At 55.2% G+C, this 115343-nt stretch carries 97 protein-coding genes, 1 tRNA gene and 1 pseudogene (1 of these 99 running past the window's edge); 43 read left to right on the top strand and 56 right to left on the bottom strand.

The annotated features are described in order from the left end of the window. The 4 genes in view from ABLU80_RS25055 to ABLU80_RS25040 are tightly spaced (at most 58 nt apart) and all read left to right on the top strand, a layout consistent with a single transcriptional unit that may run on beyond the window. A protein-coding gene (locus tag ABLU80_RS25055; RefSeq protein ID WP_348850580.1) for a DEAD/DEAH box helicase family protein crosses the window boundary here: on the top strand, positions 1 to 78 show its end. The gene continues 3171 nt to the left of window position 1, outside the view; 78 of the gene's 3249 nt are visible here — the last part of the coding sequence; the start codon falls outside the window, past its left edge; its stop codon occupies positions 76 to 78. Between the two features lie 28 nt (positions 79 to 106). Continuing rightward, on the top strand, positions 107 to 2089 hold the full coding sequence (locus ABLU80_RS25050) for an AAA family ATPase (protein WP_348850579.1): 1983 nt from the start codon (positions 107 to 109) through the stop codon (positions 2087 to 2089). Next, positions 2086 to 3408 carry an McrC family protein gene (locus ABLU80_RS25045; protein WP_348850578.1) on the top strand — a complete coding sequence of 441 codons (1323 nt, stop codon included), beginning with the start codon at positions 2086 to 2088 and terminating at the stop codon, positions 3406 to 3408. Before ABLU80_RS25050 ends, ABLU80_RS25045 begins: the two co-directional genes overlap by 4 nt. A 58-nt stretch (positions 3409 to 3466) precedes the next feature. Continuing rightward, positions 3467 to 3772 carry a hypothetical protein gene (locus tag ABLU80_RS25040; protein ID WP_032713591.1) on the top strand — a complete coding sequence of 102 codons (306 nt, stop codon included), beginning with the start codon at positions 3467 to 3469 and terminating at the stop codon, positions 3770 to 3772. 432 nt (positions 3773 to 4204) lie between these two features. On the opposite strand, the gene ABLU80_RS25035 is transcribed toward ABLU80_RS25040, so the two are convergent. Genes ABLU80_RS25035 through ABLU80_RS25020 form a run of 4 tightly spaced genes read right to left on the bottom strand, consistent with a single transcriptional unit; the run spans position 4205 to position 12077 of the window. Next, the gene (locus tag ABLU80_RS25035) at positions 4205 to 5248 is read right to left on the bottom strand and encodes a Wadjet anti-phage system protein JetD domain-containing protein (protein ID WP_348850577.1); all 1044 of its coding nucleotides are present in this window, start codon (positions 5246 to 5248) and stop codon (positions 4205 to 4207) included. A 24-nt stretch (positions 5249 to 5272) separates the two neighbouring features. Continuing rightward, positions 5273 to 9709, bottom strand: a complete 4437-nt coding sequence (locus tag ABLU80_RS25030; RefSeq protein ID WP_348850576.1) for a hypothetical protein — start codon at positions 9707 to 9709, stop codon at positions 5273 to 5275. Positions 9710 to 9711: 2 nt separating this feature from the next. After that, entirely contained in the window at positions 9712 to 10608 is an 897-nt protein-coding gene (locus ABLU80_RS25025; RefSeq protein ID WP_015704231.1) for a hypothetical protein, read from the bottom strand. 2 nt (positions 10609 to 10610) lie between these two features. Further along, entirely contained in the window at positions 10611 to 12077 is a 1467-nt protein-coding gene (locus tag ABLU80_RS25020; protein WP_032713589.1) for a hypothetical protein, read from the bottom strand. Positions 12078 to 12252: 175 nt separating this feature from the next. Between ABLU80_RS25020 and ABLU80_RS25015 the strand changes: the two genes are divergently transcribed. Then, positions 12253 to 13146: a WYL domain-containing protein gene (locus ABLU80_RS25015; protein WP_015704229.1), complete on the top strand. Its 894-nt coding sequence runs from the start codon at positions 12253 to 12255 to the stop codon at positions 13144 to 13146. Between the two features lie 213 nt (positions 13147 to 13359). Here the strand turns inward: ABLU80_RS25015 and ABLU80_RS25010 are convergent, their stop codons facing one another. The 8 genes and pseudogenes from ABLU80_RS25010 to ABLU80_RS24975 form a co-directional block, all read right to left on the bottom strand. Next, positions 13360 to 13626: a hypothetical protein gene (locus ABLU80_RS25010; RefSeq protein ID WP_223848491.1), complete on the bottom strand. Its 267-nt coding sequence runs from the start codon at positions 13624 to 13626 to the stop codon at positions 13360 to 13362. A gap of 11 nt (positions 13627 to 13637) precedes the next feature. Further along, entirely contained in the window at positions 13638 to 14525 is an 888-nt protein-coding gene (locus tag ABLU80_RS25005) for an integrase arm-type DNA-binding domain-containing protein (protein ID WP_020079757.1), read from the bottom strand. 768 nt (positions 14526 to 15293) lie between these two features. Beyond that, positions 15294 to 17627 carry a primase-helicase zinc-binding domain-containing protein gene (locus ABLU80_RS25000; RefSeq protein ID WP_348850575.1) on the bottom strand — a complete coding sequence of 778 codons (2334 nt, stop codon included), beginning with the start codon at positions 17625 to 17627 and terminating at the stop codon, positions 15294 to 15296. A 13-nt stretch (positions 17628 to 17640) separates the two neighbouring features. Beyond that, positions 17641 to 17961: a DUF5375 domain-containing protein gene (locus ABLU80_RS24995; RefSeq protein WP_004098169.1), complete on the bottom strand. Its 321-nt coding sequence runs from the start codon at positions 17959 to 17961 to the stop codon at positions 17641 to 17643. Then, on the bottom strand, positions 17958 to 18185 hold the full coding sequence (locus ABLU80_RS24990) for a hypothetical protein (protein WP_348850574.1): 228 nt from the start codon (positions 18183 to 18185) through the stop codon (positions 17958 to 17960). Before ABLU80_RS24990 ends, ABLU80_RS24995 begins: the two co-directional genes overlap by 4 nt. Beyond that, positions 18182 to 18376 (bottom strand): host cell division inhibitor Icd-like protein, encoded by a 195-nt coding sequence (locus tag ABLU80_RS24985; protein ID WP_032433479.1) that lies wholly within the window; start codon positions 18374 to 18376, stop codon positions 18182 to 18184. Before ABLU80_RS24985 ends, ABLU80_RS24990 begins: the two co-directional genes overlap by 4 nt. A 24-nt stretch (positions 18377 to 18400) precedes the next feature. Then, positions 18401 to 18613, bottom strand: a pseudogene (locus ABLU80_RS24980) (ash family protein); the annotation flags it as partial. A 116-nt stretch (positions 18614 to 18729) separates the two neighbouring features. Further along, entirely contained in the window at positions 18730 to 18996 is a 267-nt protein-coding gene (locus ABLU80_RS24975) for an AlpA family transcriptional regulator (protein ID WP_032413985.1), read from the bottom strand. A 548-nt stretch (positions 18997 to 19544) separates the two neighbouring features. Here ABLU80_RS24975 and ABLU80_RS24970 point away from each other — a divergent pair. The 4 genes from ABLU80_RS24970 to ABLU80_RS24955 all read left to right on the top strand — a co-directional run bounded on the left by ABLU80_RS24970 (position 19545) and on the right by ABLU80_RS24955 (position 24301). Then, positions 19545 to 20282 carry a glycoprotein 3 gene (locus ABLU80_RS24970; RefSeq protein ID WP_348850573.1) on the top strand — a complete coding sequence of 246 codons (738 nt, stop codon included), beginning with the start codon at positions 19545 to 19547 and terminating at the stop codon, positions 20280 to 20282. Next, positions 20279 to 20539 carry an ogr/Delta-like zinc finger family protein gene (locus ABLU80_RS24965; RefSeq protein ID WP_163366387.1) on the top strand — a complete coding sequence of 87 codons (261 nt, stop codon included), beginning with the start codon at positions 20279 to 20281 and terminating at the stop codon, positions 20537 to 20539. Before ABLU80_RS24970 ends, ABLU80_RS24965 begins: the two co-directional genes overlap by 4 nt. After that, positions 20539 to 21102: a phage polarity suppression protein gene (locus ABLU80_RS24960; protein ID WP_348850572.1), complete on the top strand. Its 564-nt coding sequence runs from the start codon at positions 20539 to 20541 to the stop codon at positions 21100 to 21102. The genes ABLU80_RS24965 and ABLU80_RS24960 overlap by 1 nt, the downstream gene beginning before the upstream one ends. Before the next feature lie 646 nt (positions 21103 to 21748). Further along, positions 21749 to 24301 carry an ATP-binding protein gene (locus ABLU80_RS24955; protein ID WP_348850571.1) on the top strand — a complete coding sequence of 851 codons (2553 nt, stop codon included), beginning with the start codon at positions 21749 to 21751 and terminating at the stop codon, positions 24299 to 24301. Positions 24302 to 24349: 48 nt separating this feature from the next. On the opposite strand, the gene ABLU80_RS24950 is transcribed toward ABLU80_RS24955, so the two are convergent. Then, complete coding sequence (locus ABLU80_RS24950) at positions 24350 to 25606, bottom strand: integrase arm-type DNA-binding domain-containing protein (RefSeq protein WP_348850570.1); 1257 nt, start codon at positions 25604 to 25606, stop codon at positions 24350 to 24352. 163 nt (positions 25607 to 25769) lie between these two features. After that, positions 25770 to 25854, bottom strand: a tRNA-Leu gene (locus tag ABLU80_RS24945). Between the two features lie 563 nt (positions 25855 to 26417). Between ABLU80_RS24945 and ABLU80_RS24940 the strand changes: the two genes are divergently transcribed. The 8 genes from ABLU80_RS24940 (at position 26418) to ABLU80_RS24905 (ending at position 34764) form a co-directional block, all read left to right on the top strand. Further along, entirely contained in the window at positions 26418 to 27056 is a 639-nt protein-coding gene (locus tag ABLU80_RS24940) for a carbonic anhydrase (protein ID WP_049035206.1), read from the top strand. Continuing rightward, positions 27053 to 28522 carry a SulP family inorganic anion transporter gene (locus tag ABLU80_RS24935; RefSeq protein ID WP_049035204.1) on the top strand — a complete coding sequence of 490 codons (1470 nt, stop codon included), beginning with the start codon at positions 27053 to 27055 and terminating at the stop codon, positions 28520 to 28522. The genes ABLU80_RS24940 and ABLU80_RS24935 overlap by 4 nt, the downstream gene beginning before the upstream one ends. 113 nt (positions 28523 to 28635) lie before the next feature. After that, the gene (locus tag ABLU80_RS24930) at positions 28636 to 29655 is read left to right on the top strand and encodes an NAD(P)-dependent alcohol dehydrogenase (RefSeq protein ID WP_032709732.1); all 1020 of its coding nucleotides are present in this window, start codon (positions 28636 to 28638) and stop codon (positions 29653 to 29655) included. Positions 29656 to 29797: 142 nt separating this feature from the next. Beyond that, entirely contained in the window at positions 29798 to 30670 is an 873-nt protein-coding gene (locus ABLU80_RS24925; protein WP_015368525.1) for a sugar ABC transporter permease, read from the top strand. Beyond that, positions 30660 to 31547 (top strand): carbohydrate ABC transporter permease, encoded by an 888-nt coding sequence (locus tag ABLU80_RS24920; RefSeq protein ID WP_046654732.1) that lies wholly within the window; start codon positions 30660 to 30662, stop codon positions 31545 to 31547. The genes ABLU80_RS24925 and ABLU80_RS24920 overlap by 11 nt, the downstream gene beginning before the upstream one ends. Positions 31548 to 31557: 10 nt before the next feature. After that, on the top strand, positions 31558 to 32382 hold the full coding sequence (locus ABLU80_RS24915; RefSeq protein WP_047080056.1) for a phosphodiesterase: 825 nt from the start codon (positions 31558 to 31560) through the stop codon (positions 32380 to 32382). A 5-nt stretch (positions 32383 to 32387) separates the two neighbouring features. After that, positions 32388 to 33461, top strand: coding sequence for an ABC transporter ATP-binding protein (locus tag ABLU80_RS24910; protein ID WP_047080055.1), 1074 nt, complete (start codon positions 32388 to 32390; stop codon positions 33459 to 33461). Continuing rightward, complete coding sequence (locus ABLU80_RS24905; RefSeq protein ID WP_047080054.1) at positions 33454 to 34764, top strand: ABC transporter substrate-binding protein; 1311 nt, start codon at positions 33454 to 33456, stop codon at positions 34762 to 34764. The genes ABLU80_RS24910 and ABLU80_RS24905 overlap by 8 nt, the downstream gene beginning before the upstream one ends. A 101-nt stretch (positions 34765 to 34865) precedes the next feature. On the opposite strand, the gene ABLU80_RS24900 is transcribed toward ABLU80_RS24905, so the two are convergent. From ABLU80_RS24900 to iolD, 5 genes are all read right to left on the bottom strand, one after another. Continuing rightward, positions 34866 to 36362 carry a sugar porter family MFS transporter gene (locus ABLU80_RS24900; protein ID WP_047080053.1) on the bottom strand — a complete coding sequence of 499 codons (1497 nt, stop codon included), beginning with the start codon at positions 36360 to 36362 and terminating at the stop codon, positions 34866 to 34868. Positions 36363 to 36515: 153 nt separating this feature from the next. Continuing rightward, positions 36516 to 37415, bottom strand: a complete 900-nt coding sequence (gene iolE, locus ABLU80_RS24895) for a myo-inosose-2 dehydratase (protein ID WP_032713575.1) — start codon at positions 37413 to 37415, stop codon at positions 36516 to 36518. 23 nt (positions 37416 to 37438) lie between these two features. Then, the gene (locus ABLU80_RS24890; protein ID WP_015368532.1) at positions 37439 to 38323 is read right to left on the bottom strand and encodes a sugar phosphate isomerase/epimerase; all 885 of its coding nucleotides are present in this window, start codon (positions 38321 to 38323) and stop codon (positions 37439 to 37441) included. Positions 38324 to 38364: 41 nt separating this feature from the next. Next, positions 38365 to 39378, bottom strand: a complete 1014-nt coding sequence (locus ABLU80_RS24885; protein WP_015704222.1) for a Gfo/Idh/MocA family oxidoreductase — start codon at positions 39376 to 39378, stop codon at positions 38365 to 38367. 47 nt (positions 39379 to 39425) lie between these two features. Then, positions 39426 to 41366, bottom strand: coding sequence for a 3D-(3,5/4)-trihydroxycyclohexane-1,2-dione acylhydrolase (decyclizing) (gene iolD, locus ABLU80_RS24880; protein WP_047080050.1), 1941 nt, complete (start codon positions 41364 to 41366; stop codon positions 39426 to 39428). Positions 41367 to 41893: 527 nt separating this feature from the next. On the opposite strand from iolD, the gene iolC reads away from it, so the two are divergent. Both iolC and ABLU80_RS24870 read left to right on the top strand, forming a co-directional pair. Beyond that, positions 41894 to 43807 carry a 5-dehydro-2-deoxygluconokinase gene (gene iolC / locus ABLU80_RS24875; protein ID WP_058655178.1) on the top strand — a complete coding sequence of 638 codons (1914 nt, stop codon included), beginning with the start codon at positions 41894 to 41896 and terminating at the stop codon, positions 43805 to 43807. 148 nt (positions 43808 to 43955) lie between these two features. Then, positions 43956 to 44810: a MurR/RpiR family transcriptional regulator gene (locus ABLU80_RS24870; RefSeq protein WP_015368536.1), complete on the top strand. Its 855-nt coding sequence runs from the start codon at positions 43956 to 43958 to the stop codon at positions 44808 to 44810. Positions 44811 to 44894: 84 nt separating this feature from the next. On the opposite strand, the gene iolB is transcribed toward ABLU80_RS24870, so the two are convergent. Next, complete coding sequence (gene iolB, locus ABLU80_RS24865; protein ID WP_032713569.1) at positions 44895 to 45695, bottom strand: 5-deoxy-glucuronate isomerase; 801 nt, start codon at positions 45693 to 45695, stop codon at positions 44895 to 44897. Positions 45696 to 45713: 18 nt separating this feature from the next. Continuing rightward, on the bottom strand, positions 45714 to 47219 hold the full coding sequence (locus ABLU80_RS24860; RefSeq protein WP_032713568.1) for a CoA-acylating methylmalonate-semialdehyde dehydrogenase: 1506 nt from the start codon (positions 47217 to 47219) through the stop codon (positions 45714 to 45716). Positions 47220 to 47574: 355 nt separating this feature from the next. Between ABLU80_RS24860 and ABLU80_RS24855 the strand changes: the two genes are divergently transcribed. Further along, a complete protein-coding gene (locus ABLU80_RS24855; RefSeq protein WP_032713566.1) occupies positions 47575 to 48396 on the top strand; it encodes a TIM barrel protein in 822 nt (273 codons plus the stop codon). An 87-nt stretch (positions 48397 to 48483) separates the two neighbouring features. Beyond that, the gene (locus ABLU80_RS24850) at positions 48484 to 49986 is read left to right on the top strand and encodes a helicase HerA-like C-terminal domain-containing protein (RefSeq protein ID WP_015368541.1); all 1503 of its coding nucleotides are present in this window, start codon (positions 48484 to 48486) and stop codon (positions 49984 to 49986) included. Between the two features lie 94 nt (positions 49987 to 50080). Here ABLU80_RS24850 and ABLU80_RS24845 read toward each other — a convergent pair whose 3' ends face one another. Genes ABLU80_RS24845 through lptF form a run of 3 tightly spaced genes read right to left on the bottom strand, consistent with a single transcriptional unit; the run spans position 50081 to position 52796 of the window. Next, on the bottom strand, positions 50081 to 50560 hold the full coding sequence (locus tag ABLU80_RS24845; RefSeq protein ID WP_045360294.1) for a hypothetical protein: 480 nt from the start codon (positions 50558 to 50560) through the stop codon (positions 50081 to 50083). A 56-nt stretch (positions 50561 to 50616) separates the two neighbouring features. Further along, positions 50617 to 51699: an LPS export ABC transporter permease LptG gene (gene lptG / locus ABLU80_RS24840; protein ID WP_015368543.1), complete on the bottom strand. Its 1083-nt coding sequence runs from the start codon at positions 51697 to 51699 to the stop codon at positions 50617 to 50619. Beyond that, positions 51699 to 52796, bottom strand: coding sequence for an LPS export ABC transporter permease LptF (lptF, locus tag ABLU80_RS24835; protein ID WP_020079782.1), 1098 nt, complete (start codon positions 52794 to 52796; stop codon positions 51699 to 51701). Before lptF ends, lptG begins: the two co-directional genes overlap by 1 nt. A gap of 390 nt (positions 52797 to 53186) precedes the next feature. On the opposite strand from lptF, the gene pepA reads away from it, so the two are divergent. The 3 genes from pepA to ABLU80_RS24820 all read left to right on the top strand — a co-directional run bounded on the left by pepA (position 53187) and on the right by ABLU80_RS24820 (position 58118). Beyond that, entirely contained in the window at positions 53187 to 54698 is a 1512-nt protein-coding gene (pepA, locus tag ABLU80_RS24830) for a leucyl aminopeptidase (protein ID WP_008807121.1), read from the top strand. Positions 54699 to 54819: 121 nt separating this feature from the next. Continuing rightward, positions 54820 to 55263, top strand: a complete 444-nt coding sequence (gene holC, locus ABLU80_RS24825) for a DNA polymerase III subunit chi (RefSeq protein WP_015368546.1) — start codon at positions 54820 to 54822, stop codon at positions 55261 to 55263. Next, on the top strand, positions 55263 to 58118 hold the full coding sequence (locus ABLU80_RS24820) for a valine--tRNA ligase (protein ID WP_015368547.1): 2856 nt from the start codon (positions 55263 to 55265) through the stop codon (positions 58116 to 58118). Before holC ends, ABLU80_RS24820 begins: the two co-directional genes overlap by 1 nt. A 56-nt stretch (positions 58119 to 58174) precedes the next feature. Here ABLU80_RS24820 and ABLU80_RS24815 read toward each other — a convergent pair whose 3' ends face one another. Beyond that, complete coding sequence (locus ABLU80_RS24815; protein ID WP_047080046.1) at positions 58175 to 59362, bottom strand: DUF898 family protein; 1188 nt, start codon at positions 59360 to 59362, stop codon at positions 58175 to 58177. 185 nt (positions 59363 to 59547) lie between these two features. Here ABLU80_RS24815 and ABLU80_RS24810 point away from each other — a divergent pair, with 185 nt between their 5' ends. After that, a complete protein-coding gene (locus tag ABLU80_RS24810) occupies positions 59548 to 60051 on the top strand; it encodes a GNAT family N-acetyltransferase (protein WP_032713562.1) in 504 nt (167 codons plus the stop codon). A 199-nt stretch (positions 60052 to 60250) separates the two neighbouring features. Here the strand turns inward: ABLU80_RS24810 and miaE are convergent, their stop codons facing one another. Continuing rightward, positions 60251 to 61015 carry a tRNA isopentenyl-2-thiomethyl-A-37 hydroxylase MiaE gene (gene miaE / locus ABLU80_RS24805; RefSeq protein ID WP_032713561.1) on the bottom strand — a complete coding sequence of 255 codons (765 nt, stop codon included), beginning with the start codon at positions 61013 to 61015 and terminating at the stop codon, positions 60251 to 60253. 71 nt (positions 61016 to 61086) lie between these two features. After that, positions 61087 to 61512, bottom strand: coding sequence for a ribonuclease E inhibitor RraB (rraB, locus tag ABLU80_RS24800; RefSeq protein ID WP_015368550.1), 426 nt, complete (start codon positions 61510 to 61512; stop codon positions 61087 to 61089). 163 nt (positions 61513 to 61675) lie between these two features. Between rraB and argF the strand changes: the two genes are divergently transcribed. After that, positions 61676 to 62680: an ornithine carbamoyltransferase gene (gene argF, locus ABLU80_RS24795; RefSeq protein ID WP_015368551.1), complete on the top strand. Its 1005-nt coding sequence runs from the start codon at positions 61676 to 61678 to the stop codon at positions 62678 to 62680. A gap of 56 nt (positions 62681 to 62736) precedes the next feature. Here the strand turns inward: argF and ABLU80_RS24790 are convergent, their stop codons facing one another. After that, on the bottom strand, positions 62737 to 63189 hold the full coding sequence (locus ABLU80_RS24790) for a YhcH/YjgK/YiaL family protein (protein ID WP_348850569.1): 453 nt from the start codon (positions 63187 to 63189) through the stop codon (positions 62737 to 62739). Positions 63190 to 63380: 191 nt separating this feature from the next. Between ABLU80_RS24790 and ABLU80_RS24785 the strand changes: the two genes are divergently transcribed. The 4 genes from ABLU80_RS24785 to ridA all read left to right on the top strand — a co-directional run bounded on the left by ABLU80_RS24785 (position 63381) and on the right by ridA (position 65394). Then, the gene (locus ABLU80_RS24785; protein ID WP_020079785.1) at positions 63381 to 63488 is read left to right on the top strand and encodes a pyrBI operon leader peptide; all 108 of its coding nucleotides are present in this window, start codon (positions 63381 to 63383) and stop codon (positions 63486 to 63488) included. 35 nt (positions 63489 to 63523) lie between these two features. Further along, complete coding sequence (gene pyrB / locus ABLU80_RS24780) at positions 63524 to 64459, top strand: aspartate carbamoyltransferase (RefSeq protein ID WP_015368554.1); 936 nt, start codon at positions 63524 to 63526, stop codon at positions 64457 to 64459. Between the two features lie 13 nt (positions 64460 to 64472). Beyond that, positions 64473 to 64934, top strand: coding sequence for an aspartate carbamoyltransferase regulatory subunit (pyrI, locus tag ABLU80_RS24775; RefSeq protein ID WP_015368555.1), 462 nt, complete (start codon positions 64473 to 64475; stop codon positions 64932 to 64934). A gap of 73 nt (positions 64935 to 65007) precedes the next feature. Beyond that, entirely contained in the window at positions 65008 to 65394 is a 387-nt protein-coding gene (gene ridA, locus ABLU80_RS24770; RefSeq protein WP_348850568.1) for a 2-iminobutanoate/2-iminopropanoate deaminase, read from the top strand. 57 nt (positions 65395 to 65451) lie between these two features. Here the strand turns inward: ridA and ABLU80_RS24765 are convergent, their stop codons facing one another. After that, complete coding sequence (locus tag ABLU80_RS24765) at positions 65452 to 67845, bottom strand: family 20 glycosylhydrolase (protein WP_348850567.1); 2394 nt, start codon at positions 67843 to 67845, stop codon at positions 65452 to 65454. 158 nt (positions 67846 to 68003) lie between these two features. Beyond that, complete coding sequence (mgtA, locus tag ABLU80_RS24760; protein ID WP_348850566.1) at positions 68004 to 70712, bottom strand: magnesium-translocating P-type ATPase; 2709 nt, start codon at positions 70710 to 70712, stop codon at positions 68004 to 68006. A 381-nt stretch (positions 70713 to 71093) separates the two neighbouring features. On the opposite strand from mgtA, the gene treR reads away from it, so the two are divergent. From treR to treC, 3 genes are all read left to right on the top strand, one after another. Then, positions 71094 to 72041: a trehalose operon repressor TreR gene (treR, locus tag ABLU80_RS24755; protein WP_015368559.1), complete on the top strand. Its 948-nt coding sequence runs from the start codon at positions 71094 to 71096 to the stop codon at positions 72039 to 72041. Positions 72042 to 72171: 130 nt separating this feature from the next. Next, positions 72172 to 73590, top strand: a complete 1419-nt coding sequence (gene treB / locus ABLU80_RS24750; RefSeq protein ID WP_230250470.1) for a PTS trehalose transporter subunit IIBC — start codon at positions 72172 to 72174, stop codon at positions 73588 to 73590. A gap of 51 nt (positions 73591 to 73641) precedes the next feature. After that, complete coding sequence (treC, locus tag ABLU80_RS24745; protein ID WP_348850565.1) at positions 73642 to 75297, top strand: alpha,alpha-phosphotrehalase; 1656 nt, start codon at positions 73642 to 73644, stop codon at positions 75295 to 75297. 56 nt (positions 75298 to 75353) lie between these two features. Here treC and celB read toward each other — a convergent pair whose 3' ends face one another. The 3 genes from celB to ABLU80_RS24730 form a co-directional block, all read right to left on the bottom strand. Continuing rightward, positions 75354 to 76706 (bottom strand): PTS cellobiose transporter subunit IIC, encoded by a 1353-nt coding sequence (gene celB / locus ABLU80_RS24740; RefSeq protein WP_230250472.1) that lies wholly within the window; start codon positions 76704 to 76706, stop codon positions 75354 to 75356. A gap of 26 nt (positions 76707 to 76732) precedes the next feature. Then, positions 76733 to 78040 carry a 6-phospho-beta-glucosidase gene (locus ABLU80_RS24735; RefSeq protein ID WP_059444019.1) on the bottom strand — a complete coding sequence of 436 codons (1308 nt, stop codon included), beginning with the start codon at positions 78038 to 78040 and terminating at the stop codon, positions 76733 to 76735. 89 nt (positions 78041 to 78129) lie between these two features. Beyond that, positions 78130 to 78438, bottom strand: coding sequence for a PTS sugar transporter subunit IIB (locus ABLU80_RS24730; protein ID WP_020079792.1), 309 nt, complete (start codon positions 78436 to 78438; stop codon positions 78130 to 78132). 261 nt (positions 78439 to 78699) lie between these two features. Here ABLU80_RS24730 and ABLU80_RS24725 point away from each other — a divergent pair, with 261 nt between their 5' ends. The 3 genes from ABLU80_RS24725 (at position 78700) to nrdG (ending at position 82711) form a co-directional block, all read left to right on the top strand. Further along, positions 78700 to 79443, top strand: a complete 744-nt coding sequence (locus ABLU80_RS24725) for a MurR/RpiR family transcriptional regulator (protein WP_348850564.1) — start codon at positions 78700 to 78702, stop codon at positions 79441 to 79443. A gap of 357 nt (positions 79444 to 79800) precedes the next feature. Further along, a complete protein-coding gene (gene nrdD / locus ABLU80_RS24720) occupies positions 79801 to 81939 on the top strand; it encodes an anaerobic ribonucleoside-triphosphate reductase (protein WP_015368566.1) in 2139 nt (712 codons plus the stop codon). Positions 81940 to 82246: 307 nt separating this feature from the next. Beyond that, positions 82247 to 82711, top strand: coding sequence for an anaerobic ribonucleoside-triphosphate reductase-activating protein (nrdG, locus tag ABLU80_RS24715; protein ID WP_032715486.1), 465 nt, complete (start codon positions 82247 to 82249; stop codon positions 82709 to 82711). A 17-nt stretch (positions 82712 to 82728) separates the two neighbouring features. Here nrdG and ABLU80_RS24710 read toward each other — a convergent pair whose 3' ends face one another. From ABLU80_RS24710 to pmbA, 12 genes are all read right to left on the bottom strand, one after another. Next, a complete protein-coding gene (locus tag ABLU80_RS24710; RefSeq protein ID WP_260842096.1) occupies positions 82729 to 84639 on the bottom strand; it encodes a BglG family transcription antiterminator in 1911 nt (636 codons plus the stop codon). Positions 84640 to 84661: 22 nt separating this feature from the next. Further along, positions 84662 to 85813 (bottom strand): lactonase family protein, encoded by a 1152-nt coding sequence (locus ABLU80_RS24705; RefSeq protein WP_015368569.1) that lies wholly within the window; start codon positions 85811 to 85813, stop codon positions 84662 to 84664. A gap of 66 nt (positions 85814 to 85879) precedes the next feature. Further along, positions 85880 to 86620, bottom strand: coding sequence for a KDGP aldolase family protein (locus ABLU80_RS24700; RefSeq protein WP_020079796.1), 741 nt, complete (start codon positions 86618 to 86620; stop codon positions 85880 to 85882). Beyond that, complete coding sequence (locus tag ABLU80_RS24695) at positions 86617 to 87735, bottom strand: DgaE family pyridoxal phosphate-dependent ammonia lyase (protein WP_015368571.1); 1119 nt, start codon at positions 87733 to 87735, stop codon at positions 86617 to 86619. Before ABLU80_RS24695 ends, ABLU80_RS24700 begins: the two co-directional genes overlap by 4 nt. Continuing rightward, positions 87719 to 88852: an amidohydrolase/deacetylase family metallohydrolase gene (locus tag ABLU80_RS24690; RefSeq protein ID WP_213796461.1), complete on the bottom strand. Its 1134-nt coding sequence runs from the start codon at positions 88850 to 88852 to the stop codon at positions 87719 to 87721. Before ABLU80_RS24690 ends, ABLU80_RS24695 begins: the two co-directional genes overlap by 17 nt. Before the next feature lie 112 nt (positions 88853 to 88964). Next, a complete protein-coding gene (locus tag ABLU80_RS24685; protein WP_015368573.1) occupies positions 88965 to 89609 on the bottom strand; it encodes a DUF4310 family protein in 645 nt (214 codons plus the stop codon). Between the two features lie 13 nt (positions 89610 to 89622). Further along, positions 89623 to 90399, bottom strand: coding sequence for a DUF4311 domain-containing protein (locus ABLU80_RS24680; protein ID WP_015368574.1), 777 nt, complete (start codon positions 90397 to 90399; stop codon positions 89623 to 89625). 21 nt (positions 90400 to 90420) lie between these two features. Beyond that, a complete protein-coding gene (locus ABLU80_RS24675) occupies positions 90421 to 90720 on the bottom strand; it encodes a DUF4312 family protein (RefSeq protein ID WP_015368575.1) in 300 nt (99 codons plus the stop codon). 2 nt (positions 90721 to 90722) lie between these two features. Next, on the bottom strand, positions 90723 to 91085 hold the full coding sequence (locus ABLU80_RS24670; RefSeq protein ID WP_015368576.1) for an SFCGS family glycine-rich protein: 363 nt from the start codon (positions 91083 to 91085) through the stop codon (positions 90723 to 90725). Between the two features lie 10 nt (positions 91086 to 91095). Next, on the bottom strand, positions 91096 to 91434 hold the full coding sequence (locus ABLU80_RS24665; RefSeq protein WP_015368577.1) for a PRD domain-containing protein: 339 nt from the start codon (positions 91432 to 91434) through the stop codon (positions 91096 to 91098). 289 nt (positions 91435 to 91723) lie between these two features. After that, the gene (gene cybC, locus ABLU80_RS24660) at positions 91724 to 92110 is read right to left on the bottom strand and encodes a cytochrome b562 (RefSeq protein ID WP_015368578.1); all 387 of its coding nucleotides are present in this window, start codon (positions 92108 to 92110) and stop codon (positions 91724 to 91726) included. A gap of 64 nt (positions 92111 to 92174) precedes the next feature. Further along, positions 92175 to 93527, bottom strand: coding sequence for a metalloprotease PmbA (gene pmbA / locus ABLU80_RS24655; RefSeq protein ID WP_020079799.1), 1353 nt, complete (start codon positions 93525 to 93527; stop codon positions 92175 to 92177). Positions 93528 to 93621: 94 nt separating this feature from the next. Here pmbA and yjgA point away from each other — a divergent pair, with 94 nt between their 5' ends. Next, on the top strand, positions 93622 to 94173 hold the full coding sequence (gene yjgA / locus ABLU80_RS24650; protein WP_015368580.1) for a ribosome biogenesis factor YjgA: 552 nt from the start codon (positions 93622 to 93624) through the stop codon (positions 94171 to 94173). 54 nt (positions 94174 to 94227) lie between these two features. Here yjgA and ABLU80_RS24645 read toward each other — a convergent pair whose 3' ends face one another. Continuing rightward, positions 94228 to 94749: a GNAT family N-acetyltransferase gene (locus tag ABLU80_RS24645; protein ID WP_285198000.1), complete on the bottom strand. Its 522-nt coding sequence runs from the start codon at positions 94747 to 94749 to the stop codon at positions 94228 to 94230. Between the two features lie 68 nt (positions 94750 to 94817). After that, positions 94818 to 96191: a UDP-N-acetylmuramate:L-alanyl-gamma-D-glutamyl-meso-diaminopimelate ligase gene (gene mpl, locus ABLU80_RS24640; protein WP_171825417.1), complete on the bottom strand. Its 1374-nt coding sequence runs from the start codon at positions 96189 to 96191 to the stop codon at positions 94818 to 94820. Between the two features lie 174 nt (positions 96192 to 96365). Here mpl and fbp point away from each other — a divergent pair, with 174 nt between their 5' ends. Next, positions 96366 to 97364, top strand: a complete 999-nt coding sequence (gene fbp, locus ABLU80_RS24635; protein ID WP_015368583.1) for a class 1 fructose-bisphosphatase — start codon at positions 96366 to 96368, stop codon at positions 97362 to 97364. Positions 97365 to 97406: 42 nt separating this feature from the next. On the opposite strand, the gene yjfF is transcribed toward fbp, so the two are convergent. The 4 genes from yjfF to ytfQ form a co-directional block, all read right to left on the bottom strand. Further along, a complete protein-coding gene (gene yjfF, locus ABLU80_RS24630; RefSeq protein ID WP_015368584.1) occupies positions 97407 to 98405 on the bottom strand; it encodes a galactofuranose ABC transporter, permease protein YjfF in 999 nt (332 codons plus the stop codon). Next, entirely contained in the window at positions 98392 to 99417 is a 1026-nt protein-coding gene (ytfT, locus tag ABLU80_RS24625) for a galactofuranose ABC transporter, ATP-binding protein YtfT (protein ID WP_348850563.1), read from the bottom strand. Before ytfT ends, yjfF begins: the two co-directional genes overlap by 14 nt. Positions 99418 to 99427: 10 nt before the next feature. Then, positions 99428 to 100930 (bottom strand): galactofuranose ABC transporter, ATP-binding protein YtfR, encoded by a 1503-nt coding sequence (ytfR, locus tag ABLU80_RS24620; RefSeq protein ID WP_348850562.1) that lies wholly within the window; start codon positions 100928 to 100930, stop codon positions 99428 to 99430. A gap of 103 nt (positions 100931 to 101033) precedes the next feature. Continuing rightward, positions 101034 to 101990 (bottom strand): galactofuranose ABC transporter, galactofuranose-binding protein YtfQ, encoded by a 957-nt coding sequence (ytfQ, locus tag ABLU80_RS24615; RefSeq protein ID WP_348850561.1) that lies wholly within the window; start codon positions 101988 to 101990, stop codon positions 101034 to 101036. A gap of 404 nt (positions 101991 to 102394) precedes the next feature. On the opposite strand from ytfQ, the gene ppa reads away from it, so the two are divergent. Then, a complete protein-coding gene (gene ppa / locus ABLU80_RS24610) occupies positions 102395 to 102925 on the top strand; it encodes an inorganic diphosphatase (protein ID WP_015368588.1) in 531 nt (176 codons plus the stop codon). A 115-nt stretch (positions 102926 to 103040) separates the two neighbouring features. Here ppa and ABLU80_RS24605 read toward each other — a convergent pair whose 3' ends face one another. From ABLU80_RS24605 to tamA, 3 genes are read right to left on the bottom strand one after another with little or no spacing between them, the layout of a single operon-like run. Then, entirely contained in the window at positions 103041 to 103382 is a 342-nt protein-coding gene (locus tag ABLU80_RS24605) for a gamma-glutamylcyclotransferase (protein WP_015704194.1), read from the bottom strand. Between the two features lie 2 nt (positions 103383 to 103384). Then, a complete protein-coding gene (tamB, locus tag ABLU80_RS24600) occupies positions 103385 to 107161 on the bottom strand; it encodes an autotransporter assembly complex protein TamB (RefSeq protein WP_348850560.1) in 3777 nt (1258 codons plus the stop codon). Continuing rightward, positions 107158 to 108891 (bottom strand): autotransporter assembly complex protein TamA, encoded by a 1734-nt coding sequence (tamA, locus tag ABLU80_RS24595; protein WP_032706723.1) that lies wholly within the window; start codon positions 108889 to 108891, stop codon positions 107158 to 107160. The genes tamB and tamA overlap by 4 nt, the downstream gene beginning before the upstream one ends. A 202-nt stretch (positions 108892 to 109093) precedes the next feature. On the opposite strand from tamA, the gene msrA reads away from it, so the two are divergent. Next, on the top strand, positions 109094 to 109732 hold the full coding sequence (msrA, locus tag ABLU80_RS24590) for a peptide-methionine (S)-S-oxide reductase MsrA (RefSeq protein WP_015368592.1): 639 nt from the start codon (positions 109094 to 109096) through the stop codon (positions 109730 to 109732). A gap of 181 nt (positions 109733 to 109913) precedes the next feature. Then, positions 109914 to 111266, top strand: coding sequence for a hemolysin family protein (locus tag ABLU80_RS24585; protein ID WP_015368593.1), 1353 nt, complete (start codon positions 109914 to 109916; stop codon positions 111264 to 111266). A 63-nt stretch (positions 111267 to 111329) separates the two neighbouring features. On the opposite strand, the gene ABLU80_RS24580 is transcribed toward ABLU80_RS24585, so the two are convergent. Beyond that, a complete protein-coding gene (locus ABLU80_RS24580) occupies positions 111330 to 111536 on the bottom strand; it encodes a DUF1107 domain-containing protein (protein WP_015368594.1) in 207 nt (68 codons plus the stop codon). A gap of 319 nt (positions 111537 to 111855) precedes the next feature. Here ABLU80_RS24580 and ABLU80_RS24575 point away from each other — a divergent pair, with 319 nt between their 5' ends. Continuing rightward, on the top strand, positions 111856 to 112413 hold the full coding sequence (locus ABLU80_RS24575) for a YtfJ family protein (RefSeq protein WP_045396912.1): 558 nt from the start codon (positions 111856 to 111858) through the stop codon (positions 112411 to 112413). Here the strand turns inward: ABLU80_RS24575 and cysQ are convergent. Then, the gene (gene cysQ, locus ABLU80_RS24570; protein ID WP_015704189.1) at positions 112403 to 113146 is read right to left on the bottom strand and encodes a 3'(2'),5'-bisphosphate nucleotidase CysQ; all 744 of its coding nucleotides are present in this window, start codon (positions 113144 to 113146) and stop codon (positions 112403 to 112405) included. The genes ABLU80_RS24575 and cysQ overlap by 11 nt on opposite strands. Before the next feature lie 191 nt (positions 113147 to 113337). Here cysQ and cpdB point away from each other — a divergent pair, with 191 nt between their 5' ends. Beyond that, positions 113338 to 115281, top strand: coding sequence for a 2',3'-cyclic-nucleotide 2'-phosphodiesterase (gene cpdB, locus ABLU80_RS24565; RefSeq protein WP_348850559.1), 1944 nt, complete (start codon positions 113338 to 113340; stop codon positions 115279 to 115281). Positions 115282 to 115343 lie beyond the last annotated feature (62 nt).

Genomic DNA, 115343 nt, shown 5'->3' with positions numbered 1-115343 from the left:
ATGGTGCAATATCTCTCTAACCCTGAGCTAGCGAAAGGCTTTGCCCGTGTGGTGTTTGATATGTTGAAAGGGGCTTAGCGCTTTTTCATCAAGGAGTGGTGTAGGAATGCTGAATTCTTTCGAGATATACCAGGCATTGAATGAATTGGGTTACCAGCTTGAGGCTGGAAAATTCGAGCCTGGCTATGCTTCTGAACATGCGCTCGGGAATGGAAAGTATCTGTATGTCAAACGCGGTCGGGACGGCGTAGTTAACGAGAGCCCATTAGTTCTTGCACCAGAAACCCTTACCTTAAAAGCGGAAATTGATCGCATTGCGGGTATCCACTGCCTTTGGGAAAAAGTAAAAAGCACCAGCTACCGCCGTTACCCGAAAGATAATGGTACGTCCCAATATGGTTTTGCGGCAGATGTTGAATCAATTGAAGCGTTACAGGCGCTGGTAGCTTTGCTGGGTGGCCAACCATCTATAACTCCCCAACCGGGACTAAAAAGAGACGACAAAAACAAGGAGCAATCGTTCATGTATCCCTTAAACCAGATTCTCTTCGGGCCACCCGGCACGGGTAAAACCTACAGTACCACTGAAATGGCGGTCAAAATTGCCGATGATACCTGGTACCAACAGGCTATACGGGAACATCATGGTAATCGCTTACGGGAATTGGTAAAAGAACGCTATAGGGCGTTGGTAGAAAAGCAGCGCATTATGTTTACCACCTTCCACCAGAGCTTCTCCTATGAAGACTTTATCGAAGGGATCCGCGCGACTACTGATGAAAAATCGGGCACGCTTCGCTACGAAGTGGTCGATGGTATTTTTAAACAGCTGTGCCTGAATGCTGAAGTTAAAACGCGTGGTAGTTCAACCCAGTCATTGTCCTTGAATGGGAGACGGATTTGGAAAATGTCTCTTGGAAATACGCTTGACGGTGAAGATTATATTTTCGATGAATGCCTTGTAAATAATTATATTCTATTAGGTTGGGGGGATAATCTTGATTTTAGTGGCTGCACGACAGCGGCTGATGTCCGACTGCGCATAGATGGAGCGAGTGATAGTCTGGTTGAGCGAAGCGAATACATGCTGACTGCGGTCAATATGTTTAAAAACATCATGAAAAATGGTGACCTGGTTATTATTTCCGATGGCAATCATAAATTTAGGGCCATTGCCGAGATCGCTGGCGATTATCAATATCTGCCCAATGATGAACGCGTAGGCTATCATCAAATGCGTAAGGTCAACTGGCTACGAACCTACTCGCCGAGCTTACCGAAAGAACAGCTGTTTTTAAAAGCGCTTTCACAGATGACATTATATGAGTTGAGGGACACCTCAATTGATCGGGAAAAACTGTCCCAACTACTGGCCCCGGTTGAAACAACTGACAATCAAGCATTGCCGCACGTACTCATCATCGATGAAATAAATCGTGGTAATATTGCCCGCATCTTCGGTGAATTAATTACTCTGTTGGAACCCGATAAACGATCGGGTGCCGAAGATGCCCGTACCTTAATGTTACCGTATTCTAAACAGCTGTTTTCCGTGCCCAGAAATGTCTATGTGATTGGCACTATGAATACGGCTGATAAGTCGTTAATTCAAATGGATCTGGCGTTAAGACGCCGCTTTAGCTTTACCGAAATGCCTGCACAACCGGAGTTGCTAGCCGGGGTCACTGCGTTTGGCATTGATGCCGCACAGTTGCTAACGCGTATTAATCAGCGTATTGAAGCTCTGCTAGATAGTGAGCATATGATTGGCCATGCTTACTTTATGCCGCTAAAGAAATTAGAAAATTCCGCCGACCGCGAAGCCTGTCTTGCCAGCATCTTCCAGAACAAAATCATTCCATTACTGAGAGAGTATTTCTTTGATGATTATGAACGCATTGGATGGGTACTTAATGATTCGGTGAAAGCGAAAGAATATCGTTTTATCTTGTTACAACAGTCAGCACAACTGCCATCATTTTCTGCACTATTCCCGAAAGATATTGCTGATAGTTTGTCTGACAGGCGTTTTCGTATCAATAAACATGCTTTCAAGTCGGCAGAAGCTTATCAGGGGATTGTCGCATGATGATCCAGGTCCGGGAATATGCCCTGCTTACTTGTGATAACTCTCAACCAGCCAGTATGGATTTGGGGATTGTCTCTGAGGCAACGTTTTCCTGGCTTGAGCAGTTACAACAAACGTGGAGTGGAACCTCTCACATTCTCAGCCGAGAAGGGAAGCGGTTTTTGCGTTTGGGAAGCTATGTCGGTTATCTACAATCCCCGAATGGCGAGTCAATTGAAATTCTGCCAAAAACCACATTTGAAGCGCCAACTGAGGTAGTCCCTCTACGTCAGCTTTTGCGCCGAATGCTAAGCGCCTCTTTAGGGATTACACCCCGTGAAGCGAACCAGGCGGCATTGCAATATAGTGACCAGCCTCTACATGAATGGATAATTAGTGAGTTCTTGCGGCATCTTGCTGATTTAGTGCGTAAAGGACTTCGTTTCGATTATCACCTCATCGAGGATGAACATAGCGCGTTTATCCGTGGTCAACTGAATGTCACTGCACAAATGAGAATGCCTCCGGGCAGAGGTACACATTTTCATGTGCGCTATGCCGAGTTCTCTCCTCAGCGCATCGAGAACCGTCTGCTACGGACGGCTTTGGATTGGGCGCTTAAAATGACCAGGCAAGGGCAAAGCTGGAGGCAGGCAAATTCTTTAATCCATCAACTGGATGGCATAGCCCCAATTTGTGGCAGCACAACGCAACCAATGAGGCAATGGAGTGACGGCAAATATCTCCTCGGCTATCGCGCTATAAAGCCGTGGTGCCAGCTCATTCTTGAACAGATGAATCCAGATTTTCAACATGGGTCGCATCAGGGTATTTCCCTGCTGTTCCCTATGGAGAAGTTATATGAGGGATGGGTTGGATGCGGCCTGGCTAGTGCGTTACATCACGATTATCAGCTCATAAGACAGACCAGGAGCCAGCACTTGTTAGAGCATGTTCCAGTTGGTGAAAAGTCATCTCAACGATGGTTCATGCTTAAGCCAGATTTTATTATAACCGGCGGGCAGACGTTGGTTCTTGATGCTAAATGGAAACTATTAGATAGCAGAGTCGATGACAGTCTGAGGAAATATGAAATCAGCCAGTCGGACCTGTATCAGATGTTCGCCTATGGGCAAAAGTATCTTCATGGGAAAGGCAATATGATGCTTATTTATCCACGTCACCTGTACTTTGATGTACCTCTACCGGTGTTTCGTTTCGATGAAGATTTATCTTTATGGTGTGTGCCCTTTGATCTTGAATCGGGTAGATTAGTGAAAGGTGATTGGCAAGGTTCTTTCCCCTGTTTTCCCTGTGAAAAGGCTGTAACAGTCTCATAGCAGCTAAACAAATAACCATGTGTTTATTGAGCGTTAAAACAGCGAGGGAGTAGCAATCATGATTTATAAAGATTTTTACCATTTAATGTTGGAGTCTTTTTCCCAACCAGTTGAGCTTTTCACCGAGTCAAGGAATGTACCTTTTACTCTCTATGTTGAAGAACAAAAACTATTTGTTCGAAATGGAAAAGATAATACCAGCCGTATTGGCCCCAAAGAAGTCGCAGCATTTGTTGAGCGGTTTGAAGAAAATGAAAGCTTGGCTGCTAAAGACTATCAGGATGTGACATTCAAAGCCTCCTACTTATTGGCTGCAATGAAATATATCACTATAAAAAACTCACTGAATACTGATAATAAATAGTCATCTTTACCGCTGGGTGGTCATTTGTAAAACCCACCCAAACGCTCCCTCCATCACTGCCCCATATTTTCTATCTTCCCCAACTCACCGATTTAAATCACATACCACCGCCTCATATTTCCACGCGCAACAATATAATAACCAGAATAATATATCATTGATTGACTTGCGGAGTTTCCATCATCAATACGGCGCAATACAAAGAATTAACTCGGTGATATTTATGCGATTTAACTATACGAGTTTGTAATATGGTATGAAATCGATATGACGAAGTTCAGTTCACCATATCAATATGCGCGTTGAAGTTAGTATATGACTCAATAACATAATCCATGGATGCTTTACCGCGGATCTCGAAACAATCATTAGCGAAATAGTAGGCAAATACGGACATGCCATTTTTACCAAACAAACACGTTAGGATTCGAACTATATGACTAAACCTAAAGAAGCCACGCCTTCTTGAGGTAGACGCCGATGGATCGCCAGAAGAGTCTTCATTTCTCGTAAAACAAACTGTGGCATCCACCTACACTGCAATTCAAAATCAAACCGTTCGTTGTTGGCGTTCCCTTCTGGCGTCATTAGACCATTTAAGATCAGTTCATTATAAAGCCATTCATCCAAATGTAAGCTGATACCGTAATCACTAAGCAGCTTACACCGCAACTGATGGGCGATTTTTAAGCCCGCTACATCCAGATCGCCAAAATAAAGTAGCTGTTTTACCTGTTCGACCTCAAGGAGTTGTGACACGCATTCCGCCTGGCCGGACACTTTGTTACCTGCGCCGTAAATGACCAGTGACCAGCGAGTCTGAACTCGATTAAGTTGACATAGTCGATAATACACATCAGAGTTTTCAACAATGATAGCCGGAAGATCATGGCAACATGATGACTCATACGGTAAAGGCGGTGCACGTCGAAACGCGCCCATATCAGCCAAAGTCAGAGCGACATGCTTCCAGCCATCAGGTGGCAAGGAGTCCAGCGCTTTTTCGTCACCAAATATAAGCAGAGACCGCTCACGATGCCCAAGCAAGCCCGGGAATAGTGACTTTTCGCCCTCGGTTTGGCGAAAAAGATATGTATTCAGCTGTTGTAAGCGTACCTTGATTGGCTGGGTCAGTTGTCCTGTAATACGTCGAGCCAACCAAGGATGCCAGGCTATTTCTGATGTTGTCTTCGTAGGAACGATGGCACCTTCGTAAACAAAAGTACTTGGCAGGCTCATACCCCGCCAGTAGCGCTGCCAACTCGCTTTGTGCTTAGGCTGAGCCCGCCAGTCCCCCTCAAGCAATAGCGTAACAGCCTGACTCAGCAAATCAGGCGCCTCCTGGCTCAAGGCCTCTTGATTGTGTGCGCGTAATACCTCATCCAGCACCGCATTAGCTTTCACTGTACGGGCGGCCTTACCAACGGCAAGACGATGTTTAGTGGCTGTCGACTCCAGTCGGGATAGCCAGATCATTACGCTACTCATCTCATATCAGCCTTAAATGACGGGATCGAACAGTGGCTTAGCAGCCAGAGAAGCCGCCCACAGGGCATGGCGTTCTTTATCAACGGTGACCAAATCGCGCCGCCTCAGTTTTTGAACTTTATTCAGGAAGAGATGATTATCAAACATTGATTGGGCATTTTCATCCGAAATACCAGTCAGGTAGATGAGCTGGATTTTATAGGCTTTGGCCATTTGGGTTTGAATTCGCATTAGATCATCGGCATTCGATTTACCCAGCGGGTTATCGGCTAACAAGAATCCTGCACTTGAAATACCCGTATCGTACTCTCGTACTTTACCAACCGTCACAAACAGTAAAAAGGCAGATGTAAGGCGCTGTCCACCCGAACCTTCAAGTCGGGTGACAGGAGTCCATTGTGGACGGCTGGCATTCGTCTTCAGCAAACGCACCTCCAGCTCCCCTTCGCCAAATACCGACTGAACCAAATCAGCTGTCAAGGCGTCCCGATTGGGCGCTCGGGGTATCTGTCCCTTGGCTATCCACTGCTGCAAGCGGCTGCTGGCAAAACCCCTGAGATCAGCGGCAACATCATTCAGCCGGTCCGTCATTTTGATAATGGGCCGACCAGGCAGTACGGGGCAATCCTCAGGAATTTTGACCGACATCGCGCGCTTGAGAAGTTTAATAGCCCCCTCCAGATGAGCAGTCAGATGGGTGACTGTCAGATCAATCGAACGCTGGAATTGTTCCAGGCTATCCTGCACAGCTTCGAATACCTGCGTGATCCCTGTACCGACCCTGTCCAAATCGCCCAGCACTTCATGATAAGTTGCGATTGAGTCCAACTGCCGTAAGTATTCCTGACTGGCTTGGGCGTCTGGATCCTTGGCCAACTCTTCTTCGATCCGTTTGCGGAATTTTCCCCAGACCGTAGAGACGCGTATATTTTGCTGTTTTAGCGTTTCATTTAGACCTGCATACATTTGGCATTGTGTAGCCAGATCCTGAGCATATTCTGTAATGCTCAGGATCCTACCAGGTAAACCCGCGGCAGAGCTCGGCGTAATGTGCTGGATCATCGCTTGAGCTGTTTTGGCGTTCTGTAGCCGTTCTTTCACATTTTCAATCTTTTGCAACTGCAGCTTCTTTTGCTCCAGGTGAAGTTTTAGCTGGTATTCAATTTCATGGAGGCTGTTGACGATTTCAGCCAGAGACGTTTGGATTGTCTCTATATCAATGGGCTTCTCTTCCCAGACAAAATCCTCGTCAATTGCTTTACTAGCCTCCTCACAGCTTTGGGAAAAATTTTGCAGAGTTACCTGAGAATTAATTAGATTTTGCGTGAATTGCTTCTGCTGTTCGTTGAGGCGTACGATGCGGTTATTAATGACTGTTAGCTCATTGATGGCCGCCGCTTTTACCTCGTCCGGATATGTATTGTAGGTGGGGTGAGCGGTCAAACGCTCAGAGGCAGAACGTTGTGCCTGTTCAGCATCTTTCAGTTGTTGCTTGAGAGCGGTCACTTGATCACCGTTGGCTGCTTCGAGCAATTTTTTGTGCGCCTGAGCTGCCATCTCATGGGCATCTTCGGGGCTTCGTCCTACCATACCTTCAGTCGCCGTAATCTCTGAATAGAACGGCTCGTTACACAGATTACTCCAGTTGCCCATCTGGATATTTAAAAGGGTTTTCTCGGAGAGCTTGTTCTTCTCGATTTCGTTCAGCCGTTCCAGTCTCTCTCTCTGGGTGCAAATAGTGTCCTTGCTTCGTTGAATCTGTGCAACTAACTGCTCCAGTTTCATTATCGCCGTTTCACGCTTCGCCCATTCTGTTTCTACAAAAAGACTCAGTTTATCATGTGCTTTTTCTGCCCGAATTTTCTGCTGTTGGGCGTTGTTTAACCTCACCTGGGCATCTGTCTTCTCGTCACGCAGTGTTTGCTCATCATGCTCAGCTTGCTTAAGTGCTGCATCAGCATTTTCCAGTATTAAGAGAGCCTGCTCTCGTTGGTCAAGCAATCCCACCCAATACTTACCATACTGTTCGTAATGCAGACGCCAGTCATTCCTGAAAGATTCCAGTACATCAAGGGTGCTCTTCGCAGCCTTCACACTGACTTCCTGCGACGCTACGATATTTTCCAGGTCTTGCAGCCGGGCTTCGTAAGCGGCCTGGCTATATCCGTGCTTATCGTGGTTTGAGAGGACGACCTGTACTAATTCAGACGTTTCTCGGCGGAGATCTTGTGCTTCATCCAGCAGGTAAATAGCAATAGGTGCCTTCTTCCAGGGCAAGATCTCACTAATTTTATGGACCTGTTCAAACGTTACATTGTCGAGTGCGACCAGGCTCAGGTAGCGGCCAGGGTTTTGATCGATCACCGCTGCAATCTTTTGTGCATCATCGTTGTAAACAGAGGCCAAATAGTGTGGAAATGTCCAGAGCTTATCCCGTGCAATACCCGCCGCATAAAACGCTTCAAGTGCCTCATTGACCTGCTTTGCGACCAGTTCATGTCCCGTCGTCCTTAACTCGTCCAGTTCGTGCCGGGCTTGCAGTAAACGCTCTTTCATTCCATTCAGCGTGTGAGAGTTCGCATTCAATACCTTGTCGAGCTGCAATCCACACAGCTCGCTGTGCCAACTCGTGTCTTCAATATCTAGATCATGTTGCATTGACGTTGGCAGTTTTTGATAGATTTTTGCTAAAACTAAAGCACTATCCACAGCTGACTGGTGTTTTTGTTCAGCCAGAATGAGTTTTTGCTGGGCCTCACTTTTCTCAATTGATGCCTCCCGCACAACATTCAGCTGTGCTTCCAGCGCCTGCTCTTTCTGATGAAGAATTGTATGAGCCAGCTCTTCACTCTGCTGTGCATTGCGTAAGGTTAATTCCAGTCGGTATTGGGCTGCTACTGGTGTTTCATCCTTCTGGATCAACCCAGCTTCACATAGTTGGCCCCGTTGCGATTCGCCCTGCCGTTTGTCTCTTTTATATCTCTCACGATCCGCCTCCAGGCCACCCAGCATCTTTTGTAGTTCGTCGTATGATTGTTTAAGGGTATTGCTTTCCCTATCCATCTGCCCTAATTCTTCCTCAAGCGTAGCCTCCTGCTGGCGATGTCTGTCGATTGCCCACTCTAATGTGCCCAAGGCTTCGCCAGCAGTACGCTCGAAAATCACCTGTAGCGGCCTTTCCGTTTCACTTTGGAATACCTTCAGATCTTCATCTGCCTGGCGGTACTCATTCAGGGCCTTAGCATAGGCTTTGTAGTCTATAGCAGCTTGAGTAATCTCAATCTGGCGCTGATTGGTATCGGCTTCGTCTTGAAGCGCATCGACTATCGCTTTTTGCTTGTCGAACTGATACTGCACGAAATCATATTCAAGCAGAGCTCTGCGCTTACCTAACTGCTCACGCAGAGACATCGCCTGACCAATATGCGTTTGCAAACTCTCCATGTTATCTTCAAGCTGCGTCTGTTCAACCTGAGCATCCCCGACAAAGGCTGCGAGATCGCGCATTGCTTCCCGGAAGCCATCATCCAGCAGTTGCTGCTGCGCCTGGATGCTTTCCAGCTGTTTAGCCGGCTCAAGAAACGCCAGCCAGTTAGCCAGCACATCCTTCAGGAAGGACTCGTTACGACGGATCCCCTCTAACTCTCCCTGACGTTCAACTTCATGCGCTACTAGTTCCCGCAGCCGCTCAGCCGCATCTTTAGACATGGTGCAGGCGAAAAACGCGCCAAGGAAATCATGTTCAGTTTTGTATTCGATAAAACGGGTCAGGCCACCTTCTTCGGAGTTGAAGGTCACCATTGTTTTGATAAGATCAACGTTAATTTGTTGTTCCAGTAAAAATGCGCGCCACTCGTTCTGTCTGGTGGTTTTACGCCAATGCATGCCGCCTTCACTACTGGCCTTGAGACTAAGCCAGCTATCAAAACTGCGCAGGCTATTAGCATAGGGGCGCAGCTCAGAATTGCGTTCCGCGCGGGAATAAGAAGGGACTTCATCAAACGGCGCGCCCATCAGGGAGTCGGGCGCATCACAAATAAACAGTGTGCGGTCAACATCATCTCCATTACGCTGATGAGCATGTCCCAGTAATAACGTTTGTCCTGATTCATTGACCATCTCAACCAAAACAACAGAGAGTTCTTTATAGAAGTAATTGCGGTAGTGGTATTCACTCTGGCGATGATTTGCCAGATATTGGGTGAAGTCACTAACGGACGGCTCAAAAATCGATAACAGCAGCGCGATGTAGGTTGACTTACCGCCCCCATTTACAAGCTGCTGATAAGTACTGGTCACCACCTTCGCATTTCTGACGGGCGAGCGCAGGCCTTCAACAACAGGGCTACCAACCGCTTGAGACAGGCCAATATAGTCCAGTGTGAGGTCCTTGTAGAAAGCTTCTTCATGGCCTGCGCCATCCATATAAACCCGTTTAATCAGCCACATGCTTAAATCTCCGTCAAGCGTTGCGTTTCTGTGGTTCCAGTTGTAACTGGACGTTCATTGAGCGAAGGAAACTCCAGGGTATCTGCTAATGCTGCAATATCGCTTTCAGCTAAATCGGACGACCGTTCTTCTACGGCTGGACTGATACTCATGACAAAACGCACCGTCTCTTCAATGCCAGTATGGCGCAGATAATGTTTGAGTTTTTGGGTCGGATACCAGTCGGACTCTCCCGACAGACTGCTGTCTTCGGCCAGAAAGCCTTCCTCCTGCAGCAGTTGTATCCAGCGCGTTGCCATTTCAGTTTGCGAGCGAATACTCGAGACACGCCCCACCTTTTCGTCGTGAATACGGGGAATACGTTCTTCCTGCACAAACCTGGCCGTCATAAGTAGGCCATCTACGGTATCGTCCCCCTCGGCCTTGCGCTGGGCAATCACCTGGTCGGCAACATTATTGAGCCTGGCTACCACCGAGGCGGCATTAATGGCATTACTCTGACCGAACTCGACACGAACGGTGTCTGGAGTTGGAAACAAATCAGCCAACAACGCAATCAGTGTTAAGCCTGCAAACAGGCGCTGTTCTTTCCGTTCCTTACCCTGTTGCTCAGCCATTGTTTCAGGTAGCAAGCGTTTGTTCAGCCAACCCAAAGATGGGGAAAACGGACCTCGGCCATCTGCAGCCAGTAATACCCCGTAGGTCTCATGAATCCCGAGGTACCGCAATTTCATACCTGTCGCCACGCCACGGATAATCTCTGCGAACAGGGCATCACCTTGCAGATCAAGCGCACGTTGAATCAGCTCGTCTCCCATCTTATATCCCAGTGAATTCATAATTGCCTGCGTGGCAATCTCGGCGTAGCGTTTAGCTTGTTGATGCGTGTTGTCGTACATAACTACTCCTCAAAGGGGTGTAAGGGAGCGACCTTTAACAGTTTGATATTGTCAGCCCGCCAGAGCGTTGTTTCGATAGCGTCGTCTATCTCTACTTCTATTGCGGGATCGCTGTTAGCTGCCAGGCTGCCAATATGAAGTAAACAAACCTGTTGTTCTTGTTCAGATAATTCTTCGCACTCATAGGCGTCGAAAACATCTCTAAAGCTCACATGCCCCCAATTCTTCAATCGGTCACTAACCCAATCGCTGCATTTTTTAATGACGGATTCAGGGATATTTCGCAGGTTGGTTTCAATAGCTACAGGCTGCTCGGTGGGGTCCTGTATCTCATGTGGAAGCGCCTGTTCAAATCTATCGAGATAGAGGTTCAGCAGCGCTTCAGGATCAAACAGAATGTGCCGATCATCATCCTGTCTTCGGGGAGCCAACAGGCGTGCGGTGAGACCATCGATTTCCTTTTCGACAGTTTCAGGGGAATGAGACAGCAAGGGCTTGAGTACACCTTTTTCCAGCGTTTCCCGGAAAAGGGTATTATCTCTGGGAATAATGAGTTTCAGACGAGCTCGCTCAAAATCTTTGTTAACATCAAGTAAGCAGTCTTGATAGCGCTGCGTAAAAGCGCAGACCTCAGCAAAAATCTCTTGTGCCTTACGTAGCTTATTTAATTTGTCGGGATTTAATTTCGAACTTCCTTCAACCAGCATTTCGGTAATGGCCGACATTGAGTTCTGGATATGTTCCAAAACCTCGCGGGTTTTATCAAAGGAATCATTGAGTACGGGACGGATATCGTGTGCATAAGATGCGCTCAAATCACCAGACTGGGCAGCACGTACTTTCATCCGCATCCCAATGAGATATTGCTCCAGTTGCCGCTGCGTTGATTGGATCTGGTGTACTGCCTTGTCGATCTCACCGCGACGGATGGTTTTAAGCGTGCGCCAGGCCAGAATCGCAGCGCGTTCTATCGGCGTTTCATCCAAACGGAGGGTATAGAAAAGCATTCCTTCATCAGTCAGCGACCAGAGAATATCATCTGAGCCGGATAGCTGATCATAGCGTACCAGACGGACTATCTGCTCTTCGGAATGCGTTCGTTGCGAGAAGTCGTAATAACTGAGACGGAAAGGGTCTTTGATCGCCGCAAAAATCTTGCTGGCAACTTGCGCGTAGTCGGACGCTTCTTGCCCCGGATAGGCTTCATTGAGATGCCCAACCAGACATAGCTCGGCTTCTTTACGCGTCATACCAGGCTGGCGCTCGCGGTCAGCATAATAAAGCATGGCGTCAAAGAGATACATAATTGCCGCCAGTACATCAAGCTTGAAGCCATCAAACGGATTGCGCTGTAGGGCGCTGTATATTGAATCCAGCGTCCGAACTACAAGCAACGCGTGAGATTGAATCGTCAGCTCGCGGCGTGCCATAGATTCATTACGAGCCTGCTCCAAAAACCCTAGTGACATAACATTCTCCCTCCGAGACGGAAGTCACTATAGTACTCCTCGCCCAATTAAGCAAAGAAACTTTGCTTGATTTTCTTTGATAACAATGTTATTTGTTTTGATGACATTCGCCTTCTATACTTAGTCCGTATATCAAACCGCAATTGATTAACCTGCAAATAAGAATAAAACTGATATGTACTACTCAATGTTTCTTGATAAACACAAATCCCCCCTCAGCCACGCACAATGGTTGCGCTTGCGCTATATTGAACGCCAGCTACTGTGGGAACGAAAAGTCACTTCGCGCATGATTGCTGAAGAGTTTGGCGTCTCGGCGCAACAAGCTCGTACTGATGTAAGAACCTATATGGAGGTCGCTCCAGGCAACGCTATTGAGAAGGGAGCCGGCCGAAAAGGGTATTTCCCCAGTATGACGTTTTCGCCTGTTTTGCTTGGAGACAACGATCTGGTCTGGCGTGCGACGGTAGAATTTCAACCGCCACAAGCGGCCCACGCGCAGGAAATTCCGCTCATCCATCGCGCAGTACATAGCCGCACGCTGGCAATTTTTTTGTCAGCAATCGAACAGAACGGACAAGTAAAAGTGACTTATGCGTCAATGGAAAACCCGGAAGGCATATCCCGTACACTAAGCCCAACGGTAATTATTACCGTTAACGGGCGCCAGCATGTGCGAGCCTATGACTGGGGTAGTTCGGCGTTTAAGGACTTTGTTTTGGCGCGATTTCTGGACTCGCCGGAACTGATTATTCCTGCCCCTCCCCCTCCGCGCAAAGATACCGCGTGGGAGGTCGTAATCCCCGTGCGTTTTATCGCCAATCCAACACTAAACAAAGCGCAACAAGAGGTAATTAAGCGGGATTACATACTTGAACCATCTGAATTCAGCATTCGTGCACCAATGATTTTTTATTTATGTCCTGAAAACAATCTGCCGAAAACAGATGATGAATATGCACAAGCTACTGACGCCAGCAGCCACGGCCCCTTTGTCTACCCTGTTCTAGCTGTGCACGCCCAAACAGGTGAGCCTATTCATAAGTACCGCCATGCAGGTGAAAAATAGACATTCTGTTTACTAATAATTTATAGCCATTTACGGTAACTGTTCCTGTATCAGAGATATGATGCAGGAATATAAAACGCCTTCCACCTATAAATAATGATTTATTAATTTCTGATTCAGTTAAATCCCCCAGCTCTCCTCTATGGCCAGAATTTAGCGGTTAATTAGCCATGAAACAGGGACGTTTTTTACTGTTTCAACTACTACCCGGGGTTAAACTGTAAGTATCCCGGCGGCTTTCGAACCTTTCGGGCCTGCCTCAGGATCGGCAGAACGGAAACCCGCTTTCGCCGATAGCTCAGATGCTGTCAGCCATTCCGAGTCGGCCAGTATCCGGGCTTTTAGCTCCTCCAGTTGTCGGTCATTGCGCTCCTGGAAACTCATATGGTCAAGTGCACCTCCCGGCGATTTTTTGAAGCCATACGGCACCACATGCCTGAACCGGTTTGCATCCAGATAATCCGCCCACCACTGCATCATCTCCCGGCGCTCTACCGCGTCGCTTGACCACAGGCCTGACTCCACCAGCGCGCTACAGGCCATCGAACTGCTGCACCGCGCGCAGAGTACTTAACTCCGGGGATCGGTTCTCGCTCGGCGGGAATGGTCCACATGGCGTTATGCAGGTCAATTTCATCCCAGCGGGCAAAGCGCAGTTCGCTGGAGCGAATAAACAGCAACAGCGCCAGCTTTACCGCCAGTTGAGTCAGTTGACGGCCTTTGAAGTCGTCGACTCTTTCCAGGAAATCAGGGATAAGATTCAGATCCAATGCAGGGTGGTGACGTACTTTGGGCGTGGAGACAGCGCCGGTTAAATCCGATGCGGGGTTATGATCGATAATGCCGTTCTGGACGGCGTAGCGCATCACGCAGGCAGTGCGCTGCTGAAGCCGGGAAGCAACATCCAGTTTGCCTGCTTTCTCCACCTCTTTGATAGGTACCAGCAAGTCTTTGACCTTCATCTTAGTGATGTCACAACTGCCGTTCGTGGGAAAGACGTAAAGTTCGAAATAACGCAGCACCCGCTTCTTATGTTCTGCCGACCAGTTCACGTTGCTGGAGACCCATTCGCGCGCCACGGACTCGAACGTATAAAGGGGCTCTCCACCCCGCTTTTCCTCTCTGCGTTTTTCCGCCGGATTAATGCCTTCTAAAATAAGCCTTCTTATATCCGCTTGCTTCTCTCTTGCCAGTGCGAGAGAAATAAGCGGATAAGGGCCTAATGCCATACGGTTCTCTTTGTTTCCAAAGCGAAATTTCAGATACCACAGTTTGGATCCGCTGGGGTTAACCTGAATGTAAAGACCGTGACAGTCAGAGAGCCTGTATGCCTTGCCAAGCGGCCTGGCATGCCGGATTGCGAGATCTGTAAGCGCCATTTGGGGGTCACTCCTCTATCGAACCGGGTTTGCCCCCTTTTTTGCCCCCAAATCGTGTGGATGTCAATGGATGAAAAATGACCAACACGGAAAGACCGCAAAATAAAAATGGTTATTACCGAAAAATAAATTATCTTTTAATTACAGAAGGATATGGACGAATTTGGACGGAAATGGACACAAAAAAAGCCACCCTTAGGTAGCTAATTATTGCATCACTTGGTGCGAAGGCCGGACTCAAAACACAACCTAGTAAATTGAAAACAAAGGAAATAAACAAGAGCGCATGTTCATGTGCCCCCTTTTGTGCCCCCATGGCTTTTTAAGCCCCTTAAGTTCACAACTGATTGGTATTAAAAAGGAAATTGTTATTTCCCCCATCGGTTAGGTTCCGATATACGGATCCTAACCGGAGGTAATATTGAACATCAGTAAAATTCTTTTTTTCCATATAACTGTTCACACTGTTCACCTCTTCACTTTTCTTTTTAATATCATGGCGATAAATGGTGATGAGTTGGTGAAGAGTGAACAGTCAACTCTTCACCTTTGTGATTTTTGCTCGTTCTGGATGCGCCCGGTCAGGGGATGCGCAGGGTGATAAAAAGTTTTTTCAGGTTTTATTGTTCACACTGTTCACCTCTGGTTTTTTATCAATAATTTCATGGTGATACAGGGTGAATATATGGTGAAGGGTGAACAGTGGATTGTTCACCTTGTGGCAATGGCCAGAAAGGAAAAGACCGGCTGTTGCCGGTCTGAGTGAGGTTATGTTGCTGCGGGGTCGTCGCACTTCGGCAGCCAGTCGCCGTAGCTTTCCTCTTTCAGCGACAAATTGGTTTGTATCCCCTGCTTTGTGTGCCGCTTCTCATAATTCAGGCCGTACTCTTTCAGCATCATGGGTAGCCCCAGCCCGAACATTTTCAGGCTGAGCACGTTCCTGTACCCGTTAGCCTCCATATACGCCAGATACGCGTGATAAAGATATTTACGGTAATTACGCGGGATGATGCTGGCATTCCCCATAAACATCCCGTTGGTCTGCGGGAGCATTTCCAGATAGCCACAAAAATCAAACGTCGGGTCTGCATCGCGCTTAATGCTGAGCGCCTCGTCGGAGTTCTGCTGCGACTGGAGCAGTGCGCGCGCGGTCATAGGGTCGCTGAATTTCTGCATAAGCTGGCGCACGATGACGGCCAGCTCGCGCGCAATTTTATCCCTGAGCTGCGGGTCGCGTTCCTCCGGGGCAATCTGTTCCGGGAAGTGAATAATCACCCGGCGACGTGACACACCGCCGCTGCGGTCGGTGAAGCGCATCGGGTTGTTGTTCACGGCCAGAATCACTGCCGGAATATGTGTTGAGTACGGGTTCTGATATTTCGGGTCAACCGAGACCGCATCGCCGCCGGTGATGGCCTTAAGCCCTGCGCCGTCACCGCTCCATTTTTCCTGGTCTGGCAGACGGATTAGCGAGAAGCCAATCAGGGAGGCACGCTTGCGCGGGTCTTCCAGCGTGTCGATATCGGCTGACGTGGCATTATCTTCCCCGGCGAGCAGGGTCGCGATTTCGGCCAGAATACTTTTGCCGCTCCCGCCGGGACCGGTGACTTCGAGAAAGAGCTGCCAGTCGTAGCGGTTCGCCAGTACCATAAACAGCGCGGCCAGAATCACGTCGCGTTTTACCGGATTTTTGCCGGCCGCCCGGTCGAGCCAGCGCCAGAAGTTTGGTGCGTGAGTCTCCAGCGTTTCCCCGTCCACCGGTGGGGTGAAATCCACGTCGCACAGCGTGCGCAGCCAGTGTGATTTACTGTGCGGGCTGAACAGGCCGCTTTGGGTATCGAGTACCCCGTTGCGAAAGCCAATCAGACGACGTGCCGGTGTATCCTGCTGTGGAATAATCAGTTTCAGGGTCTCCACCACCGAGGCGATTTTCCCGGATGAGAACGGCGCGCGCAGACGCTGGAATAAATCAGCCACATTCCGTGAAAAAGTGGCGGCAGGGATATTTTTCCAGATGCCGTTTTCATAGCGGGACAGGAGCTGGCCGTTCGCATCCACCGCCAGCGCTTCGCCGTAATGCTCATGCACCCGCAAAGCCTTGTCGCTGGCGCTCATGGCAGTAAATTCCGCCTCGCTCATGGTGTCGAACGGACTTTGCGCCGGTGGCCGGATGGTGTCATAAATGGCTTTCCGGGTGGCATCTTCACCTTTATGCATAAACGCATCATTCCAGTCACCGAACACCGGCGGCAGGGCAACAACGCCTTCACACGCTCCAGCGGCCACTGCGGCTTTACTCTGGCCGTCGCCGTTAAGGTCACGGTCGGCGGCGAGGATAATCTGACAGGCCGGGTGCTTGCAGCGGGCCAGGCTCGCCAGAGAAAGGAGGTTCACGGACGACAGCGCCACCATGACGGTTTCTCCGGTCAGGTGATGCACGGTAAGCGCGGTCGCATAACCCTCCGCTATCCACAGGCGTTTCCCGGCCTGTTTCTGCCCGTCGATGAGATGGCATGCCCCTTTGACCTGCCCGCCCTTCAGGGTGCGCTTGAGCCCCTCAGCATTAATAAGCTGGAGGTTAACCAGCGCGCCGGTCCCGTCATACAGCGGCACCACCACATCACCGGCGCGGTAGGCCACGCCGCCGGTTTTGTGCGACGTGGTCAGCGTCAGACACTCACGACCGGCAAAGCCCTTGCGGGTCAGGTAGGCGTTGCCGGTGGCCGGGCGCGTTTTCTCCATGAGTTTTACGGCCAGCGCGGCCGCCGCTTTGCGGTCGGCCTCCGTTCCGGCGTCTGCGACCGCCATCACCTCCGGGGCCACCGGGGGCAGGTGGCCGGTGACGGCGTTCACCTTCCCGGCAGCCTCGGATGCCGATACGCCGAACACCTTCTCAACCAGTTTCAGGCCGTCACCGGCGCCGCACTGGTTACAGAACCATGTGCCGCGCCCCTCTTTATCGTCAAAGCGGAACCGGTCAGCGCCGCCGCACACCGGGCAGGCCTGATGGCGGTTTTTTATCACCTTCATTCCCAGCGCCGGGAGAATGCGCGGCCAGTGGCCGCACGCCTGTTTTACGGTGTCCGTTACGTTCATTTTCATGGTTTTTTCTCCCTCAGTGCAGTACAGGCGATGTGATATGGCGGGCGCAGAGCTCATCCATCACGGCGAGCCCGAGGAAGGACAGCGACGGGGCGGCTTTCAGCGGCCCGGCCTCCATCAAATCTTCCAGCAGCGCACAGGCAATCAGACGGCCTTTTTCCTCGCCGTGCTGGCGCAGGTAGAAGCCCTCCAGCTCGGCGGCGATGGCGCTTTCCAGCGCGTCGAGGGTGAGGTGGGGATAGCGGTGCTGACGTTCGCACAGGGTCAGCCAGGCACAGGCCACGGCACGGCGATACAGGGCGGCACGCAATACAGGCGGCAGAGGCGTTTTCATACGTTGCCCTCCCCGGTGAACCAGCGGTGGTTGCAGCGCTCGACCACGCCGTCGAGCTGGGCGGTCATGAGGTAAATCACGGAGGTGAGCTGCAACTGCTGAGTCGGGTCACGACGCAGGGAAGTACAGTCCTGCACCTGCATCAGCTCGCCGACGAACTGGCCGACGTTACGCAGGAGCTCCAGGCATTCGAGGTCTTTCACGGTGATGGCGGGCTGTTTCATGCGCGCACCTCCGCCACCGGCAGACGCCCGGCAAACGAGAGGACGTAATCGCGAACGAGGGAAAGGCGTGCGGCGTGTTCATCACCGGCGACGGCGCGGAGCATACAGATACGGGGCTGACGGTCTGCGCGACGAACGGCGGCAAACACAAAGACAAACTGCGGGTGTGACGGGGTGAGGATCGTAGCCATAGGGGCAACCTCCATAGTTAGCTGGTTACAGCCACCACCGGAGTTCCTACGCTCATGGGTGGTAGCCCAGACGGGGGTAGGAATACCGGTAACTATGAGAACCGGCCAGCCCGAAGGCTGCCCCGCCTGAGCCACCATTACGCGATACCCACAATGGCGAAAAGGCCACTGTGTATTGAATGGGTGCATCAAGGCACAGACACAAAAAAAGACGCAAGGCGCGTCTGGTGTCGCCATAGTTAAACACGGGTTCCTACGCCCGGCTGCCGATTTTGCGACAGCGATAAAACTATACCTGGAAACGGCGAAGGGAAGCAAGCCAGAAAAAGGGGCTTTTTGCAGAACGGGCATCATCATGCGTCATAACCCCGGTTGCGTTCGGCGATACGGTCAGCCATCCATGTGGTGATTTCCGACTGCGCCCACGCCACGTTTTTTCCGCCGAGGGAGATTTGTTTCGGGAAAGCCTCCCGGCTGATGAGGTCGTAAATCGTGGAGCGGGACAGCCCGCACAGATGCATCACTTCGGGCAGGCGAATAAAGCGCTCCTGAACGGCATCAGAAACCGGCATCAGCGGCGCGGCAGGGGCAGAAGACGGGGAAGAAAAAGCGGTGTGCATCGGGCTACCTCACAAAGTCCATACAGTGCCGGTCGTGTCCGTCCGGCTTCGGGTAGCTCTCTATTTTGTGAATATTTTCCCTCAGGGCAACAAGTCATTTTGCTGCGAAATCTCACACAACAAACCGTTAACAAGTGAATGGCAAACAGTGGCAATCTCTGACAATTGTTGGCAATCCTTGATAATTCTTTGGCAAACCGATGATTACTTTTAGTTATATATTTTTATTTTTTTAATCTATAAATTTCTAAGTAACTCACTGGCTGAAAAACAGGAGGGTGAACAGTAGTGAACAGTCGGTGAACAGTTATACCCTCAACTGTTCACTACTTATCTTACTGTATTACTTGTCTTTTTTCTTTTGGTGAATAGTAGTGAATAGTTAATAGTAAAAAAACAAACAGTGAATAAGGCTTTCCTGAGACCTTTCTCTGGCGAGCCCGGTTTTAAATGCCATTTGTGTCATTTTTGCCACAACGGCAATGAATCGTGTTGTTGTGTCTGGCGCGGCAGAATCTCCTCAGATTGAAACGAAGAGGAGACCCGACATGACCGATACCACCGCCATTCCCGACTACCTGAAACCCGCGATGGAACGCCTTGAGGTTGCCCGGTCAGCGCATCTTGCCAGTGCCAGTCGTATGGATGAAACCACGGCGGCCATCAGCCAGGTAAAAGTACAAAAAAACGAACTGGAGCAGGAAAACGGCAATGATTCCGGTGCATGGCGTACTGCCTTTCGTGCCGGAGGTGCAGTTATTACCGACGAGCTGAAACAACGCCATCTGGAGCGCGTGGCATGTCGGGAACTGGTGCAGGAATGTGACAATATGGCTGAGGTGCTGTCTTTTGAGCTGGACAACCTTAAGGGAGCCTGCGACCGGACGGCCAGAACGTATCGTCAGGCACATCACTGCGTCCTCAGCCAGTACGCAGAGCATGAACTAAATGCTGCCCTGCGTGACACCTGTAGTGTGCTGGTCAGGGCAATGAAACTCAATATACTGGTCCTTAATAATCCGCTTGCTAATACGACCGGGCACGAGGGATATATCGAACCGGAAAAGGTTGTGATGCAGCAGGTGAAAGCGTGGCTTGAACAGGCCGTGAAGGGCTACAGTATCCGTCTGACCAATGAGCCGGTGCTGTTTAAAACAGGGCTGTCGGCCTCCACGCTGCCGCATATGGAGCATGATGTTGCGGCCACGCCCGTTCGGCGTAAGGTCTGGCAGGAAAAAATGAGGGCGCGTGAAGCCAGCCTGAAAGCAAGGGGGTTACTGTCATGATGCGCTGCCCTAATTGTGGTCAGGCCGCCCACGTCCGGACCAGTAAATATATGTCTGAGAACGTAAAAGAAAGCTATCTGCAGTGCCAGAATGTGTATTGCTCAACGACGTTCAAAACGCATGAATCCATTTTTGAGATTATCTGCTCCCCTGCGGAAGAGAAGAAGGCCGAACCCGCTCCGTCGAAAACCAGAACCACCCGCAAAGTGAAAGGGTGTTACAGCTCGCCATTCAGCCATAATCAGGAGAGACGATAATGACTACCCTGACCTTACAAAATGCGTTTGAAGCCTGTCAGACGAACAAAGCAGCGTGGATGAATCGTAAAGCTGAACTGGCCGCTGCAGAGCTGGAATATCGGGATTTATTGCTGGACGACGCAACGGGTTCCCGCCGCTTACAGACGCTGCGTGAGCTCATCGATATAAAAAAATGGGAGATTAATCAGGCCGCCGGTCGCTATATCCGCTCACATGAGGAAGTACAATGCATCAGCATTCGTAACCGGCTTCATGATTTTATGCAGCAGAATGGCGCAGAACTGGCCGCCGCACTGGCACCAGAACTGATGGAGGTTAAGAACCAGCCCGCGATGATAAAAAACCGCGCACTTGACCGTTCGATGACATATCTCCGTGAAGCCCTTTCCATCTGGCTGGCCGCAGGAAATGACATTAATTATTCTGCACAGGATAACGACATTTTAACGGCCATCGGATACAGGCCTGACGCGCCGTCTCGGGATGATAATCGTGAAACATTCACCCCTGCACAGAACATGATTTACGCCCGCCGACGCACCGAACTGGCCGCGCAGTAGCCTGTCAAAAAATCCCCGTAAATCCCGTCATTTTTCCCGAATTAAGCCATGCATCCATAAGGTGCATGGTTTTGCATGCGTTTTCCTGCTCCAGCATTCCCTGCCAGCGCCAGCCGCGGCGCAGCCTGAGGCCACCTTTGCACCTGCATTAAAAGTAGTCCCTTAAGCGGGCAGGCGTGGCGGGGAGAGCATTGCGCGCCAGCGGTAAAGTATTTATTTAATTATATTTAATTTCGCGGCCTGAGCGCGTCATTGCGCTGCGCGGATTCGCAGGGGTGTCGGTGGGTGGTGCAGAGATGTTTGAGGGCGTGGCGAGTCTCTGGGGCGGTCAGGAGATGTGCAGGAAAAGGTCGCCCGGAGGATAAGGGAAATCAGTCATTCCGTCGTTCATTACGTCGCTTCTAAAGCAGCTATTCCCTGACGTATTCGAGTCTGTGGCATCCATTGCCTCGCCATGCACCTGCATGAAAACAGACCCACGAAGCGGAGAGAGCATTGCGCGCAAACATTCAAGTGATTTATTTAGTAATAAAAACAAACATATGTTATAAGCTCGAAAAGCCAACAAAAAAGTACAAATGGCGAATCCATTTCTTCTCAGCGAAAAGAACCAAATAGAAATTATTTGCATTAGAAAGGAGCTCATATGATAAATGCTTTTGAAAAATCCAACCTTTGGCAATTTACTTTAGGTTTGGCCGACAATGAAGATATTGCAAGATTGAGGAATAGCTATTTTGACTTTAGAAGAAAAGTTGAGCCTTTAGTAAAAAATATTGAATTTGAAATCCCTGGACTAACCATCCATGATATATCTCACATAGATTCACTTTGGGAAGTAGCCGATCAAATAATAGGTGAAAGGCCTTATTTAAACCCCATTGAATCATATATTTTGGGGGGGGCATTCCTGTTACACGATGCAGCTCATGTAAGTGCAGCATACAATGGTGGTTTCACTGCTTTAAAAGAGAGAGATGAATGGAAAGATCTTATCTCACTAAAATACAACAATATTGAACCAGAAAAAAATTCTGAATCAGAAAAGATGGCTTTATTTGAAATTGTTAGGCAATTACATGCAAAACAAGCAAGAAGTTTAATTCAACAATCTTGGAAATCTGAAACAAATCAGAACTATTACTTTCTTATAGCTGATGAAGAGATTAGAGACTATTACTCAGAAATAATTGGGGAAATAGCTGAAAGTCATCATTGGTCAGCAAAAAAAGTCAATGACAATTTCTCAGGCAGAATAATTAACCCCCCTGCATTCTTCAAAAGTACAAATTGGGAAGTCGACCCTCTCAAAATTGCATTTATCCTGCGTACTACTGATGCATCGCATATAGATTCGAGGAGAGCACCTACCTATGCTTACAATATTCTTACCCCGCAAGGTCTTTCTAGGGATCATTGGCATTTCCAAAACAAACTTGGTAGAGCTAAATTGGTTGATGGAGAAAACCTAAGAATATCATCGGGTTCCTCATTTAATGAGGATGAACGTAACGCATGGTGGTTAGCATTCGATACAGCTCGAATGATCAATAGAGAACTTAAAGATGCTAATAATTTTTTAATCGAATCAGGTCGCCCTCCTTTAGCAGCTAAATCAGTATTAGGTGCAGAATCACCAAAATCTTTTTCAAAATACGTACTAGCAAATAATTGGGAACCTGAAGATATTTCAGTTCATGTGAGCAATCTCCCAAGGCTAATTTCAACATTAGGAGGGAAAGCGCTATATGGGGAAAATAAATACGTAGCTTTAAGAGAATTAATCCAAAATGGGTTTGACGCTATCATCGCAGCTCGAAACCTTGGCTACCTTGAAAGTTTTGAAGGTCATATAACCATCCAACTAAATAAAATTGATAACAAGAGTTGGATGTTAAATATAACTGATAATGGCTTGGGAATGAGTAGATATGTGTTATCTGATATCCTTCTCGATTTTGGTAAATCATTATGGAACCATGATGCTGTAAGGTATGAACACCCAAAACTTGCGCAGACTGGTTTTAGTTCCATTGGTCAATTTGGAATTGGTTTTTACTCAGCATTCATGATATCTAACTATGTAAAAATCATAACACACCGATATAAGCTGAAATCTGATGAATCCAATTCTCATTGGAAATTAACTTTTCCTAACGGCCTTGAAGAAAGACCTTTTATTTCAAAACCAAATAACCAAGAAGAACTAAAAAAACATGGAACTACTATCTCACTTCGCATTGAAGATGAAACTCTAAATGATTTATTAATAAAAAAGAAAGAAGATATATTTAGCGAAGAGGAAATAATTAACGAAGAGGAAATACATAACGAATTCAAAAAACTAATAATGTGGATATTTCCTGCTAGTGAAATAGACTTGCATCTTATCACTAAAGAAAAAAGTGAAAGAATAATATCCGCAAATGATTGGCTGACAATATCTGACAAAGATCTACTTATAAGAGTAAACAATCAAAACACAGATCAAAAACTTTATCCATTAAAGATTGATGGGCGTACTGTCGGACGTGTAAGAATCACTAATCATTCTTATTACCGTATTAATGAATGCTCACCTTTAATTGTATCTTTCAAAGGTGCTCGCGCAGGAAAAATTTATGGCCTCGATGGTTTATGCTTATCGTTTGAAAATAATGGAAAAGCAGAGAGAAATGATGCATTACCAAACTATCCTCTTGAAAGCTGGGTTGATTGGGCTAAAGAAATTGTCAATTCAGAACCAATGCTCTCGATTCAATTTTTACTTAAACTTCACGTTCTCTTGCCAAATGATGATCTAAATGTTTGGTTAGACAGTCATAGCAGATGTTCGTTAAAAGAGATTAAAAAGATGCTGGTTGTTTCAGATGAAATTCTCTTTCATAATGGCTCTATAGATTACGATGACGATGATGGCGTAAGAAGATCAGATTTCGAAGATGACTTAATTCTCGTAAATAATATAATAATCATCAATTCAAAAATCAGCTATTATTTCAACGACGAATTCACATTTGAGAAATTAATTGAAAAATTTAACATTCCTAGGGTTAGCTATGTAGAAAAGTTAGAAGGTTTGATTAAAGAAACTTGGGGGGAATTTGAAGAGAGCGAAGACTACGAAACTATTGGGTTAGTTGACGGAACTGAAATAATAAGATCTGTGACAAAATATTCTAAAATTACCTCTAAGTAACAAATAGCATTGCAGCGAAATGTTAAAAAATCGTTGCAATGCTTTTGACTATGATAATTTAGCAAAATCAAACGGAGTTACTGGTCTAAGTCTATTTATGTCAAGGTAATCAGCCCACCACTGAACCATCAATCGTCGTTCATCCAAATGCTCAGATGTATGAATATACGCCGCACGTACATTGTTGCGCTCTGAGTGACTCAACTGGCGTTCTATCGCGTCATCGCTCCATAACCCTGACTCCCCCATAGCACCACGCGCCATCGTCCTAAATCCATGTCCGCAAACTTCGGTTTTCGTGTCATAGCCCATCGCACGCAATGCGCTATTTAACGTGTTTTCACTCATGACCTTAGTTGCATCATGATCCCCCGGGAACAGCAGCTCTTTATCACCACTAATCTGCTTAAGCTGCTCTAACAAAATCATCGCCTGTCGACTGAGAGGAACGATATGCTCCTCTTTCATCTTCATACCCCGGTATGAGTAACGCACGCCTTTAATTTCTTCTCGCTTTGCCGGTATACGCCAAAGAGATTTATCGAGGTCGAACTCATCCCAGCGCGCGAAGCGTAATTCACTAGAACGTACAAAAGTTAGTAAGGAAAGCTCGACCGCTATCCGTGTCATTACACGGCCACGATATGCAGCAAGACGTGCAAGAAACTCAGGAAACTGACTAGAAGATAAAGCGGGATAGTGCCGCGCTTTGGTTGTCGATAACGCACCTGCCATATCACTGGCTGGATTAGAGTCGATGTAATCGTTCTGTACGGCGTAACGCATTATGGCCGTGACCCGTTGTTGCAGGCGCTGAGCAACATCGTGTTTACCACTGGCATCAACTTTTTTAATCGGGGCTAACAGGTGACTGGTTTTGAGCTGGCGAATGTCGGACGAACCGATATGAGGGAAGATATAAAGCTCAAGATAGCGAAGAACGCGCGATCGATGGTCTTCACTCCAGCGCTTGTTACTGGCATGCCACTCACGAGCGATAGTTTCGAAAGTATATGCACCCGAGTTCTCGGCCTGAGCCTCTTTCTGCTCGGCTTTAGGGTCAATGCCCCGCACTAGCAGCTTTTTAGCTTCGTCGCGCTTTGCTCTTGCCTGAGCAAGCGTCACAGTTGGCCAAACACCAAAAGCGAGGCGATCTTCTTTTTTGTCAGAGGGGCGTCGGTATTTCATGCGCCAGTATTTAGAACCCTTGGCCGAAACCTCGAGATACAAACCGCCGCCATCGGCCATTTTGTAGGTTTTGTCTTTTGGCTTTGCGGTCTCGACCTGTCTGGCGTTGAGCTTCATTTGGGGGCACATTTCTAATCGAAGTTAAGATGCCCCCAATTATGCCCCCAATGACATCCGGATTTCAACGGACAACCTCGGACAACTCAGGACGTAAAAATCGCTGCAAGCATTGATTTTTAAGGGATAATTGGACTTTCTCGGATGGTCTTGGAAGTACTAATGGTGCCGAAGGCCGGACTCGAACCGGCACGTATTTCTACGGTTGATTTTGAATCAACTGCGTCTACCGATTTCGCCACTTCGGCACTGAAGGGATACGGAAAACGTTTTGGATTATACCTGTCGATAGCCGCCATGCAAGCGACAGCGTGCATCAGTCGTGCTAAGTGTTGAAAAAAACAGCGTAATCCCACAAACGAGCGGTGCGGCGTCACATTTTTCAGCCATCAATGCGCATCCCTGATCTTCGCTTCCCTGCCCCTACGACCGACACATCACCAATTCCGCCCCAATTTTTCTCAAATCCATCTCACATTACACCCTCATCGCGTCAACGTTTTATCGCCGCCAACCATAAGCATTTACGCTTCCTCAAACACTCAATATAAGATTCCAGAATAATTAATGTAATTGATTTATATATTCCATAAAAAACTACTCCATCGCTTTTTCTTATTACCGCAATCCTTAAGGATTTATTAATTACGTCAATATTTTTATGACTTTACATTAATGAAAAGTTTTGTTTTCGCTCTTTATTCCAGGATTTTCCTCAGGCGTGAAAGTTCCGGTAAATACTATTTTTACTAGTCGTTGTACGAGTCTCGATGGACATCTTCACTCGGTGAATTTACTCAGGAGAAAGACTGTGACTACCCTAAAACCTTTACTGGCGCGTAACCGCAGCTGGGCGCTGCAGAAGTGCCAGCATGACCCGGAATATTTTGAAAAACTGGTAGCCGGGCAGCGGCCACATTCGCTGTGGATTGGCTGCTCCGATAGCCGCGTTCCCGCTGAAGTGCTCACCGGCAGCCATCCCGGCGAACTCTTCGTCCACCGCAATATCGCTAACATGATTGACCCCGCCGACGACAACTTTATGAGCGTACTGCAATATGCCCTCCACTATCTCGAAGTCGAACGGGTGGTGCTCTGCGGCCACTACGGCTGCGGCGGCGTGCAGGCGGCGCTGTCGTTGCCGCAGATGTCGCTGGCCCACGAGTCCTCGGCGCTGGCCCGCCGCATCGGCTCGCTGCGCGATACCCTGCAGAGTGATATCGTTGCTCTGACACCCACTGACACTGACGCCGACGCGGCCGCGGCGCTCAATGCCCTGGTGGAAGCCAACGTTCGCGCCCAGTTCAGCCGCCTGCTTGACTGCGACCCCGTACAGACGCTGCTCGCCAGCGGACGGCCGCTCAGCCTGCACGGCTGCGTCTACGATTTGGCATCCGGCCATCTGACCACTCTCGTCGAACACCTCTCACCTCAGGAGCATGCCCCATGAATACTCTTCGTCAGGACTCTCTCGCAGGCATTGTCGTCTTCCTTGTCGCCCTGCCGCTGTGCCTCGGCATCGCCCAGGCCAGCGGCTTACCGCCCTTTGTCGGTCTGCTGACCGGTATCATCGGCGGCCTGGTCGTCACCGCCCTCAGCCCCTCCCGCTTTGCCGTCAGCGGCCCCGCCGCCGGACTGGTCACCATCGTCGTCGCCGCCATTGAATCCCTGGGTTCCTTCTCCGTCTTCCTGATGGCGCTGGTGCTGGCCGGCGTGCTGCAGCTGCTGTTCGGCGTTCTGCGGGCCGGGCGCTTTATCTCGCTGGTTCCCGCCAGCGTCATCAAAGGTATGCTGGCGGCGATCGGCATCCTGCTGATTATGCAGCAGATCCCCGTCGCGCTTGGCAGCGCAGAAGAGACCGGGCTCGCCGATATAGCGCAGGGCAACGCCACCTTCTCCCTCAGTGCTATCGCCGTCGCCCTGGGCGGCCTGCTGGTGCTATGGCTGTGGGGTTCGCCGCTTATCCGCCGGGTGAAGAGCCTGCGCTGGATCCCCGGCCCGCTGATCGCTGTCCTGCTCGGTTGTGCCACCACCGTATTAATGACCCAGGCCGCGCCGCAGCAGCTTGCCTCCCTGCCGCGCATTACCCTGCCAGAGTTCGGTAGCCTCGGCGATCTGCTGGGCGAGCTGGAGTCTCCTGCGTGGAGCGCGTGGCGTAATCCGTCGGTGTGGGTGGTGGCGCTAACCCTCGCGCTGGTCGCCAGCCTCGAAACCTTGCTCAGCCAGGAGGCGCTGAAAAAACTGCGTCCGCAAAATCCGCCGCCTTCGCCGAACCGCGAAATGGTCGCCCAGGGCGTCGGCAACCTGCTCTCCGGCGTACTCGGGGCGATGCCGATCACCGCGGTCATCGTCCGCAGCTCGGTCAACGTCAGCAACGGCGCGCAGAGCAAACTGTCGATCTTTATCCACGGCGTGCTGTTACTGATCTGCGGACTGTGGTTTAGCGGCCTGCTGACGTTAATTCCGCTCGCCAGCCTTGCCGCCGTGCTGTTGTATACCGGCTATAAACTGGCGACGCCGCGGCTGTTCATTGAACAGTTCCGCCAGGGCGCCGCACAGTACGTCCCCTTCCTTGCCACCATTGGCGGGATTATCGGCTTCGGCATGCTGGCGGGGATCGGGATTGGTCTCGCCACCCAGGTGGCGTTCAGCATCTGGCGTAGCCATCGCCATTCGCTGCAGCTGGCGCGCTACGACGACCACTACGTGCTGCGCATCCAGCAGAACCTGACCTTTTTACACAATCCGCATCTGCTGGCGCTGCTGGCGAAAATTCCGGAAAAGAGCGTGGTGATCGTCGAGCACGATAACGTCGGCTATCTTGACCCGGATGTGCAGGCGGTGCTGGATGATTTTGCCGAGAGCGCGCCGCAGCGCGGTATCCGCCTCAATCAGTGGCCGCTTGCCAGCCGCTGACCGTCTCCCGGGCGGCTGGTCCGCCCGCTTATCCACCCCTCCTAATGCCAAGCGACGCCTGTTGCCATGCTCTACACTTTCTTCGTTACTACGCCAACCCCAAGGAAACAAACATGAGCATCATTAAAAGTTACGCCGCCAAAGAAGCGGGCGCCGATCTGTCGCTGTGGGAGTACGATGCCGGCGAACTGTTGCCGGAAGATGTCGAAGTCGAAGTGGAGTACTGCGGGATTTGTCATTCGGACCTGTCGATGATCGACAACGAATGGGGCATGTCGAGCTACCCGCTGGTCGCCGGTCACGAGGTGATTGGCCGGGTGGCGGCGCTGGGCAGCGCGGCGCAGGATAAAGGGCTGAAGATTGGTCAGAAGGTTGGGATCGGCTGGACGGCGCGCAGCTGCGGCCACTGCGACGCCTGTATCAGCGGCAACCAGATCAACTGCCTGGAAGGCTCTGTGCCGACCATTATGAACCGCGGCGGCTTCGCCGATAAGCTGCGCGCCGACTGGCAATGGGTGATCCCGCTGCCGGAGAGCATCGATCTGGCTTCCGCCGGCCCGATGCTGTGCGGCGGCATCACCGTCTTCAAACCGCTGCTGACCCACCACGTGACCGCCACCAGCCGCGTCGGCGTGATTGGTATCGGCGGCCTCGGCCATATCGCCATTAAACTGCTGCGGGCGATGGGGGCGGAAGTGACCGCTTTCAGTTCCAACCCGGCGAAAGAGCAGGAAGTGCTGGCAATGGGGGCCGATCGTGTGGTGAACAGCCGCGATCCGCAGGCGTTAACCGCGCTGGCCGGTCAGTTCGATCTGATCATCAACACCGTAGCGGTGGATCTCGACTGGCAGCCGTACTTCCAGGCGCTGGCTTACGGCGGCAACTTCCACACCGTCGGCGCGGTGATGAAGCCGTTCCCGGTTCCGGCCTTTACCCTTATCGGCGGCGACCGCAGCATCTCCGGCTCGGCGACCGGTAATCCGTCCGAACTGCGTAAGCTGATGAAATTCGCCGGGCGTAGCAAAGTGGCGCCAACCACCGAACTGTTCCCGATGTCGCAAATTAACGAAGCGCTGAAACACGTGCGCGAAGGCAAAGCCCGCTATCGCGCGGTATTAAAAGCCGACTTCTGATTGGTATTTATCGCCGGGCGTCCCGTGCGCCCGGCGCTTTTCTCCTTGCTTCATCAAACCGTCATCTCCCCGCCATTCCCCTGTAGTCATCGCTTCCCACAATCCGGGCTTCCATAAACGCCTGAACGAGACGCCCGTCACCATGAATAAGCGCTGGCTCCCCTGGCTGATACTGTCGCCTTCTCTGTTGTTTTTACTGCTGTTTACCTGGTTTCCGCTTGGCCGTTCGGTCTATGACAGCCTGTTTGATACCCGCATGGCCAGCGACGGCGCACAGTACGTCGGGCTGGATAACTTCGCCCGCCTGTTTGCCGACGGCGTTTTCTGGCAATCGCTGGTCAATAATCTGCTCTATATCCTGCTGACGGTGGTACCCGGCGTGACGCTCGCTCTGCTGCTGGCGGTGGCGCTGAGCGAGAATCACCGCGTCAACCGCTGGCTGCGCACCGCCTTTTTCTTCCCGATGATTATCCCGATGGTCAGCGCCGCCGCGCTGTGGCTGTTTATTTTTATGCCCGGCCTCGGCCTGCTCGATCACTATCTGGCGAAGCTATTTGGCCCTCAGAACAACAACTGGCTGGGGCGCAGCAACAGCGCGCTGCTGGCGCTGGCGCTGATTGGCGTGTGGAAATTCGCCGGCTACTACATGCTGTTTTTCCTCGCCGGGTTGCAGAGCATTCCGGCCTCGACGCGGGAAGCCGCGCTGATGGAAGGGGCCAGCCGCACCCAGGTGTTTTTTAAGGTCACACTGCCGCTGCTGCGCCCGACGCTGAGCTTTGTTATCACCACCGCGCTGATTTACTCCATTACCCAGATTGATCACGTCGCGGTGATGACGCGCGGCGGGCCGGATAACGCCACGACCGTGCTGCTCTATTACATCCAGAATCTCGCCTGGGATACCCACGACCTCGGCAAAGCCTCCGCCGCCACCTTCCTGACGCTGGCCGGGCTGTTTGCCTTCTCGCTGATTAACCTGAAATTGCTGGAAAAAGGAGCCCACTATGAGCGCTGAAATCTCGCCGCTGATGGTCCGCTCGCCCGCCGCTGCGCGTCCGCTGTGGTTGCGCCTGCGTCGCTCACAGCCCTTTACCCTGACGGTAATCATGTGCTGCCTGGCGCTGCTATGGGTGAGCCCGTTTATCTGGATGCTGGCGACCTCGTTCAGCGCCACCACCTTCGGCGAAGATATGGCCTCATTGCTGCCGCGCCTGCCGCTGACCCTCGATAACTTCCGCGACGCCTGGGACAGCGCCGACTGGCTGAGCCTGTACGCCAACACCCTTATCTTTACCTTCGGCACTTTCTTCGTGCAGCTACTCACCATCACCACCGCCGGCTACGTCTTCGCCTGCCACGAATTTCGCGGCAAGAAAACGCTGTTTCTGCTGTTTCTCGTCCAGCTGATGATCATGCCGGTGGTGATGATGGTGCCGAACATGCTGACTCTGAAAACCTTCGGCCTGCTTAACACCCTGACCGGCGTAATGATGCCCTACTTCACCTCGGCGTTCGGCGTGTTTCTGATGCGCCAGGCGTTCCTCGCCATCCCGAAAGAGCTGGAAGAGGCAGCGCTGATGGAGGGATGCCGCTGGTGGCAGGTGCTATTCCGCGTACTGCTGCCGATGTCCTGGCCATCGGTGCTGGCCTTCGCCACCGTCAGCATTACCTACCACTGGAACGAGTACCTGTGGCCGCTGATGATGCTCAACGATCCCGATAAGCAGGTGCTGACGGTCGGGCTGGTCTCTTTCGCCATGGGCGCTGAATCCGGCGGCCAGTGGGGCACCATCGGCGCCGGGACGCTGATGGTCTGCCTGCCGCTGATGCTGGCGTTCATCCTTTTCCAGAAACAGTTCCTGCGAAGCTTCGGCTTCTCCGGGATCAAATAAGGAGTTATTCATGCTGTTAGCGCACATTTCCGATACCCATTTCCGCAGCCGCGGCGAGAAGCTGTACGGCTTTATCGACGTCAATGCCGCCAATGCTGATGTGGTTTCTCAACTTAACGCGCTGCGCGAACGCCCGGATGCGGTGGTGGTGAGCGGCGATATCGTCAACTGCGGCCGCCCGGAGGAGTATCAGGTCGCCCGCCAGATCCTCGGCAGCCTGAACTATCCGCTGTATCTCATCCCCGGTAATCACGATGATAAAGCGCTGTTTCTGGAGTACCTGCAGCCGCTGTGCCCACAGCTCGGTAGCGATGCCAATAATATGCGCTATGCGGTTGACGACTTCGCTACCCGCCTGCTGTTTATCGACTCCAGCCGCGCCGGCACTTCAAAAGGCTGGCTGACCGACGAGACCATTAGCTGGCTGGAAGCGCAGCTGTTCGAGGGCGGCGACAAACCGGCCACGGTGTTTATGCACCACCCGCCGCTGCCGCTGGGCAACGCGCAGATGGACCCGATTGCCTGCGAAAACGGCTACCGTCTGCTGGCGCTGGTGGAGCGTTTCCCGTCGTTGACGCGCATCTTCTGCGGCCATAACCATAGCCTGACCATGACCCAGTATCGCCAGGCGCTGATCTCCACCCTCCCCGGCACCGTCCATCAGGTACCGTATTGCCACGAAGACACTCGCCCGTATTACGATCTCTCGCCGGCTTCGTGCCTGATGCACCGCCAGGTCGGCGAACAGTGGGTGAGCTACCAGCACTCGCTGGCCCACTACGCCGGGCCGTGGCTGTACGACGAAAACATCAGTTGTCCAACGGAAGAGCGCTAACCGCCATGCTCAGTCTGCAAAACATCAGTAAACATTTCGACGGTAAACCGGCGCTCAGCGCGCTGTCGCTTGATATTCACGAAGGCGAATTCGTGGTGCTGGTCGGCCCGTCAGGCTGCGGTAAAAGCACCCTGCTGCGCCTGCTTGCCGGGCTGGATCAGGTCAGTGAAGGCGAAATCTGGCTGCATGATGAGAACATCACCGACACCACGCCGCGCGAACGCAATTTTGCGATGATCTTCCAGAACTATGCGCTGTTTCCACATCTCTCTGTGCGCGACAACATCACCTTCGGCATGAAGGTGCGTAAGGAAGAAAAAAGCGGCTGGCAGCCGCGGGTAGATAAAGTCGCGCAGATGCTGCAGCTGGAGGCGCTGCTCGATCGCAAACCGGCGAAGCTCTCCGGCGGCCAACGGCAGCGGGTAGCGATGGCGCGGGCGATCGTGCGTAATCCGCGGCTGTTCTTAATGGATGAACCGCTGTCCAACCTCGACGCTCGCCTGCGCAGCGAAGTCCGCGACAGCATTATGGACCTCCACCAGCAGTTAAAAACCAGTACCGTCTACGTCACCCACGATCAAACCGAGGCCATGTCGATGGCCGACCGCATCGTGGTGATGAACGGCGGTCACGTGCAGCAGGTGGGGCGGCCAGAGTATCTGTATGCCAACCCGGCCAATCTGTTCGTGGCCGGATTTATCGGTTCACCGGCAATGAATCTGCTATCGCTCCCCTGCGTTGACGGCAACGTTCAGCTTGGCGAACAACGCCATCCGCTACCGCCGCGCCACCGCAGCCAGACGCGCGTCTGGCTGGGCATTCGCCCGGAACATATTACCGACCGCGTCGAGCACGGCCATCTGCGGCTGCCGGGTACCGTCCTGCAACGAGAACTGATGGGAGCCGATTATCTGCTCCACGTCAGCACCCCGATCGGCACCCTGCGCTTTAGCCGCCGCCACCGTGGCACGGTGCCTGAAAAAGGCGAATCGCTGATCCTCGGCTTCTCGCCTGCCGATGTGCATCTTTTTCATGCTGAGACCCAGCATAATTTACTGATGGAGTGTAATCATGTTTAACCCCCTCACCGCCCTGACGGTTGGGCTCAGCCTCGCCCTGAGCGGCGCGGCGCTGGCGAAAGAGAAAATAGACTTCATGTTCCCGGCTCCGGTAGACGGCAAGCTGACGATGGAGATGACACGCGTCATTAAAGCCTTTAACGAGTCGCAGCAGGATGTCGAAGTGCGCGGCATCTTCACCGGCAACTATGACACCACCAAGATCAAAGCCGAATCCGCGCAGAAGGCCGGGCAAACCCCGGCGCTGGTGATCATGTCCGCCAACTTCACCACCGATCTGGCGCTGAAGGATGAGATCCTGCCGATGGATGAGCTGTTTAAATATGGCGATCAAAAGGCCGGCGATTTTCTGCAAAAGGAATTCTGGCCCGCGATGCATAAGAACGCCCAGGTGATGGGCACCACCTATGCGATCCCGTTCCATAACTCGACACCGATCCTCTACTACAACAAGACGCTGTTCGATCGGGCTGGGATCGCGCAACCACCGCAGACCTGGGCCGAGCTGCTGGCCGATGCCAAAAAGCTGACCGACGAGAGCAAAGGCCAGTGGGGGATCATGCTGCCGTCGACTAACGACGACTACGGCGGCTGGATCTTCTCGGCGCTGGTGCGCGCCAACGGCGGTAAATATTTCAATGAAGACTATCCGGGTGAGGTTTATTACAACTCGCCGACCGCTATCGGCGCTCTGCGCTTCTGGCAGGATCTGATCTACAAAGACAAAGTGATGCCTTCCGGGGTACTGAATTCGAAGCAGATCAGCGCTTCATTCTTCTCCGGCAAACTTGGCATGGCGATGCTCAGCACCGGCGCACTGGGCTTTATGCGCGAGAACAGTAAAGATTTTGAACTCGGGGTCGCCATGCTACCAGCCAAAGAGCAGCGCGCGGTGCCGATTGGCGGCGCCAGCCTTGTAAGCTTTAAAGGCATCAACGACGCGCAGAAGAAAGCGGCCTACCAGTTCCTGACTTATCTGGTGAGCCCGCAGGTAAACGGCGCGTGGAGCCGCTTTACCGGCTACTTCTCGCCGCGTAAGGCTTCTTACGATACGCCGGAGATGAAAGCTTATCTGCAGCAGGATCCACGAGCAGCGATCGCCCTTGAACAGCTGAAGTACGCGCATCCGTGGTATTCCACCTGGGAGACCGTTGCCGTGCGTAAGGCGATGGAGAACCAGCTGGCGGCGGTGGTCAACGATGCTAAAGTAACGCCGGAAGCCGCGGTACAGGCGGCGCAGAAGGAAGCTGACGCGCTAATGAAACCTTATGTTGATAAGACTGCGCTGGGAGAAGTGAAGTAGCACAGGTATGTAGCGGGGCGCCCGGCTTGCGGCGTAAACGCCCAAGCCGGGTGACCAACCGCCCCCAGCGCAGAATGCGCCGGGGAGATTTTGTCGAAGCCTTAGATTTTATCCACCTGCGACGAAGCCCAGGATTTACGCGCGTAGGCTTTTCCCGCCGGGCTGGTATCCAGCTTCTCACGCAGATAGTGTTCGATCTGCTCAAGGCTGCGATTGCGCGTTTCCGGCACGCATTTGATCACGAAGATCGCGCCGAAGATACCGATTGCCGCAAAGATAAAGAAGGTTCCGGAGAGGCCGACCCACGACAGTAGCATCGGGAAGAACAGCGAGATCAGGAAGTTGGCAATCCACATTGAGAACACCGCCCCGCCCATAAACATCCCGCGCATCCGGGTTGGGAAAATTTCCGATAACAGCAGCCAGGTTACCGGTGACAGCGCCCCCTGTTGGAAGCTCAGGAACAGCAGCATTCCCGCCAGTACCATATAGGCGCGCAGCGCATCCGGCTGACCATTGACCGTTTCCGGCAGCAGGTAGCTCACCGCGCCGATAAACACCAGGCAGGCGGTACAACCGAACTGGCCGATCATGGTCATCGGGCGACGGCCTATCTTCCCCAGCATCCAGATGCCGACAAAGGTCATCAGCACCGAAACCACGCCGTTGGCAATGGTGGCGAACAGCGCGGCGTTATCGGTCATACCGACCGAGGTCAGCACCGTCGGCGCATAGTACATAATGGTATTGACGCCGGTAAGCTGCTGAATAACCGCCACGCCGATACCGATCATGAACAGCTTAAACAGCCACGGGGTCATGATTTCACGAATTTTTGGCTTACCAAGATTGCGCTGCTCGTCGAGAGTTTCCGTAATCTCCATTAGCTCCCATTCGACATCATCTTTACGCCGCGTACGCTCCAGCACCCGGCGCGCTTCCGCCAGTCGGCCTTTCATCGCATACCAGCGCGGGGTATCCGGCATAAACATCATGCCAAACCACAACAGCACGGCTGGTAGCGTCGCCACCGCCAGCATCCAGCGCCAGGTACTTTCACCGCCCCACAGCTCATGGAAGGTGGCGTTAGAGATATAGGCCAGCAGCTGTCCTGAGACGATCATCAGTTCCTGCAGCGTAACCAGTTGCCCGCGTTTGTTGGCGGGCGCCATCTCAGCGATGTAAACCGGCACCGTTGCCGCCGCGCCGCCAACCGCTACGCCGAGAACCAGGCGGAAGAAAATCATCCAGTTGACGTCCGGCGCGAGGGCAGTACCCACCGCGCCGATAGCGAAGATCACCGCCAGCCAGAGGATGATTTTCTTTCTGCCTGCGGCGCTGGCCAGATGGCCAGAAAGCAGTGCGCCGAATGCGGCGCCGAACAGCAGTGAGCTGGTCACCAGCCCGGTGGTAAAGGGCGTGAGGTGCAGTTCCTTACCCATAAACAGCAGGGCGCCGGAAATCACCCCGGTGTCGTAGCCAAAGAGTAAACCGCCTAAGGTCGCAATCAACGCAACGATCTTAACAAACGGCGTTGCCGGGGCGTCGCTATTCGGCCCCGACGCTTTATTGAGTGTGAGATATTGTTCCTGTGACATAGAAGACTCCAGTAACCTACCTTGTAGGGGGAAGATATGCTCTTGTCTGAATACAGAGGCCTCCTGCCTCACGGACGTGTCGTTCTCGTGTGGTTCTCTTGAGGTTTAGAAAAAGCGGGCCACGCAGCTGTGTGGCCCGAAATGCATCAACGATCAGATTCCTGCCGTTTCGCGGATGTACTTACGCGCCTTTACGGCGTATTCGAAGGGGTTCGCCAGCGCAGGGTCTTGTTCGGCTTCCACTACCATCCAACCCTTGTAGCCGTAGTCATCCAGCAACTGGAAGACCGGACGGAAATCTATTTCGCCGTCTCCCGGTACGGTAAAGGTGCCTTTCTTGACGCCGTCGAGGAATGAGAGCCCTTCGCGGCGCACCTGCTCAATCACCGCGGGGCGGACGTCTTTCAGATGCACGTGGTTAATGCGCGGCAGATATTTTTTCAGGATCGCCAGCATCGGCGCCTCGCCGCCCTCTGAATACCAGGCGTGACCGGTGTCGTAGAGCAGGAAGACGCGTTCGTCCACCAGCGACATAAACTTGTCGATCTCCGCGGCAGTCTGAATGCCGGTGCCCATATGGTGATGCAGGCAAACCTGCATCCCCTTCTCTGCCGCCAGTTTGCCAAGCGCGTTATAACCTTCAGCTACCCGCTGCCACTCTTCGTCGCTAAAGCACGGCTTTACATCACCGAGAATCGGTTTATCGAGCCCCTGGATACTGCCGCTTTGTTCAGAGCAACCAATCACCTTTGCGCCCATCGCATGGAGGAAATTCATGTGGTTAACGAATTCATCGATGGTTTTTTCTCTTTGGCCATTCGCGAAGAAGGTGCTGAACCAGGCGTTGCAAATCTGCATGCCACGAATATCCAGCATCGGCTTCAGCACCGCCGGATCGCGCGGATATTTGCTGCCGACTTCGCTGCCGGTAAACCCGGCCAGCGCCATTTCGCTGACCGTTTGCTGGAAGGTGTTTTCGCTCCCCAGCTCAGGCATATCGTCGTTAGTCCAACCGATAGGGGCGATAGCCAGTTTGACGTTCTCTTTGTTCATTTTGATGCTCCTGCCGCCGCGCCTTACCGGCGCAGCAGTTCACGTTCGATAAGTTCACGCGTTTCCACGGCCTGGTATTTCATCTTTTCCGGGTAACCAAACAGCGAGGTGCAGACGATCGGTTCACCGCCAACTTTGAAGGTCTGTTCAGCGAAACGCATATCGCGCAGGGTGCGGAACAGAGCATCGAAATCGACATCCCCTTCGCCGACGCCGACGTGCTGGTGTACGGCGGCGTCAACGCCCGGCGGATTAACGATATAGCGGCAGTGTTTGGTGTGATTGCGGGTATCGGCAATCAGCACGTGAGACAGGTCCTGACCGGCATAGCGCAGCATCTTCTCGACTTCACCTTTACCTTTGTCGTAGAAGAAGGTGTGCGGCACGCTGTAGACGTACTTCACGTTGTCGCTACGGAAGGACTTTACGATATCCACCGTCTCGTTGTTTTCTTCGCAGAAGTCCCACGGGTGGGCCTGGATTTCGACGCGGATACCTTCACGTTCGAATATCGGCAGCAGTTCTTCCATCGAGCGGTAGAACATTTCTTCGCAAATTTCCGGCTGGTTAGGATCGCCAGAAAATTCGGTGTTGATAACCTGCACGCCCATCTCTACCGCTACTTCGATGAGCCGCTTCCAGTTCTTCACCGCCGCCTGACGGCGCAGCTCATCCGGGCCGGACCAGCGATAAACGCAGATGAACGAGGAGAGTTCAACGCCGTTGTCACGCAGCGCCTGCTTATACTCGGCCATGATCTCCCGGCTGGCGCGCGGATGTTTGTAGAATGGGTTAATCTGCGGGTGCGGCGACTGTTCAATGTATTTGTAGCCCCACTCCGCCACCTGCTGAACCATTCTGGTGATCCCGAGATCGCGAATCACATCGACATCAAAAGCAATTTTCATCGTCGTTACCTGTTTGAAACGTTACGTCGGTGAAGGAGGATTTAGCGTTGGTAGAATGCCGGGCACTCAGGTAGCGATACTGCTACCGGTTCGTTGCACTCCTGCGCCTTCAGGCAGGCGTCGGCGGCAACCGATGCCGCATAACCGTCCCAGGCGGAGGGGCCCTGCAGCTTGCCGGCTTTCACATCATTGATAAATGCCTGCAGTTCGACGTCGTAGGCTTTGATGAAACGGTCTTTCCAGTCGGTGAGGATGGCTGTCGACAGGCTGGCGGCTTTACGCATCTCCACCGCCGACGGTTCCGGCAGGCGCGCAATGCCCGTTTCGCCAACGACTTCGCACTGGATGTCGTAGCCGTACTGGCAATTTACGAAGACTTCGACGTCGATCAGGGTGCCCTTTTTCGTTTCAAACGAGACTATCTGAGGGTCTTTCAGCCGCGCATGGGTATGGGAGGTCGAGCGCGGGAAGCGCACCTGTACGGAGCGGTAGTCGTCATTTAGCAGCCAGCGCAGCACGTCCAGTTCGTGGATCAGGGTGTTGGTGATCGCCATATCGGTGGTGTAGTTCTCACCGACCGACTGGTTACGGTGGGCACAGCGCAGCATCAACGGCGCGCCGATATCACCGTCGTCGATGACCTTCTTCAACGCCAGATAGCCTTCATCGTATGGACGCATAAAGCCAACCTGAACGAGGCGACGCCCGGCTTTCATTTCAGCATCCACAATACGGCGGCAGCCTTCCGCGCTCATCGCCAACGGCTTTTCGCAAAATACGGGCTTACCGGCCTCAATAGCCGCCAGGGTGTACTCTTCATGGGTTGGATCCCAGGAGGTCACCAGCACGGCGTCAACGTCGCTGGCTTTAATCACATCATGACCGTCGGCGTAGACTTCCGCCTGCACGCCCGGCAGCGCTACTGCCGCACGGGCGTTATCGGCGTTGATATCAGAAACGGCGACCACGGTCGCCCCCTGTAAGACCTGGGTGCAGCGACGGATATGTTCTTTACCGATGGCGCCTGCGCCGATGACACCTAATTTGAGTGACATGATGGTTCTCTCCGTAGTTCTGTAGGGTTCAGGGTTCGTGTTCTTTGTTAGTAATCCCGCGCCTGGGCGCGTTTTTCATTAATCATTTCAGCGACTTTACGGATACGTTCCGACAGCGCCGTCTGCGCCACGCCAACGTTCCACCAGCTACCGTATTTGTGGACCATGGTTTTCGGCAGTACTTTAATGTCGATAAGCGTGCTGACGGTTTCACGGCGAGCGGCATCCAGCGCGTGGCGAAGCTCATCGAGGGTGGTGACCCGCCAGGTCTTGCAGCCGTAGCCGGAAGCAATCGTGGCGAAATCCACCGGTACCAGCCCGCCCTGCAGCTGGCCGTTTTCCGCCGAGCGGTAGCGGAACTCGGTGCCAAAGCTATCCATACCGTGTTCCAGCTGCAGGTTGTTGATGCAGCCGTTCGCCATGTTGTCGAGCAGGATGACGTTGATCTTCGCCCGCTCCTGCAGGGAGGTGACCAACTCAGAGTGCAGCATCATGAAGGAGCCATCGCCGACCAGCGAATAGACTTCGCTCTGCGGCTGCGCCAGCTTAACGCCGAGGGCGGCGTTGACCTCATAGCCCATGCACGAGTAGCCGTACTCGACGTGATAGGTATTCGGCGCGCGGTTGCGCCAGACGCGTTGTAAATCCCCCGGCAGGCTGCCCGCCGCCGCCACAATGACCGCATCCGCCGCCAGCGACTCGTTCAGCAGGCCAAGTACGCTGCTTTGCGTCAGGGTAGAATCCGTGATTTGACGGAATTCGCGATAAACCGATTCACGGTCAATATGGTCGTCAATTTCTGGTACGAAATCCGTTTCCTGCCAGACCGCCTGGTAGACGCGCTGGGTCTCTTTCATCTGCCGGCTCTGCACGCTTGCAATCTGCGCGCCCCATCCTGCCTGCCAGGACTCGTTCGCCAGCGCTGCGCTGAGCGCACTTAGCGCCTCGCGGGCGTCCGCCAGCATTGGGATGCCGTCCAGCTTCCAGGCATCAAAATTACTGACGTTAACGTTAAGAAAGCGCACGCCCGGGGATTGGAATATCCATTTCGAGGAGGTGGTGAAATCACTAAAACGCGTCCCGATACCGATGACCAGATCGGCCTCTTTCGCCAACAGGTTGGCAGCCAGACAGCCCGTTTCGCCAACGCCGCCGACGTTCAGCGGATGCGATGAAACCACCGTGCCCTTTCCGGCCTGCGTTTCCGCAAACGGGATGTCGTAACGTTCGGCGAAGCTCACCAGCGCTTCGCCTGCCGCGGAATATTTCACGCCGCCGCCGCAGACGATGAGCGGTTTACGGCTGGCTTTAATTGCCGCTACCGCATCCGCCAACTGCGCCGCGCTTGGCGGACGGCGATCCAGACGGTGGACGCGGCGGGCAAAAAAGGACTCGGGATAATCCCAGGCTTCACCCTGCACGTCCTGCGGCAGACACAAGGTGACGGCGCCGGTTTCCGCCGGATCCGTCAGCACGCGCATGGCATTAATGCAGGCGCTCATGAGCTGTTCCGGGCGGGTAATACGATCCCAGTACTTACTCACCGCGCGAAATGCGTCGTTAGTCGTGATACTCAGATCGTGGCTCTGTTCGATTTGCTGCAGTACCGGGTCCGGCTGGCGGGTGGCGAATACATCGCCCGGCAGTAATAACAGCGGGATACGGTTGGCCGTAGCCGTCGCCGCGGCGGTGATCATGTTGGCCGCCCCGGGACCGATGGAAGAAGTGCAGGCAATGATCTGCCGGCGCAGTGATTGACGGGCAAAGCCGGTGGCCGCATGGGCCATGCCTTGTTCATTACGCCCCTGGTAAACCCGCAGTTCGCCGCTGTTCTCTTCCAGCGCCTGGCCTAAGCCCAACACGTTGCCGTGACCAAAAATAGCGAAAATCCCTTTCACGAATTTCTGCGCTTCGCCGTCCACCTCCAGATACTGGTTATCAAGGAACTTAACCAGCGCCTGCGCCATTGTCAGTCTCAGTTTGCCCATGTTGCCTAATCCTTATCGTTCAGTATTTGTCGTGTGAGTTAGCGCTTTGCTCGCCAAAGAAGATGGCGTAGGTGCGGGAAAGCCGTTAACGTCCACTGGAATATTTTTGGATTATAGGCAAACATTTTTTTCATTAAACACAAATACAGAAGAAATGTTTCATTTTGCGAGAAGGATCAAACTCTCTACCCATTTCACACGTTTCACTTACATCTCCTTCGCGAGCAGGTTTCCAAACAAAAGAGGAAAAACAAGATTATCTACATGAAAATTATGGATAATATTGATATTAAAAAAAGGAGAACATGGGTAAGCGGGACGCAGACAGCATGTATGGGTGGGCAGCTGCGTACCCGCGCAGAGTGGTAGATCCTTCACACTTTTGGTTTTTTAATTTCGATTAGATTTGAAAATGAAATATTTATTTCTCAAACTAGAGATAACTAATAACCATCAGGCTGTTCACGGCAGACCGTCACTCATGCGACCTTCTCCTGGCAGCAGATTTGCAAAAGGAAACCCTAGCGATGAATGCAGCAGTTAAGCGGCTCGACGTCATCTGTATTGGCCGGGTGGCCGTCGATCTCTACGCCCAGCAGATAGGGGCAAGGTTGGAAGATGTGGCCAGTTTCGCCAAGTATCTCGGCGGCTCCTCGGGCAACGTCGCCTTTGGTACCGCGATTCAGGGATTAAAATCGGCGATGCTGGCGCGGGTAGGCGATGAGCACAACGGCCGGTTTCTGCGTGAAACCCTCCGCCGCGCAGGTGTCGATACCGAATATCTGATCACGGATAAAGAACGGCTGACCGCATTGGTGATGCTGGGCATTAAGGATCAGGATACCTTCCCGCTGATTTTCTACCGCGACAACTGCGCCGATATGGCGCTGACGCCTGACGATATCAATGAGGAGTACATCGCCTCTTCACGCGCTCTGGCGGTGACCGGCACCCACCTTTCACACGCCAATACCCGCGATGCGGTACTGAAGGCGCTGGAATACGCCCGCCGCCACGGCCTGCGTACCGCGCTGGATATCGATTACCGTCCGGTGCTGTGGGGGCTTACTTCGCTGGGCGACGGTGAAACGCGTTTCATTGAGTCGGGTCCGGTGACCCGTCAGTTGCAGGAAGTTCTGCACCTGTTCGATTTAGTCGTCGGCACTGAAGAGGAGTTTCATATCGCCGGCGGCAGCACCGATACCCTCACCGCGCTGAAAAACGTTCGCCATGCCACCAACGCGACGCTGGTCTGCAAGCGCGGGCCGATGGGCTGCGTGGTGCTGGAGGGCGCCATCCCGGATAGCTGGGACGAAGTGCCGTTGCAGCAAGGCGTTCGCGTCGAAGTACTCAACGTGCTCGGTGCCGGCGATGCTTTTATGTCCGGGCTACTGCGCGGCTGGCTTAACGATGAGGGCTGGGAGCAGGCCTGCCGCTACGCCAACGCCTGCGGCGCCTTAGTGGTTTCGCGCCACGGCTGCGCGCCGGCGATGCCGACAAAAGTAGAGCTTGATGATTATTTATCGCGGGCCGATGCCGTTCCGCGCCCGGATATCGACGCGCGGTTAAATCATTTGCACCGGGTGACCAGCCGACGCCAGCCGTGGCCGGAACTGTGTATCTTCGCCTTTGACCATCGTAAACAGCTGGCGGATCTGGCATTAGAAACCGGGCGCGACCCGGCCTGTATTCCCGAACTCAAACTGCTGCTGTTGGCCGCCGCCGAGGCGGCCGCCACAGAGGCCGGGCTGGATCGGCGCAGCGGCATCCTCGCCGATGGTACCTATGGTCAACGTTCACTTAACGCCATTACCGGTAAAGGCTGGTGGATCGGTCGGCCGATTGAGCTCCCCAGCTCGCGTCCGCTACGTCTTGAACATGGTAATATTGGCTCACAGCTGATCGACTGGCCGCTTGAGCACGTCGTCAAATGCCTGGTCTTTTACCACCCGGATGACCCGGCGGCGCTGCGCGCCGAGCAGGATGCGCTGCTGCTGGAAGTCTGGCAGGCCTGCAATAAGTCCGGGCACGAGCTGCTATTGGAAGTGATCCTGCCGGAGAACGGACCGGACAAAGATGAACGCCACTACCACACTATGCTGGAGCACTTCTATCAGTTGGGCATCCAGCCGGACTGGTGGAAGCTGCCGCCGCTGGCCAGCGCCCAGTGGGAGCGGATCTCAGCGCTTATCGAGCGCGAAGATCCGTGGTGCCGGGGCATCCTGCTCCTCGGGCTGGATGCGCCATCGGATCGATTGCGTTCAGGTTTCGCCGAAGCGGCCGGGCACCCGATGATCAAGGGTTTTGCCGTCGGCCGAACCATCTTTGGTCAACCTTCGCGCCGCTGGATGCAGGGCGAACTGGATGACGCAGCGCTAATCGATGAAGTGAAACGGAACTATCTACGGCTCATCGGCTACTGGCGCGAAGCGCGCGGCTAACCTCCTTCAGGCCCGCCACTTCCTTGAAAGCGGCGGGCCTGCGGTTTCTTCGTGAAATGAATCGCGTATTTCATCGCAAAAAATGAAAAATTCGCTTCATTTGGTACACTGGAAGCCATATTCCTTCCATTTTCTCAGAGCGCAACTTATGGCTAATAATCCGACCCAACTGACCATCCTGCAGGATGAAATCAGACGGCGCTACGACACGCTCAGCAAACGTCTGAAGCAGGTGGCGCGCTATATACTGGATAACAGTAATAGCGTTGCTTTCGATACTGTAGCCTCCATTGCGCAACAGGCTGACGTTCCGCCCTCAACGCTGATTCGCTTCGCTAACGCCTTTGGCTTCAGCGGCTTTAACGAAATGAAGCAGATGTTCAGGCAGCATCTGATGGAAGAGACCGCCAACTACACCGAGCGCGCGCGTCTGTTCCGCCAGACGACTAACGACGAAACAACGCCGCCGGAAACGCCGACGGAAATCCTCAACATGTTCAGCATGGTCAATACCCAGGCGCTGCAGCAACTGGCAATGCAGACCTCCGGCGAAGATCTCAACCGGGCGGTAGATTTACTGGCGGATGCGGAAAATATCTATGTTATCGGTCTGCGTCGCTCGTTCAGCGTCGCCTCTTACCTGACCTACGCACTGCGCCATCTGGATCGCAAAGCCTTCCTGATCGACGGCCTCGGCGGGATGTTCACCGAGCAGCTCAGTCTGGTGGGGCCGAAGGATGTGGTCGTGGCGGTGAGCTTCTCGCCTTATGCCCGTGAAGTGGTGGAGCTGGTTGAGCTTGGCGCCCAGCGCAAGGCGCGACAAATCGCCATTACCGATAGCCAGGTAAGCCCGCTTGCCGCCTTCAGTGATGTGTGCTTTGTGGTGCGTGAAGCGCAAGTCGATGGTTTCCGTTCACAGGTGGCCTCGCTGTGCCTGGCGCAGACGCTGGCGGTATCGCTGGCATTGAATAGCAGCAAAGAGCCGCAGCAGCACCGCGCCTGATTGCCCGTTGCGCTAGCGGTAAACAGGGGCAATCAATAGACAAAAAAGCCGGGGACATCCCCGGCTTTTCTCGTTTATCGCGCACTATGAATAGCGATCGCTGTTGATCCAGGCGTGATCGTCTTCCCAGGTAAATAGCCACTTACGATCCGGCCCCGCCATCACGTTCAGATAGTAGCTGTTGTAACCGGCGATCGCCGCTACCGGATGGTAGCCGCGCGGCACCATCACCACATCATGGTTATAGGGCGCCATACAGGCATCCAGGCTGCGGTCATCGGTGTACACTCGCTGAAAGGCAAAACCTTGCGGCGGATCGAAACGGTGGTAGTAGGTTTCTTCCAGCTGGGTTTCCTGCCCCGGCAGCGCGGTATCGTGCTTGTGCGATGGCCAGGAACTGGTCGCCCCTTCTTCGGTGTAGACTTCCACTACCAGCAGGCAATCCGCCTGGGCGTTATCCGGCAGAATATTATGTACCAGACGCTGGTTACGCCCTTTACCGCGATGTTCTACGCCAACATCCTCAGGCCGTATCACTCGCGCCGGGAAGCTGCCTTTGCCCGGCGCGCTGCAAACCGCCAGCTCAAGATCGGAATCTGCAGTGACCTCGACCTTATCGTGCGGCGGCACATAGACCGACCACGGCGGCGTACGCTCGAATGGCGACATGCGTTTACCGAGGTCGGGAAAATCGGCGTGCTGAGTTTTGATCGAGGCCAGCCCGGAGACCAGAACCAGACATAGCTCACGATCACCGCTCTCCAGGGTCACGGTTTGCCCCTGTTTTAACATCCAGACATCAAAGCCAATATACTGCCACCCCGCGCTCTGCGGGGTGATGTGCTGGATATGTCCCTCTTTTTGCGCTTTAGCCAATAACGACATAGCGTTCTCCTTCGCCGATTAACCTAACGTCGGCATACTGAATTCAGATACGGTTTGCTGCCCCTGCGGCCAGCGCACGGTGGCAGTTTTCATACGGGTATAGAAGCGAACGCCGTCAGGCCCGTGGACGTTCAGCGCGCCAAATACCGAGCGCTTCCAGCCGCCAAAGCTATGGAAGGCCATTGGTACCGGCACCGGTACGTTGACGCCAACCATGCCGGCCTGTACATCATGAACGAACTCGCGGGCGGTATGGCCATTGCTGGTAAAGACGGCGCTGCCGTTACCAAATTCGTGGCTGTTTACCAGCGCCAGCGCGCTTTGGTAATCAGCAACGCGGACGATCCCCAGCACCGGGCCAAAAATCTCTTCACGCCAGATGGTCATTTCCGGAGTGACATGGTCAAACAGCGTACCGCCAACGTAATATCCGTCCTCATGCCCGGCCACGCGCAGCCTGCGGCCATCCACCACCAACGACGCCCCTTCGCTGACGCCCTTATCAATATAGCCGAGTACTTTTTTCTGATGCGCTTCAGATACTACCGGCCCCATTTCGTTTTCGTCTTTGCCGCGCAGGCAGCCGGGCCCCACTTTCAGCGACTCGACTAATGGTTTCAGGCGGGCGATTAATTTATCTGCGGTCTCGTCACCGACGGCCACTACTACCGGCAGAGCCATACAGCGCTCGCCTGCGGAACCATACGCACCGCCCATGATGGCATTCACTGTCGCATCAAGATCGGCGTCCGGCATCACGATGGCATGGTTTTTCGCCGCGCCAAACGCCTGGACGCGTTTTCCGTGAGCGCTGGCGGTTTTATAGATATATTCCGCTACGCCAGAGGAGCCGACAAAGCTGACGGCGGCCACACGCGGGTCGGTATAAAGCTGTTCGGCATCTTCATTGCTGCAATGAATGACGTTAAAAACGCCGTCCGGCAGACCGGCTTCTTTCAGTAATTCAGCCATGCGTACCGCCGCGGTCGGCGCCAGCGCCGGTGGTTTCAGCACGAAGCTGTTGCCGCAGGCCAGCGCGATGGGGAACATCCACATCGGCACCATAGCCGGGAAATTAAACGGCGTTATCCCCGCCACCACGCCCAGCGGCTGCATGAGCGAATAGCTGTCGACGCCGGTACCTACGTCGGAAGAAAACTCACCTTTAATGAGATGCGGAATACCGCAAGCGAACTCAACCACTTCCATGCCGCGGGTCAGCTCGCCCAACGCATCGGACCACACTTTGCCGTGCTCGCTAACGATAATTCCCGCCAGTTCATCGACGTGCTGTTCAAGCAGCATTTTAAAATTGAACAGCACGCGGGCGCGGCGCAGCGGCGTGGTACGGGACCAGCTGTCAAAAGCGTCGCGAGCGACCTGGATTGCGTCGGAAACCTCCTGCGCGGTGGAAAGCGTGACTTCGCGAACCACATCGCCAGTGGCCGGGTCGTACACCGGCATCGTTTCCCGGCTGCTGCTGGTTACCGTTTTCCCACCAATAAAGTTACCTGTGATAGTCATCTTCTCGCCTCATAGTGTAGAAGGCCGTTCAAGTTACGGCCCGTCGCTGATTGTGCTGTGCTATAACCGTAGTAAAATGAAATTTATATTTCAATAAACAGATAAAATGAAATTCCACTTTGGTGATAGCTGTCGCATTTTTCAGCAAGCCTCTCTCTACATGATTTCATATCGCAGCGGTAGTGAAGGTGAGATTTTCTGCGGTTGACGTTGATGTAAACTATGAAATAGCGCAGCAACTATTTTGCGATCGTGCTCAAACAACCATCATTTCATCCATTGCCAATGATGAAATAAACATTTTAACTATCAGGCAAGCGAACTAAACCAGTCAACATCTTGTCAGGAGTGTCAAATGGCCATTGCCCTGCAACGTTTCTGTATCAATCGTAAAATTGCGCCATCGCTTAGCATTGAAGCGTTTTTCCGTCTGGTAAGCGAACTCGGGCTGCATAAGGTCGAGCTGCGTAATGATTTACCCAGCGGTAAAGTCACCGATGAGCTAACCCACCAGCAGGTGCGCAAGCTGGCCGACCGATACCAGCTTGAAATTCTGACGATCAACGCCGTCTATCCCTTCAATCGCCACAGCGCTGAAGTACGTCAGCTGACGGAGTCGCTGCTGAAAGAGGCGCAGTCCATTGGCGCCAAATCGCTGGTGATGTGCCCGTTAAATGATGGCACCGCTGTAGCGCCGCAAGAAACGCTTGCCGCTATGCGCGAGCTGGCGCCGTTGTTCGAACAATATGGCGTTCAGGGCCTGGTCGAGCCGCTGGGCTTCCCACAAAGTTCGCTGCGCTCGGCGGCGCAGGCGCAGGCGCTCATTCGCGACGCCCAGGTGCCGTTTAAGCTGTTAATTGATACTTTCCACCACCACCTGTATCCACAAGCTGAAGAGGAATTCAGCCAGCTGGACATTGCTGAGATAGGTCTGGTTCACCTCTCCGGCGTTGACGATCCCCGCCCACGCGAACAGTTGACCGACGACGAGCGCATCATGCTGACACCACAAGATAGGCTGCTGACCTGCCAGCAGGTAAAACATCTCGAAGCCCGCGGATACCAGGGAGATTACGCCTTCGAGCCTTTCGCTCCGCAGCTGGCGTCATGGCGCGAAGAGGAGATTCGCCGCGAGATTGAACAGAGCATCGCGCTGATTCAGCGCCACTGCGCCTGAGATTAAACGTTGAGAGTTATCGATTTCCTCCATCTTTTTGCTGTCAGGTTGCCTATAATCGACGCAGGATAAATGGAGGAATCGATCATGAGCTCACCCCTGCTGATTGCGCGCACGCTGGATAAACAACTGCATCTGCTGCCTGCAATGGCTAACCGTCACGGCCTAATTACCGGCGCCACCGGCACCGGTAAAACCGTAACTTTGCAGAAACTGGCGGAGTCTTTTTCCGAGATCGGCGTACCGGTCTTTATGGCCGATGTGAAAGGCGACCTGACCGGTATCGCGGAAGCAGGCCAGAGCTCTGAGAAACTTCAGGCGCGTCTGGAAAAAATCGGCGTTACCGACTGGGAGCCGCATGCCAACCCGGTGGTTGTTTGGGATATCTTTGGTGAAAAGGGCCACCCGGTACGCGCCACGGTGTCGGACCTCGGCCCCCTGCTGCTCGCCCGCTTGCTCAACCTGAATGAAGTACAAAGCGGCGTGCTAAACATTATTTTCCGTATTGCTGACGATCGAGGCCTGCTGCTGCTGGACTTTAAAGATCTCCGCGCCATCACCCAGTTTATCGGTGATAACGCTAAAGCCTTCCAGAACCAGTACGGCAACATCAGCAGCGCGTCGGTCGGCGCTATCCAGCGCGGGCTGTTAACCCTTGAGCAGCAGGGCGCAGAGCACTTCTTCGGCGAACCGATGCTGGATATTCAGGACTGGATGCGTGTCGATGCCAGCGGTAAAGGGGTGATTAATATCCTCAGTGCCGAAAAGCTCTATCAGATGCCGAAGCTTTACGCCGCCAGCCTGCTGTGGATGCTCTCCGAACTCTACGAACGCCTGCCGGAAGCCGGCGACCTCGAAAAACCAAAGCTGGTGTTCTTCTTCGACGAAGCCCACCTGCTGTTTAACGATGCGCCGCAGGTACTGCTGGATAAAATCGAGCAGGTGATTCGCCTTATCCGTTCTAAAGGGGTCGGCGTCTATTTTGTCTCGCAGAATCCGTCGGATATCCCGGATGCCGTGCTCGGCCAGTTGGGCAACCGCGTACAGCATGCCTTGCGTGCCTTTACTCCGAAGGATCAAAAAGCGGTGAAAACCGCCGCCCAGACCATGCGCGCCAACCCGGCATTCAGTACCGAGCAGGCCATTCAGGAGCTCGGTACCGGCGAAGCGCTGATCTCCTTCCTCGACGAGAAAGGCAGCCCGTCGGTCGTCGAGCGCGCAATGGTCATCGCCCCATGTTCACGGATGGGGCCGGTCACCGATGATGAGCGAAATGGCCTGATTAACCACTCGGCGCTGTACGGCAAGTATGAAGAAGAGATTGACCGCGAGTCGGCCTTCGAAATGCTGCAAAAAGGGGTGCAGGTCGCCACAGAGCAGCAGTCGGCACCGCCGGCAAAAGGTCAACAAAACGGTGATGACGACGGGCTACTCGGTGGGCTGAAAGATATTCTGTTCGGCACTACCGGCCCGCGCGGCGGTAAACGAGATGGTATCGTGCAGACCGCGGCCAAAAGCGCCGTACGTCAGGTAACCAACCAGATCGTCCGCGGCATGCTGGGAAGCCTGCTCGGCGGAAGGCGCCGTTAGCGTAAGAAGGATGCCGACCCCGGATTGCGGCGCGCTGCGCCTCATCAGGGTTCTTTGTTGGCTCGGTGAGCGTAAGCGTTAGGCCTTAGTCGCCTCAGGGGGTTGTCTTAACATAATCCCCATATCCCCGCGCGCTTTTGCGCGCTTCGAGGCGGTGATTGCCGTGCCAGCACAGCGCCAGCACGGCGACCACCGCAACCTGATGAAGATATAGCGGCAGGCCTTTGTCTAACACCACGAAAGCAAACAGAAAAGCGAATATCGATAGCGACAGTATAACCCCCGCTAACGTGCCATTGAGATCGAACCAAAACAGCACCCGATCGGCTTTTTGCTCTTCTGCTGTGCCCGCACGCACCAGCCCCGTCGTCAGGCTCAGCACATCCGCTCGTTTCAGCGACCAGATAAAAAACACCAGCATAAGCAGAAAAACTGTGCCTTCAAACAGGAACCAGCCGCTGGCCCACTCTGGATGCAACGCGCCGAAGAAGATGGTGGCGATGATAAAAATATCCGGGATCCACAAGATTCCGGCAGCGACCTGCAGAATGAATATCAGGGATTTACCAAACATCAATGCCTCCATGCAAAGACGAAAAAAAAGGGTGCTTTCGCACCCTTACTATTGTACTACGCTTTTCTCATCATCAGCCAAAGGCTAATCAGGAAGAAACTTGCGCTTGGCAGCAGCGCGCCGATTATCGGCGGTATGCCGTAAACCAACGTTAGTGGGCCAAATATCTGGTCGAGTACGTAGAAGATGAAGCCGAAGCTAATCCCGGTAACCACTCTCACGCCCATCGCCACGCTCCGCAGTGGGCCAAAAATGAACGACAGCGCCATCAGCATCATCACGGCCACCGACAGCGGCTGGAAAATTTTGCTCCACATATTGAGCTGGTAACGGCCCGGATCCTGGCCGCTGGACTTCAGATAGGTCACGTAGTTATGCAGGCCGCTGATTGACAGCGCATCCGGATCCAGCGCAACCACGCCGAGTTTGTCCGGCGTTAGCTTGGTCTTCCAGGTGCCGCTCACCATTTGCGTACCGGTGACCTGTTTTGGATCGGTGAGATTAGACTCATCCACCTGCGACAGGCGCCAGATCTTAGCTTCATTATCAAACTTCGCGGAAGCGGCGTAACGGACAGATTGCAGACGACGATTATCGTTGAACTGATAGATGCTCACGCCGCCTAGTTCATCATTGCCCTTTACTCGTTCAATGTAGACAAAATTATGCCCGTCTTTCGCCCACAGCCCCTGCTGGGTCGACAACAGTGAACCGCCGTACATCTGCTGCGCACGGTAGTTACGCGCCATCTGTTCGCCCTGCGGCGCCACCCACTCACCCATCGCCATGGTTAACAACACCAGCGGGATCGCCGTTTTCATCACCGCCAGCGCCACCTGCATACGGGTAAAACCGGAAGCTTGCATCACCACCAGTTCGCTGCGCTGCGCCAGCATCCCCAGCCCCAGCAATGCGCCAAGCAGCGCCGCCATGGGGAAGAAGATTTGCACATCTTTTGGTACGCTGAGAATGGTATAAAGCCCGGCGCCCATTGCATCATAGCTGCCCTGTCCGGCTTTTTTCAGCTGGTCGACAAACTTAATAATGCCGGAGAGCGACACCAGCATGAACAGCGTCATCATGATGGTGTTGAAAATGGTTTTACCGATATAGCGGTCAAGTACGCCAAACGCCTGCATCACACCGCTCCTTTATTAAACCGGGCACGGAAACGACGCATCGGCACCGTATCCCACAGGTTAAGCAGCACCGCCAGCGCGAAGTAGAGCAGGTTCACGCCCCACATCCAGATAGCGGGGTCCATTTTGCCTTTACCCGCGTTCGATTTGATCGACGTTTGCAGCAGGAAGAACACCAGATACAGCAGCATCGCCGGCAGCATAGACAGCACGCGGCCCTGACGCGGGTTCACCACGCTAAGCGGGACAACCATCAGCGCCATCATGAACACCGCCGCCACCAGCGTAAATCGCCAGTGCAGTTCGGCGCGCGCGCGCGCGGTATCGGTCTTCCAGAGGGTGCGCATATTCATCTGTTCGGTGTCGCTGGGATCGGCCGCTACCGCTTGATGGCCAATTACCGCCTGGTAGTTTTTGAAGTCGGTAATACGGAAATCGCGCAGCATCGCCGTGCCTTCAAAACGCGTCCCCTGAGTCATAGTGACCACCTGGGATCCGTCTTTTTTCTGCGACAGTTCGCCGGAATCCGCCACTACAACGGAAGGACGCGCGTTGCCTTTTGGCCGCAATTGCGCAAGGAATACGTCGCTAAAGCGGTTGCCGTTCACGTTTTCGATAAACAACACCGCGCTGCCGTCGCTGGCCTGCTGGAACTGGCCCTGAGCCAGCGCCGCCATTCCAGGGTTGGCTTTGGCTTCCGCCAGCACTTCATCTTGATGGCGCGACGACCACGGCCCCGCCCACATCACGTTGACTGCCGCGACGGCGCCGGTAAACAGGGCGAGGATCATTGCCGCCTTAATCAATACGGCTTTACTTAAGCCGCAGGCGTGCATCACCGTAATTTCGCTTTCGGTATACAGTTTGCCCAGCGTCATCAACAACCCGAGGAAAAGACTCAGGGGCAGAATGAGCTGCGCCATCTCCGGTACGCCCAGCCCTAACAGCGAGAGCACCAGGTTGGTCGGGATATCGCCATCTACCGCGGCGCCAAGGATCCTGACGAGTTTCTGACAGAAGAAAATCAGTAACAGGATGAATAGGATCGCCAACTGGCTTTTCAGCGTCTCACGAACCAGATATCTTATGATTATCACTATAAATACGCCCGTAAAAACCCGTCTTATTGCAGGAAAATTGCTTGTTTCATGGCTTAAACGTCATTTATTCTCTTTTGTCGTCGAAAACATCGCTAAGATTAAATGACTCATCGGTTCTGCGTATCAGGATCTTTTCTGACGAACCAAGGCCGTAATAACGTTAAGATTAACACGAAGTCACCGCAACAGCGGACATGAGTTACGAAAGCTTGCAATTATATACTCAATGGATTTCGAGTTGTAGAAAGGCGGCAGGACTGTGAAGCCCCAAAGCGGCATCAGCCAGCGTCAGGGGTAAGCAGGCGTAGCCAACGCATCTGCAACTGGAAAGGCGACGAGTATAGCCGTAGCCACCACTGTTGTCTTTAAGATTCAGGAGCATAGTGCATGGAGTTCAGTGTAAAAAGCGGTAGCCCGGAGAAGCAGCGGAGTGCCTGTATCGTGGTCGGCGTCTTCGAACCACGCCGCCTCTCCCCCATCGCCGAACAACTCGATAAAATCAGCGACGGTTACATCAGCGCCCTGCTGCGTCGCGGCGAGCTCGAAGGCAAGCCTGGCCAGACGTTGTTACTGCACCATGTGCCGAACATCCTGTCTGAGCGCATTCTGCTCATCGGCTGTGGTAAAGAGCGCGAACTGGATGAACGTCAGTATAAACAAGTTATTCAGAAAACCATTAATACTCTGAATGACACTGGTTCGATGGAGGCCGTCTGCTTCCTGACCGAACTGCACGTTAAAGGGCGCAACAACTACTGGAAAGTTCGCCAGGCCGTTGAAACCGCCAAAGAGACGCTGTACAGCTTCGATCAGTTGAAGACCAACAAAAGCGAGCCACGTCGCCCGCTGCGTAAAATGGTCTTTAACGTGCCGACTCGCCGCGAGCTCACCAGCGGCGAACGCGCCATTCAACATGGCCTGGCAATCGCCGCCGGTATCAAAGCGGCGAAAGATCTCGGCAATATGCCGCCGAATATCTGTAACGCGGCTTACCTTGCTTCCCAGGCGCGCCAATTGGCCGACACTTACAGTAAGAACGTCATCACCCGCGTGATCGGCGAGCAGCAGATGCGCGAGCTGGGGATGAACTCCTATCTCGCCGTCGGCAACGGCTCGCAGAACGAGTCGCTGATGTCGGTCATCGAGTATAAAGGCAACCCGTCTGAAGACGCGCGCCCTATCGTGCTGGTCGGTAAAGGCCTGACCTTCGACTCCGGCGGCATCTCCATCAAGCCTGCCGAAGGCATGGACGAGATGAAGTACGACATGTGCGGCGCGGCGGCGGTCTACGGCGTAATGCGAATGGTTGCCGAGCTGCAACTGCCGCTGAACGTCATCGGCGTGCTGGCAGGCTGTGAAAATATGCCTGGCGGTCGCGCGTATCGCCCGGGCGATGTTCTGACCACCATGTCCGGGCAGACCGTTGAAGTGCTGAATACCGACGCCGAAGGTCGTCTGGTATTGTGCGATGTGCTGACCTACGTTGAGCGCTTCGAGCCGGAAGCGGTTATCGATGTGGCGACGCTGACCGGCGCCTGCGTGATTGCCCTCGGCCATCACATCACCGGCCTGATGTCGAACCATAACCCGCTGGCTCATGAGCTGATCGGCGCCTCCGAACTGGCCGGCGACCGCGCATGGCGTCTGCCGCTGGCCGACGAGTTCCAGGATCAGCTGGAGTCCAACTTTGCGGATATGGCGAACATCGGCGGCCGTCCTGGCGGCGCGATTACCGCTGGCTGCTTCCTGTCACGCTTCACTCGCAAGTACAACTGGGCGCACCTCGACATCGCCGGTACCGCCTGGCGTTCCGGGAAAGCCAAAGGCGCGACTGGCCGCCCGGTGGCGCTGCTGTCGCAGTTCCTGCTCAATCGTGCGGGTTTTAACGGCGAAGAGTGATTGCCGTCTGATGCCCGGTGGCGCTACGCTTACCGGGCCTACGGAAAAATGCCGTTTGTAGGCCGGGTAAGCGTAGCGCCACCCGGCTTTGCATTTAAATCCACAACAAGAAGCCCCATATATGAAAAACGCAACGTTCTATCTTCTGGACAATGACACCATCGTCGACGAGCTCAGCGCCGTCGAGCAGCTGGTTTGTGAAATTGCCGCAGAACGTTGGCGCAACGGCAAACGCGTCCTGATCGCCTGTGAAGATGAACAGCAGGCTATTCGCCTCGACGAAGCGCTGTGGACGCGGCCGCCGGAGAGCTTTGTGCCGCATAACCTGGCGGGCGAAGGCCCGAGAGGCGGCGCGCCGGTAGAAATTGCCTGGCCGCAAAAGCGCAACAGCAGCCCGCGGGATATTCTTATCAGCCTGCGGCTAAACTTTGCAGATTTTGCCACCGCTTTCACAGAAGTGATAGACTTTGTCCCTTACGAAGATTCTCTGAAACAACTGGCGCGCGAACGCTATAAAGCGTACCGCATGGCTGGTTTCAACCTGAACACGGCAACCTGGAAATAATGGAAAAGACATACAACCCACAAGATATCGAACAGCCGCTTTACGAGCACTGGGAAAAGCAGGGCTATTTCAAACCGAATGGTGATGAAAGCCAGGAGAGCTTCTGCATCATGATCCCGCCGCCGAACGTCACCGGCAGTTTGCATATGGGTCATGCCTTCCAGCAAACCATCATGGATACCATGATTCGCTACCAGCGCATGCAGGGTAAAAACACCCTGTGGCAGGCCGGTACCGACCACGCGGGTATCGCTACCCAAATGGTGGTTGAGCGTAAGATTGCCGCTGAAGAAGGTAAAACCCGCCACGACTACGGCCGCGATGCCTTCATCGATAAAATCTGGCAGTGGAAAGCGGAATCCGGCGGCACCATTACCCGCCAGATGCGCCGCCTCGGCAACTCCGTCGACTGGGAGCGCGAGCGCTTCACGATGGATGAAGGCCTGTCCAACGCGGTAAAAGAAGTCTTCGTTCGCCTGTACAAAGAAGACCTGATTTATCGCGGCAAGCGCCTGGTCAACTGGGACCCGAAACTGCGCACCGCCATCTCTGACCTGGAAGTAGAGAACCGCGAATCGAAAGGTTCCATGTGGCACATCCGCTATCCGCTGGCCGATGGCGCGAAAACCGCTGACGGTAAAGATTACCTGGTGGTCGCCACCACGCGTCCGGAAACCCTGTTGGGCGATACCGGCGTGGCCGTTAACCCGGAAGATCCGCGTTACAAAGATCTGATCGGTAAATTCGTGGTGCTGCCGCTGGTTAACCGCCGCATTCCAATTGTTGGCGACGAACACGCCGACATGGAAAAAGGCACCGGCTGCGTGAAAATCACCCCAGCGCACGACTTTAACGACTACGAAGTTGGCCGCCGTCATCAGCTGCCGATGATTAATATTTTGACCTTTGATGGCGACATCCGCGAAAGCGCGGAAGTCTACGATACCAAAGGCAATGAATCCGACGTCTATTCCAACGAGATCCCGGCTGAATTCCAGAAGATGGAACGTTTTGCCGCGCGTAAAGCGATGGTTGCCGCCGTCGACGCGTTGGGCCTGCTGGAAGAAATCAAACCGCACGACCTGACCGTGCCTTACGGCGACCGCGGCGGCGTGGTTATCGAACCGATGCTGACCGACCAGTGGTACGTGCGTGCCGACGTGCTGGCCAAGCCGGCAGTTGAAGCCGTTGAGAATGGCGACATTCAGTTCGTGCCGAAGCAGTACGAAAACATGTACTTCTCCTGGATGCGCGATATTCAGGATTGGTGTATTTCCCGTCAGCTGTGGTGGGGTCACCGCATCCCGGCATGGTACGACGATCAGGGCAACGTCTACGTTGGCCGCACCGAAGACGAAGTACGCCAGGAAAATAATCTCGGCGCCGACGTCGCGCTGCGTCAGGACGAAGACGTTCTGGATACCTGGTTCTCTTCCGCGCTGTGGACCTTCTCCACCCTCGGCTGGCCGGAAAACACCGACGCGCTGCGTCAGTTCCACCCGACCAGCGTGATGGTGTCCGGCTTCGACATTATCTTCTTCTGGATTGCCCGCATGATCATGATGACCATGCACTTCATCAAAGATGAAAACGGCAAGCCGCAGGTTCCGTTTAAGACCGTCTACATGACCGGCCTTATCCGCGACGACGAAGGCCAGAAGATGTCCAAATCCAAGGGTAACGTCATTGACCCGCTGGATATGGTTGACGGCATCACCCTGCCGGAGCTGCTGGAGAAACGTACCGGCAACATGATGCAGCCGCAGCTGGCGGAAAAAATCCGTAAGCGCACCGAGAAACAGTTCCCGAACGGCATCGAGCCGCACGGCACCGACGCCCTGCGTTTCACCCTGGCGGCGCTGGCCTCTACCGGCCGCGACATCAACTGGGATATGAAGCGTCTGGAAGGTTATCGTAACTTCTGTAACAAGCTGTGGAACGCCAGCCGCTTCGTGCTGATGAATACCGAAGATCAGGATTGCGGTTTCAACGGCGGCGAGATGGTGCTGTCCCTGGCCGACCGCTGGATCCTGGCTGAATTCAACCAGACCGTGAAAGCGTACCGCGAAGCGCTGGATAACTTCCGCTTCGACATCGCCGCGGGCATCCTGTATGAATTTACCTGGAACCAGTTCTGCGACTGGTACCTCGAACTGACCAAGCCGGTCATGAACGGTGGCAGCGAAGCGGAGCTGCGCGGGACTCGTCATACTCTGGTGACCGTGCTGGAAGGTCTGCTGCGCCTGGCGCACCCGATTATTCCTTTCATCACCGAGACCATCTGGCAGCGCGTGAAAGTAATCTGCGGTATCACCGCCGATACCATCATGCTGCAGCCGTTCCCGCAGTACGAGGCTTCTCAGGTTGATGAAGCGGCGCTGGCCGACACCGAATGGCTGAAGCAGGCGATCGTCGCCGTACGTAACATCCGTGCGGAGATGAACATCGCTCCGGGTAAACCGCTGGAACTGCTGCTGCGCGGCTGCAGCAAAGATGCCGAGCGTCGTGTTAACGACAACCGCAGCTTCCTGCTGAACCTGGCGCGTCTGGAAAGCATCACCGTGCTGCCTGCCGATGATAAAGGTCCGGTTTCTGTGACCAAGATTATCGACGGCGCCGAGCTGCTGATCCCAATGGCGGGCCTTATCGACAAAGAAGCCGAGCTGGCGCGTCTGGCAAAAGAAGTGGCGAAAGTCGAAGCGGAAATCGGCCGTATCGAAAGCAAGCTGTCCAACGAAGGCTTTGTGGCCCGCGCGCCGGAGGCGGTTATCGCCAAAGAGCGTGAGAAGCTGGAAGGCTACGCGGAAGCGAAAGCGAAACTGATTGAACAGCAGGCAGTGATCGCCGCGCTGTAATCCACGTTAACGCTGCGTCAACCAATAAGGCCGGAGCATGCTCCGGCCTTTTTATTTTACAGGAACGGGATATAGGCCATCATGCCGCGCGAAATCCACATCGCCGGGCCGCTTTGCGGCGGGGTTGGGTCGTCTTTTAGCTCCAGCGCATCCAGATCGCCATCCACATGAGTATGTTCTGCCAGCCAGCGCACGTAGCGCATCTTAAGCCAGGGGTAGGCAAGACCTGCTGTGATCGCAGAAACCAGCAACAGCCCTAACTCTCTTAGTACAATACCCGTCACCGTCGCGGAAGAACGTAGAGCAATCGCGCCATCGGCCAACGTCAGGTTATTGAGAAACTGGTTACGCAACATTGCACGGAAATAACAGGAGGTAATAATCATAGCGACGAAAAACAGCATGTAACAGAGCGTAATACGCCAATAATTCTGGCTATAAATAACGGCAATATGATCGTCATTACGTAATATACGGCTCACCATAACCTCATGGAATACATTGCCCATAAGCAATATAACTACAATGATAAATGGCGCCGATATCAGATAAGCAATAACACCCTTTTTAATGCACTCCATCAGAGTAATATTAGCCGTTGAACAATACGTAGAATAACGGATACCATTGCCAAACAGGGTAATCCATTTGCCATAACTAATGCCATAAATTGCGCCTAACCCCGCTGTACCGCAAACAATCAGCATGAATAACCGCAGCATTCCGCTGTCCCACGACGCGCTAAACCTGGCGAGAAAATAAAACACTACGCAGAGTAACATTATAAGGAGCAACGGAAGCGCAAAGGTATACCACCAGGCGCTGAGCATGGGGCACTGAAAGCCGAAACGAACACCGTTAAGCGAGGTCATCGAGGCCTGGTACTGCACGCTCTTGACCATCATAAAGGGTATAGAAAGGAACAGTAGCGCTAATATAATCAATCCAGGAATAAAAAACCAATTAACAATTAAAAATGTGCCAATATGATAGATTATAAAAATAATAACCAGGCTCAATAGTATACTACCGCCGGTGGCTTTATAAATGAAAGCATGGCCGTCCAGTGACATATTACTATAAACATAACGGCGAGCGCGCATTAATGCCCATGGTAAATAAACACCTGCGGTGATGATAGTGAGTAAAAGATTCACAATACATATAATAAAATAACGCCTCCCCTTGCCTGAAAATGAGAACGTTCTGACGCGAGGTCCTTTATCCAAAGATAAGTAGCCCATAGATTACATCCCTATAAAATGATAAAACCACTGTAGTGCATTTAAATAATTTAAATGACCCATTACGATACTATTAATTACGAGTCGAGAAAATCCATTTCCTCATTCCAGTGCCTCTTGCGCCATTTTAGCGTTAGTGGTATTAACTAAACGTATCAATAAGTAATTTTAAATTGAGTATTACTATGAGTGCAGCCGCATCACAACCGCTTATCCTGCGTCGGCTTACCGTCGACGATAACCCGGCCATCGCCAGCGTGATTCGTCGCGTCTCGGCGGAATATGGCCTGACCGCCGACAAAGGCTATACGGTCGCTGACCCAAATCTGGATGAACTCTATGAGCTCTATAGCCAACCTGGCTCCGCTTATTGGGTCGTTGAGCAGAATGGCGAAGTGGTCGGCGGCGGCGGCGTGGCGCCGCTTTCGTGTAGCGAGTCCGATATCTGTGAGCTGCAGAAAATGTACTTTATGACCTCGGCGCGCGGCAAAGGTCTGGCGAAAAAGCTGGCGCTGATGGCGATGGATTACGCCCGCGAGCAGGGTTTTAAACGCTGCTATCTGGAAACCACCGCTTTTTTGAAAGAAGCGATTGGCTTGTATGAGCATCTCGGGTTTGAGCATATTGACGAGCCGCTGGGCTGCACCGGCCACGTCGATTGTGAAGTGCGGATGTTGAAAACGCTGTAACGCCTCGCTACCGTGGGCCTCCCCGGTAGCGCTGCGCTTATCGGGGCTACCCGCGGTGTCGTTTTTTGTCGGGTGGCGGCTAACGCCTTACCCGACCTACGGCCCGTGCTATTGCGAGCTAAAGCTCTCAACGCTCTCCCTCTCCCCAGGATTACTGAAACTGCCGGTGTTAGTGGCTACAGGGGCCGAATACCGCGGGCTACAACGCCGTCGGCACGCCGCTGTGGAAGCGGAACTCGGGCTCCGGGCGGAGGATCAATGCCGCTTCCGCCTCGCCAAGCTGGCGTACGCGCTCGCTGATATCTCCCCCCGCTATCATCTGCGCCAGATCCAGGTAGTCCTGATAATGACGGGCCTCGGAGCGCAGCAACGACAGATAAAACTTCTGTAAATCATCATCCAGCCACGGCGCCAGCGCGGCAAAACGCTCGCAGGAGCGCGCTTCGATATAAGCGCCGCAAATCAGCTTATCGATTAGCATCACCGGCTCATGGGATCGCACCTCCCGGCGCATACCGCGGGCATAGTTGCTGGCGGTGATTTTGACGTAAGGGATATCCCGCGCCAGCATGATCTCACGCACCTGCCAGAAGTGGTGCAGCTCCTCTTTGATAAGCAGAATCATGCTGTCGAGCAACTGGCTGCCCCACGGGTCGTTGGTTCGCGGCATGGCGCTTTTGTTGATCCGTTTATGCAGAGCGACAAAATCCGGCTCCGGCCCACGGCGATAGGTAAAGTCTTCGTACGGTTTCAGGCATTCCAGTAGCTCGTCGGCGCCATCTTTATCGGCGACGTAGCGGCGTACCAGCAGCATGGCGTTTTGCGCCGCTTTCAGCTCGCATACCATATGGTCGGTCAACAGCAGCGGCAGGTTTTCCGGTTTACGGGCTTCGTCAATCCACGCCTGCGGCGTTGGGCAGTGCAGGAATGCTAAAATCGGGGAAAGTATTTGCGGGTAATCCATTGAAGCTCCAGGCTATACCCTAATCAGGACGGGTATATACGGCGGCAGACGCCGCCGTATCCGTTGACGACTTAGTGGCGTACGCCGTTGTCGTCTTCGTCAATTAAATCTTCGTCATCTTCGCCGTCATCGTCTTCGCCGTTCGGGTCTTCGTAGTAGGTACCCCAACCGTCGTACTCGACGTTGAATTTTTCCGCCAGGTTCATCAGCTGTTCAACCTGGGCGTCGATCAGATCGGCATTGAGCGCGCTTTCGCTCAGGATATCGCAGCAGATCACCACTTCGCCTTCTTCGACTTCCAGCTCTTCCGGCTCGGTGACTTCATAACCCATCTTGAAGGCCTCTACCGCCACTTTTTCCAACGTTTCGAAATCGTCGGCAGAGAGATGATGCTCAATGGTATACAGCGCGTCCGGATCGCTGCCATCTTCCAGCAGCTCTTCGATAATCAGACGCGTTTCCTCACGCTGTTCTTCCAGTAGTTCCGGGTTTGCCATGGCTCGTTCCTCATAATGTGCGGCAGATACTCCTATTGTCACATACCGCCGTGATTGCCTCCACCTTCTGTGTAAAAGATTTCTAACTCGGGGTTGCAAATGAATATTCATACATATAAAGTGAATTTTAATTCAATAGTGGCGTTTGCCAGGTGAGGGAATTATGTCCGCGTTATATCAGAAGCATTTCTTGAGATTACTGGATTTTACTGCTGCAGAAATTACCGGCCTTGTCGACCTGGCCGCGCAATTAAAAGCCGATAAGAAAAACGGCATCGAAGCCCAGAAACTGAAGGGCAAAAACATCGCGCTCATCTTCGAAAAAGACTCAACCCGCACACGATGCTCTTTCGAAGTTGCCGCTTACGACCAGGGCGCCCGCGTGACCTATCTCGGTTCCAGCGGAAGCCAAATCGGCCACAAAGAATCCATGAAAGATACCGCCCGCGTGCTGGGTCGCATGTATGACGGTATTCAGTATCGCGGCTACGGCCAGGAGCTGGTGGAAACCCTGGCGGAATATGCCGGCGTGCCGGTATGGAACGGCCTGACCGATGAATTCCACCCAACACAGCTACTGGCCGACCTGCTGACCATGCAAGAGCACCTGCCGGGTAAGGCATTTAATGAAATGACGCTGGTCTACGCCGGCGACGCGCGTAACAACATGGGTAACTCCATGCTGGAAGCCGCCGCGCTGACCGGGCTGGACCTGCGCCTGGTGGCGCCGAAAGCCTGCTGGCCGGAAGAGGGTTTAGTGGCGGAATGCACTGCGCTGGCGAAAAAGCACGGCGGCAATATTACCCTGACGGAAGATATCGCCGCGGGCGTAAAAGGCGCCGATTTCATTTATACCGACGTGTGGGTATCGATGGGCGAGGCGAAAGAGAAATGGGCGGAGCGTATCGCCCTGCTGCGCGGCTATCAGGTGAATAAAGCCATGCTGCAATTAACCGGCAACCCGCAGGTGAAATTCCTGCATTGTCTGCCCGCGTTCCACGATGACCAGACCATTCTCGGCAAACAGATGGCGGCGGAGTATGGACTGCACGGCGGTATGGAAGTGACCGATGAAGTCTTTGAATCCCCAGCGAGCATCGTCTTCGATCAGGCGGAAAACCGTATGCACACCATCAAAGCGGTGATGGTGGCGACGCTTGGAAAATAACCATTAATCACGGTAGGTTCCCGGATAGCGCGCTACGCGTATCCGGGCTACCCGTTTTAAGCCATCAACACCTTCACCACCGCTTTGCGCACCTTCGCCGGCGCCCCGACCGCACAGAGCGGTTTATGCACTTCGCCTGGATAAAACACCACAAAATCCCCCTCGTTAAGGATAACGGTTTTCTCCTGCACTCCCTCGGCGAGGAAGGCGATGTCTTTGTCCGCCAGCCAGTCAGTCTGCGGCTCGCCTGCGGGTAAGGTGCTGAAGGTCATCCCTTCCTGACCGCGCAGCACAATCTGGATATCCAGATAGCGGGCGTGATACTCGGCGCGACGCTCGGCCTGCGCTTCGGTGCTGTCTTCAGAAATCAGATAGAACAGATTATCGCCGTCGATATCGTGCTTGCCGAGCGGCGTCGACGCACTAACGTGGGCTTTAACATGCTCAATCGCCTGACGCAGCGCGTCCGGCAGCCAGGATTGCAGATGATGAATATTGCCGATAATCATAGTAGCCCTCAAATATAAAACAGCTTTTCATTTTTGTTTTATACGCTGCTTACCACTACCAGACCACATTTTTATCGCGGTTTTTTGCGCTGGCGCAGCCTTCGCAGGCAAACGTTTCCCTGATTGTGGATTAATCGCTTGATTGCTCATCAAAGCTGCGTATAATGCCAGCCGTTTTGCCGGGAGGAAATATGGTCAATTGCGTACGACATTGCTGTGTCTTACCGCGTCTGAAAGCAGGCGCTGGCCTGGCGTTTTTCTTTCCGTTGCTCAATGAATTCTCGAAGCCCCTTATTTAAGGGGCTTTTTTTTGCTCAGGCGTCAGGAGATAAGCATGGCTAACCCGCTATATCAAAAACATATCATTTCCATAAACGATCTCAGCCGCGAAGACCTCGAACTGGTGCTGGCGACTGCCGCAAAGCTGAAAGCCAATCCGCAACCCGAGCTGCTGAAGCATAAGGTTATCGCCAGCTGTTTCTTTGAAGCCTCCACCCGTACTCGCCTCTCTTTTGAAACCTCCATGCATCGCCTCGGCGCCAGCGTGGTTGGCTTCTCCGACAGCAGCAACACCTCGCTCGGCAAGAAAGGCGAAACCCTGGCCGACACCATTTCGGTTATCAGCACCTACGTCGACGCTATCGTGATGCGCCATCCGCAAGAGGGCGCCGCGCGTCTGGCAACCGAATTCTCCGGCGGCGTGCCGATTCTCAACGCCGGCGACGGCGCCAATCAGCATCCGACACAAACCCTGCTCGACCTGTTCACCATTCAGGAAACTCAGGGCCGCCTTGAGAATCTTAATGTCGCGATGGTCGGCGACCTGAAATATGGCCGTACCGTACACTCGCTGACCCAGGCGCTGGCCAAATTCAACGGCAACCGCTTTTACTTCATCGCCCCGGACGCGCTGGCGATGCCGCAGTACATTCTCGATATGCTGGATGAAAAAGGCATCGCCTGGAGCCTGCATAGCGCCATCGACGAAGTGATGGCAGAGGTCGATATTCTGTATATGACTCGCGTGCAGAAAGAGCGCCTTGACCCATCGGAATACGCCAACGTGAAGGCGCAGTTTGTGCTGCGCGCCGCGGATCTCGAAGGCGCGCGCGTCAACATGAAGGTGCTGCACCCGCTGCCGCGCGTTGATGAAATCACCACCGACGTCGATAAAACGCCGCACGCCTGGTACTTCCAGCAGGCCGGCAACGGCATTTTCGCCCGCCAGGCGTTACTGGCACTGGTATTGAATAGCGAGCTGGCACAATAAGGGGGAATGAGAGATGACACACGACAATAAACTGCAAGTAGAAGCCATTAAACGCGGCACCGTGATCGACCATATCCCGGCCCAGGTCGGCTTCAAGTTGTTGACCCTGTTCAAGCTGACCGAAACCGACCAGCGCATCACCATCGGCCTGAACCTGCCGTCCGGCGAGATGGGCCGTAAAGATTTGATTAAAATCGAGAACACCTTCCTGACCGATGAGCAGGTCAATCAGCTGGCGCTGTATGCGCCGGACGCAACGGTTAACCGTATTGATGATTACGAAGTAGTGGGCAAATCCCGCCCGAGCCTGCCGGAGCGCATCAACAGCGTGCTGGTCTGCCCGAACAGCAACTGCATCAGTCACGCTGAGCCGGTTTCGTCGAGTTTCGCAGTGAAAAAACGCGCCGATGACATCGCACTCAAATGCAAATACTGTGAAAAAGAGTTTTCCCATTATGTGGTGCTGGCCAACTAATTGCGGTTGGTATTAATACCGGCCCTCCCTATAATGGCTACGACCTAATTACTGCAGTTCATCTGGAGATATTATGAGCAAAACTATTGCGACGGAAAAGGCACCAGCAGCTATCGGCCCATATGTACAAGGTGTTGATCTGGGTAGCATGATCCTCACTTCCGGCCAGATCCCAGTAGACCCGAAAACCGGCAGCGTGCCGGAAGATGTCGCCGCGCAGGCGCGTCAGTCCCTGGACAACGTAAAAGCTATCGTTGAAGCCGCTGGCCTGAAAGTGGGCGATATCGTGAAAACCACCGTTTTCGTGAAAGATCTGAACGATTTCGCCACCGTGAATGCCGCGTATGAAGCGTTCTTCACCGAGCATAACGCCACTTTCCCGGCGCGTTCCTGCGTAGAAGTCGCGCGTCTGCCGAAAGACGTGAAGATTGAGATTGAAGCTATCGCGATCCGTCGCTAAGCGCTTCTCTGCCCTCACCCCAGGCGCTTGCGCCATCCGCGGGGTGAGGGAAATGCCCTATTTTATCTTCGTTGCCCGCAGCAGTTTCTCCAGCGGATAGACCGCCGCAATCACCAGCTCATCCTGGGTTTTCGCCGCCGTATCCAGCTGCGCCTGGATTGAGGCGTACTCTTTATCGTCCAGCGTTCCCTGCCGCGCCACCAGATCGGTCAAGCGCAGCCCGAGGCTCGCCAGCTTATCAACCTGCTGCACCACCGGTTTAATCGCCGCCAGCTGATAGTTATTGTCGGTCAGCGCCAGCGCATCGCCGCTGTTGTTCTGCCAGCGGGTAAAGACGTGGCGCAGCGCATCGGCGCTCTCAGCATCCTCGGCATCGCTGATTAGCCGCTCCGCCCACTGGTTCAGGCTGCGTACGGTGTCGCTCTCAGCCGGTAACGCATCGGCCAACCGGTTCAGCGGTTCAAATTGATGGTAATTGTTCGCCTGGAACTTGAGATGCTGACGGGTGTAGTAATGCGCCGGCTCCAGCGCCTCGGCGAGGATCTGCAACGCCAGCGTATGGCTGCTGTTCGCCAGGCGGGTGAACTGCTCCAGCTGCTGAGTATGCTGCTGCAGGCCGACGGAGACCGTTGACCAACTGTCCATCGCCTGCAGGCGCTGATACATATTGTCGCTGTCTTTGACGTCTTCGGCCGACCACAGCCGCTCCGCCACCGCAAAAGCCCGCGGCCACAGCTTGATATCGATGACCGGCGCGGCGACGTTTTCCGCCCACAGCGCCGCCTCGCCGCCGAGCAGATTCTTCTGTTGCTGCGCGTCGGGCAACGTCGGCTGAATGCCCTGCGGTACGGCATCCAGCCGCTTGCCGTCAATGGGATAACGGGTGTTGCCAAGCAGGAAGTAGCCTGCGAGCTTGTCGTCGTTAATGGTTAGCACCGGGCGGGTCTCGCCCATCCAGGTATCGACGCGGAACGTGACCTGATTGTCGCCGAGCCATTCAATCTCCTGCACGGCACGCCGTGATTTCCCTTTAAAATCAATAAATCCACGCCAGCCGCTATCGCCTTTTACCAGCGTAAAGCTGCCCTCAACCGCGCTGCCCTTCAGGCGCGGCATCGAAAACTGCCAGCTCTGGGCGCTGTCGTTATCGGTAATCGTATCCACGCCGTTAAGCCCCTGCGGGATAATCTCATTACGATAGTGATAGGCGGTGTACTGCGGCTGGTCGAGGTAAAAACCGGTGGAGAGAATGCCGCGATAGCCGTGTTTGGCGACGTCGCCTAATGCGTCCTGCCCCTGCCAGGACTGAATCAGAATGCTCTTCGGTAAATCAGGGTGGTAGATTTCATCCCAGCCGACCATCTGCCGGTGATGTTTTTCGAGTAACGTCTCCAGGCGCCGGTTGAAGTACGCCTGTAGCGCGTGGCTGTCCGCCAGCCCCTTCTCTTTGAGGAATTTCTGAATGGCCGGATTGGCGCGCCACTGGCTATCATCGACTTCATCACCGCCGATATGCAGATACGGATCGGGGAAGATAGCCGCCAGTTCGCTGACCATCGCCTCGGCAAACGCGTAGGTGGCCTCTTTTGTTGGGTCGAGTACCGGTTTTAGCACGCCCCAGTGGCGCTCCATCGCGTAAGGCCCCGGCGCGCTCATCAGTTCCGGATAAGCTACGGCGATCGCCGAGGCGTGGCCCGGCATATCGATTTCCGGCACCACACGAATACCGCGTTCGGCGGCATAGCGCACAATGTCTTTCATCTGCGCCTGGGTATAAAACAGGCCGTCGCTGGCCTGCTGCTGCAGCTTCGGATAGCGGCTGGAGGCGAAGCGCCAGCCCTGATCGTCGGTCAGATGCCAGTGCAGTACGTTAAGCTTCGCCGCCGCCATACCGTCAATCTGCCGCTTGATCGCCGACAGCGGCATAAAGTGACGGGCGGAATCCAGCAGCAGTCCACGCCACGGGAAGCGCGGCGCATCGTCAATGGCGACATAAGGAATGGTGGTGCCGTCAGGGCCGTTTTGTACCAGCTGTAGCAGCGTTTCCATGCCGCGCAGCGCGCCAAAACGCGTATTGGCTTTCAGGGTCGCGCCTTCGGCGTTAACGGTTAACTGATAGCTTTCGTCGCTATCAGGCTGCGGCAGGAAAGGCACTTTCTTATTGACGATCACGTTAATGGTTGGGCTTTTTGCCGGCGCCGTCTGCGGCTGTAGCGTCCAGCCGGTTTGCCGCGCAACACGTTCACGCCAGCGAGTTGCCGCCTCGCCCAGATCGTCGCCGCTGACGTTGATCGTCAGCTGATTATTTAGCGCCAACGCCCCCTGCGCCTGCGGGCGCTCTACATGGGCGGGCCACGGCATCAGCGGCAGATCGCCCGCCGGGGCGGCAAGCGCCATGCTGCTCAGTAATATTCCGCTGGTCAGCAGACTGTAACGCACGGTGTTAATCATCAATGTTCCTTTTTATGACGGGCCAAAAAAAGCAAAACATTGGGTTAACATGCGCACAAAATTGCGTCAATACATGGCGATGACGGGCTTCACAACTTGATGAGATTTAAGAGAAATACCGGTAAGCCCCTCTGCCGAACGGCAAAGGGGCGAAACCGCTACTGCCAGCCGTAGCGGCGGCTGTAGAAGCCTTTAACGGTCTGGGTCAACACCATGTAACCCGCCAGAATCGTCACCAGCCATGGGAAATAGCTGAGCGGCAGCGCCTGCAGCTGCAGGTAGCCCGCCAGCGGCGAGAACGGCAGCGCGATCCCCACCGCCATCACCAGCAGCGTCATCGCGAACAGCGGCCACGCGGCGCGGCTCTGGACGAACGGAATGCGGCGGGTACGAATCATATGCACAATCAGCGTCTGCGACAGCAGCCCTTCAATAAACCAGCCGGACTGGAACAGGGTCTGCATCTCGACGCTGTTGGCGTGGAACACCCACCACATCAGACCAAAGGTGAGGATATCGAAAATCGAGCTGATTGGCCCGAAGAAGACCATAAAACGCCCGAGATCGGCCGGGTTCCAGCGCTGCGGTTTACGGATCTGCTCATCGTCGACGTTATCAAACGGAATCGCCACCTGGGAGACATCGTACAGCAGGTTCTGAATCAACAGGTGCAGCGGCAACATCGGCAGAAACGGCAGGAAGGCGCTGGCCACCAGCACGCTGAAGACGTTGCCGAAGTTGGAGCTGGCGGTCATTTTGATGTACTTGAGCATGTTGGCGAAGGTGCGGCGGCCTTCGATAACCCCCTCCTCCAGTACCATCAGGCTTTTTTCCAGCAAAATGATATCCGCCGCCTCGCGGGCGATATCCACCGCCCCGTCAACGGAAATGCCAATATCCGCCGCGCGGAGCGCCGGGGCGTCGTTAATACCGTCGCCCATAAAGCCCACCACGTGGCCTTCTCGTTTCAGTAGCGTCACGATGCGCTCTTTATGCAGCGGCGCCAGGCGCGCGAACAGCGTGGTGCGTTTCGCCAGCGCCGCCAGTTCGTCGTCGCTCATGGCTTCAATCTGGCCGCCAATCACCACTTCGCCCGCATCCAGCCCCACTTCATGACACACTTTCGCCGCCACCAGTTCGCTGTCGCCGGTGAGGATTTTTACCGTAATGCCGCTGGCCTTCAGCGCTTTCAGCGCCGGGGCGGTAGTCTCTTTCGGCGGATCGAGGAAGGCGATGTAGCCTTCGAGGATCAGGTCGGATTCATCCGCACGCAGATAGTCGCCTTCCCGCGCCGGCAGGTATTTGGTCGCCACCGCCACCACCCGCAGCCCCTGACGGTTCAGGGTATCGGTCACCCGGCGGATACGGCGCAGCATGGTGTCGTCCAACGGTACGATTTCACCGTTGTAGCGCACCTGAGTCGAGACGTTGAGGATCTCCTGCAGCGCCCCTTTACAGATCAGCTGATGCGCGTCGTCCTGCTCTTTTACCACCACCGACATGCGGCGGCGTTCGAAGTCGAACGGGATCTCATCCACCTTCTGCCAGCGCTCCGCGAGACCGCGAGCGGCATCCAGCTCCACGCCTTCCAGCACCGCGGTGTCGAGCAGGTTTTTCAGCCCCGTCTGATAATGGCTATTGAGCCAGGCGGTGTGCAGGACTCTCTCACTGGATTTACCGGAAACATCGGTATGGTTCTCCAGCACGATTTTATCCTGGGTCAGGGTGCCGGTTTTATCGGTGCAGAGGATATCCATCGCGCCAAAGTTTTGAATGGCGTCGAGGTGTTTGACGATCACCTTTTGTTTTGACAGCTTCACCGCCCCGCGCGCCAGCGTCGAGGTGACGATCATCGGCAGCATCTCCGGCGTCAGGCCGACCGCCACCGACAGCGCGAACAGCGCCGCTTCCCACCAGTCGCCTTTGGTGTAGCCGTTGATCAACAGCACCACCGGCGCCATCACCAGCATAAAGCGGATCAGCAGCATGCTGACCCGGCTGATGCCTTTCTGAAAGGCGTTCGGCTCGCTTTCCTGCTCGCTGACGCGCCCGGCAAGCTGGCCGAACCAGGTGTTGCCGCCGGTGGCGTAGACGATAGCCTGCGCCGAGCCGCTCACCACGTTGGTCCCCATAAAGCACAGGGTATCGCATTCCAGCGGATTGGTTTGTAGCGGATCGCGGGTGCGCGCGACTTTTTCAACCGGCAGCGATTCGCCGGTCAGCGAGGCCTGAGCGACAAACAGGTCACGCGCCACAATGATGCGCAGGTCAGCCGGGATCATATCTCCCGCCGACAGCCTGACGATATCGCCCGGTACCAGTTGGTCGATGGGCAGTTCGAGCCAGCGGCTCTCGCCCTGCTCGTTGATGACCCGCAGCACCGTGGCGGTATTGCTGACCATCGCCTTCAGCGCATCCGCCGCTTTGGTCGAGCGCGCTTCCTGGATGAAGTTAAGTAGCGTCGAGATGCCGACCATCAGCGCGATAACGCCTGCGGCGAATAGATCTTCTGTGGAATAGGAGACGATGCCGAGCACCGTCAACAGCAGGTTGAACGGATTGCGATAGCAGGTCCACAGATGAACCCACCACGGCGACGGCTTCTGCGCCGGGATTTGGTTATCGCCGTGCAGGGCGATTTTCGCCGCCACTTCGGCGTCGTTCAGCCCTTCAGGGTGGCTATCGAACGCGCGCCAGATCTCCTGCTCATCCATGGCCGCCACGTCCAGGCAGCGCTTGCCGAGTGAATCCGGGATCGGCGCGCTGGCCAGATTGCGGGCGTCGGGCAGCGGATCGCGCTGGATCAAACGATGTGGTAAATGGCGGCTAAGCTGCGCGAACAGCTGCCGGGTAAAATTTTTCAGCATAAACAATCCCTCCGCGCTCGCGCGAGCGAACGCAGCGTTGCCAACAGGCGCGGCAAAGCCTTACCTGTCAGGCATTATTTTTATAGGGCAGGGACATCGTGGACGTCACTGCTTTACGCTTTCCGGTAAAGCAGTGCTAAACAGGCTTACCGGAAAGAAAGGTTGCTCCATCGAGGATGAGGAGTGGGATCGGGGTCCATAAAATTCTCCGGTAAGTGACTCAAGACGGCGCGGAGTATACCGCGACCAGGAAACTATTTGTGGCTATTATGGCTATCATACCGCCCGGCAACTAAACCAGACATCAACCAGTCTTTGCTCATTGAGGATTCGTTGAGTAGCATTAGACTCACTCAAATCGGACGACGGCGAGAACCTCGTATGCAAAACCGGCTAACAATCAAAGATATCGCCCGCTTAAGCGGCGTCGGAAAGTCGACGGTGTCGCGCGTGCTGAATAACGAAAGCGGCGTCAGCGAGCGCACCCGCGAGCGGGTGGAAGCGGTGATGCAGCAGCACGGTTTCTCCCCTTCCCGCTCCGCCCGCGCCATGCGTGGTCAGAGCGATAAGGTGGTGGCGATTATCGTCACCCGCCTGGATTCGCTGTCGGAAAATTTAGCGGTGCAGACCATGCTGCCCGCCTTTTATCAGCAGGGCTACGATCCGATCATGATGGAGAGCCAGTTTTCTCCGGCGCTGGTGGAAGAACATCTGGGCATGCTCGCCCGGCGCAATATCGACGGCGTGGTGCTGTTCGGCTTTACCGGTATTAGCGAGGAGATGCTTGCGCCGTGGCGCGAAACGCTGGTGCTGCTGGCGCGCGATGCCCCCGGCTTCGCTTCGGTGTGCTATGACGATCATGGCGCGATCGAGTTACTGATGCAGCGTCTCTATGAGCGCGGACACCGGCATATAAGCTTCCTCGGCGTGCCGCACAGCGACGTCACCACCGGGGAACGCCGTCATCAGGCGTATCTCGATTTCTGCGCGCAAAAGAAGCTCACGCCAACCGCTGCCCTGCCGGGGCTGGCGATGAAGCAGGGTTATGAAAGCGTCGCCAGCGTGCTGACGCCCGAGACCCGCGCGCTGGTCTGCGCCACCGATACCCTCGCTCTCGGCGCCAGTAAATATCTACAGGAACAGCGTATCGACACGCTACAACTCGCCAGCGTCGGCAGCACGCCGCTGATGAAGTTTCTGCATCCGGAGATCCTCACCGTCGATCCCGGCTACGCCGAAGCCGGACGCCAGGCGGCACAGCAGCTGATCGACCAGATCGCCGGCCATGCCGAACCCCGCCAAATCGTCATTCCCGCTGCCCTGAATTAATCTCGTTCGGGCGATTTATGTGATCTTCGCCGAGTTTCGGGAACGTTCCCATTTTGCATTGCCAACGGAACGGTTAGGATGCATGCAAGGTAAAAACGGCATCTCTCCCCTCTGTTTTTGAGGCTTCATCATGAGCAAAGTAAACCAGCAGGACATCGATAAACTGATCGAACTGGTGGGCGGGCGCGGCAACATTGCCACCGTCAGCCACTGTATTACCCGTTTGCGCTTTGTGCTAAACGATCCGGCCATCGCCAAACCGAAAGAGATTGAGCAGTTGCGCATGGTGAAGGGATGCTTCACTAACGCGGGGCAGTTCCAGGTAGTCATCGGCACCGAAGTCGGCGATTACTATAAGGCGCTGCTGGCCACCACCGGTCAGGCGTCCGCCGACAAAGAGCAGGCCAAACAGGCCGCGCGGCAAAATATGAAGTGGCACGAACGGTTGATCTCGCACTTTGCCGAGATCTTTTTCCCGCTTCTGCCGGCGCTGATCAGCGGCGGTCTGATCCTCGGTTTCCGTAACGTCATCGGCGATCTGCCAATGAGCAACGGCCAGACGCTGGCGCAAATGCACCCGTCGTTGAAAACGATTTATGACTTCTTGTGGCTGATTGGCGAGGCTATCTTCTTCTATCTGCCGGTGGGGATCTGCTGGTCAGCGGTGAAGAAAATGGGCGGCACGCCGATCCTAGGGATCGTGCTTGGCGTCACGCTGGTCTCTCCACAGTTGATGAACGCCTACCTGCTCGGCCAGCAGGTGCCGGAAGTGTGGAACTTCGGCCTGTTTACCATTGCGAAAGTCGGCTATCAGGCGCAGGTGATCCCGGCTCTGCTGGCGGGGCTGGCGCTGGGCTTTATCGAAACACGTCTCAAGCGCATCGTGCCTGACTACCTCTACCTGGTGGTGGTGCCGGTGTGCTCGCTGATTCTGGCGGTGTTCCTTGCCCATGCGGTTATCGGCCCGTTTGGCCGCCTGATCGGCGACGGCGTGGCCTTCGCGGTGCGCCACTTGTTAACCGGCAGCTTCGCGCCGATCGGCGCCGCGCTGTTCGGCTTCCTCTATGCGCCGCTGGTAATCACCGGCGTACATCAGACCACCCTCGCTATCGATATGCAGATGGTACAGAGCATCGGCGGTACGCCGGTATGGCCGCTGATTGCGCTATCAAATATTGCTCAGGCGTCGGCGGTGGTCGGCATTATTATTGCCAGCCGTAAACAGAATGAACGCGAAATCTCGGTACCCGCGGCGATCTCCGCCTATCTCGGGGTCACCGAACCGGCGATGTACGGCATCAACCTGAAGTACCGCTTCCCGATGCTGTGCGCGATGGTCGGATCCGGCCTCGCGGGCCTGCTGTGCGGCCTGAACGGCGTGCTGGCGAATGGCATCGGCGTCGGCGGCCTGCCGGGCATCCTGTCGATTCAGCCAAGCTACTGGCAGGTCTACGCCACGGCGATGGCCATCGCCGTGGTAGTGCCGATTATCCTCACCACCGTGGTTTATCAACGCAAGTACCGTCAGGGCACCTTGCAGATTATCTAACGTCTTCTTTCGGGGCGCCGCTTGCGCCCCCTTTATTCGCAGGAACGTAATATGAATACCCTTCCCCGCTGGTGGCAAAACGGCGTTATTTATCAAATCTACCCGAAGAGTTTTCAGGACACCACCGGCAGCGGTACCGGTGATTTACGCGGCGTCACCGCCCGTCTCGACTACCTGAAAAAGCTCGGCGTCGACGCTATCTGGCTGACGCCGTTCTACGTCTCGCCACAGGTGGACAACGGCTATGACGTGGCGAACTATACCGCTATCGATCCCTCATACGGCACGCTGGAGGATTTCGACCAACTGGTCGCCGGAGCGAAAGCGCGCGGTATCCGCATCGTGCTGGATATGGTGTTTAACCATACCTCGACGGAACACGAATGGTTCCGCCAGTCGTTAAATAAGGCGAGCCCGTACCGCCAGTTCTATATCTGGCGCGACGGCGAGCCGGGAGCATTGCCGAATAACTGGCGTTCGAAATTCGGCGGTAACGCCTGGCAATGGCATGCGGAAAGCGAACAGTATTATTTGCATCTTTTCGCCACCGAGCAGGCGGATCTCAACTGGGAAAACCCGACGGTACGCGCCGAGCTGAAAAAAGTCTGCGAGTTCTGGGCCGATCGCGGCGTTGATGGCCTGCGCCTCGATGTCATCAATCTTATCTCCAAGGAGCAGGACTTCCCCTCCGATACCGTTGGCGATGGACGCCGCTTCTACACCGATGGCCCGCGGGTTCACGAATTCCTGCGGGAAATGAGCCGCGATGTCTTTACCCCTCGTGGCCTGATGACCGTGGGCGAAATGTCTTCCACTTCGCTTGAGCACTGTCAGCAATACGCCGCGCTGGACGGACGCGAACTGTCGATGACGTTTAATTTTCATCACTTAAAAGTCGATTATCCGGGCGGCGAAAAATGGACTCTCGCTCGTCCGGACTACGTGGCGCTGAAAGCGCTATTCCGCCACTGGCAGCAAGGGATGCATAACCGGGCGTGGAATGCGCTGTTCTGGTGTAATCACGATCAGCCGCGCATCGTGTCGCGCTTCGGCGACGAGGGCGAGTACCGGGTGCCGGCGGCGAAGATGCTGGCAATGGTACTGCACGGCATGCAGGGCACGCCCTATATCTATCAGGGTGAAGAGATTGGCATGACCAACCCGCATTTCAGCAGCATCAGCGATTATCGCGACGTGGAAAGCCATAACATGTTTATCGAGCGCGCGGCGCAGGGACAAAGCCCGGATGAACTGCTGGCGATTCTGGCCAGCAAATCGCGCGACAATAGCCGCACGCCGATGCCGTGGCACGATGGCGAGAACGGCGGCTTCAGCGATGGAGAACCCTGGATCGCGTTGGGTAGTAACTATCGCGAGATTAACGTCGAGGCGGCGCTGGCGGATCCGGAATCCGTTTTTTATACCTATCAGCAGCTGATCGCGCTGCGAAAAACCACGCCGGTGCTGACCTGGGGGGATTATCAGGATCTGCTGCCGGACCATCCGTCGCTGTGGTGTTATCGCCGCCAGTGGCAGGGGCAGACGCTGGTGGTGGCCGCCAACCTGAGCCGTGAGTTCCAGCCGTGGCAGTCGCCGGAGATGTCCGGCGAATGGCGGGCGCTGATTGGCAACTATGCCGAAACGTCCAACCGCCCGGCGGCAATGACGCTGCGGCCGTTCGAAGCGGTATGGTGGTTGCAGGCGTAAAGCTTTTCCCCGGTGGCGCTACGCTCGCCGGGGCTACCGGTTCGTGGGGCTGGAGTTTACGCGCGGTCAGCGTCAGGAAGGATAACGCTCTCCTGCGGCTGCGCTGAGGCGTGCTCCTCTTTGGCCTTCAGCCGATCCCAGGCGCGGAAGAACGGATAGTAAACCACCAGCGAAATAGTTAAATTCACTACCTGCAGTATGGTGCCGGAAATATGGCCGCCGGTCGCCAGATAGCCGCTGATGAAGATCGGCGTAGTGAACGGCAGCGCGATTCCGGCCGGCGGCGCAACCAGCCCGGTCGCCATTGCGGTATAGGACACGATGACCAGCAGCACCGGCGTTAAAATAAACGGCAGGAAGAAGTACGGGTTCATCACCAGCGGGATGCCGAATACCATCGGCTCGCTGATGTTAAACAACGCTCCCGGCGCGGCAATTTTCCCCAGCTGTTTCATCTGCTGACTACGGCTGCGCAGCAACATAAATATCACCAGCCCCAGCAGCGCGCCGGTGCCGCCGGGCGCAATCCACAGATCGTAAAATTGCTGGGTAATGATATGCGGGATCGGCTGGCCGTTCTGAAAGGCCGTCAGATTCTCTGACATATTCGACAGCCACACCGGCTGAATAAATACCAGCACAATCGCGTCGCCGTGCAGGCCCAGCGTCCACAAAATACCGATCACTATCACCGAAATAATCATCCCCGGCAGCGTACCACCGACGTGATGCATCGGAATACCGATCAGGGTGGCGATCATGCTGTTGATGTCGCCGAACGGCGAGGCCTCAACCGCCAGGCGCAGCGCCAGCACCACCGCCAGAACACAGAAGCCGGGGATCAGGGCGAGGAAAGATTTCGCCACTGCCGGCGGCACGCCGTCCGGCATGCGGATAACGAGATTGCGGCTGGCGACCAAACGATAAATCTCCGTCGACAGCAGCGAAATGACAATAGCGACAAACAGCCCCTGGCTGCCGACCATGCTCACCGGGATCACCCCTTTAATCACCTCCGCCGCGCCGTGTACCGGGGTAAAGAGGGTGTTCTGCGGGATAGTCATCACAAAGGCCACCAGCGACATCGCCCCGGCGCTCAGCGGGTCGATGGTGCGGTACTTCTCCGCCAGCCGATAGGCGATGCCGAAGCTGGAAATCAGCGCCATAATGTCGTAGGTCGCTTTCACCGGGTACAGCATTTTATCGCGCCAGACCTCGCCAAACAGGCCGCTCATCATGTCGGCATAGCCGGGGATCGGCAGGTAGGCGAAAATCAGGAAAAACGAGCCAATCAGCATAAACGGCATATTCAGAATGATGCCATCGCGTACCGACAGGACGTGCTTTTGCCCGGCGATTCTCAGCGCCGCCGGCATGACGTAACGTTCAATCCAGCTTGTATTCGACATGGTGTACTCCCGAGGGGAAATAGCGGTCAGTTAAATTGCGTCAGCCATTGACGGTTTATCGTTAACACTTCATCCAGCAGCGCCTGGGCATCGGTGACGTTACCGACCAACGGGTTAGCCACCAGCGCCAGCAGCGCGCTCTCGCGGCAGCCGTGTACCGCGGCTTCAATCGTCAGCCTTTCAAAGGCCTTCACCTGCTGCGTCAGGCCGTTCATCGCCGGCGGCAGCGGGCCGAAAGCCAGCGGCCTTGCCCCTTGCGCATCAATAATGCTGTTGGTTTCCACCACCGCATCATCATCAAGGCCGTGAATCGCGCCGTTGTTGCGGGTGTTTACCACCATCTCCACGCCCAGGTTGTTGTGAATCGCATTGATAAGCTCAACGGCCACTTCCGAGTAGTAAGCGCCGCCGCGAAAGCTCAGCTGCTCTGGTTTTTCTTCCAGCTGCGGGTCGGCGTACAGCGCAAACAGCTCCTGCTCGACCTTCATCACCTGCTCGGCGCGGGTGCCTTTGGTTTTCGCTGCGGCGATCTCTTCCGCCAGCATCGCTGGCGTCAGCCAGAAATAACGATGATAAGGGCACGGAATCGCCTTCAGCGCGCGGAGGAATTCCGCCGGCCACGGCAGTTCTTTAATGTTGTTCATCGACAGCGCCTTACCGTCGCAGAGCATATCGATCACTTTGCCGGTGACATCCTCGCGCCCCTGTAGCACCTTATGCACCCAAACCATATGGTTGAGCCCGGCAAAGCGCAGTTTTACTTCGGACTCCTGGGCGCCTAACATCCCGACGATCATGTGCTGCATGTTGATCGGCACGTTGCACAGGCCGATGATCTTCGCCGTGCTGTAGCGGCTGACCGCCTCGGTGACGATCCCCGCCGGGTTGGTAAAGTTAAGAATGAACGCTTCCGGCGCCAGCTGTTCCACTTTGCGCGCAACTTCGAGGATCACCGGGATCGTCCGCAGCGCCTTGGCGAAGCCGCCGACGCCGGTGGTCTCCTGGCCCAATAGATGATATTTGAGACCCAGCCGTTCATCCGCGGCGCGCGCCGCCAGTTGCCCGACGCGTAGCTGCGTCAGCACAAAGCTGGCGCCGCGGATCGCCTCATCGAGCGTAAAGTGGACGCTGACCGCCACCTGCTCCAGCCCTTTATGTTTCAACATCCGCCGGGCCAGCGCGGCAATGATCTCAACCTTTTCCCTGCCGGATTCGACATCCACCAGCGCCAGTTCGGTGACCGGAAGCTGTTCATAACGAACGATAATCCCTTCAATAAGCTCCGGCGTGTAGCTGCTGCCGCCGCCGATAACGGCGATTTTCAGTGCTTGCATAGTGACCTCTATTCGCATTTTCGGCATGCAGATCGCCGCGCGCGATCGCCAGGACCGCACGTGAGGGTGATAAAAATGGGATTAGAAAATTAGCGTTCAAGCAGGGCCAGCGCTTTATCCAGCACCGCGGCGCCGCGCATCATGCCGTAGTCGGCCATATCAATCACCGCCACCGCTTTACCCTGCGGCGCCGCCAGCGCGGTTAGCCGTCCGGCTTCGTATTTGACCTGCGGCCCGAGCAGGATGACATCGGCGTTCGGCAGTTCGCGTTCAAATTCCGCCACCGCTACGGCATAGATTTCCAGCGCCAGCGCGCGCTGCTGAGCTTCCGCTTTCATTTTGTTCACCAGCATGCTGGTCGACATGCCTGCGGCACAACAGAGTACGATTCGTGGCATTGCGCTTCCCCTTTGCGTGTTTATCGCTTCAGCCTTCACGACCTGCGCGACTATATTGTTAATATTGTGTGATAGTGAAGGCTATATGAAAATAATTTTCATCGATGTGATCGAGGCTCAATTTTTGTGCATTATTTCCTCATGTCATTGCGAAATATCGACGCCAGACATAGGAAATATTCTGCGCAGATGCTATAAAAACGGCTATTCACTAAGTGAAAAATATTTTCAATTCCGGGTACTGCCAAAGGGAACATCAGGATGGATATCGTAGGTCAACTACAGGACGGATTGGTCCGCTTTAGCGCTCAGGAGTCGCGCGTCGCCGCCTTTATTCTGGAAAATCTTAGCTTTACCGCCAGCGCCTCGATTGACGAACTGGCCGCCAGCGCGGGGGTCAGCCCGGCCACCATCACCCGCTTCGCCCGTTCGGTAGGTTGTGATGATATTCGTGATTTACGCAAACAGCTGGCGCAGGCCAGCGAACGGCGCGCCAGCTGGCTCACTCCGGATAGCGCCACCCTGCCCGTCGCCTGGCGCGACAAACTTAGCAGCCTCGGCGATACGCTAACCCGTCAGCTCGGCCACACCGCCGAAGCGGCGCTGGAGAAGTGCAAATCGCGCCTGCTGAGCGCCCGCGCGGTGCATTGCTTCGCCCTCGGCACCCAGGATGTGGCGCTGGCGGCGCTGCTGCAGCACCAACTGCTGCCATCCGGTATCGCGATTAATCTCTGCCAGGATGCGGCGCTGATGCGAATGACCGCCAGTACCCTTAATGACGATCACCTGCTGCTGGTGCTGGCCACCGCCGAAGCCAATGCCGTATTACAGAGCGCGACGCTGCAGGCGCGTACGCAGGGGGTGACGATTATCGCTCTGACCCCGGAACAGCACGCGCTGGCGGATATGGCCAGCGCCGTGCTTCCCCTGCCCGTCAACCCGCAGCATGCCCGCTACGCCCTGCTGCTGCTTGTCGATCTGCTTAACGATACATTGATTGCCTGAATATTCTGCCCGTTCCCTTCACGATCGGGCCCCATTTTTGCTTATATTTTAAGCGCCTAAATTTACATTTCACGCCAGCGCCCATCATCCGTACTCTCACCTTTTTACCTTGTTCTGGGTCAATAAAATCGCAAACATCTTTGATGCAAATCACTACATATAGAACTTAAAATGCGCCTCGGCCCTACATATTGTATTAATCGTCTATTATGTCACCATATCTTGTCGTTGTTGGGCGGTGATGAGATGTGGATAAAAAGGGCCGGATCCGAAGGCAAACGCCGCTAGTCGTAGCGTGGCGCGCTTTTGGGAGATCTTCCGCCTCTGTGGATAACCTGTTCTATATATGGAGTGATCATGACACCGCATGTGATGAAACGTGATGGCTGTAAAGTGCCGTTCAAGTCAGAGCGCATTAAAGAAGCAATTCTGCGTGCAGCTAAAGCAGCGGGAGTCGATGACGCAGACTATTGCGCCACCGTCGCAGAAGTCGTTAGCCAGCAAATGCAGGGCCGCGCGCAGGTCGATATCAACGACATCCAGACCGCCGTGGAAAACCAGTTGATGTCCGGCCCGTGGAAACAGCTGGCGCGCGCCTATATCGAATATCGCCACGATCGCGATATCGAGCGTGAAAAGCGCGGCCGTCTGAACCAGGAAATTCGAGGTCTGGTCGAGCAAACCAACTCATCGCTGCTCAACGAGAACGCCAACAAAGACAGTAAAGTGATCCCGACCCAGCGCGATCTGCTGGCCGGTATCGTGGCCAAACACTATGCCCGCCAGCACCTGCTGCCTCGCGATGTGGTGCAGGCGCACGAGCGCGGCGAGATCCACTACCACGATCTCGACTATTCGCCGTTCTTCCCGATGTTCAACTGCATGCTGATCGACCTGAAAGGCATGCTGACTCACGGCTTTAAAATGGGCAATGCCGAAATTGAGCCGCCGAAGTCTATCTCTACCGCCACCGCGGTCACGGCGCAGATTATCGCCCAGGTCGCCAGCCATATTTACGGCGGCACCACCATTAACCGTATCGATGAAGTGCTGGCGCCGTTCGTCACCGAGAGCTTCAAAAAGCATCGTAAAATTGCCGAAGAGTGGCAGATCCCGGATGCCGAAGGCTATGCCCGTACGCGGACCGAAAAAGAGTGCTACGACGCGTTCCAGTCGCTGGAGTATGAGGTCAACACGCTGCATACCGCCAACGGCCAGACGCCGTTCGTCACCTTTGGTTTTGGCCTCGGCACCAGCTGGGAGTCGCGCCTGATCCAGCAGTCGATTCTGCGCAACCGCATCGCCGGCCTCGGGAAAAACCGTAAAACGGCGGTATTCCCGAAACTGGTCTTCGCCATTCGCGACGGCCTGAACCATAAGTTCGGCGATGCGAACTATGACATCAAACAGCTGGCGTTAGAGTGCGCCAGCAAGCGCATGTACCCGGATATTCTCAACTACGATCAGGTAGTGAAAGTCACCGGGTCGTTTAAAACGCCGATGGGCTGCCGTAGCTTCCTCGGCGTGTGGGAAAACGAGAACGGCGAACAGGTACACGATGGGCGCAACAACCTCGGCGTTATCAGCCTGAACCTGCCGCGTATCGCGCTGGAAGCGAAAGGCGACGAAGCCGCCTTCTGGGCGCTGCTGGACGAGCGCCTGCTGCTGGCGCGCAAAGCGCTGATGACCCGTATCGCCCGTCTGGAAGGGGTGAAAGCCCGCGTCGCGCCAATTCTGTATATGGAAGGCGCCTGCGGCGTGCGTCTGAAAGCCGACGATGACGTCGCGGAAATTTTCAAGAACGGCCGCGCGTCCATTTCCCTGGGCTACATCGGGATTCACGAGACCATCAACGCGCTGTACAACAATCAGCATATGTACGATAGCGAAGCGCTGCGTGAAAAAGGCATCGCCATCGTTCAGCGTCTGCGCGACGCCGTTGAACAGTGGAAGGAAGAGACCGGCTACGGCTTCAGCCTGTACAGCACGCCGAGCGAAAACCTGTGCGATCGCTTCTGCCGCCTCGATACCGCCGAATTCGGCGTGGTACCGGGCGTGACCGAAAAAGGCTACTACACCAACAGCTTCCATCTCGACGTCGAGAAGAAGGTTAACCCGTACGACAAGATCGATTTTGAAGCGCCGTATCCGCCGCTGGCCAACGGCGGCTTCATTTGCTACGGCGAATATCCGAATATCCAGCATAACCTCAAGGCGCTGGAAGACGTGTGGGATTACAGCTATCAGCACGTACCGTATTACGGCACCAATACGCCGATCGATGAATGCTACGAGTGCGGATATACCGGCGAGTTCGAGTGCACCAGCAAGGGCTTTACCTGCCCGAAATGCGGCAACCACGACGCCGCCCGCGTATCGGTGACCCGCCGGGTTTGCGGTTATCTCGGCAGCCCGGACGCGCGTCCGTTCAACGCCGGCAAGCAGGAAGAAGTGAAGCGCCGCGTGAAGCACCTGGGCAATGGGCAGATTGGTTAAAGACCAATGCGCTTTTCCCGGATAGCGGCGCGCAGCGCCTTATCCGGGCTACCACTACCACTGTCGTAGCCCGGCCGAGCGCAGCGACGCCAGGAAATGGCCGCACTCCTTCGTTTTCGCAAAGCAATTAACGTCAGAGCAAGGCGGTAAACGAAGGAATCCCAGACAGCCTGGTGGGTTTCCTCAAATCAGTTGGCGTTGTAGCAAGGCGGCAAACGAGTAAGTCCCGGGGAGCTTACTGGAGTAAGTGACCCGGGCGAGCGAGCGCAGCCAACGACGCTGCAGCGGCAAATGAGAAGAGGAAACAATGAATTATCACCAGTATTACCCCGTCGACATCGTCAACGGCCCCGGCACCCGCTGCACCCTGTTTGTCTCCGGCTGCGTCCACGAATGCCCCGGCTGCTACAACAAAAGCACCTGGCGGGTAAATTCCGGTATGCCGTTCACAACCGGGATGGCCGACCGCATCATCGCCGACCTCAACGATACCCGCATTAAACGCCAGGGGCTTTCACTCTCCGGCGGCGATCCGCTGCATCCGCAAAACGTCGCGGAGATCCTCAAACTGGTGCAGCGCGTACGCGCCGAATGCCCCGGTAAAGATATCTGGGTCTGGACCGGCTATAAGATTGACGAACTGAACGCCGGGCAGATGGAAGTCGTGAACCTGATTAACGTGCTGGTCGACGGTAAGTTTGTGCAGGATTTAAAAGACCCGGCGCTTATCTGGCGCGGCAGCAGCAACCAGGTCGTGCATCATTTGCGTTAATCCCCTCCGTCAGCCTCTCAAAACCGGCTGACGCACTCCATCGCCACCGTTTTAAACTCATCGAAGCTACGGGTCGCGGCAAGGCGGCTCATGGCGCGCTCGCGCAGGAAAGTCACGAAAATATCGTAGATCGCCATCGCCTCTTCATACTCGCTCTTGCTGATAGCGAGCAGGAAGATGATATGGGCGGTTTCGTCGCCCCAGGCGATACCCTGCGGGGCGATCACGGTATAGACCACCGTCTTTTTCGCTAACAGGCCGAGGGCGTGCGGCAGCGCAATACCGTCGCCCAGCATGGTGCTGACAATCGCTTCACGCTCGACCACCGAATCATGAAATTCTGCATCGACGAAGCCTTCCTGCTGCAGCTGCTGACACAGCTCGGCGAACAGCGTTTGCTGATCTATCGGCTTATCGATCACCCGGAAATGGGCGGCATCGAAGTATTTATTCAACATCCACGGACGGGTGCGATCCACCAGCACCAGCTTGCCAATCTGATCTAACTGGTAATCGGTGGGGAACGGCGCGATGGTCACCACCGGTTTGTCTTTTTCGCCGATCCGTACCGTTGAGATAACAAAATCCTCATCGATCGCCTCCCGCTGCTCATATTCACGCTGGGAAATGGTAGCGGCGATCGCCAACTGCGGATATTTACGCTGCAGGATCGCTTCGATCATCCGCACCATCGCATTACTGGTATCGCACACCAGCAGTACGTGCGGCTGGCGCTGGTAGCCGATGTTGTAGTGGCGTTCCAGCCCGACGCCAATATGCAGCACCAGAAAGCCGATTTCGTTTTCGCTGATGGTATAAGGCGTGTATTTGCCCCAGCTCGATACCGCGGCGAGTGTCATATCCCATGCCATCGGATAGTGCTGTTTGATGTTATCGAGAAGAGGATTAGGGATCATTATCTGATAGCGCACGCGGGTGATCATGGTTTTAATGTGGGTCAGCAGATCGGCGTGCAGCTGGGCGTCGTCCAGCAGGTTGTAGTTATACTGGCTGTTGATGTAACGCAGAATGTAATTGACCAGCGCTTCGTCATCGTCGGCGCTGATGGTTTCCGGATCGACATCCTGTACCTGGCGGGCGGCGATATGCACGCACAGCCACTCTTCCTCGGCGGGCGAGAAGGGTTTTCCGGCCAACCGCTGTAGCTCCCCCGCCAAATCGCGCGCCGCGTCGCGGACGTTTTGCGCCACATCTTCGGCGCTAAAATCGGCCAGCGGATAGCCTTCGCTAACGCGGCGTACCACGACCGCACCGTACAGGCAGATAAAGCGCTCGCCGACATCGGTGAGGCGAATATGATGCCGGGTGAGCGTCTCCTGCAGCACCGGTTCCAGTTGCGCAGGAACATCCGCTTCCAGCGCCTCGGCGCTAATCAGCGGATTCATGCCGCCCTGCAGCGTCAGTTCCCACAGTAAATCGGTCAGGCAGGCGCGAATCGATACCTCGCTGCCGAACAGCTTCATGCCGTGGCGCGGGCGGGTTTCAAGAGTCAACTGATAACGCTGGAAGCGCTCGCGCACCTCGACCATATCATTTTGCAGCGTGGCGCGGCTGACGAACCACTCATCGGCCAGATTTTCCAGCTTGATGGAGAACGCCGAGGTCAGGAAACGCACCAGCAAAAAGTGGATGCGCTCCTGGGCGGTACGCGGCACGTGCTGCGTCTTCGGCGCCGTCTCCTCCAGCGCCTGAAAACGCGACCGATCGTCAATTTTCAGTTGATAACCGCTACCGCGGTTGAGCGTAAACTGCGCGCCATACTGCGCCAACAGCGCATTCAGTGCGGTGATATCGGCGCGCACGGTACGGGTAGAAACCGACAGCCGCTGCGCCAGTTCATCCTGCGGCAGCGTTTCATTTCGCAGCAGGGTGAAGAGTTGCGCTAAGCGTTGGTTGGGAAATCGCATGTCAGTTCCTTGTTGTTACGGCTCAGGGTTGGGCGGATATCACCATCTGCGATGGGCTACCGACCGGCGTGTAGTCTGGGGCAAAGGTTAATTTGCCATCCTTCGGCGCCACGCTAAAACGGGTAATATTATCGCTACGCTGGTTCATGACGTACAGCCACTGCCCCTGATTATCCAGTGTCAGCGTACGGGGGTAATCCCCACGCGTCCAGATATCCTCCTGGTGGCTCAGGCTGCCGTCAGCCAGCACGCTAAAGTGGGCAATGCTGTTATGCAGGCGGTTGGCGACATATAGCTGTTTGCCATCGTTGCTCAACACCAGGCCCGCGGCAAAGCTGGTGCCCTTATACTCTTTCGGCAGCGCGGAGACGGTTTTGCCTTCGCGCAGCAGGCCGCTTTGCTTATCAAGATGATAGAAGGTCAGCGTCGACGCTTCTTCGTTAATCAGCCACAGACCGTCGCCCTTTGGCGTAAAGACGAAGTGGCGCGGGCCGGCTCCCGGCGATGAGGCGGCGATAAACGGCGGATCGTTCGGCGTCAGCTTACCGCTGGCGCTATCCAGCCGGTACTGATAGATCCGATCCAGCCCGAGATCGGTGGAGTAAACAAACTTCCCACTGGGATCCGCGGCGATCATATGGGCGTGAGGGCCATTGTGATCGCTAATGGCAAAGCTGCCCTCGACGGCCGCCGCCGGACGTTCGGCGCCGGCCGGACCTTCATCCTGATGCACATCCACCGCCTCGCCCAGGCTACCATCTTCTTTCACCGGTAGCACGGCGGTGCTGCCGCTAACATAGTTGGCCACCAACAGATATTTACCATCCGGCGTCAGGGAGAGATACACCGGCCCGGCGCCGCCGGAGGCAACCTGGTTGAGTTCCGTCAGCTCGCCGTTCTTGTCAATTCGCCACGCCTGCACCACGCCTTTTTCGACTTCACTGGCGGCATACAGCGTTTTGCCATCGCGCGACACGGTTAACTGCGCGACGTTCGGCAACGAGCTCACCAGCGCCTTATCGCGCAGAGCGCCGGTTTTGGCATCGACGGTAAAGCGATACAGACCTTCGCCATTAGGATTATAGGTACCAATCCAGGCGTAGTGGGTTTGCGCGGCGGCGCCGGCGGCAAGCAAAGACAGTGAAGCAACAAGCAGGTGACGAGCGGTTGGCATGGTAACTCCTTGATGGTTCGGTGGGATAAGTTGCCCCTCACCCTTTGAGGGTGAGGGGCAAGAGCACTACTTCACTAACTGTTTGGTCATCTCCAGCAACTGGCGCACATCGGCCGGGCGGGTGTTGCCGCTGGCTTTATCGATAATCGAGCTGTAAATATGCGGGATGATTTTACTCACGCCGGCATCCAGGGCGATTTTCAGGATCTCGCTGTAGTTTTCCAGATCGATACCGCCGGTCGGTTCCAGCCAGAAATCGTGCGCGGCGCAGGCTTTGGCGACGGCTTCAAACTCGGCGCGGTGCTTCAGGCCGCCCATCGGGAAGTATTTGATAGAGCTGCCGCCCATATCTTTTAACAGCGCGATGGCGGTTTCCAGCGGAACAATCCCATCCGCCGCGCCGCTGCTCAGCGGGCCGGTTGAGATCTTCACCATTCCGGGCGTGCCGGTCGGCGAGACCAGGCCATTCACCACGGTCTCATTCTGCCCGAGCAGCGCGCGGCTGGTAGCCACGCCGGTGAAGACCTGGTTGACGTGCTGCGGCTGCACCTGGCGAGAAATCTCGCTCACCATCGCCGACTGGTTTGGATCGCCTGCGCCCAGCCCGACGGAGAGCGCGTTATCAATCAGCTTCGCGTATTCACGCATATCGGCCACCGCGCTGGCGACGTCCGGATAGTTTTTGGAGAGCACGCCGACCAGTACGTGACCTTCCGCCGCGTCGTAAATTTCACGGGCGTTGTCTTTGCTGCCCGCCAGTACGTTCAGGCACACGCGGTCACGGTAAAAGTTTGGGGTCAGTTTCATGCTTTTTTCTCCTTATTCAGAACTTCTGCGATGCGGCGAGCGACCACCTCCAGCTGCTGCGCGTTCACGCTGCGGACATCGGCTTCGATAATGCCTTCATTCGCTTTATAGCCGCGGAAGTAAATGGCGTATTCGCCCTGCTTCAGCGCGTTAACCAGATCGCCGGTATTCACGCCGGTGGTCGCTTCATCAAATTTAATCTCGGCGCGGGCGATATCGCGGCCCGCGCTATCCCACACCACCCGCGCGGTCACGCCGTTGAGAGTGTTGAGCTGTTCGATAAACGGCGTCATCTTGTCCACCATCTGCTGGCCGCTCTCTTTGGTCGCCGTCAGGTAGTGTTCAATGGCGCAGGTCAGGCCGAGAATGCCCTCTTTACCCACTTTCATCGCCCGGCCAATCCCCATCGACTGGCGCTTAACCCACTCGACGTACTGCGTTTTGCCGATGACCAGCCCGCTGGTCGGCCCTTCAATCGCTTTCGCGCCGCTGTAGATAACCAGGTCGGCGCCCATGCGGTAGTAGCACTGCAAATCTTCTTCCGCCGCCGCATCGACGATCAGCGGCAAGTTATGCTGGCGCGCCACTTCCGCGGCCTGCGCGACGTTAAGCATGCTTTTTTGCACACAGTGGTGGGATTTGATGTACAGAATCGCCGCGGTGCGCGGAGTGATCGCCGCCGCCAGCTGTTGGGCAGAACATTCGTTGGCGTAGCCCGCTTCCACCAGCTTACCGCCGCCCAGCGCCACCATGGTGCCAACCGGCGCGCCGAAGTTGACGTTGTGGCCCTTCGGCAACACGATTTCGTTATTTTCAATCGGGGTAACGTGCAAGTTTTCCAGCAGCCAGTCGCTGTCTTTCACCAGCACCGCCGCGACCGACTGGGCAATCCCCGCCGACGCGCAGGAGACAACGGTCGCCCCTTCCACATCCAGCAGTTTGGCGATGTACTCGCCGGTTTTATTCACCAGGTCTTTCATTTCAAAGTACTGGTTCATACCGGCCATCGCGGCTTCAACCACTTCCGGGCGCGGCGTGGAAACGCCCAGCGCCGTCATTCGGCCAGAAGTGTTAATAACTTGTTTTAAATGGTATTTCTCAAAAATCGAAGGCATGTTCCGCGCTCCCTTGTTCGGTCAGATAGCCCTTGCCCGCGCGAATCGCGGCCAGCGGCACCAGAATGTTGTCAGCCTGCAGGCTCTCTTTTTCGGCATCCACCAGCAACGTGGGCTGATGCTGCAGGCTAAATAGCGTTAAATCGGCATCGAAGCCCTCTTCGAGGCGCCCTTTACGCGTCAGACGCAACCCCTCGGCGGCGCTAACGGTCACGCAGTCAATGACCTGCGGCAGGGTCATGCCGATGGCGAGGAATTTCGACATCACCAGCGCCAGCGAGCGCACCGGGCCGTCGATACGGTTACGGCAGTAAATATCGGAGCTAATAGTGTGCGGCAGAATGCCCATCGCAATCGCCCGACGCGCCACTTCAAAGCTGAAACTGGCGGTACCGTGGCCGACATCGAGGCGCACGCCGCGCTGCAGAGCGCGAGTAATGGAGCTGCGCAGCTCGCCGGCAGGATTAAGAATACGGTTCGGCTTGCCGTTATAGCAGTGGGTAATGATGTCGCCACTGCTCAGCCGATCGGCGATTTCATCGAGGTTCGGCGGGTTATTGCCGATGTGCACCATCAGCGGCAGATCGCCGTTTTCCTGCTGAATGGCTTTGGCGCGCGCCAGCGGCGTAATGCCGTTTTCGCCGACGACGCTGCTGCTCATCCGCGCCTTCAGGCCGACGATAAAATCAGGATGACGTTGCACCGCCTGCTTCACCGCGGCGGCGTCGATATTAGCCATATTCGCCAGCTCATTCTGCGCAATCAGCCCGACGCGGGAGATGTTGAGCAACGCATAAACTTCCGTCGCCGCTTTACGGGTCAGTTGATAGAAGTCATCGACGTCGTCGGCGCCGGTGCTGCCGGCATCAATCACGGTGGTGACGCCGGTGGCGATGCCGACGCTATCCGGCTCATCGTGATAAATTGGTGAATTCGGGTAGCAGTGAACGTGAGAGTCAATCCAGCCAGCGCTGACGTAAACCTTGCCGTTCAGCTCAATGGTTTTACGGGAGGGCGCGCTAATCTCGCCCAGCGCCGCGATTTTCCCGTCCTGGATGGCGATATCAGTCAGGGTATCGTCGACGAGGCGCGCACGGCGCAGGAGTAAATCAAACATAGCTATCTCCTGATGAAAGAGTGAATCTGTTGCCGGATGGCGGCGTACCGCCTTATCCGGCCTACAAATCGCGCTGACTTGCAGGCCCGATAAGCGCGGCGCCATCGGGCGATTAGCTAATCGCAATCGGGAAGATGGAACCGAGGATCATCGCGCCGAGGATGGCGCCGCCGGTGATCGGTTTCTGCCAGATGTAGAACAGCAGTGCGCCAACCAAAGAACCAATCCCGATAGGAATAGACGCCGTCATCGCGCTGAGGATGATCAATGGACCGAGGAAGCGGCCGGAGGCGTTACCGGCCCCCATCATCACGTCGGCGCCGTAGGTGGAATCGCTCTGGTTGATGGTGAACTTACGCGCCAGAATGATGATGTAGCCGACCGCCAGGCCGAGGATCAGGCCGGTTGCCAGCGACGCGGCGAAGTTCGCCACCGGGAAGACAAAGCCCGCGCCGAGCAGCAGCGCCGGTACGCCGAGGCCGATACCGGTCTGAATGGCGCCGCCGATATCCAGAATCCCCACCAGCGAACCTTCGATGATGCGGGCGAACAGGAAGCTCGCGCCGAATGCCGCCACCGCGCCGTACGCGCCGGTATCAATCCCTGCCTTCAACATCGCCACGAAGGCCACTTCGTTAAAGGCGCCGATGCCGTACAGATAGTACATGTGCGTCCCGGCGAAGACGCCGGAGGAGAGCAGGCCAACAAAGATCGGGAACGACCAGTCGGCATACCAAAAACCTTTATTCTGTTCCATTATCAGGCTCCCGTTACTTGCCGCTGAGTGAGTTGTGGATCATGTCCAGCCAGTTCGGCACGGTCAGATGGAAGGATTCGAGCATCTTCATGTCGAAGCCGCGGAAGAAGCCGCTGAGGACGAACAACGCGACAATGGCGATCATCATCACTTTGGTTACCCGGTTCCAGCCGCTCTCTTCTACGCCTTTACCGATCAGGATCCCCAGTACCAGACCCGGTACGGCGTTCCCCATAATCAGCTGCGCCGCGCCGCCAAAAATCGTCGCCCAGAAGCCTGATTTCTTACCGGCATCGATAGCCGCCAGCCAGAAAATCACCGGCATCACGGTGTTCACCAGCAGGTTTGCCGCCGGAACCAATACCTTAACGGCGGTGACCTGCAGCGCTTCCGGCACGGAAGATGCGGTCAGGTTAAGGAAGGCGACGACGATCATGCCAATGATGCCGCAGGCAATAGCCATTTTTTTCGGATCGTGTAGCGTTTCGCCAACGTTACGATTTTTCACCATCAATGCCGCCGCGCCCCAGTTCGGGATAATGCGGTGGTCAACGTCCTGGGTGAAGGAGCCTGCTGCAACGGAAGAGGCCCAGGCGTTAAAGAAGAAGCCGAGACCAAAAGAGAAGTGAGAAGCCGGATCGCCTTCGCAGGAATTCAGCTCGCCCAAGGTACGAAACGCCCCCATCCCTTGCGTGGTGGGCGCGTGAAACATGCGTGCCGCTCCGGCGCCCACGCCGACGCCGACCAGGCCGCCGATGATGAGCGATTTTATTAAAATTATCAGGAACATAGTCTGACCCTTTGGTAACAATCAGGTTTGCGTGACGAAATCCACTTTATCGAGATCGATGGCGGTCACGTTGACGGTGACGTCCAGCTCCACGCTGTAGGTCCGTCGTTCACGGCGCAAAAAGATGAACAGAAACGCCTCTTTTCGTACCGCTTCACGCGCATGAACAACCGTCACGTCCTGTGGCTCAATACGCAGTAGGATGCGCGATGATGATTTCATCACCGCAGCCTGCACATGGTTCAGGGCATCGGCGAAGGCCCGTGATTTGCTTTCGCCTTTGCCTGCAACCCTCACCGTGGTGGTGAATTGCTCTTTCATACTTATGCGCCGTATTTCTTTTTCCAGGCTTCAACCAGGCGCTCGCCCAGCTCTTCTTTATCCATGAAGCCGAAGCCCAGCACGTTGCAGCCTTCGTTGATGGCGGTGACGCCCTCTTCAATAGAACGCATGCCGTATTTTGCTTTGTAACCGTACTTGGTCTGCGCGGTGATGGCGCCTGCGCCGCCGCTACCGCAGAAGGAGATGCCGAAAGAGGCGTTTTCCGCTTTCATCATGTCGCCAAGTTTCATATCTGCAGCAACGCCAGGGACGACCACTGCACGTGCGCCGGCTTTTTCTGCGCCTGCCGCGACTTTTTGTCCTTTACCCAGACGGTCGCCAATAACTACGGTGATTTGTTCCATGTTTTGCTCCTTACAGGTTTTCTTTTGCGACTTCGAAGTGGACGGACAACAACCAGGCCTCTTCATCAGGCAGGTTGCCGAACTGTGCGACCACTTCGCGGGCCAGCATCATTGAATCTTCAGAAATTTCTTCGAACAGACTGGCATCCACTTCCGGTAGCGGTTCGCCGCTGATTGACCGGTGGGCCATGGCCCGCACGTGGGAAGTCAGCATTTGCTCCTGAACGTCGTTAGGGACGATGTCGTGACGGCTTAACAGGGCGAATACCTGCTGTAACATCTTGTCAGCCAGGCGTTCGGTCTGCGCCGCCTGCTCCCCTACGTCGTTTATTACCGCTCCGTTATTCACTTGTGTTACCCCGCTGATGTCTCTGGAATCCAAAGTAGCGCCGGGGGTCAGGAGTTTGTAGCGAGTTGTTTTCCACTTCGAAGTGGAAAGGGAGAAGGCTTAGGTGATCGACTCCACATATTCGCCGGATAAATGTAAAAACAGGCGATATGACGTGATGCGCATCACAACAATGAGCGAGGTTTAGCGGAAAACGACCGCAGAAAGACCGGAAAAAGAAAAGGGAAAAATGTGATACAGGTAGGCTTTTAGGCGGGAGACATCGGCTGACGCCTCCCGAAAATGGCGATTAGCGATACTTCTTATGGTAAGTATTGCGGGTAGTTTTGAAGTCCTCCGCGGCAGCCTGCGCCTCTTTCAGCTTACCAGCGTCAGCTAACTTCAGCGCGCCGTCGATCTGGCCGACCAGCGTTTCCAGACCGTGGCGGAAATCTTTCATCTCCGGGCTATCGGCCGCTTTGCCTTCCAGTTTTGGCGGCGTCTCTTTCTGCGCGTCAACCGCAGCGGTGCGCATCTTATTCAGCGCCGCTTTCAGCTCGCCAATGTCAGAGGTTTTTTGTACCACCTGCAGGTTTTCCGCAAGGGTGTCCATGTCTTCGCCAAGGTCGGCGAACGCCGATGCCGAACCGAGCGCAAAAGCAGAGACGGCCAGCATCGCTAACAGTTTTTTACGCATTGCTCACTTCCTTTTTATTATGAAGATATCAAACGGGCGCGGCAGGACGCGCCCGGCACACAGGTCATTGACCGGCGATTTTCATCTCCGGCAGCAGCACGGAACCACACTGAATATTGCTGCGCGTTTCGATATCGTCGCCGACGGTGACAATATTACGCCACATTTCTTTCAGATTTCCGGCGATGGTGATCTCACTGACCGGATACTGAATTTCGCCGTTTTCTACCCAGAAACCGGATGCGCCGCGCGAGTAGTCGCCGGTCACGCCACTGACACCCTGCCCCATCAATTCGGTGACCACAAGCCCGGTGCCCATCTCTTTAAGCATCTTTGCAAAACTCAGGCCGCGGCCGTTGATGCGCCAGTTATGGATACCGCCGGCGTGGCCGGTGCTTTTCATACCCAGCTTGCGCGCGGAGTAGTTAGTCAGCAGCCACTGGGTCAGCACGCCGTCTTTGATGATGTCGCGACGTTCGGTGCGCACGCCTTCGCTGTCGAACGGCGTGGAGGCCAGCCCCTTCAGCAGATGCGGGTGTTCTTCGATGGTCAGCCACTCCGGCAGGATCTGTTTGCCGAGGGAGTCGAGCAGGAAGGTCGATTTACGGTAGACCGCGCCGCCGGCGATCGCCCCAACCAGGTGGCCAAACAGCCCGGTGGCCACTTCGTTGGCGAAGATAACCGGCGCTTTCATCGTCGACAGCTTACGCGGCGCCAGGCGCGACAAAGTGCGACGGGCGCATTCGTTGCCGACCCACTCCGGGGTCTGTAAGTCGCCGATAGCGCGGCCAATGGTGTAGGCATAGTCGCGTTCCATATCGCCATTTTCTTCGGCAATCACGCAGCTGGAGAGCGAATGGCGGGTAGAGCAGTAGCTCTGGAGCATGCCGTAGCTATTACCAAAAACTTTAATCCCATAGTGGCTGTTGAAGCTGCCGCCTTCGGTATTGGTAATACGTTTGTCGGCCTGCAAGGCGGCCTGCTCGGCGCGGGCGGCCAGCTCGATGGCTTCATCCGGAGAGACCTCTGCCGGATGGAACAGGTCCAGATCCGGGGCGTCAAAGGCCAGCAGTTCTTTATCCGCCACGCCGGCAAACGGGTCCGGCGAGGTGTAACGCGCGATATCCAGCGCCGCCTGCACGGTACGGGCGATAGCGTCCGGGCTCAGGTCGGTCGACGAGGCGCTGCCTTTACGGTTTTGATGATAAACGGTGATGCCCAGCGCGCCGTCGCTATTGAATTCAACATTCTCCACCTCACCGTAGCGGGTGCTGACGCCGATGCCGGTGGTCTTGCTGACGGAGACTTCCGCACCGTCGGATTTGCCTGCCGCCAGTTCCAGTGCCGTACTAACGGCTTCTTCCAGCGTCTTACGCTGCTGTGCAACTTGAGAGATGACTTTCATTGCTAATGCCATAATGTAAGAAGGAGTTAACTGAAGTCTAACAGAGAACCGTTTTTCAGTGCGCGCCTTAACTGGTAACATTAGCCTCTTTTTTAAGGAGCCTGAGATGACAAAGCAGCCCGAAGACTGGCTCGACGACGTGCCCGGTGATGACGTTGAAGATGAAGATGATGAAATTATCTGGGTCAGCAAGAGTGAAATTAAGCGCGATGCGGAAGAACTGAAGCGTCTTGGCGCGGAAATGGTAGACCTTGGTAAGAACGCGCTGGATAAGCTGCCGCTCGATACCGACCTGCGCGACGCCATTGAACTCGCCCAGCGTATCAAGAAAGAAGGCCGCCGCCGCCAGCTGCAGCTGATTGGTAAAATGCTGCGTAACCGCGACGTCGATCCGATTCGCCAGGCGCTGGATAAGTTAAAGAACCGTCATAACCAGCAGGTTGCGCTGTTCCATAAGCTGGAACAAATCCGCGATCGCCTGATTGATAATGGCGATGATGCGGTCGTAGAGGTATTGAACCTGTGGCCAGACGCTGACCGTCAGCAGCTGCGCTCACTGATTCGCAATGCCAAGAAAGAGAAAGAAGGCAACAAGCCGCCGAAATCCGCGCGCCTGATCTTCCAGTATCTGCGCGAACTGGCCGAAAACGAAGGTTAATTCTCCACGCTAACCGCCATCTCCCGGATGGCGGCGCGTTGCGCCTTATCCGGGCTACTCCATCACCTCGCGCCCTAAATCGCGGGCAAACTGCTGATACTGCGCCGCATCGATCGGCTGCGGATAGCTCAGCACCAGCAGTTCATGATCGTCGATTCCTTGATGATAAGTCGGATGGCGGTGCGCCCAGGCATTGGCATGGAATCCCATCGACTGATAAAAGCGCAGCCGTTTATGGGCGATTTCGCTGGTGAGCGGATCGATTTCCAGAATGGTCAGCGGCGCGCGCGTCAGGATCTGCGCCAGCAGCTGTTTGCCATAACCGCGCGAACGCAGGGTGTCGTCAATCGCCAGATGTTCGATATAGCTATAACCGGCAAACTGCCAGCAGCCGCTCAGGCCAATAAATCCCCCGTCATCAAACCACGCTTCCAACGCATAGTGCGGGTTGCTCAGCGCCTGAAGTTTGGCGTCGCTTTCGCGCTGTTCGTGCCACGGAAAGGCGCGGGCGTACAGCGCGTCAAGCGTGGCGAAATGGGGCGAGTCGGTAGAAAGTACTCTTTCACAGGTCAGCATCACACAATCCCTGGTGGCAAAAACAAAACTGCCCTCACGCGGAGGGCAGTAACCGGAAGCGTTCGCGCTTATTCTGCCACGACCGCTTTTTGCGCCAGTTTATCCAGCAGCTTCTGATGAATGCCGCCGAAGCCGCCGTTGCTCATCACCAGAATATGGTCCCCCGGATGCGCGGTTTTCACGATCATGTCCACCAGCGTATCGACGTCGGCGCTCCAGTGCGCCGGCTGAACGCAGGCTTCCGCCACTTCCGCCACCTGCCACGGGATATGCTGCGGCTGTAGCAGGAAGACTTCATCGGCGCGGCCGAGAGACGGCGCCAGATCGTCTTTGCAGACGCCCATTTTCATGGTGTTGGAACGCGGCTCCAGCACCGCCAGAATACGCGCGGTGCCGCCGACTTTGCCGCGCAGCGCCTGCAGCGTCGCGAGAATGGCCGTCGGATGGTGGGCAAAATCGTCGTAGACGGTCACGCCATTGGCTTCGCCGCGTAGTTCAAGGCGACGTCGGGCGTTGATAAAGCTGCCCAGCGCGTTAGCGGCATCCGCCGGCACCACGCCGACATGACGCGCCGCGGCAATCGCCATCAGGCCGTTGTGCATATTATGTTCGCCGACCAGCGCCCAGTTAACTTCGCCTACTTTTTCGCCGTCGAGCAGGACTTCCCACTGCGAGGCATCGGCATTGAGTTTCTTCGCCTGCCAGTGCCCCTGCTCGCCCACCAGCTCCTGTTCGCTCCAGCAGCCCATCGCCATCACCTGCTTCAGGTTGATGTCGCTCTCCGGCAAAATAATTTTGCCTTTGCCCGGCACGATGCGCACCAGGTGGTGGAACTGTTTCTGAATCGCTTTCAGGTCGTCAAAGATATCCGCGTGGTCAAACTCAAGGTTATTGAGGATCAGCGTGCGTGGGCAGTAGTGAACGAACTTGGAACGCTTGTCGAAGAAGGCGCAGTCATATTCGTCGGCTTCAATCACGAAGAACGGGCTGTCGCCCAGGCGTGCGGAAACATCGAAGTTCCCCGGTACGCCGCCGATAACGAAGCCCGGCTTATAGCCACAGGCTTCGAGGATCCATGTCGCCATCCCGGCGGTGGTGGTTTTACCGTGGGTACCGGCGACGGCCAGCACCCAGCGGTCGCGCAGAACGAAGTCGTGCAGCCACTGCGGGCCGGACATGTACGGAATGTTGTTTTCCAGTACCGCTTCGACGCACGGATTACCGCGGGTCATGGCGTTGCCGATAATCACCAGGTCCGGCTGCGGGTCCAGTTGGCTGGCGTCGTAGCCCTGAATCAGATCGATGCCCTGATTTTCCAGCAGGGTGCTCATTGGCGGATAAACATTAGCATCCGAGCCGGTTACTTGATGCCCGAGGGAACGTGCCAGCATTGCCAGCCCCCCCATAAACGTGCCACAGATTCCTAAAATATGAATGCGCATTCGTTACTTCCCTCATTAATCTGACCCGCATTTTACCCATATGTAGGCCCCCTGAGAAATGCATTTCAGGCAAATCTGCATTTGCTGGCGCGATTCACCTGTGCGCAGTTTTTTTATTATTTGTTAAGATTGTTGCGTTCGTTTTACTCAACATAAAAATGCAGGGAACGAGTTATGAAAACGTTAGGTGAATTTATTGTCGAAAAGCAGCACGAGTTCTCCCACGCTACCGGTGAGCTGACTGCTTTGTTGTCGGCAATAAAATTGGGCGCCAAGATCATCCACCGCGATATCAATAAGGCCGGTCTGGTCGATATCCTGGGTGCCAGCGGTGCGGAAAACGTTCAGGGTGAAGTTCAGCAGAAGCTGGACCTGTTCGCGAATGAAAAATTAAAAGCTGCACTGCGCGCACGTGATATCGTCGCCGGTATCGCCTCGGAAGAAGAAGATGAAATCGTGGTCTTCGAAGGGTGCGAACACGCCAAATACGTTGTGCTGATGGATCCGCTGGATGGCTCCTCCAACATTGACGTTAACGTCTCCGTGGGGACTATCTTCTCTATCTACCGCCGCGTCACGCCGGTCGGTACGCCGGTCACCGAAGAAGACTTCCTGCAGCCGGGTAACAAACAGGTTGCCGCGGGTTATGTGGTTTACGGCTCCTCCACCATGCTGGTCTACACCACCGGCTGCGGCGTGCACGCCTTTACCTACGACCCGTCACTCGGCGTCTTCTGCCTGAGCCAGGAGCGGATGCGCTTCCCGGAGAAAGGCAAAACCTACTCCATCAACGAAGGTAACTACATCAAGTTCCCGATGGGCGTGAAGAAATACATCAAGTACTGTCAGGAAGAAGATAAAGAGACCCAGCGCCCGTACACCTCGCGCTATATCGGTTCTCTGGTGGCCGACTTCCACCGTAACCTGCTGAAAGGCGGCATCTACCTGTATCCGAGCACCGCCAGCCACCCGCAAGGGAAACTGCGTTTGCTGTACGAATGCAACCCGATGGCGATGCTGGCGGAACAGGCGGGCGGCAAAGCCAGCGATGGTAAAGAGCGTATTCTCGATATCATCCCGGAAAGCCTGCACCAGCGCCGTTCGTTCTTCGTCGGCAACGACCACATGGTAGAAGACGTCGAGAACTTCATTAAAGAGTTCCCGGACGCTTAATTTCTACCTTCCCTTCCCGCCCTGCGGGAAGGGAATTTCCTGTCAGCGATTCACCGCCCCACCCACGCGAGTCACCGCCGCATTCTGGCGATTTTCCCACAGCACCGTCAGCCCACGCTGCAGCGCAATGAAGATAAACAGCAGGATGCCGATGGCAATCTTCGTCCACCATGAACTGAGCGTACCGTCAAAGTTGATGTAGGTCTGAATAAGCCCCTGAATCGCCACGCCGAACAGCGTCCCCAGGACCGTTCCGACGCCGCCGCTAAGCAGCGTGCCGCCTATCACCACCGAAGCGATAGCATCCAGTTCCACGCCGACGCCCGCCAGCGCGTAGCCCGCCTGGGTGTAGATAGAGAAGACGATGCCGGCAAGCGTCGCCAGACCGGTCGACAACATATAGATGCGAATGGTGGTGCTACGCGTAGAAATACCCATCAAATTTGCCGACGTGGCGTTGCCGCCGATAGCATAAACCTGGTTGCCAAAGCGGGTACGATGGGCGAGGAAAATTCCCAGCACCACCACCAGCAGCATCAGCAGCCCCATCGCGCTCAGGCGGCCGCCGCCGGGGATGGTCCACGCCAGCCCGGACAGAGTGTCATACAGCGGATGGTTAATAGGAATCGACTCTTCCGAAACCAGATAGCTCACGCCGCGCAGGAAAAACATACCGGCGAGGGTGATGATAAATGCCGGAATTTTCAGCGCATCGATCAGCAATCCCATAAACGCGCCGAAGGCGCAGCCCATGGCCAGTACCAGCGGAAAGGCCAGCAGCGGCGAGATCCCCCAAAAGCCGATCGCTTTGGCAAGAAACACGCCGGTGAAAGCAATCACCGACCCGACCGACAGATCGATACCGCCGCTGAGGATCACGAAGGTCATGCCGACGGCGATGATCCCAAGGAAAGCGTTATCGGTCAGGATATTGCAAATCACCCGCGTCGAAGCAAAACCCGGAAACTGGGTCAGGCAGTAGAGATAGCCCAGCACGAATACCGCGAGGGTGATCATCAAAGGTAAATTACGTTTTATCACGGCCGCGTCCCCCTTTCAGTAGACCGATAAAGCGCGGCGACTGAACGATCAGTACGCACAGCACCACCACCGCTTTCACCACCTGGTTGAGCTCCGGCGGGAAACCGGAGAGTAAAATCCCGGTGTTCATTCCCTGGATAATCAACGCCCCCACCACCGACAGCAGCAGATTAAAGCGCCCGCCCATTAGCGAACCGCCGCCGATCACCACCGCCAGGATGGCGTCCAGCTCCAGCCATAATCCGGCGTTGTTGGCGTCGGCGCCGCGGATATCCGCCGCGACGATAATGCCGGCAATCGCTGCGCAGATGCCGCTTAGTACATAGGCCAGCATCACCACGATGCGGGTATTCACTCCGGCATTTTTTGCCGCGCGGATATTGATCCCCACCGCTTCAATAAACATGCCGAGCGCGGTCCGGCGGGTAAACAGCCAGAACAGCAGTAGCGTTGCGATGGCGATAATCACCGGCGTCGGCAGCAGCAACAGGGAGCCGCTGCCAAGCCAGGAAAGCGCCGGCGAATCAAAGGTGACGATCTGCCCGGAGGTAATCAGCTGCGCGACGCCGCGCCCGGCGACCATCAGGATAAGCGTGGCCACGAAGGGCTGGATCTTCAGCACGGCCACCAGAATGCCGTTCCACAGGCCGGCCAGCGCACCTGCGCCCAATGCGGCGAGCAGCACCACCGGCAGGCTGTGCCCGGCGACGGTCATCGAGGCGGCGGTCGCCCCGGCGATAGCCATCACCGCGCCGACCGACAGATCGATGCCGCCGGTGGCGATGACCAGCGTCATGCCAATCGCCAGCAGCGCCACCGGCGCCGCACGGTTGAGAATGTCAATCGGGCTGCCAAACAGCCGTCCATCCTGCAACAGCACCTGGAAGAAATGCGGCGCCACCAGGCTATCCACCGCTAATACCAGCAGGAGAGCAATAATTTGCGGCATCCCTTTCGGCCAGCTTAAGCGCCGTTTTGGCTGTCCGCTTTGTGGTACAGTTCTGGGCATCATGCTGGGCTCCTTATGCCGCAATCGCGTTCATGATCGCCGGGACCGATAGCTCGGCAAGCGGGATTTCCGCCACCTGCTGGCGATCGCGCATGATGATCACCCGGTCGGCGTAGCCCACCAGCTCTTCCAGTTCGGAGGAGATAACCAGCAGCGCCAGGCCATCGGCGCAGAGGGTTTCTATCAGGCGAATAATCTCGGCGTGGGCGCCGACATCGATACCGCGCGTCGGCTCATCGAGGATCAGGAACTGGGGTTTGGTCAGCAGCCAGCGCGACAGCAATACCTTCTGCTGGTTGCCGCCGGAGAGAAATTCGATCGGCTGTTCAGCGCTGGGAGTGCGAATGCCTAGCTGGCGAATAAAGCGTTCGGCGATCTCATGCTGTTCACGGCGCGGGATCGGCCGCAGCCAGCCGCGCTGCGCCTGCAGCGCCAGCACGATATTTTCCCGCACCGAAGCAGCGGCGATGATGCCGTCGGTTTTACGATCTTCCGGACAGAAGCCAATGCCGAGGCAGGAAGCCTGATGCGGCGAGCGCAGCGTTTGCGGCTTGCCCTTGATCCACGCTTTACCGCTGTCGGCGGGCTTGATGCCAAAAATGACCTCCGCCGTTTCGGTGCGCCCGGATCCCAACAGCCCGGCCAGGCCGACGATCTCGCCCGGCCGCACCTGCAGAGTAAACGGCGCAATCGTGCCCTTCTTGCCAAAATCTTCAAATGCCGCCACCGGCTTATCGCTAAGCAGCGTGCGCCCGGCGCGCTGCAGCGCCTGATGGTCCAGCTCGCGCCCCAGCATCATTTTGACCAGGTCGATTTGCGGCAGCTCGCGGGTCTCCCGACAGCCGACGAAACTGCCATTGCGCAGCACGGTAATACGGTCGCTGACGGCATAGACCTGGTCGAGAAAGTGGGTCACGAAAATCAGGCTGACGCCGTTATCGCGCAGCTGACGCATCAGGGTGAACAGCATCTCCACTTCCTGAGTGTCCAGGCTGGCGGTCGGTTCATCGAGGATTAATACTTTCGCCGACAGGTCGATGGCCCGGCAGATGGCGACGATTTGCTGCATCGCCACCGAAAAACGGTTCAGCGGTTCGCGCACGTCGAGCGAGAAGCCGTAAGAGGCCATCAGCGCGGTAGCGCGTTTTTCCATCTCTTTGCGCCGCAGCAGACCAAAGCGCTTCGGCTCGCGGCCAATAAACAGGTTATCCGCCACCGACATATTTGGCAGCAGGTTAACTTCCTGGTAAACGGTGCCGATACCCAACTGCTGAGCGTGGGCGGTGTTTTTCGGCGATATTTGCTGCCCTTCCAGCCAAATCGCCCCGCGTTCGGCATGGTACACACCGGTGAGCGCTTTTATCAGCGTCGATTTTCCGGCGCCGTTTTCGCCCAACAGGGCCATGATTTCGCCGCGCCGTAGGCTGAAATTAACGTTATCCAGCGCTTTGACGCCGGGAAAGAATTTGCTTAATCCTTCGGTGCGGAGGATTTCCTGAAGTTGGTCGGTGGTCATGATTCCCCCTGCATCACGCCGGATGGCGCTACGCTTATCCGGCCTACAAAAGAGCGCAATGTAGGCCGGGCAAGCGTAGCGCCCCCGGCATTTTCATGAAGGCTTAGTAGCCCATATTTTTCTTCTTCTCTAACTCTTCTTTTGCCGTATCCGGCAGGTAGAGGGTCGATTTGGTGATAGTCAGCTTCTCAGGCAGGGTGCCGTCTTTTTTGTATTTTTCCAGCGCATCAAACGCCGGACCGGCCATATTCGGCGTCAGCTCGACGCTGGCATTCGCCTCGCCGGCGATCATCGCTTTATAAATATCCGGCACGCCGTCGATAGAACCGGTGAGGATATCTTTGCCCGGCTTCAGCCCGGCCTCTTTGATGGCCTGAATCGCGCCGATTACCATGTCATCGTTATGGGCGTAGACCATGCAGATGTTCTTGCCGTTATTCTCCGCTTTGATAAAGCTCTCCATCACCTCTTTCCCCTTACTGCGGGTGAAGTCGCCGGACTGCGAGCGGATAATCTTGATGTTGGACGCTTTGGCAATCGCCTCGGCGAAGCCTTTCTTACGATCGATAGCGACGCTGGCGCCCACGGTGCCCTGGAGCCCCACGACGTTACACGGCTTGCCATCGACGGTTTTCACCAACCAGTCGCCAATCAGTTGCCCTTCCAGCACGTTGTTGGCGGTGACGGTGGTCATATACAGCGACTTATCTTTAACGTCGATCGAACGGTCGAGGAGGAACACCGGGATATTGGCCTCTTTCGCTTCTTTTAGCACCGGCTCCCAGCCGGTCGCCACCACCGGCGCGATAAAGATCGCGTCCACGCCCTGGGCAATGAATGAGCGCACGGCTTTAATCTGGTTTTCCTGTTTTTGCTGACCATCGGCAATCTTCAGGGTGATGCCACGCTTCGCCGCTTCTTCCTTAGCAACATTCGTTTCGGCCGCGCGCCAGCCCGATTCAGAGCCGACCTGCGAAAATCCTACGGTCAGGTTGGCGGCCATCGCCATAGACGACATAGCTGCCGAAACCGCGGTGACGAGAAGTAAGCGCTTCCACATAAGATGTTCCTCGTAGGGTTATTGTTGGTTAAATGCTCACCTGCGAACAAACTATAGACAATCCGTTATGTAACTGAATGCGTTACATCACACTTCGAAAAAGTAAATAAAATGTTAATTGGTGCGATTTGTCTGAGCTGAGCGGCGATAAGGCTTCCCGCCCAACGGCATGCCCTGCGCTAATGACGAAAATTTGCCTTCTGGATAACCGCCGCTCGCAACATTGAAAACGGTTACACAAAATTATTCAGAATGTAGCTATCTTTATGGATTTTAGGGTTATCTGATGAGGAGAAATTCAGACGCTTCCCCCCATAGTCTGGCAAAAAGAAGCGAAGACATTCGATGTGAGTTGGCTATAATACCGGGCACTTGTTTGCCAAACATTTTTAAAGGAAACAGACATGAGCTTACTCAACGTACCTGCGGGCAAAGAGCTGCCGGAAGACATCTACGTCGTTATCGAAATCCCAGCTAACGCAGACCCAATCAAATACGAAGTTGACAAAGAGAGCGGCGCACTGTTCGTTGACCGTTTCATGTCCACTGCGATGTTCTATCCGTGCAACTACGGCTACATCAACCACACCCTGTCCCTGGACGGCGACCCGGTTGACGTGCTGGTCCCGACTCCGTACCCGCTGCAACCAGGCTCAGTTATCCGCTGCCGTCCGGTTGGCGTACTGAAAATGACCGACGAATCCGGTGAAGATGCCAAGCTGGTTGCGGTACCGCACACCAAGCTGAGCAAAGAATACGATCACATCAAAGATGTGAACGACCTGCCGGAACTGCTGAAAGCCCAGATCACTCACTTCTTCGAGCACTACAAAGATCTGGAAAAAGGCAAGTGGGTTAAAGTCGACGGTTGGGACAACGCTGAAGCGGCTAAAGCTGAAATCGTTGCTTCCTTCGAGCGCGCTAAACAGAAGTAATTCTGTTTATCCAGCATAAAAAACACCGCCTCCGGGCGGTGTTTTTGTATGGGCCTGTTCTGGTTTCAGACGGCCAAAAAACAACGCCACCCGAAGGTGGCGTTGCCGTTTTCAATTACTGGTCTCTGTCCAACCAGTTTCCGCTCTCAATCTGCGCAAACCCCTCGACGGAGCGCTGGTAGACATACATCCACGCGCTGCCGTAAGGCGTTTGGATCAGATGGCGCGCGTATTCACCGCCCTTGGTGCGCAGCGCATCCAGCTCGGCCAGCGTCGATGCGTCGATACGATACACTTCACCATGTACTGTGCCCTCGCCCGGCACCGCGCCTGGATAGTGGCCCAGGCTGTACAGCTGATAATCGTCGACACTATGAGCGCCCAGCAACTGGGCGTTGGTCATCCAGTGGCTGTTGCCTTGTTTGCGTCGTAAACTGCCGTAAACAAATATTCGCATTGCTAAAACTCAAACTGATAGAGCAAATCGAGAGCCTGGTCTACGCCAGACACCGCTTCCATATATAGCTTAGGCATCAGGCGATAACGCAGGGTAAGCGTCGCCAAAGAGTCGAAGATGCCGACGCCGTATTTTACCTGAAGACCTGGCAGCACATAGCCGCTGACCACCACCTGGGAGGAGTCGCCTACCCCCTGGGTATCCAGCGCCAAATTGCTTACGCCAAACGTCTCGCCGATTTTACCCACAACCTGACCACTTTGTGCAACCCCCATTCCAATAAGCATTGAGGTCATTGCCGCACTATCGCTCTGTTCGCTGCCTAAACCCTGACCGCGTAACAGATAAGAAAGCGCTTCCTGCTGCGACATTGCCGGGTCGGAGAAGATCTCGGCCTTCGGCTGATCGGCAGAACCGGTGACGCGAACGCCGGCGATCACGTCGTCTTCGGTGGCTTCCGGGTTACGAATCGCTTCGATATTGAGCAGCGGCTGATCCGGCGGCCCGGAGAACAGCAGCTCGCCTTTACGCACGATCAGATCCTGACCATAAGCGTGGAAACGACCTTCCGGAATATTGATCTGGCCATTGAGCCCCAGCCCCTGCTTATCCTGCGCCACTTTCAGATCGCCGGTCAGACGCGCTTTCAGGCCGAAAGCGTCCAGACGCACGTTGTTGCCGACGTGAATCGTCAGGTTGCTGTTGATCGGAATACCGGCGCTCTGCGGCTTAATCGGCTTCAGATCTTTGTCCAGCATCACCTCATCGGAAGAGACGCCCACCGCGCTCTCCGGCACCTCGTTCACCACAATACGCGCCCAAGGTACGTCAACGCGGCCATCGAGGTTAAACAGGCTTGGCGTGGCGGTAAACACCACGTCCGGAGAAACATCCAGGCGGACCATCGGCGGCACGGTAATGCGCACCCGGCTACCCTTCGCCGCAATCTGCGCGCGCCAGTTGTCGATTTGCGTCCAGTCGGCGTTGCCGCTCAGCGCAATCTGCCCCTGTTTGGTATTCACCGTCCCCTGCAGGGTCGAACGCGTTCCGTTGAAGTTCATCGCCAGCTGGCTCGGCTGCATATCAAATGGCATAAAGTTGCCGTCGATATCAACGCCGCTCAACTGCATCTGACCAAACAGTTGCGGGCTCTGTAAGTTGCCGCCCAGACGCAGACGGGCATTAAGCTTGCCTTCCGCTTTCTCGCCGCGAGCGAAGATCGGGTTAATCATCGCCAGCGAGAAGTTGCTAATGTTGACGTTGCCGCCCAGGTTACGCCGCCCCTGCGGGTCGGTCACCTCCACCTGGCCATCAAGCTGGCCGTTGTTGGTCAGGCGTATCAGCCAGCCCAACTGCGCCCGGTTGTTATGCAGGTCGGCGCTGAGGTTAAGCGTATCGAAAGCCACCGGCAGCGGTGCGTCGTTGAGCGTCTGGGTGACTTTGACGTTGCGCCCGCTGAGGGTGACTTTGCCCTGCGGCAGCCCCTCTTTGGTGGTGTCCCAGCTCACATCGGCGTTACCGCTAAACACGCCGCTTGCCTGGGTCGCCTCCGGCATAAACGGCTTCAGCATCGCCAGATCGAAACGGTTGAGATTGACCACCGCGCGCCCGCTGGCGCCGGCATCGATGGTCTGCGGTACGCACAACTCGGCATTCGGGTTGCTCCAGCAGTGCGGCCCGATGCTGATTTTCTGTTCCTGATTACGGTAATCCAGCGCAATGTTGCGCGTCAGCGCCACCGGCCCTACCGGCGTCTGGAAACGGGTATTGCTCAGGGTGCCCTTCCAGCGCTCCTCTTTACGATCGAAGCTGCCCGCCAGCGTCAACTGGCCCGACACCGGCTCGCCCTGTACGCGCAGCTGTAAATCGTGCTGCTTCTCGGTACCTTTGGCATTCAGCTGCACCAGGCTGATGTTAACGCCCGGCTGGCTGATACGATCGACGCGTACGTCAAGATTGCCGCCAATCTGGTCGCTGGATTTGACGTCGCCTTTGACGTTGACCTGGGCTACCGTCAGTTCCTGCCAGCGTAAAGCGCGAGCGGTGATATCCGCCAGCAGCTGCGGCGCATCGATGGTGCCGCGCACCTTCAGCAGACCTTTCGCCGTACCCCCCAGCCCCGGCAACGCATTGTCGAGATGCGGCGCATCGATGGTGGCGTCGAGATTGAGGTCTTTCACCCCCAGCTCGCCTTTCACATCGGCGCTGTTTGGGCCAAGCGCCAGATGCAGTCCCGGCACTTTCCACTGCATATAGCTGTTACCCTGCAGCGAACCGTGGACATCCACTTTATTCTGTTTCACGTTGCCGGTAATTTTCAGCTCGGGAACCGCCATCTGCCAGCTGCTGCCATACAGGCTACCCTGGGTTTTGATAATCCCGTTCAGCTTCGACGGCCAGTCCGGCACCTCTTTGGCGGTATTAATGCCATCGAGGGTCAATTCGCCGCGCCAGCTGATCGCCTGCTGCCAGTCGAGCAACGCTTTCAGTTCGGTTTTCCCCTCCAGCGCCGCTACGGTCAGCTTATCCAGGTTCACCTGCTGTTCATTGCCTTTAGCATTAAGGGTAATTTTAGCCGGCGGCAGCGACTGTCCTTTCACCGCGGTACTAAACGCCATGGTGTAGTCGGTCATTTTGCCGCTGAATTTCAGATGCAGATCATCCGCCTGGAACTGTTTCTCGCCGGTAAACGGCCAGTACAGCTGCTTACTTTTCACTTCCATATTCAGCGGCAGACCGGCTTCCGCCAGCTGCGCTTCGGCGCGCAGGGTCATGGCCACAGAGCCGGCTAAATCAACGCCGACCTGCAGTTTTTTACGCAGTTCGCCGCCAACTTTCAGCTTTACCTTCTCGCCTTTCAGCGGGTCGATGTTCAGCGTACTGTCGAGGGTGATGTCGACCGGCCAGTTATCCTGCAGTTGCGCGGTGCCGGAAGCGGTAACCTTGCCCTGGTCGGAATCGACGTCCAGCGCATCAAGTTTCATCTGCCCGTCGATGCTGCTCACCTTCAGCAGCAGGTTGTAGACGGTCATATCGGTGTCGCCGGTCAGGCGCAGCTGTTCGCCGCGGAACTCCTGAATATTAAGGTTCAGCGGCAGATGCACATCGACCATCTCCGGTAGCACCGGCTGCGAGAACAGATCTTTCATCGTCTCGCCAAGCGGCTTCTCTTCCGGTTTCGGATGGTCAATTTTCGGCTCCACCACCTGCTCCTGCGCCACTTTTGCTACCTTCGGCAGGGCGATGAGCAAGCCCTGGAGCGAAGTCGGCGTCAGGGTCAGATTTTTCTCCTGCCAGTTCAGGCCGGTGGAGAAATCGCGCAGCGAAACGGCGGTATCGTCGATTTTGACATTGACGTTATGCAGCGCCACGCGACTGAGGGTAATGGGGTATGGCGTCGAGAGGTTCAGCGGGCCGGAATCTTCTTCCTCTACCGGCGCTGAAGGCGGCATCTTTTTGGTATCGATAGCGACGTAGATATCACGCAGCGAGATATCGTTAACGCACAGGCTGCTATCCCACAGGCAGCGCAGCTTAACGCCGAGATGGAACTGGCCGGCCGTCACCGCCACACCCGGCTGTTCGAAGCGCACGTTCTGTAAGGTCAGGTCACGCCAGCCGCCGGTGACCTTGCCGATCTCCAGCCCCGGCACCCAGCGGTCCGCCGCTTTCAGTACCAGATGCAAACCGGTAGTAGTGCCGACTAAAAAGCCAACCGCACCAATCAGCAACACTAAAAAGAGTAATACGCCGAGGCTTATCTTCTTCCATAAACTCATAATTCAGGCCCCAGACCGATATAAAACTGTAAACCGTGTTCTTCTTTGTCGCCGATAGGTCTGGCGATATCCAGCTTGATCGGCCCGACCGGCGATTGCCAGCGCACGCCGACGCCCGCGCCGGTTTTAAAATCGCTTTTACGGATGTCGCTTACCGCTTCGCCGCTGTCAATAAACATCGCCCCCCACCATTTTCCGGTGACGTTGTATTGATACTCCAGCGAGCCTGTCGCCAGCTTTGACGCACCGATCAGCTTGCCGTCGTCGTCTTTCGGCGAGATCGATTTGTATTTATAACCACGAATGCTGCGGTCGCCACCGGCGAAGAAACGCAGATCCGGCGGGACTTTGCTGAAGTCATCGGCTTCAATCCAGCCGAGGTTGCCGCGCACCACGAAGCGGTGGCGGTCATAGAGGGTGCGGATCCACACGTCCTGCGCCTGCATGACGATAAAGTTAATGTCCGAGCCCCACATGGTGTTGGAGTAGTCCACCGAATAGCGCTGGGAATCGCCCCAGGTTGGCATCAGGCCGCCGCGGGAGCGGGTCCGGTTCACCGAGACGCCGGGATAAAGCAGCATGGTGGTATTGGTGACGTTCGCCTGGGTAAAGTGGTCCAGACTCCAGCGCAGATTAATCGCGCGCTGCCAGCCACTCGACATCTCCCAATAGCGCGACAGCGCCAGGGTGGTGGAGTCGGCCTTGGTATCGTTAAGGTCGGTACGCTTAAAACCGCCCTGCATCAGGTAATACTGCTCAAGCGGGCTTTTTAACAGCGGGACTTTGTAGCTGAAATCGAACTGCTGCTCCGGCGCGGAGAGGCTGATGCTGGAGCTCAGGCTGTGGCCGTAGGAGTTCATCCACGGCTTTTTCCACGTCGCTTTCACGCGCGGCCCGACGTCTGTCGAATAGCCGACCCCGGTTTCCACGGTGTTCTCTTTGCGTGGCGAAACGACGCCCTGCAGAGGCAGCACCTTGGTTTTGCGTGATTTATCAAACTGCGGCGCGACGACCACCGAGTTAAACCAGCCGGTCGCCGCCAGGCGACGGTTCAGCTCCGCCAAATCCTGCGAGGTGTAATAATCACCCTGTTTAAAGGGGACCAGGCTTTGCAGGTACTCTTCGCGGATCTGCGAACCGGTAAAACTTACCGGACCAAAGCGGTAGCGCTCGCCGCTGTTGTAATCTATATCCCAGAAAGCCTGATGGCGGTCGAGCGACACGCCGAGCTGGCTTTTATTGAACTCGCTATCGAAATAGCCTTTACGCAGCGCCACCTTGGTGAGCGAGCTTTTGAAGCCGTCATAATCGCTGTGATTGAGTACCGTGCCAATTGCCGGACGCGTTTTCAGCAGGTCCAGATAATCGTGGTCGGTGCGCGCGCCGCCGCGCAGGATAACCTCGGTACCGCCAATGCGCACCGGCTCGCCGGGAGTTACTTTGGCAATCAGTACCTGACGCCCTTTTTTGGGCGGCGGACGCAGATCGAAATCGATAGTGGGTTCATAATAACCCAGCGCTTTCAGGCCCTCGCGGATGGCGTCATCGACGCGCGCGCGAAAACGACGGTCCGGCGTGACCTCATCGCTCTGGATCGTGGATAGTTGGGCGCGGACGTTTTTTTCCAGTTCCCCGGATAACCCCTCAACCTGCAAACGCACATTCGCTGCGCTGGCGACCCCGCTGACCAGCAAAAGGCTGGTAACGCATATCTGGCGGATTTGTTGCACGTGTTCTCCTGAATATCCTTGTTTCCCCCCGAAGGAAACGCAAGTGCCGCTCCACGGCTTAACAAAACCCTAACAACTAAGGGTTGAAAAAGTGACGGTAACCCAAATAATTCTTATGTTTAAATTTAGACGTATTGAGCGTGTTTATTGTCTAAAAAGATACGCGACGTTACAACCTTAACCACAAATTGCGAGGCCAACCGTGAGTCTATTTGATAAAACGCATCTTGTCGCCCAGGCGGATGCACTACCGGGGCGCAACACGCCGATGCCGGTAGCAACGCTCCACGCCGTTAACGGCCACTCAATGACCAATGTTCCTGAAGGAATGGAGGTCGCGCTGTTCGCGATGGGCTGCTTCTGGGGCGTCGAGCGTCTGTTCTGGCAATTGCCGGGGGTCTACAGCACCGCGGCGGGCTATACCGGCGGCTACACGCCAAATCCAACCTATCGCGAAGTCTGCAGCGGCGACACCGGGCACGCGGAAGCGGTGCGCGTGGTGTATGACCCGCAGGTCATTAGCTATGAACAACTGCTGCAGGTTTTCTGGGAGAACCACGATCCGGCGCAAGGGATGCAGCAGGGTAACGACCACGGCACGCAGTACCGTTCAGCTATCTACCCGCTGACGCCAGAGCAGCTTGAAGCGGCGCAGGCCAGCATGCTGCGTTACCAGGCAGCGATGCGCGACGCCAACGACACCCGCGAGATCACCACCGAAATCGCCACGGCGAAACCGTTCTACTATGCCGAAGACGATCATCAGCAGTATCTGCACAAAAATCCGTACGGCTACTGCGGTATCGGCGGGATTGGCGTTTGCCTCCCCCCACAGGCGTAATCCTGAAGAGTAAGGCCGCTGGCGAGAATAATTATCGCTCTGGTGGCTTTACAGACATTTACGCTATACTACGCTGTGTCATAGCCGGTCCAGCGCCTTCGGACCGGTTTTTTATGTATTCCACATTAAAAGAGTTATCCACTTCCCTTCCGAGGATCTGGCCTCAACGGTCAGAAAAGATATGTTAAACAGTATTTTAGTAATACTTTTCCTTATTGCCGTCAGTGCATTTTTTTCGATCTCTGAAATCTCACTGGCCGCATCACGTAAAATCAAACTCAAATTGCTGGCTGATGAAGGCAATGTGAACGCGCAGCGCGTTCTCAAAATGCAGGAAAACCCTGGCACCTTCTTCACCGTCGTGCAGATCGGCCTTAACGCCGTGGCCATTCTCGGTGGTATCGTCGGCGATGCCGCCTTTTCGCCTGCTTTCCACAGCGTACTGAGCCGCTACATGTCGCCGGAGCTTTCCGAGCAGCTGAGCTTTATTTTCTCCTTCACCCTGGTCACCAGCCTGTTCATCCTGTTTGCTGACCTGACGCCGAAACGCATCGGTATGATTGCGCCAGAAGCCGTGGCTTTGCGCATCATCAACCCGATGCGCTTCTGTTTACTGGTCTTCCGCCCGCTGGTGTGGCTGTTTAACGGCATGGCGAACAACATCTTCCGCCTGTTTAAAATCCCAATGGTGCGTAAAGACGACATCACCTCTGATGATATTTACGCGGTGGTGGAAGCCGGTGCGCTGGCCGGGGTACTGCGTAAACAGGAACACGAATTAATTGAAAACGTCTTTGAGCTGGAATCCCGTACCGTTCCCTCTTCGATGACGCCGCGCGAAAACGTGATTTGGTTCGATCTGCATGAAGACGAGCAGAGCCTGAAGAATAAAGTGGCGGAACATCCGCACTCCAAGTTCCTGGTATGTAACGAGGATATCGATCACATCATCGGTTACGTCGATTCAAAAGACCTGCTGAACCGCGTGCTGGCAAACCAGAGCCTGGTGTTAACCGGCGGCGTGCAGATCCGCAATACGCTGATCGTGCCGGATACCCTGACGCTCTCTGAAGCGCTGGAAAGCTTTAAAACCGCCGGCGAAGACTTCGCGGTGATCATGAACGAATACGCGCTGGTGGTGGGGATTATCACCCTCAACGACGTCATGACTACCCTGATGGGCGACCTGGTCGGCCAGGGGCTGGAAGAACAAATCGTCGCCCGCGATGAGAACTCCTGGCTGATTGACGGCGGGACGCCGATCGACGACGTGATGCGCGTGCTGGATATCGATGAGTTCCCGCAGTCCGATAATTACGAGACCATCGGCGGCTTTATGATGTTTATGCTGCGTAAGATCCCGAAACGCACCGATGCGGTGAAGTTCTCCGGTTACAAGTTTGAAGTGGTGGATATCGATAACTACCGTATCGACCAGTTGCTGGTCACCCGCATCGACAACAAACCAACGGTACTGGTACCGAAACTGCCTGATATCGAAGAAGCGGCGAAAAAAGAGAAAGGCGCGGCGTAAGCGGCCCTGAAAACATCAACGGCTCCCATCGGGAGCCGTCTTTTTTCGTGCCGTCATACCACGTTATGCGGTCTCAGTTTGCAGACGCATAACCTGACGATTGACTTCGGACATCACTGAGAAATGCAGCTTGTCCTTAACCTTCGGGATAAGGATTTTTCCCTTATCAAATTCAAAAGCGCCAACGTCCTTGATGTACAACCGTCCACGAAACAGGATCTTCACGTACTTCGCCACTTGCAGCGGATTGTAGCGTTGGAAAATTTTCATTGTTGTCTCCTGCCAGGGTTACGCTCCTGCGGTGCCACAGTTAGCCCGCGTATCGGGAGCGCAAATTTTAATGCCCTAAAACTATAGTCCAGATTTCCGAAGACACCCAGTCTGTAGAAGTTTTTTTACCCTTTGATGACAATAATTCAGAATTTTCGTTTCAGGCATACGTAGTTGTTAGTATAAGTTTCCGTTTTTTATTGAATGTGTGCGTTAGCACGCAAACTGGCATCACGCTTGCGGGTAATGGCGACAATTCGCACTTATCATTAAACAAGACCAAGTGGTCGGATCACCTGCATATAAAAAAGGATATCTCATGACCCTACGTAAGTTGCTGGCGGTTTCCGCCCTCCTGTTGCCGTTAATGGCTTCGGCACATAATTTTGTCGACGGTCAACGCGTCGCGCCGGTAGGCATCGCCGACCGCGGAGAACTGGTACTGAGTAACGATAAGTTTAGCTACAAAAACTGGAATAGCTCGCAGCTGGCGGGAAAAGTGCGCGTCATCCAGCATATTGCCGGGCGCACCTCGGCAAAAGAGAAAAATGCCAATCTGATTGAGGCGATTAAGGCGGCTGGCCTGCCGCACGACCGCTACCAGACCACCACCATCGTGAATACCGATGACGCGATCCCCGGCTCCGGGATGTTCGTGCGCAGCAGCATTGAGAGCAATAAGCAGCTCTATCCGTGGTCGCAGTTTATCGTCGACAGCAACGGTCTCGCACGCAAAGCCTGGCAGCTCGATGAAGGCAGTTCGGCGATTGTGGTGTTAGACAAAGACGGACGTGTTCAGTGGGCAAAAGACGGCGCGCTGACCCAGCAAGAGGTACAGCAGGTCGTCGACCTGCTGCATAAGTTGCTTAATAAATAGAGACGCGGAAGCCGGGGTTGAGGAAGGATTCACGCGGCGTGTAGTCGAGGGTTTTACCCTGCCAGTCGTGAACGTGCGCCCCGGCGGCTACCGCGACCGCATGACCGGCGGCGGTGTCCCAGGTGCTGGTCGGCCCGAAGCGCGGATAGAGCTGCGCCTGGCCTTCCGCCACCAGGCAGAATTTCAGCGACGAACCGATTGAGGTGGTCTGGTGCTCGCCCAGTTGCTCCAGATACTCCTGCAGTTCCGGATCATTACCGTGGGAGCGGCTAATCACCACCAGCGGCGGGCGAGCATCGCGAACCTGAATCTGCTTGCGCACGCCGCACTCTTCTTTCCACGCCTTGCCATTTTGCGCGCTGTACATCACTTTCATCACCGGCGCGTACACCACGCCCAGCGTCGGTTTGCCGTTTTCAATCAGCGCGATATTGACGGTGAATTCACCGTTGCGCTTAATAAATTCTTTGGTGCCGTCCAGCGGGTCCACCAGCCAGTAGCGCTGCCAGTGCTGCCGCACTTCCCACGCCGGCGGATCCTCTTCCGACAGGATGGGGATTGCTGCATCCAGCGCCTGCAGGCCGCTGACAATGACTTTATGCGCGGCGATATCCGCCGCGGTAACGGGAGAATCATCCTTTTTGCTGCTCACATCCATCGGCTGGTTCCCATCGTAGACATCCATGATGGCATCGCCCGCGGTCCGTGCAAGCTGACATACTTGTTCTAACATTCTCCACCTCTTCTGGTTACAGTGGCGTTAACTCGTTGTTTTATTTATATCGCATCATCACCAGTTCCGCTATCTGTGATAACACTAGCGGTTTCCATTCACGCTTTTCTGGCAGAATTCACAATTCTGTAAGCAACAGAATGTAAATACATTTTCTTTTGTGCCATTGCTCATAAAAAAGGACGCCTCTGATGATTAAGTTTAGCGCAACGCTGCTGGCCACGCTGGTGGCGGCCAGCGTCAACGCGGCGACGGTCGACCTGCGGATCATGGAAACCACCGATCTGCACAGCAATATGATGGATTTCGATTACTACAAAGATGCCGCGACGGAAAAATTCGGCCTGGTCAGAACCGCCAGCCTGATTGAAAAAGCCCGCGCGGAAGCGAAAAACAGCGTGCTGGTGGATAACGGCGATGTTATTCAGGGTAGCCCACTGGGCGACTATATGGCGGCAAAAGGACTTAAAGAGGGGGATGTGCATCCGGTTTATAAGGCGATGAACACCCTGAATTACGCCGTCGGCAACCTGGGAAACCATGAATTCAACTACGGTCTCGACTTCCTGCACAAGGCGCTGGCCGGGGCGAAATTCCCCTACGTTAACGCCAACATTATCGATCTCAAAACCGGCAAACCGATGTTTACGCCCTACCTGATTCAGGATACCGAGGTTCAGGATAGCGATGGTCAATCCCATACCCTGCGCATCGGCTATATCGGTTTTGTGCCGCCGCAGATCATGACCTGGGATAAAGCCAACCTCAGCGGCAAGGTGAAGGTCAACGACATCACTGAAACCGCGCGTAAGTATGTACCGGAGATGCGCGCGAAAGGCGCTGATGTGGTGGTCGTGGTTGCGCATTCCGGCCTCTCCGCCGACCCCTATCAGGCAATGGCGGAAAACTCGGTCTACTACTTAAGCCAGGTACCCGGCGTTGACGCCATTATGTTCGGCCACGCCCACGCGGTGTTCCCCGGTAAAGACTTCGCCACCATTAAAGGCGCGGATATCGCCAAAGGTACGCTGAATGGTATTCCGGCGGTGATGCCGGGAATGTGGGGCGATCATCTCGGGGTGGTCGATTTGGTGCTGAATAACGACAGCGGTAAATGGCAAGTGACGCAGGCTAAAGCCGAAGCGCGACCTATTTACGACGCGGTAGCGAAAAAATCGCTGGCGGCGGAAGATAGTAAAATGGTGGCGGTGCTGAAAGCCGATCACGACGCCACTCGCGAATTCGTCAGCAAGCCTATCGGCAAGTCCGCCGACAACATGTACAGCTACCTGGCGCTGGTGCAGGACGACCCGACGGTGCAGGTGGTCAACATGGCGCAAAAGGCCTATGTCGAACACTACATTCAGGGCGATCCGGATCTGGCGAAACTGCCGGTACTCTCCGCCGCCGCGCCGTTTAAAGTCGGCGGGCGTAAAAACGATCCGGCAAGCTTCGTCGAAGTGGAAAAAGGCCAGCTCACCTTCCGTAACGCCGCCGATCTCTATCTCTACCCGAATACGCTGGTAGTGATGAAAGTAAGCGGTAAAGAGGTCAAGGAGTGGCTCGAATGCTCCGCCGGGCAGTTTAACCAGATTGACCCCGCCAGCAGCAAACCGCAGTCGTTGATTAACTGGGACGGGTTCCGCACCTATAACTTCGACGTGATTGACAGCGTAAATTACCAGATCGACGTCAGCCAACCGGCGCGCTACGATGGCGAGTGCCAGATGATTCACCCGCAGTCAGAACGCATCAAAGACCTGACCTTTAACGGTAAGCCTATCGATCCGCAGGCCACCTTCCTCGTCGCCACCAATAACTATCGCGCCTACGGCGGCAAATTCGCCGGTACCGGCGACAGCCATATCGCTTTTGCCTCCCCGGACGAAAACCGTTCGGTGCTGGCGGCGTGGATTGGCGCACAGTCGAAGAAAGATGGCGCGATCCATCCGGCGGCGGATAACAACTGGCGACTGGCGCCGATCCACAGCAAAACGCCGTTGGATATTCGCTTTGAGACCTCGCCTGGCGACAAAGCCGCGGCGTTTATCAAAGAGAAAGCACAGTATCCGATGCGGCAGGTGGCGACCGATGATATCGGTTTCGCTATTTATCAGCTGGATTTGAGTCAGTAATGCCTGTTCCCCGGTGGCGCTGCGCTTACCGGGGCTACAAAGCGGAGCTGGCCGGTAGCCCG

Source organism: Klebsiella sp. CN_Kp104 (assembly GCF_040064515.1).
Classification (GTDB): Bacteria; Pseudomonadota; Gammaproteobacteria; order Enterobacterales; family Enterobacteriaceae; genus Klebsiella; species Klebsiella aerogenes.
Note: the sequence above shows the minus strand (reverse complement) of the source record. Positions and strands in the feature narration are given on the sequence as shown.

What these genes read in the sequence shown, in the direction of transcription:
- rraB (WP_015368550.1), bottom strand. Translation starts at nt 61,512, where the DNA reads ATGGCAAACCCGGAACTACTGGAAGAACAGCGTGAGGAAACGCGTCTG.
- ABLU80_RS24970 (WP_348850573.1), top strand. Translation starts at nt 19,545, where the DNA reads ATGACCGATACCACCGCCATTCCCGACTACCTGAAACCCGCGATGGAA.
- ABLU80_RS24900 (WP_047080053.1), bottom strand. Translation starts at nt 36,362, where the DNA reads ATGTCACAGGAACAATATCTCACACTCAATAAAGCGTCGGGGCCGAAT.
- ABLU80_RS25010 (WP_223848491.1), bottom strand. Translation starts at nt 13,626, where the DNA reads ATGATGCAGTGGTGGGCGGATTATCTGGATGCAAACCGGTTCAGGCAT.
- ABLU80_RS24860 (WP_032713568.1), bottom strand. Translation starts at nt 47,219, where the DNA reads ATGACTATCACAGGTAACTTTATTGGTGGGAAAACGGTAACCAGCAGC.
- cpdB (WP_348850559.1), top strand. Translation starts at nt 113,338, where the DNA reads ATGATTAAGTTTAGCGCAACGCTGCTGGCCACGCTGGTGGCGGCCAGC.
- ABLU80_RS25020 (WP_032713589.1), bottom strand. Translation starts at nt 12,077, where the DNA reads ATGTCACTAGGGTTTTTGGAGCAGGCTCGTAATGAATCTATGGCACGC.
- ABLU80_RS24925 (WP_015368525.1), top strand. Translation starts at nt 29,798, where the DNA reads ATGAATAAGCGCTGGCTCCCCTGGCTGATACTGTCGCCTTCTCTGTTG.
- ABLU80_RS24575 (WP_045396912.1), top strand. Translation starts at nt 111,856, where the DNA reads ATGACCCTACGTAAGTTGCTGGCGGTTTCCGCCCTCCTGTTGCCGTTA.
- ABLU80_RS24710 (WP_260842096.1), bottom strand. Translation starts at nt 84,639, where the DNA reads ATGCGATTTCCCAACCAACGCTTAGCGCAACTCTTCACCCTGCTGCGA.
- ABLU80_RS24680 (WP_015368574.1), bottom strand. Translation starts at nt 90,399, where the DNA reads ATGTTCCTGATAATTTTAATAAAATCGCTCATCATCGGCGGCCTGGTC.
- pyrB (WP_015368554.1), top strand. Translation starts at nt 63,524, where the DNA reads ATGGCTAACCCGCTATATCAAAAACATATCATTTCCATAAACGATCTC.
- ABLU80_RS25050 (WP_348850579.1), top strand. Translation starts at nt 107, where the DNA reads ATGCTGAATTCTTTCGAGATATACCAGGCATTGAATGAATTGGGTTAC.
- mgtA (WP_348850566.1), bottom strand. Translation starts at nt 70,712, where the DNA reads ATGCTGAAAAATTTTACCCGGCAGCTGTTCGCGCAGCTTAGCCGCCAT.
- cybC (WP_015368578.1), bottom strand. Translation starts at nt 92,110, where the DNA reads ATGCGTAAAAAACTGTTAGCGATGCTGGCCGTCTCTGCTTTTGCGCTC.
- ABLU80_RS24845 (WP_045360294.1), bottom strand. Translation starts at nt 50,560, where the DNA reads ATGTTTGGTAAATCCCTGATATTCATTCTGCAGGTCGCTGCCGGAATC.
- argF (WP_015368551.1), top strand. Translation starts at nt 61,676, where the DNA reads ATGTCCGCGTTATATCAGAAGCATTTCTTGAGATTACTGGATTTTACT.
- fbp (WP_015368583.1), top strand. Translation starts at nt 96,366, where the DNA reads ATGAAAACGTTAGGTGAATTTATTGTCGAAAAGCAGCACGAGTTCTCC.
- ABLU80_RS25045 (WP_348850578.1), top strand. Translation starts at nt 2,086, where the DNA reads ATGATGATCCAGGTCCGGGAATATGCCCTGCTTACTTGTGATAACTCT.
- ABLU80_RS24870 (WP_015368536.1), top strand. Translation starts at nt 43,956, where the DNA reads ATGGCTAATAATCCGACCCAACTGACCATCCTGCAGGATGAAATCAGA.
- ABLU80_RS24975 (WP_032413985.1), bottom strand. Translation starts at nt 18,996, where the DNA reads ATGCACACCGCTTTTTCTTCCCCGTCTTCTGCCCCTGCCGCGCCGCTG.
- ABLU80_RS24855 (WP_032713566.1), top strand. Translation starts at nt 47,575, where the DNA reads ATGGCCATTGCCCTGCAACGTTTCTGTATCAATCGTAAAATTGCGCCA.
- iolD (WP_047080050.1), bottom strand. Translation starts at nt 41,366, where the DNA reads ATGGGCAAACTGAGACTGACAATGGCGCAGGCGCTGGTTAAGTTCCTT.
- ridA (WP_348850568.1), top strand. Translation starts at nt 65,008, where the DNA reads ATGAGCAAAACTATTGCGACGGAAAAGGCACCAGCAGCTATCGGCCCA.
- ABLU80_RS24605 (WP_015704194.1), bottom strand. Translation starts at nt 103,382, where the DNA reads ATGCGAATATTTGTTTACGGCAGTTTACGACGCAAACAAGGCAACAGC.
- lptG (WP_015368543.1), bottom strand. Translation starts at nt 51,699, where the DNA reads ATGCAGGCGTTTGGCGTACTTGACCGCTATATCGGTAAAACCATTTTC.
- ABLU80_RS24690 (WP_213796461.1), bottom strand. Translation starts at nt 88,852, where the DNA reads ATGTTTGATTTACTCCTGCGCCGTGCGCGCCTCGTCGACGATACCCTG.
- ABLU80_RS24695 (WP_015368571.1), bottom strand. Translation starts at nt 87,735, where the DNA reads ATGCCTTCGATTTTTGAGAAATACCATTTAAAACAAGTTATTAACACT.
- ABLU80_RS24910 (WP_047080055.1), top strand. Translation starts at nt 32,388, where the DNA reads ATGCTCAGTCTGCAAAACATCAGTAAACATTTCGACGGTAAACCGGCG.
- ABLU80_RS25040 (WP_032713591.1), top strand. Translation starts at nt 3,467, where the DNA reads ATGATTTATAAAGATTTTTACCATTTAATGTTGGAGTCTTTTTCCCAA.
- ABLU80_RS24730 (WP_020079792.1), bottom strand. Translation starts at nt 78,438, where the DNA reads ATGCCACGAATCGTACTCTGTTGTGCCGCAGGCATGTCGACCAGCATG.
- ABLU80_RS24905 (WP_047080054.1), top strand. Translation starts at nt 33,454, where the DNA reads ATGTTTAACCCCCTCACCGCCCTGACGGTTGGGCTCAGCCTCGCCCTG.
- ABLU80_RS25000 (WP_348850575.1), bottom strand. Translation starts at nt 17,627, where the DNA reads ATGAAAATGAACGTAACGGACACCGTAAAACAGGCGTGCGGCCACTGG.
- ytfQ (WP_348850561.1), bottom strand. Translation starts at nt 101,990, where the DNA reads ATGTGGAAGCGCTTACTTCTCGTCACCGCGGTTTCGGCAGCTATGTCG.
- ABLU80_RS24965 (WP_163366387.1), top strand. Translation starts at nt 20,279, where the DNA reads ATGATGCGCTGCCCTAATTGTGGTCAGGCCGCCCACGTCCGGACCAGT.
- ABLU80_RS24935 (WP_049035204.1), top strand. Translation starts at nt 27,053, where the DNA reads ATGAATACTCTTCGTCAGGACTCTCTCGCAGGCATTGTCGTCTTCCTT.
- yjgA (WP_015368580.1), top strand. Translation starts at nt 93,622, where the DNA reads ATGACAAAGCAGCCCGAAGACTGGCTCGACGACGTGCCCGGTGATGAC.
- iolE (WP_032713575.1), bottom strand. Translation starts at nt 37,415, where the DNA reads ATGAACAAAGAGAACGTCAAACTGGCTATCGCCCCTATCGGTTGGACT.
- ABLU80_RS25035 (WP_348850577.1), bottom strand. Translation starts at nt 5,248, where the DNA reads ATGATCTGGCTATCCCGACTGGAGTCGACAGCCACTAAACATCGTCTT.
- ABLU80_RS24675 (WP_015368575.1), bottom strand. Translation starts at nt 90,720, where the DNA reads ATGAAAGAGCAATTCACCACCACGGTGAGGGTTGCAGGCAAAGGCGAA.
- ABLU80_RS24580 (WP_015368594.1), bottom strand. Translation starts at nt 111,536, where the DNA reads ATGAAAATTTTCCAACGCTACAATCCGCTGCAAGTGGCGAAGTACGTG.
- pepA (WP_008807121.1), top strand. Translation starts at nt 53,187, where the DNA reads ATGGAGTTCAGTGTAAAAAGCGGTAGCCCGGAGAAGCAGCGGAGTGCC.
- ABLU80_RS24985 (WP_032433479.1), bottom strand. Translation starts at nt 18,376, where the DNA reads ATGGCTACGATCCTCACCCCGTCACACCCGCAGTTTGTCTTTGTGTTT.
- ABLU80_RS24670 (WP_015368576.1), bottom strand. Translation starts at nt 91,085, where the DNA reads ATGGAACAAATCACCGTAGTTATTGGCGACCGTCTGGGTAAAGGACAA.
- iolB (WP_032713569.1), bottom strand. Translation starts at nt 45,695, where the DNA reads ATGTCGTTATTGGCTAAAGCGCAAAAAGAGGGACATATCCAGCACATC.
- cysQ (WP_015704189.1), bottom strand. Translation starts at nt 113,146, where the DNA reads ATGTTAGAACAAGTATGTCAGCTTGCACGGACCGCGGGCGATGCCATC.
- ppa (WP_015368588.1), top strand. Translation starts at nt 102,395, where the DNA reads ATGAGCTTACTCAACGTACCTGCGGGCAAAGAGCTGCCGGAAGACATC.
- pmbA (WP_020079799.1), bottom strand. Translation starts at nt 93,527, where the DNA reads ATGGCATTAGCAATGAAAGTCATCTCTCAAGTTGCACAGCAGCGTAAG.
- ABLU80_RS25015 (WP_015704229.1), top strand. Translation starts at nt 12,253, where the DNA reads ATGTACTACTCAATGTTTCTTGATAAACACAAATCCCCCCTCAGCCAC.
- nrdG (WP_032715486.1), top strand. Translation starts at nt 82,247, where the DNA reads ATGAATTATCACCAGTATTACCCCGTCGACATCGTCAACGGCCCCGGC.
- pyrI (WP_015368555.1), top strand. Translation starts at nt 64,473, where the DNA reads ATGACACACGACAATAAACTGCAAGTAGAAGCCATTAAACGCGGCACC.
- ABLU80_RS24950 (WP_348850570.1), bottom strand. Translation starts at nt 25,606, where the DNA reads ATGAAGCTCAACGCCAGACAGGTCGAGACCGCAAAGCCAAAAGACAAA.
- treB (WP_230250470.1), top strand. Translation starts at nt 72,172, where the DNA reads ATGAGCAAAGTAAACCAGCAGGACATCGATAAACTGATCGAACTGGTG.
- mpl (WP_171825417.1), bottom strand. Translation starts at nt 96,191, where the DNA reads ATGCGCATTCATATTTTAGGAATCTGTGGCACGTTTATGGGGGGGCTG.
- ABLU80_RS24930 (WP_032709732.1), top strand. Translation starts at nt 28,636, where the DNA reads ATGAGCATCATTAAAAGTTACGCCGCCAAAGAAGCGGGCGCCGATCTG.
- treR (WP_015368559.1), top strand. Translation starts at nt 71,094, where the DNA reads ATGCAAAACCGGCTAACAATCAAAGATATCGCCCGCTTAAGCGGCGTC.
- ABLU80_RS24700 (WP_020079796.1), bottom strand. Translation starts at nt 86,620, where the DNA reads ATGAAACTGACCCCAAACTTTTACCGTGACCGCGTGTGCCTGAACGTA.
- ABLU80_RS24915 (WP_047080056.1), top strand. Translation starts at nt 31,558, where the DNA reads ATGCTGTTAGCGCACATTTCCGATACCCATTTCCGCAGCCGCGGCGAG.
- ABLU80_RS24645 (WP_285198000.1), bottom strand. Translation starts at nt 94,749, where the DNA reads ATGCTGACCTGTGAAAGAGTACTTTCTACCGACTCGCCCCATTTCGCC.
- tamB (WP_348850560.1), bottom strand. Translation starts at nt 107,161, where the DNA reads ATGAGTTTATGGAAGAAGATAAGCCTCGGCGTATTACTCTTTTTAGTG.
- ABLU80_RS24685 (WP_015368573.1), bottom strand. Translation starts at nt 89,609, where the DNA reads ATGGAACAGAATAAAGGTTTTTGGTATGCCGACTGGTCGTTCCCGATC.
- ABLU80_RS24990 (WP_348850574.1), bottom strand. Translation starts at nt 18,185, where the DNA reads ATGAAACAGCCCGCCATCACCGTGAAAGACCTCGAATGCCTGGAGCTC.
- ABLU80_RS24735 (WP_059444019.1), bottom strand. Translation starts at nt 78,040, where the DNA reads ATGCAAGCACTGAAAATCGCCGTTATCGGCGGCGGCAGCAGCTACACG.
- ABLU80_RS24815 (WP_047080046.1), bottom strand. Translation starts at nt 59,362, where the DNA reads ATGGGCTACTTATCTTTGGATAAAGGACCTCGCGTCAGAACGTTCTCA.
- ABLU80_RS24790 (WP_348850569.1), bottom strand. Translation starts at nt 63,189, where the DNA reads ATGATTATCGGCAATATTCATCATCTGCAATCCTGGCTGCCGGACGCG.
- ABLU80_RS24725 (WP_348850564.1), top strand. Translation starts at nt 78,700, where the DNA reads ATGGATATCGTAGGTCAACTACAGGACGGATTGGTCCGCTTTAGCGCT.
- ABLU80_RS24960 (WP_348850572.1), top strand. Translation starts at nt 20,539, where the DNA reads ATGACTACCCTGACCTTACAAAATGCGTTTGAAGCCTGTCAGACGAAC.
- ABLU80_RS24705 (WP_015368569.1), bottom strand. Translation starts at nt 85,813, where the DNA reads ATGCCAACCGCTCGTCACCTGCTTGTTGCTTCACTGTCTTTGCTTGCC.
- nrdD (WP_015368566.1), top strand. Translation starts at nt 79,801, where the DNA reads ATGACACCGCATGTGATGAAACGTGATGGCTGTAAAGTGCCGTTCAAG.
- ABLU80_RS24955 (WP_348850571.1), top strand. Translation starts at nt 21,749, where the DNA reads ATGATAAATGCTTTTGAAAAATCCAACCTTTGGCAATTTACTTTAGGT.
- ABLU80_RS24995 (WP_004098169.1), bottom strand. Translation starts at nt 17,961, where the DNA reads ATGAAAACGCCTCTGCCGCCTGTATTGCGTGCCGCCCTGTATCGCCGT.
- ABLU80_RS24585 (WP_015368593.1), top strand. Translation starts at nt 109,914, where the DNA reads ATGTTAAACAGTATTTTAGTAATACTTTTCCTTATTGCCGTCAGTGCA.
- ABLU80_RS24885 (WP_015704222.1), bottom strand. Translation starts at nt 39,378, where the DNA reads ATGTCACTCAAATTAGGTGTCATCGGCGCAGGCGCCATCGGTAAAGAA.
- ABLU80_RS24890 (WP_015368532.1), bottom strand. Translation starts at nt 38,323, where the DNA reads ATGAAAATTGCTTTTGATGTCGATGTGATTCGCGATCTCGGGATCACC.
- iolC (WP_058655178.1), top strand. Translation starts at nt 41,894, where the DNA reads ATGAATGCAGCAGTTAAGCGGCTCGACGTCATCTGTATTGGCCGGGTG.
- holC (WP_015368546.1), top strand. Translation starts at nt 54,820, where the DNA reads ATGAAAAACGCAACGTTCTATCTTCTGGACAATGACACCATCGTCGAC.
- ABLU80_RS25030 (WP_348850576.1), bottom strand. Translation starts at nt 9,709, where the DNA reads ATGTGGCTGATTAAACGGGTTTATATGGATGGCGCAGGCCATGAAGAA.
- ABLU80_RS25005 (WP_020079757.1), bottom strand. Translation starts at nt 14,525, where the DNA reads ATGGCGCTTACAGATCTCGCAATCCGGCATGCCAGGCCGCTTGGCAAG.
- ABLU80_RS24810 (WP_032713562.1), top strand. Translation starts at nt 59,548, where the DNA reads ATGAGTGCAGCCGCATCACAACCGCTTATCCTGCGTCGGCTTACCGTC.
- ytfT (WP_348850563.1), bottom strand. Translation starts at nt 99,417, where the DNA reads ATGATGCCCAGAACTGTACCACAAAGCGGACAGCCAAAACGGCGCTTA.
- ABLU80_RS24765 (WP_348850567.1), bottom strand. Translation starts at nt 67,845, where the DNA reads ATGATTAACACCGTGCGTTACAGTCTGCTGACCAGCGGAATATTACTG.
- ABLU80_RS24850 (WP_015368541.1), top strand. Translation starts at nt 48,484, where the DNA reads ATGAGCTCACCCCTGCTGATTGCGCGCACGCTGGATAAACAACTGCAT.
- ytfR (WP_348850562.1), bottom strand. Translation starts at nt 100,930, where the DNA reads ATGACCACCGACCAACTTCAGGAAATCCTCCGCACCGAAGGATTAAGC.
- ABLU80_RS24820 (WP_015368547.1), top strand. Translation starts at nt 55,263, where the DNA reads ATGGAAAAGACATACAACCCACAAGATATCGAACAGCCGCTTTACGAG.
- celB (WP_230250472.1), bottom strand. Translation starts at nt 76,706, where the DNA reads ATGTCGAATACAAGCTGGATTGAACGTTACGTCATGCCGGCGGCGCTG.
- ABLU80_RS24920 (WP_046654732.1), top strand. Translation starts at nt 30,660, where the DNA reads ATGAGCGCTGAAATCTCGCCGCTGATGGTCCGCTCGCCCGCCGCTGCG.
- miaE (WP_032713561.1), bottom strand. Translation starts at nt 61,015, where the DNA reads ATGGATTACCCGCAAATACTTTCCCCGATTTTAGCATTCCTGCACTGC.
- ABLU80_RS25025 (WP_015704231.1), bottom strand. Translation starts at nt 10,608, where the DNA reads ATGTACGACAACACGCATCAACAAGCTAAACGCTACGCCGAGATTGCC.
- ABLU80_RS24785 (WP_020079785.1), top strand. Translation starts at nt 63,381, where the DNA reads ATGGTCAATTGCGTACGACATTGCTGTGTCTTACCGCGTCTGAAAGCA.
- treC (WP_348850565.1), top strand. Translation starts at nt 73,642, where the DNA reads ATGAATACCCTTCCCCGCTGGTGGCAAAACGGCGTTATTTATCAAATC.